93 protein-coding genes, 5 tRNA genes and 2 pseudogenes (1 of these 100 cut by a window edge) are annotated in these 114,931 nt (G+C 68.9%); 32 read left to right on the top strand and 68 right to left on the bottom strand.

Features of this window, described 5'->3' with window-relative positions; genetic code table 11:
- Window positions 1–314, bottom strand: the beginning of a protein-coding gene (locus AC07O4_RS25595; protein ID WP_495306000.1) for a creatininase family protein. Its footprint begins 523 nt before the window's first position; only the first 314 of its 837 coding nucleotides appear in the window; its start codon is at window positions 312–314; its stop codon lies beyond the left edge, outside the window.
- A gap of 319 nt (window positions 315–633) precedes the next feature.
- Here AC07O4_RS25595 and pgaA point away from each other — a divergent pair, with 319 nt between their 5' ends.
- The 5 genes from pgaA to AC07O4_RS25570 all read left to right on the top strand — a co-directional run bounded on the left by pgaA (window position 634) and on the right by AC07O4_RS25570 (window position 7,994).
- Entirely contained in the window at window positions 634–3,168 is a 2,535-nt protein-coding gene (gene pgaA / locus AC07O4_RS25590; protein ID WP_495305999.1) for a poly-beta-1,6 N-acetyl-D-glucosamine export porin PgaA, read from the top strand.
- Window positions 3,169–3,176: 8 nt separating this feature from the next.
- Window positions 3,177–5,243, top strand: a complete 2,067-nt coding sequence (gene pgaB, locus AC07O4_RS25585) for a poly-beta-1,6-N-acetyl-D-glucosamine N-deacetylase PgaB (RefSeq protein ID WP_495305998.1) — start codon at window positions 3,177–3,179, stop codon at window positions 5,241–5,243.
- Window positions 5,240–6,520: a poly-beta-1,6-N-acetyl-D-glucosamine synthase gene (pgaC, locus tag AC07O4_RS25580; RefSeq protein ID WP_495305997.1), complete on the top strand. Its 1,281-nt coding sequence runs from the start codon at window positions 5,240–5,242 to the stop codon at window positions 6,518–6,520. Before pgaB ends, pgaC begins: the two co-directional genes overlap by 4 nt.
- Window positions 6,510–7,076 (top strand): poly-beta-1,6-N-acetyl-D-glucosamine biosynthesis protein PgaD, encoded by a 567-nt coding sequence (locus AC07O4_RS25575; RefSeq protein ID WP_495305996.1) that lies wholly within the window; start codon window positions 6,510–6,512, stop codon window positions 7,074–7,076. The genes pgaC and AC07O4_RS25575 overlap by 11 nt, the downstream gene beginning before the upstream one ends.
- A gap of 120 nt (window positions 7,077–7,196) precedes the next feature.
- The gene (locus tag AC07O4_RS25570) at window positions 7,197–7,994 is read left to right on the top strand and encodes an SDR family oxidoreductase (RefSeq protein WP_307582778.1); all 798 of its coding nucleotides are present in this window, start codon (window positions 7,197–7,199) and stop codon (window positions 7,992–7,994) included.
- Window positions 7,995–8,302: 308 nt separating this feature from the next.
- Here the strand turns inward: AC07O4_RS25570 and AC07O4_RS25565 are convergent, their stop codons facing one another.
- Window positions 8,303–9,211: a LysR family transcriptional regulator gene (locus AC07O4_RS25565; protein ID WP_495274435.1), complete on the bottom strand. Its 909-nt coding sequence runs from the start codon at window positions 9,209–9,211 to the stop codon at window positions 8,303–8,305.
- Between the two features lie 89 nt (window positions 9,212–9,300).
- Between AC07O4_RS25565 and AC07O4_RS25560 the strand changes: the two genes are divergently transcribed.
- A complete protein-coding gene (locus AC07O4_RS25560; RefSeq protein WP_495305995.1) occupies window positions 9,301–10,311 on the top strand; it encodes a zinc-binding alcohol dehydrogenase family protein in 1,011 nt (336 codons plus the stop codon).
- Between the two features lie 19 nt (window positions 10,312–10,330).
- Entirely contained in the window at window positions 10,331–10,930 is a 600-nt protein-coding gene (locus AC07O4_RS25555) for a GNAT family N-acetyltransferase (RefSeq protein ID WP_495305994.1), read from the top strand.
- On the opposite strand, the gene AC07O4_RS25550 is transcribed toward AC07O4_RS25555, so the two are convergent.
- Genes AC07O4_RS25550 through AC07O4_RS25540 form a run of 3 tightly spaced genes read right to left on the bottom strand, consistent with a single transcriptional unit; the run spans window position 10,922 to window position 14,459 of the window.
- On the bottom strand, window positions 10,922–11,635 hold the full coding sequence (locus tag AC07O4_RS25550) for a sulfite exporter TauE/SafE family protein (RefSeq protein ID WP_062480617.1): 714 nt from the start codon (window positions 11,633–11,635) through the stop codon (window positions 10,922–10,924). The two genes, AC07O4_RS25555 and AC07O4_RS25550, sit on opposite strands and share 9 nt — an antisense overlap.
- Complete coding sequence (locus tag AC07O4_RS25545) at window positions 11,632–13,044, bottom strand: amidohydrolase family protein (RefSeq protein ID WP_495305993.1); 1,413 nt, start codon at window positions 13,042–13,044, stop codon at window positions 11,632–11,634. The genes AC07O4_RS25550 and AC07O4_RS25545 overlap by 4 nt, the downstream gene beginning before the upstream one ends.
- Window positions 13,045–13,082: 38 nt before the next feature.
- On the bottom strand, window positions 13,083–14,459 hold the full coding sequence (locus AC07O4_RS25540; RefSeq protein WP_095949475.1) for a uracil-xanthine permease family protein: 1,377 nt from the start codon (window positions 14,457–14,459) through the stop codon (window positions 13,083–13,085).
- 147 nt (window positions 14,460–14,606) lie between these two features.
- Between AC07O4_RS25540 and AC07O4_RS25535 the strand changes: the two genes are divergently transcribed.
- The gene (locus tag AC07O4_RS25535) at window positions 14,607–15,647 is read left to right on the top strand and encodes a LacI family DNA-binding transcriptional regulator (protein ID WP_495305992.1); all 1,041 of its coding nucleotides are present in this window, start codon (window positions 14,607–14,609) and stop codon (window positions 15,645–15,647) included.
- A 7-nt stretch (window positions 15,648–15,654) separates the two neighbouring features.
- Here AC07O4_RS25535 and AC07O4_RS25530 read toward each other — a convergent pair whose 3' ends face one another.
- A complete protein-coding gene (locus tag AC07O4_RS25530) occupies window positions 15,655–17,013 on the bottom strand; it encodes a PQQ-dependent sugar dehydrogenase (RefSeq protein ID WP_495305991.1) in 1,359 nt (452 codons plus the stop codon).
- A 130-nt stretch (window positions 17,014–17,143) separates the two neighbouring features.
- Between AC07O4_RS25530 and AC07O4_RS25525 the strand changes: the two genes are divergently transcribed.
- The 5 genes from AC07O4_RS25525 (at window position 17,144) to AC07O4_RS25505 (ending at window position 23,593) form a co-directional block, all read left to right on the top strand.
- On the top strand, window positions 17,144–17,917 hold the full coding sequence (locus AC07O4_RS25525) for an alanyl-tRNA editing protein (RefSeq protein WP_495305990.1): 774 nt from the start codon (window positions 17,144–17,146) through the stop codon (window positions 17,915–17,917).
- Window positions 17,918–17,978: 61 nt separating this feature from the next.
- On the top strand, window positions 17,979–20,207 hold the full coding sequence (locus AC07O4_RS25520; protein WP_495305989.1) for a protein-disulfide reductase DsbD family protein: 2,229 nt from the start codon (window positions 17,979–17,981) through the stop codon (window positions 20,205–20,207).
- Between the two features lie 126 nt (window positions 20,208–20,333).
- Entirely contained in the window at window positions 20,334–21,026 is a 693-nt protein-coding gene (locus tag AC07O4_RS25515) for a redoxin domain-containing protein (protein ID WP_174250269.1), read from the top strand.
- Window positions 21,027–21,152: 126 nt separating this feature from the next.
- The gene (locus AC07O4_RS25510; protein WP_492687294.1) at window positions 21,153–22,460 is read left to right on the top strand and encodes an MFS transporter; all 1,308 of its coding nucleotides are present in this window, start codon (window positions 21,153–21,155) and stop codon (window positions 22,458–22,460) included.
- 152 nt (window positions 22,461–22,612) lie between these two features.
- The gene (locus AC07O4_RS25505; protein ID WP_095743481.1) at window positions 22,613–23,593 is read left to right on the top strand and encodes an AraC-like ligand-binding domain-containing protein; all 981 of its coding nucleotides are present in this window, start codon (window positions 22,613–22,615) and stop codon (window positions 23,591–23,593) included.
- Window positions 23,594–23,603: 10 nt separating this feature from the next.
- Here the strand turns inward: AC07O4_RS25505 and AC07O4_RS25500 are convergent, their stop codons facing one another.
- Window positions 23,604–24,902 (bottom strand): hypothetical protein, encoded by a 1,299-nt coding sequence (locus AC07O4_RS25500; protein ID WP_495305988.1) that lies wholly within the window; start codon window positions 24,900–24,902, stop codon window positions 23,604–23,606.
- 4 nt (window positions 24,903–24,906) lie between these two features.
- Window positions 24,907–25,896: a Bug family tripartite tricarboxylate transporter substrate binding protein gene (locus tag AC07O4_RS25495; RefSeq protein ID WP_495305987.1), complete on the bottom strand. Its 990-nt coding sequence runs from the start codon at window positions 25,894–25,896 to the stop codon at window positions 24,907–24,909.
- A gap of 163 nt (window positions 25,897–26,059) precedes the next feature.
- Here AC07O4_RS25495 and AC07O4_RS25490 point away from each other — a divergent pair, with 163 nt between their 5' ends.
- On the top strand, window positions 26,060–26,992 hold the full coding sequence (locus AC07O4_RS25490) for a LysR substrate-binding domain-containing protein (protein WP_495305986.1): 933 nt from the start codon (window positions 26,060–26,062) through the stop codon (window positions 26,990–26,992).
- On the opposite strand, the gene AC07O4_RS25485 is transcribed toward AC07O4_RS25490, so the two are convergent.
- The 10 genes and pseudogenes from AC07O4_RS25485 to AC07O4_RS25440 form a co-directional block, all read right to left on the bottom strand.
- The gene (locus tag AC07O4_RS25485) at window positions 26,989–27,696 is read right to left on the bottom strand and encodes an ABC transporter ATP-binding protein (RefSeq protein ID WP_495305985.1); all 708 of its coding nucleotides are present in this window, start codon (window positions 27,694–27,696) and stop codon (window positions 26,989–26,991) included. The two genes, AC07O4_RS25490 and AC07O4_RS25485, sit on opposite strands and share 4 nt — an antisense overlap.
- Before the next feature lie 7 nt (window positions 27,697–27,703).
- Complete coding sequence (locus AC07O4_RS25480; RefSeq protein ID WP_495305984.1) at window positions 27,704–28,411, bottom strand: ABC transporter ATP-binding protein; 708 nt, start codon at window positions 28,409–28,411, stop codon at window positions 27,704–27,706.
- Window positions 28,408–29,478: a branched-chain amino acid ABC transporter permease gene (locus tag AC07O4_RS25475; protein WP_495305983.1), complete on the bottom strand. Its 1,071-nt coding sequence runs from the start codon at window positions 29,476–29,478 to the stop codon at window positions 28,408–28,410. Before AC07O4_RS25475 ends, AC07O4_RS25480 begins: the two co-directional genes overlap by 4 nt.
- Window positions 29,475–30,344: a branched-chain amino acid ABC transporter permease gene (locus AC07O4_RS25470; protein ID WP_062476232.1), complete on the bottom strand. Its 870-nt coding sequence runs from the start codon at window positions 30,342–30,344 to the stop codon at window positions 29,475–29,477. The genes AC07O4_RS25475 and AC07O4_RS25470 overlap by 4 nt, the downstream gene beginning before the upstream one ends.
- A 12-nt stretch (window positions 30,345–30,356) precedes the next feature.
- On the bottom strand, window positions 30,357–31,622 hold the full coding sequence (locus AC07O4_RS25465) for an ABC transporter substrate-binding protein (RefSeq protein ID WP_495305982.1): 1,266 nt from the start codon (window positions 31,620–31,622) through the stop codon (window positions 30,357–30,359).
- Window positions 31,623–31,664: 42 nt separating this feature from the next.
- Window positions 31,665–33,167, bottom strand: a complete 1,503-nt coding sequence (locus tag AC07O4_RS25460; protein ID WP_495305981.1) for an aldehyde dehydrogenase family protein — start codon at window positions 33,165–33,167, stop codon at window positions 31,665–31,667.
- A 46-nt stretch (window positions 33,168–33,213) separates the two neighbouring features.
- Window positions 33,214–33,606: a nuclear transport factor 2 family protein gene (locus AC07O4_RS25455; RefSeq protein ID WP_095743473.1), complete on the bottom strand. Its 393-nt coding sequence runs from the start codon at window positions 33,604–33,606 to the stop codon at window positions 33,214–33,216.
- 27 nt (window positions 33,607–33,633) lie between these two features.
- The gene (locus AC07O4_RS25450) at window positions 33,634–34,434 is read right to left on the bottom strand and encodes a MoaF C-terminal domain-containing protein (protein ID WP_492740953.1); all 801 of its coding nucleotides are present in this window, start codon (window positions 34,432–34,434) and stop codon (window positions 33,634–33,636) included.
- A gap of 15 nt (window positions 34,435–34,449) precedes the next feature.
- Window positions 34,450–35,256, bottom strand: coding sequence for an SDR family NAD(P)-dependent oxidoreductase (locus AC07O4_RS25445; protein ID WP_492732716.1), 807 nt, complete (start codon window positions 35,254–35,256; stop codon window positions 34,450–34,452).
- 79 nt (window positions 35,257–35,335) lie between these two features.
- Window positions 35,336–36,928: pseudogene (locus AC07O4_RS25440) on the bottom strand (GMC family oxidoreductase); the annotation flags it as partial.
- A gap of 143 nt (window positions 36,929–37,071) precedes the next feature.
- Here AC07O4_RS25440 and hemE point away from each other — a divergent pair.
- A complete protein-coding gene (gene hemE, locus AC07O4_RS25435) occupies window positions 37,072–38,181 on the top strand; it encodes a uroporphyrinogen decarboxylase (protein WP_495305980.1) in 1,110 nt (369 codons plus the stop codon).
- Between the two features lie 413 nt (window positions 38,182–38,594).
- The gene (gene priA, locus AC07O4_RS25430; RefSeq protein ID WP_492732737.1) at window positions 38,595–40,742 is read left to right on the top strand and encodes a replication restart helicase PriA; all 2,148 of its coding nucleotides are present in this window, start codon (window positions 38,595–38,597) and stop codon (window positions 40,740–40,742) included.
- Between the two features lie 26 nt (window positions 40,743–40,768).
- Here the strand turns inward: priA and AC07O4_RS25425 are convergent, their stop codons facing one another.
- Both AC07O4_RS25425 and AC07O4_RS25420 read right to left on the bottom strand, forming a co-directional pair.
- Window positions 40,769–42,412 carry a S41 family peptidase gene (locus AC07O4_RS25425; protein ID WP_495305979.1) on the bottom strand — a complete coding sequence of 548 codons (1,644 nt, stop codon included), beginning with the start codon at window positions 42,410–42,412 and terminating at the stop codon, window positions 40,769–40,771.
- A 116-nt stretch (window positions 42,413–42,528) separates the two neighbouring features.
- Window positions 42,529–42,738, bottom strand: coding sequence for a hypothetical protein (locus AC07O4_RS25420; RefSeq protein ID WP_062476199.1), 210 nt, complete (start codon window positions 42,736–42,738; stop codon window positions 42,529–42,531).
- A gap of 288 nt (window positions 42,739–43,026) precedes the next feature.
- On the opposite strand from AC07O4_RS25420, the gene AC07O4_RS25415 reads away from it, so the two are divergent.
- The gene (locus tag AC07O4_RS25415) at window positions 43,027–43,665 is read left to right on the top strand and encodes a hypothetical protein (protein WP_095747417.1); all 639 of its coding nucleotides are present in this window, start codon (window positions 43,027–43,029) and stop codon (window positions 43,663–43,665) included.
- 9 nt (window positions 43,666–43,674) lie between these two features.
- Here AC07O4_RS25415 and AC07O4_RS25410 read toward each other — a convergent pair whose 3' ends face one another.
- Window positions 43,675–44,694, bottom strand: a complete 1,020-nt coding sequence (locus AC07O4_RS25410) for an AEC family transporter (protein WP_495305978.1) — start codon at window positions 44,692–44,694, stop codon at window positions 43,675–43,677.
- Window positions 44,695–44,844: 150 nt separating this feature from the next.
- Here AC07O4_RS25410 and AC07O4_RS25405 point away from each other — a divergent pair, with 150 nt between their 5' ends.
- The 6 genes and pseudogenes from AC07O4_RS25405 to AC07O4_RS25380 all read left to right on the top strand — a co-directional run bounded on the left by AC07O4_RS25405 (window position 44,845) and on the right by AC07O4_RS25380 (window position 51,327).
- A complete protein-coding gene (locus AC07O4_RS25405; RefSeq protein WP_492745886.1) occupies window positions 44,845–46,941 on the top strand; it encodes an ATP-dependent helicase in 2,097 nt (698 codons plus the stop codon).
- A complete protein-coding gene (locus AC07O4_RS25400) occupies window positions 46,938–47,396 on the top strand; it encodes a hypothetical protein (RefSeq protein ID WP_495305977.1) in 459 nt (152 codons plus the stop codon). Before AC07O4_RS25405 ends, AC07O4_RS25400 begins: the two co-directional genes overlap by 4 nt.
- Window positions 47,393–48,574, top strand: coding sequence for a phospholipase A (locus AC07O4_RS25395; protein WP_447740816.1), 1,182 nt, complete (start codon window positions 47,393–47,395; stop codon window positions 48,572–48,574). The genes AC07O4_RS25400 and AC07O4_RS25395 overlap by 4 nt, the downstream gene beginning before the upstream one ends.
- Before the next feature lie 28 nt (window positions 48,575–48,602).
- The gene (nadE, locus tag AC07O4_RS25390; protein ID WP_492732724.1) at window positions 48,603–49,451 is read left to right on the top strand and encodes an NAD(+) synthase; all 849 of its coding nucleotides are present in this window, start codon (window positions 48,603–48,605) and stop codon (window positions 49,449–49,451) included.
- A gap of 183 nt (window positions 49,452–49,634) precedes the next feature.
- Window positions 49,635–49,928: pseudogene (locus AC07O4_RS25385) on the top strand (response regulator); the annotation flags it as partial.
- A gap of 241 nt (window positions 49,929–50,169) precedes the next feature.
- Complete coding sequence (locus tag AC07O4_RS25380) at window positions 50,170–51,327, top strand: PD-(D/E)XK motif protein (RefSeq protein ID WP_495305976.1); 1,158 nt, start codon at window positions 50,170–50,172, stop codon at window positions 51,325–51,327.
- Between the two features lie 269 nt (window positions 51,328–51,596).
- Here the strand turns inward: AC07O4_RS25380 and AC07O4_RS25375 are convergent.
- The 26 genes from AC07O4_RS25375 to trpE all read right to left on the bottom strand — a co-directional run bounded on the left by AC07O4_RS25375 (window position 51,597) and on the right by trpE (window position 77,828).
- Window positions 51,597–51,672 (bottom strand) — tRNA-Phe (locus AC07O4_RS25375).
- Window positions 51,673–51,690: 18 nt separating this feature from the next.
- Window positions 51,691–52,392 carry a response regulator gene (locus AC07O4_RS25370; protein WP_062480363.1) on the bottom strand — a complete coding sequence of 234 codons (702 nt, stop codon included), beginning with the start codon at window positions 52,390–52,392 and terminating at the stop codon, window positions 51,691–51,693.
- A 77-nt stretch (window positions 52,393–52,469) separates the two neighbouring features.
- Window positions 52,470–54,800 carry a sensor histidine kinase gene (locus AC07O4_RS25365; protein ID WP_062480362.1) on the bottom strand — a complete coding sequence of 777 codons (2,331 nt, stop codon included), beginning with the start codon at window positions 54,798–54,800 and terminating at the stop codon, window positions 52,470–52,472.
- Window positions 54,797–55,366 (bottom strand): DUF4390 domain-containing protein, encoded by a 570-nt coding sequence (locus tag AC07O4_RS25360; RefSeq protein WP_175497139.1) that lies wholly within the window; start codon window positions 55,364–55,366, stop codon window positions 54,797–54,799. Before AC07O4_RS25360 ends, AC07O4_RS25365 begins: the two co-directional genes overlap by 4 nt.
- Window positions 55,367–55,418: 52 nt before the next feature.
- Window positions 55,419–56,807, bottom strand: coding sequence for a 16S rRNA (cytosine(967)-C(5))-methyltransferase RsmB (rsmB, locus tag AC07O4_RS25355; protein ID WP_070063933.1), 1,389 nt, complete (start codon window positions 56,805–56,807; stop codon window positions 55,419–55,421).
- Between the two features lie 94 nt (window positions 56,808–56,901).
- Window positions 56,902–57,501, bottom strand: a complete 600-nt coding sequence (locus tag AC07O4_RS25350; protein WP_095743427.1) for a LemA family protein — start codon at window positions 57,499–57,501, stop codon at window positions 56,902–56,904.
- 115 nt (window positions 57,502–57,616) lie between these two features.
- The gene (gene rpoC, locus AC07O4_RS25345; RefSeq protein ID WP_062479330.1) at window positions 57,617–61,852 is read right to left on the bottom strand and encodes a DNA-directed RNA polymerase subunit beta'; all 4,236 of its coding nucleotides are present in this window, start codon (window positions 61,850–61,852) and stop codon (window positions 57,617–57,619) included.
- A gap of 21 nt (window positions 61,853–61,873) precedes the next feature.
- A complete protein-coding gene (rpoB, locus tag AC07O4_RS25340; RefSeq protein WP_062479328.1) occupies window positions 61,874–65,998 on the bottom strand; it encodes a DNA-directed RNA polymerase subunit beta in 4,125 nt (1,374 codons plus the stop codon).
- 301 nt (window positions 65,999–66,299) lie between these two features.
- Window positions 66,300–66,674, bottom strand: a complete 375-nt coding sequence (gene rplL, locus AC07O4_RS25335) for a 50S ribosomal protein L7/L12 (RefSeq protein WP_070063901.1) — start codon at window positions 66,672–66,674, stop codon at window positions 66,300–66,302.
- Between the two features lie 47 nt (window positions 66,675–66,721).
- Entirely contained in the window at window positions 66,722–67,261 is a 540-nt protein-coding gene (gene rplJ / locus AC07O4_RS25330; RefSeq protein WP_056584633.1) for a 50S ribosomal protein L10, read from the bottom strand.
- 246 nt (window positions 67,262–67,507) lie between these two features.
- Complete coding sequence (rplA, locus tag AC07O4_RS25325; protein WP_062479319.1) at window positions 67,508–68,206, bottom strand: 50S ribosomal protein L1; 699 nt, start codon at window positions 68,204–68,206, stop codon at window positions 67,508–67,510.
- The gene (gene rplK / locus AC07O4_RS25320) at window positions 68,207–68,638 is read right to left on the bottom strand and encodes a 50S ribosomal protein L11 (protein WP_056584627.1); all 432 of its coding nucleotides are present in this window, start codon (window positions 68,636–68,638) and stop codon (window positions 68,207–68,209) included.
- A gap of 141 nt (window positions 68,639–68,779) precedes the next feature.
- On the bottom strand, window positions 68,780–69,391 hold the full coding sequence (nusG, locus tag AC07O4_RS25315; protein WP_062479316.1) for a transcription termination/antitermination protein NusG: 612 nt from the start codon (window positions 69,389–69,391) through the stop codon (window positions 68,780–68,782).
- Entirely contained in the window at window positions 69,391–69,774 is a 384-nt protein-coding gene (gene secE, locus AC07O4_RS25310) for a preprotein translocase subunit SecE (protein WP_495305975.1), read from the bottom strand. The genes nusG and secE overlap by 1 nt, the downstream gene beginning before the upstream one ends.
- A 101-nt stretch (window positions 69,775–69,875) precedes the next feature.
- A tRNA-Trp gene (locus tag AC07O4_RS25305) sits at window positions 69,876–69,951 on the bottom strand.
- A 21-nt stretch (window positions 69,952–69,972) separates the two neighbouring features.
- Window positions 69,973–71,166 carry an elongation factor Tu gene (tuf, locus tag AC07O4_RS25300; RefSeq protein ID WP_062478858.1) on the bottom strand — a complete coding sequence of 398 codons (1,194 nt, stop codon included), beginning with the start codon at window positions 71,164–71,166 and terminating at the stop codon, window positions 69,973–69,975.
- A 73-nt stretch (window positions 71,167–71,239) separates the two neighbouring features.
- A tRNA-Thr gene (locus AC07O4_RS25295) sits at window positions 71,240–71,314 on the bottom strand.
- Between the two features lie 42 nt (window positions 71,315–71,356).
- Window positions 71,357–71,430, bottom strand: a tRNA-Gly gene (locus AC07O4_RS25290).
- A gap of 65 nt (window positions 71,431–71,495) precedes the next feature.
- Window positions 71,496–71,581: transfer RNA gene (locus AC07O4_RS25285), tRNA-Tyr, on the bottom strand.
- A gap of 94 nt (window positions 71,582–71,675) precedes the next feature.
- Window positions 71,676–72,398: a uracil-DNA glycosylase gene (locus AC07O4_RS25280; RefSeq protein WP_495305974.1), complete on the bottom strand. Its 723-nt coding sequence runs from the start codon at window positions 72,396–72,398 to the stop codon at window positions 71,676–71,678.
- Window positions 72,395–73,195, bottom strand: coding sequence for an indole-3-glycerol phosphate synthase TrpC (gene trpC / locus AC07O4_RS25275; RefSeq protein ID WP_495305973.1), 801 nt, complete (start codon window positions 73,193–73,195; stop codon window positions 72,395–72,397). Before trpC ends, AC07O4_RS25280 begins: the two co-directional genes overlap by 4 nt.
- Window positions 73,196–73,232: 37 nt before the next feature.
- Window positions 73,233–74,255: an anthranilate phosphoribosyltransferase gene (gene trpD / locus AC07O4_RS25270; protein ID WP_095743423.1), complete on the bottom strand. Its 1,023-nt coding sequence runs from the start codon at window positions 74,253–74,255 to the stop codon at window positions 73,233–73,235.
- Between the two features lie 35 nt (window positions 74,256–74,290).
- On the bottom strand, window positions 74,291–75,349 hold the full coding sequence (gene ltaE, locus AC07O4_RS25265) for a low-specificity L-threonine aldolase (protein ID WP_495305972.1): 1,059 nt from the start codon (window positions 75,347–75,349) through the stop codon (window positions 74,291–74,293).
- Window positions 75,350–75,355: 6 nt separating this feature from the next.
- On the bottom strand, window positions 75,356–75,940 hold the full coding sequence (locus AC07O4_RS25260) for an aminodeoxychorismate/anthranilate synthase component II (RefSeq protein ID WP_070063896.1): 585 nt from the start codon (window positions 75,938–75,940) through the stop codon (window positions 75,356–75,358).
- Window positions 75,937–76,329 carry a GxxExxY protein gene (locus AC07O4_RS25255; protein ID WP_139701546.1) on the bottom strand — a complete coding sequence of 131 codons (393 nt, stop codon included), beginning with the start codon at window positions 76,327–76,329 and terminating at the stop codon, window positions 75,937–75,939. The genes AC07O4_RS25260 and AC07O4_RS25255 overlap by 4 nt, the downstream gene beginning before the upstream one ends.
- Entirely contained in the window at window positions 76,326–77,828 is a 1,503-nt protein-coding gene (gene trpE, locus AC07O4_RS25250) for an anthranilate synthase component I (protein ID WP_056584602.1), read from the bottom strand. Before trpE ends, AC07O4_RS25255 begins: the two co-directional genes overlap by 4 nt.
- Before the next feature lie 334 nt (window positions 77,829–78,162).
- Here trpE and AC07O4_RS25245 point away from each other — a divergent pair, with 334 nt between their 5' ends.
- Window positions 78,163–78,768 carry a chalcone isomerase family protein gene (locus AC07O4_RS25245; protein ID WP_095743420.1) on the top strand — a complete coding sequence of 202 codons (606 nt, stop codon included), beginning with the start codon at window positions 78,163–78,165 and terminating at the stop codon, window positions 78,766–78,768.
- 15 nt (window positions 78,769–78,783) lie between these two features.
- Here the strand turns inward: AC07O4_RS25245 and AC07O4_RS25240 are convergent, their stop codons facing one another.
- On the bottom strand, window positions 78,784–79,461 hold the full coding sequence (locus AC07O4_RS25240; RefSeq protein WP_495305971.1) for a phosphoglycolate phosphatase: 678 nt from the start codon (window positions 79,459–79,461) through the stop codon (window positions 78,784–78,786).
- A gap of 80 nt (window positions 79,462–79,541) precedes the next feature.
- On the opposite strand from AC07O4_RS25240, the gene AC07O4_RS25235 reads away from it, so the two are divergent.
- Complete coding sequence (locus AC07O4_RS25235; RefSeq protein ID WP_495305970.1) at window positions 79,542–80,774, top strand: NUDIX hydrolase; 1,233 nt, start codon at window positions 79,542–79,544, stop codon at window positions 80,772–80,774.
- Between the two features lie 9 nt (window positions 80,775–80,783).
- On the opposite strand, the gene AC07O4_RS25230 is transcribed toward AC07O4_RS25235, so the two are convergent.
- Window positions 80,784–81,485 carry a LuxR C-terminal-related transcriptional regulator gene (locus AC07O4_RS25230; RefSeq protein ID WP_495305969.1) on the bottom strand — a complete coding sequence of 234 codons (702 nt, stop codon included), beginning with the start codon at window positions 81,483–81,485 and terminating at the stop codon, window positions 80,784–80,786.
- Between the two features lie 253 nt (window positions 81,486–81,738).
- Between AC07O4_RS25230 and AC07O4_RS25225 the strand changes: the two genes are divergently transcribed.
- Both AC07O4_RS25225 and AC07O4_RS25220 read left to right on the top strand, forming a co-directional pair.
- Window positions 81,739–83,064: a DotU family type IV/VI secretion system protein gene (locus AC07O4_RS25225; RefSeq protein WP_354346563.1), complete on the top strand. Its 1,326-nt coding sequence runs from the start codon at window positions 81,739–81,741 to the stop codon at window positions 83,062–83,064.
- A gap of 17 nt (window positions 83,065–83,081) precedes the next feature.
- Window positions 83,082–84,197, top strand: a complete 1,116-nt coding sequence (locus tag AC07O4_RS25220) for a type VI secretion system protein (RefSeq protein ID WP_495305968.1) — start codon at window positions 83,082–83,084, stop codon at window positions 84,195–84,197.
- Between the two features lie 19 nt (window positions 84,198–84,216).
- On the opposite strand, the gene tssJ is transcribed toward AC07O4_RS25220, so the two are convergent.
- On the bottom strand, window positions 84,217–84,735 hold the full coding sequence (gene tssJ, locus AC07O4_RS25215; RefSeq protein ID WP_495305967.1) for a type VI secretion system lipoprotein TssJ: 519 nt from the start codon (window positions 84,733–84,735) through the stop codon (window positions 84,217–84,219).
- A gap of 71 nt (window positions 84,736–84,806) precedes the next feature.
- Here tssJ and tssA point away from each other — a divergent pair, with 71 nt between their 5' ends.
- The 5 genes from tssA (at window position 84,807) to AC07O4_RS25190 (ending at window position 89,167) form a co-directional block, all read left to right on the top strand.
- Window positions 84,807–85,838: a type VI secretion system protein TssA gene (gene tssA / locus AC07O4_RS25210; RefSeq protein ID WP_495305966.1), complete on the top strand. Its 1,032-nt coding sequence runs from the start codon at window positions 84,807–84,809 to the stop codon at window positions 85,836–85,838.
- A 49-nt stretch (window positions 85,839–85,887) separates the two neighbouring features.
- Entirely contained in the window at window positions 85,888–86,400 is a 513-nt protein-coding gene (gene tssB, locus AC07O4_RS25205) for a type VI secretion system contractile sheath small subunit (protein ID WP_062482197.1), read from the top strand.
- A 52-nt stretch (window positions 86,401–86,452) separates the two neighbouring features.
- A complete protein-coding gene (gene tssC, locus AC07O4_RS25200) occupies window positions 86,453–87,946 on the top strand; it encodes a type VI secretion system contractile sheath large subunit (RefSeq protein ID WP_062482199.1) in 1,494 nt (497 codons plus the stop codon).
- Window positions 87,947–88,098: 152 nt separating this feature from the next.
- On the top strand, window positions 88,099–88,578 hold the full coding sequence (locus AC07O4_RS25195; protein WP_070063886.1) for an Hcp family type VI secretion system effector: 480 nt from the start codon (window positions 88,099–88,101) through the stop codon (window positions 88,576–88,578).
- Window positions 88,579–88,666: 88 nt separating this feature from the next.
- Window positions 88,667–89,167 carry a peptidoglycan-binding domain-containing protein gene (locus tag AC07O4_RS25190; RefSeq protein ID WP_062482201.1) on the top strand — a complete coding sequence of 167 codons (501 nt, stop codon included), beginning with the start codon at window positions 88,667–88,669 and terminating at the stop codon, window positions 89,165–89,167.
- Between the two features lie 71 nt (window positions 89,168–89,238).
- Here AC07O4_RS25190 and AC07O4_RS25185 read toward each other — a convergent pair whose 3' ends face one another.
- From AC07O4_RS25185 to AC07O4_RS25100, 18 genes are all read right to left on the bottom strand, one after another.
- A complete protein-coding gene (locus AC07O4_RS25185; RefSeq protein WP_070063885.1) occupies window positions 89,239–90,033 on the bottom strand; it encodes a PP2C family protein-serine/threonine phosphatase in 795 nt (264 codons plus the stop codon).
- Between the two features lie 40 nt (window positions 90,034–90,073).
- Entirely contained in the window at window positions 90,074–91,762 is a 1,689-nt protein-coding gene (gene tagH / locus AC07O4_RS25180) for a type VI secretion system-associated FHA domain protein TagH (protein ID WP_495305965.1), read from the bottom strand.
- A 154-nt stretch (window positions 91,763–91,916) separates the two neighbouring features.
- The gene (locus AC07O4_RS25175) at window positions 91,917–92,312 is read right to left on the bottom strand and encodes a DUF4150 domain-containing protein (protein WP_056584565.1); all 396 of its coding nucleotides are present in this window, start codon (window positions 92,310–92,312) and stop codon (window positions 91,917–91,919) included.
- Between the two features lie 9 nt (window positions 92,313–92,321).
- On the bottom strand, window positions 92,322–93,011 hold the full coding sequence (locus AC07O4_RS25170; protein WP_180838813.1) for a DUF3540 domain-containing protein: 690 nt from the start codon (window positions 93,009–93,011) through the stop codon (window positions 92,322–92,324).
- A 44-nt stretch (window positions 93,012–93,055) separates the two neighbouring features.
- Complete coding sequence (locus AC07O4_RS25165) at window positions 93,056–94,111, bottom strand: pentapeptide repeat-containing protein (RefSeq protein WP_492733668.1); 1,056 nt, start codon at window positions 94,109–94,111, stop codon at window positions 93,056–93,058.
- Between the two features lie 13 nt (window positions 94,112–94,124).
- A complete protein-coding gene (locus AC07O4_RS25160) occupies window positions 94,125–96,722 on the bottom strand; it encodes a DUF2169 family type VI secretion system accessory protein (RefSeq protein WP_495305964.1) in 2,598 nt (865 codons plus the stop codon).
- Window positions 96,723–96,751: 29 nt separating this feature from the next.
- Window positions 96,752–99,574: a type VI secretion system Vgr family protein gene (locus tag AC07O4_RS25155; RefSeq protein WP_495305963.1), complete on the bottom strand. Its 2,823-nt coding sequence runs from the start codon at window positions 99,572–99,574 to the stop codon at window positions 96,752–96,754.
- A 41-nt stretch (window positions 99,575–99,615) separates the two neighbouring features.
- Window positions 99,616–102,309 carry a type VI secretion system ATPase TssH gene (gene tssH, locus AC07O4_RS25150; protein ID WP_070063879.1) on the bottom strand — a complete coding sequence of 898 codons (2,694 nt, stop codon included), beginning with the start codon at window positions 102,307–102,309 and terminating at the stop codon, window positions 99,616–99,618.
- A 39-nt stretch (window positions 102,310–102,348) separates the two neighbouring features.
- Window positions 102,349–103,392 (bottom strand): type VI secretion system baseplate subunit TssG, encoded by a 1,044-nt coding sequence (gene tssG / locus AC07O4_RS25145; RefSeq protein ID WP_495305962.1) that lies wholly within the window; start codon window positions 103,390–103,392, stop codon window positions 102,349–102,351.
- An 8-nt stretch (window positions 103,393–103,400) separates the two neighbouring features.
- A complete protein-coding gene (tssF, locus tag AC07O4_RS25140) occupies window positions 103,401–105,293 on the bottom strand; it encodes a type VI secretion system baseplate subunit TssF (RefSeq protein WP_495275580.1) in 1,893 nt (630 codons plus the stop codon).
- Between the two features lie 6 nt (window positions 105,294–105,299).
- The gene (gene tssE / locus AC07O4_RS25135; protein ID WP_062481207.1) at window positions 105,300–105,815 is read right to left on the bottom strand and encodes a type VI secretion system baseplate subunit TssE; all 516 of its coding nucleotides are present in this window, start codon (window positions 105,813–105,815) and stop codon (window positions 105,300–105,302) included.
- Window positions 105,808–106,647 (bottom strand): type VI secretion system accessory protein TagJ, encoded by an 840-nt coding sequence (locus AC07O4_RS25130; RefSeq protein ID WP_159273677.1) that lies wholly within the window; start codon window positions 106,645–106,647, stop codon window positions 105,808–105,810. The genes tssE and AC07O4_RS25130 overlap by 8 nt, the downstream gene beginning before the upstream one ends.
- 40 nt (window positions 106,648–106,687) lie before the next feature.
- The gene (locus AC07O4_RS25125; protein WP_056584544.1) at window positions 106,688–107,245 is read right to left on the bottom strand and encodes a type VI secretion system tube protein Hcp; all 558 of its coding nucleotides are present in this window, start codon (window positions 107,243–107,245) and stop codon (window positions 106,688–106,690) included.
- Between the two features lie 54 nt (window positions 107,246–107,299).
- Window positions 107,300–109,318, bottom strand: coding sequence for a caspase family protein (locus tag AC07O4_RS25120; protein WP_495305961.1), 2,019 nt, complete (start codon window positions 109,316–109,318; stop codon window positions 107,300–107,302).
- Entirely contained in the window at window positions 109,315–110,445 is a 1,131-nt protein-coding gene (locus AC07O4_RS25115; RefSeq protein WP_495305960.1) for a hypothetical protein, read from the bottom strand. The genes AC07O4_RS25120 and AC07O4_RS25115 overlap by 4 nt, the downstream gene beginning before the upstream one ends.
- Before the next feature lie 27 nt (window positions 110,446–110,472).
- A complete protein-coding gene (locus tag AC07O4_RS25110; protein ID WP_492683705.1) occupies window positions 110,473–111,222 on the bottom strand; it encodes a hypothetical protein in 750 nt (249 codons plus the stop codon).
- Between the two features lie 30 nt (window positions 111,223–111,252).
- Window positions 111,253–112,836: a murein transglycosylase A gene (gene mltA / locus AC07O4_RS25105; protein ID WP_495305959.1), complete on the bottom strand. Its 1,584-nt coding sequence runs from the start codon at window positions 112,834–112,836 to the stop codon at window positions 111,253–111,255.
- Window positions 112,837–112,897: 61 nt separating this feature from the next.
- A complete protein-coding gene (locus AC07O4_RS25100; RefSeq protein WP_495305958.1) occupies window positions 112,898–114,808 on the bottom strand; it encodes a protein kinase domain-containing protein in 1,911 nt (636 codons plus the stop codon).
- Window positions 114,809–114,931: the final 123 nt, after the last annotated feature.

Genomic DNA, 114,931 nt, shown 5'->3' with positions numbered 1-114,931 from the left:
CACATGCGGATCAGCGTCTCGGCCGAGAAGGTGAGCGTGCCCGCGAAGCGCGCGTGCTCGGGGCTCAGGCCGATCTGCTGGGTCGGCAGGAACAGCGCCGGCAGTTCCGGCGACAGCAGCGGCAGCGCCGCGGCCACGATGCCGTCGGCCAGCACGGTGTCCACGCCCAGCGGCAGGTGCGGGCCGTGCTGCTCGGTCGCGCCCAGCGGCAGCACCGCCACCGTGGTCGCCGCGTCGAGCGCGGCGAAGTCGCGCGTCGTCAACTGGGACCAGAAACGGGGCCAACGGGGCGAAGAGACCGGAAGTGCGTTCATGCCGCGATCTTAGGACGGGGCCATGGGCGGCGCATGGGGCAACACTTGCATACAACTTGCCAACATCGGATGAATTGATCGCGAATCTGTTCACGATTAGTTCTCATCTTTCCCGATGTTCGGTCCTATTGTTTACAAATTGACCTAGAGTCCCTTTTCACGAACTTTCCGCCACGGCTTGTCACGGCCCAGGAGAGTTCACGCAAAAGGGAGTAGCGTGTCCATCCATCCACAAAAAAATGGAGGCACCGTCGTTGCCGGGCGCAAAGTCGCGCCCTTCAAGGCATTGCCTCACCATCTCGCACGAGCCGTGCGGGGTTTGCCGCCGATCGTGTGCGTGCTGGTCTTCGGAAGCAGCACCGCGTACGCGGAATCCACTGTCGCGCCCTCGCCGGCCGCCCCCCTGGGCAGCGCGCTGGCGTATGACGCCTCGCAGCACGACGCCCTCATCGTCGCGCGCCGCGCCGGCCGCATCGCGCCGGCCCAAGCCCTGCAGCAGCTGCGTCAATGGCTGGCGGCGCCCCTGGCCGATGACCAGCGCCGCCGCGTAGCGTCCGACGCCATCGCGATCGCGGTGGCCGACGGCCAGTTCGCCGACGCGGTGGCCGTGGGCCGCCAGGTGCCGCCGGGCGAGCTGGGCGATTACGCGCTCGGCCCGCTGGCCGGCGCCGCGCGGCGCACGGGCGACATCGCCCTGCAAGGCGACACCGTCAAGGTCTGGCGCGCGCGCCAGCCGGCGGCCCGCGAACCGCGCATCCACGAAGCCTTCTGGCGACTGGCCAGCGGCGACACGGCGGGCGCGCAGACGATCTATCGGGCCCTGGCACAACCCGCGCCCACCGCCGTGGCCGACCGCGTCGCGCTGCTCGACCTGCGCGCCGCGCTGGCGCGCGCCCAGGGCCAACCCTTCCAGGCACTCACGGCCTACGGCGAGATCACCGCGCTGCAGCCCGCGCGCCGCGATGCACAACGCGACGCCGACTTCCTGCTGGCCGAGTACGGCGGCGCCACCGCTGCGTTCGAAGACGCGCAGGCGGCCGAACGCAAGCAGCCGGGCAGCCTCGCGCCGCTGACGCTCGCGCTGCTCGAACAGCAGGCGCTGGCGCAGCAGCTGCGTTGGGCCGTGAAGGCGCGCGACCAGCGCCTGGGCGCGGCGCGCGTCACCGACCTCGACCAGGTGCTGGCCGCCCAGAGCGCCGCGCTGGCCCGCGTCGACGCCGCGCTCGCGCAGCCCGCCCCGCCCGACGCCGACACCTGGCGCACGCTGCGCATGCGGCTGCAGTCCGACCGCATGGCGGCGCTGCTGGAGCGTGGCCGTCCCGCCGACACCATCGCGCTGTACGACAGCCTGCGTGCCGACGGCACCGCGCTGCCGCCCTACGCGCTGGGCACCGCCGCCCGCGCGCTGGCGCAGGAGCGCCGCTCGGCCGACGCCGTGCCGCTGTTCGAAAAGGCCGTCGTTGATCTGCCGATGCCCGACAGCCTGCATTTCGGCCTGGTCTACGCCTACCTGGACACCGGCCGCTTCGACGAGGCCGAGGCGCTGCTCCAGCGCATCGAAAGCGCCACGCCCGTGCTGATGCGGCTGGCGCCGGAAGCCGGCCGTCCCAACGACCAGTTCTCCGAAGTGAGCGGCCTGGGCGCATTGCTGCAGCTGTACGGCGACCGTCCGAAGATCGCGCAGCCGCGCTTCGACACGCTCACGCAGGAAGCCCCGCTCAACGCGGGCTACGCCTACGGCGCCGCGCTCACCGAGCGGCTGCGCGAGCACCCCGAGGCGGCCGTGGCGCGCTTCGAGGCGCTGAGCGCCGACCACCCCGACGACCTGAGCGTGCGCACCGGCCATGTCGAGGCGCTGCTCGACGCCGACGAGTTCCGCGCCGCGCGGCTGCGCGCCGAGGCACTCGAGGCCGACGCGCCCGACGCCGCCGAGGTGCGCGAGATGGCGCGCAAGCGCCGCTCGCTGGTCGGCCCGCAGCTCGAGGTCGATGCCGAAGGTTCGCGCGGCGGCGGCACGCTGGCCAGCCGCGAATGGCGCGTCGACAGCCGGCTCAGCTCCGGCCTCATCGGCGATGCGTGGCGCGTGTTCTATGCGCAGACGCTGGGCCGCGGCTACACCTCCGAAGGCACGGCCCAGTGGGCGCGCGGCGGCCTCGGCGCGAGCTGGCAGCAAGGCCGCTGGCTGGCCGAAGGCGTGCTGCAGCATGCGAACAGCGGGCGCTACCGCAACAGCGTGGCCGGCCGCTTCGACTACCGCGCCAGCGACGCCTGGCGCCTGTCGGCCACCTACGACGGCGACAGCAAGGAGCTGCCCTGGAAGGCCCGCGCCGTGCCCTTCGGCGTGCAGGCCATCGGCGCGCGCGAGTTCGGCGCCAGCGCGGCCTACGTCGTCAACGAATCGCGCCGCTTCGACCTGCAATGGCGCCGGCTCGACTTCAGCGACGGCAACCTGCGCGACGGCCTCGACTTCGGCTGGCGTGAGCGCTGGGTCAGCACGCCGCGCTTCCAGATCGAGACGCGACTGGGCGTCGATGCCAGCCGCAGCCGCCTGCAGGACGTGCGCTACTTCAGCCCCTCGCGCGATGCCAGCGCGCAGCTGTCGGTGCGCGGCCAGTGGCTCACCTGGAAAAGCGACGACCGCCAGTTCTTCCAGGTGCTGGAGCTCGGCGGCGGCAGCTACCAGCAGGCCGGCTTCGGCAGCGGCCCGCTGTGGAACGTGCGCTACGAGCACCGCTGGGCCCTGGGCCAGAAGCTCACGCTGCGCTATGGCCTGACCTACGGCAGCCATCCCTACGACGGCGTGCGCGAGAAACAGCGCGGCGTGTTCCTGAACCTTTCGATGCCCCTGCAGTGATGTCCGTGATGCAAGCCCCCACCTTCTTCCTCCGGCTGCGCGCGGCCCTGCTCGGGCTGCTGCTGGCGGCGGCGTTGCCTGCGCTGGCGGCGCCGGTGCTGCCCGCCGATCCCGACAACGGCGTCGACTTCCGCGTGATCTCGTTCCACGACGTGCGCCCCAACGTGCGCGCCAGCTTCGAGACCTCGCCCGACGAAACCGCCACCGACGAGCGCACGCTCGCCGAAGTGTTCGCCTGGCTGCGGCACAGCGGCTACCACCCGGTCAGCCTGCAGCAGATCATCGATGCGCGCAGCGGCGGCAAGCCGTTGCCGTCGCAGCCCGTGCTGCTGACCTTCGATGACGGCTACCGCAGTGCCTACACGCACGTGTTCCCGCTGCTCCAGCGCTTCAACTACCCCGCGCTGTTCGCGCTGGTGACGAGCTGGCTCGAGGTGCCTGAAGGCCAGCCCGTGCACTGGGGCGACAAGCCCGCGCCGCGCGAGAACTTCCTGCTGTGGCGCGAAGCCGCCGAGATGGCGCGCTCGCCGCTGGTCGAGTTCGCGAGCCACACCGACGCGATGCACACCGGCATCCAGGCCAACCCGCAGGGCAACATGCTGCCCGCCGCGGCCACGCACCGCTACGACCCGAAGACCGGCCGCTACGAAGACGACGCCGCCTACCTGCGCCGCATCGAGACCGACCTGCGCCGCAGCCGCGAGCTCATCGAGAAGCGCACCGGCGCCAAGGTGCGCGCCACCGTGTGGCCCTACGGCGCCTACAACACGCCCGCGCTGGAAGCCTCGGCGCGCGTGGGCATGCCGATCACGTTCACGCTCGACGACGGCGCGAACACGAAGGAGATTCCGCTCACGCGCATCCGCCGCGCGCTGGCCGCCTACGACAACGAGGCGCCCGACTACGTGCAGATGCTGCGCAGCCCGGTGGGCGGCGAGGTGCGCCCGATCAACCGCGTGATGCACGTCGACCTGGACTACGTGTACGACGCCGACCCGGCCCAGCAGGAGCGCAACCTCTCGGCGCTGATCGAGCGCGTCGCCGCCGTGCGCCCGCGCTCGGTGTTCCTGCAGGCCTATGCCGACCCCGACGGCGACGGCGTGGCCGACGCGCTGTACTTTCCCAACCGCCACCTGCCGATGCGCGCCGACCTGTTCGCCCGCGCCGCCTGGCAGTTGCGCAGCCGCACGGGCGTGAAGGTCTACGCGTGGATGCCCGTCACCGCCTACCGGCTGCCGGCGTCGAACCCGCTGGCCACGCACACGGTGCGCACGCTCAAGGGCGACGCGCCGGCCGACCGCTACCACCGGCTCTCGCCCTTCGACCCGGCCGTGCGCACGCTGGTCGGCGACCTGTACGAAGACCTGGGCCGCCACACCTTCTTCGAAGGCCTGCTGTTCCACGACGACGCCATGCTCTCGGACGACGAGGACGCCAGCCCCGCCGCGCTCGACACCTACCGCCGCTGGGGCCTGCCGGCCGACGTGGCCGCGCTGCGCGCCGACCCCGCGCTCATGGCCCGCTGGACCGCCGCCAAGACCCGCCACCTGATCGACTTCACGCACGAGCTCGCGGCGCGCGTGGGCACCTGGCGCCCTGCCCTGGAAACGGCGCGCAACCTCTACGCGCGGCCGGTGCTCGAACCCGCGGCCGAGCAATGGTTTGCCCAAAACTATGAAGCCTCGCTTGCCGCCTACGACTACGTCGGCCTGATGGCCATGCCGCGCATGGAGCAGGAGGCCCGCACCCCGGCCGACAGCGACGCCTGGCTGGGCCGCCTGGCGCAGCGCGCGGCCGCCACGCCGCACGGCCTGGACCGCACCGTGTTCGAGCTGCAGGCGCGCGACTGGCGCACCGGGAAACCCGTGGCCGACGCCGAGCTCACGCGCCAGTGGACCCTGCTGCAGCGTGCCGGCGTGCGCCACCTGGGCTACTACCCCGACGACTTCCTGAACAACCAGCCCTCGCTGGAGACCGTGCGCCGCGCGATCTCGGTGCGTTCGCTGCTGTCGCGCGCCCCCCGGCGCAACCACGACGCCGCCACGCTGCCGCCTGAAGGAGGGAAGCCCCGATGAACACGCTCCAGATGCTGGTGGACCTGATTCCACCGGTGCTCTTCGGCTTCGTCTTCTACTACCCGTTCTTCATGGCGTGGGTGTGGATCGCGGGCGGCCTCTCGCACGCGTGGTCGTTCGAGCGCAAGCGCGACGTCGAGGTCGACCCGCTGCCGCTGCTGCCCTCGCAGCCGCTCGTGACCGTCGTGGTTCCCTGCTTCAACGAGGCGCCGCACCTGCGCGAAGTGATCGAGCAGCTCATGCGCACGCACTACCCGAACTACGAGGTGATCGCCGTCAACGACGGCAGCACCGACGGCACCGGCGAGCTGCTCGACGAGATGACGCAGGAGTTCAGCCGCCTGCGCGTGATCCACAACGCCAGCAACCAGGGCAAGGCCGTGGGCCTGAACACCGCCTGCCAGCTGGCGCGCGGCGAGTACATCCTGGGCATCGACGGCGACGCGCTGGTCGACCCCAACGCCATCGCCTGGATGCTCAAGCGCATGCTGGCCTCGGATCGCATCGGCGCCGTCACCGGCAACCCGCGCATCCGCACGCGCACCACGCTGCTGGGGCGCATGCAGGTGGGCGAGTTCTCGTCGATCATCGGCCTCATCAAGCGCTCGCAGCAGCTCATCGGCACGCTGTTCACGGTGTCGGGCGTGCTGGCCATGTTCCGCCGCCGCGCCGTGCTCGAGGTGGGCTTCTGGAGCCCCGACGTGCTCACCGAGGACATCGACATGAGCTGGAAGCTCCAGCTCGCCGGCTGGCGCCTGCGCTTCGAGCCGCGCGCGCTGTGCTGGATCCTCATGCCCGAGACCCTGCGCGGCCTGTGGAAGCAGCGCCTGCGCTGGGCCGTCGGCGGCATCCAGACCATGCTGCGCATCACGCCGTCCATCCTGCGCCTGCGCAGCTGGCGCCTGTGGCTCATCTACAGCGAGTACATGGTGAGCGTGGTGTGGGCCTATGCGATGGCGCTGGTGCTGCTGATCAGCTTCATCCGCCCCTTCCTGCCGCACGAGTCGGCCTGGCATTCGGCGCTCCTGCCGCACTGGCAGGGCACGCTGCTGGCCATGACCTGCATCCTGCAGATGCTGCTGAGCCTGTGGATCGACCGTCGCTACGACCGCGACCTCATGCGCTATTTCGCCGGAACGATCTGGTACCCGATCGCGTTCTGGACGATCACGATGGCCACGACGGTGGTCGCCCTTCCCAACGCTCTGATGCGTCGTCGCGGCAAGCGCGCGGTGTGGACGAGCCCTGACCGAGGAGTTTCTTCCGATGCATCCTGAGAACCCGCTCTCTTCGCCGGCGCTGCACGAAGCCCCGCCGCCCCGCACCCGTTCGTGGGGCCAACCCGCGGTGGACGAACCCATCATCGACGCCGCGCGCATTCCATTGCACGCCTTCGGCAATGGCCGTTCGCCGGCGCGCACCCTGGCCATGTACCTGTGGCTGCGCGTGGTGCGCCCCGCGATCACCGTCGCGATCTGGTTCTGCGCCATCTGGTACGCCTGGCCCTACGTGATGGGCGCGCGCTCCCAGCCCGAGGTGCTTCAGCTGCTTGGCCTGTACGCCATCGTCATCGGCGTGATCCTCGCCTCGATGCTGGTCATGGGCCCGCTGCGCCGACGCCAGCACCGCAGCGAGACGCCGCCGGAGAAGGAACAGTCGTCGCTGTTCGCGCTGGCGTCGTACATCGAAGTCGCGCCCGCGCGCCTGTCGACCTGGCAGCGCACGCGCCAGCTGCTGGCGCACCACGATCACCACGGCCAGCTGCGCGACGCCACCGACACCGCGCCGGCCGCGCTGGAAGAAGAAGCACCAGCGAAGCGCCGCAAGGCCTGACGCGCGCAGGGCAACCGACGCGGCCTTTCGGCCGCGTCGCTGCAGGGGTTTCGGGGCGGTGATTCAATCGCGCGGCGGCAGCGCCGCAGACAGATTCATCTTCTTCCAAGGACCCCCGACATGGACCTCCAGCTCCAGGACCAGCACGTTCTCATCACCGGCGGCAGCAAGGGCATCGGCCTGGCCTGCGCGCTGGGCTTCCTGCGCGAAGGCGCGCGCGTGAGCCTGGTCTCGCGCGACCTGCAGAATCTGCAGCAGGGCCAGCAGTCGCTGATCGCCGCGTTCCCGCAAGCCGAAGGCCGCGTCAGCCTGCACGCCGCCGACCTCAAGAACCCCGCCAGTGCCGTCGCCGCCCTCGACGCCGCCGAACAGGCCTTCGGCCCCGTCGACGTGCTCGTCAATTCGGCAGGCGCCGCGCGCCGCACCCCACCCGACGAACTCACGCCCGCTGCGTGGCACGACGCGATGGACGCCAAGTACTTCACCTACATCCACATGATCGACCCGGTCGTGAAGCGCATGGGCCAGCGCGGCCGCGGCGCCATCGTCAACGTCATCGGCCAGGGCGGCAAGGTCGCCAGCCCCGTGCACATGGCCGGTGGTGCCGCCAACGCCGCGCTCATGCTCGTGAGCGCCGGCATGGCCGCCGCCTACGCCGCGAAGGGCGTGCGCGTGAACGCCGTGAACCCCGGCCTCACGCTGACCGCGCGGTTGCAGGAGGGGATGAAGGCTGACGCGAAACTGCAGGGCATCGATACCGACGAAGCGCTGGAGCGCGCCACCGCACGCCTGCCGCTGGGCCGCATCGCGACGCCCGAGGAAGTCGCCAACACCGTGCTCTTCCTGGCGTCGCCGAAGGCAAGCTATGTGACAGGCGCGATCGTGGCGATGGATGGCGCAGTAACACCGATGATCTGACAAGGGACAGCAGGGGGGAGCGAACGCAGTGATGCGATCCCCCAGGCCGAGCGAAGCGATGGCCCGAGTGCTCCCCCTCCCCTCTGGCCGCGCCGAGGAGCGCAGCGTTTCGCGGATCAGGGCTCGCCCTTGTTTGAGCGAAGCGAGTTTGGGCGAGACCCCGCGAAACGCGAGCACCGCAGGTTGCCCGCAGCGAAGCGGAGGGACGCGGACAGTGGGGTCGCCTTTTCTTTGCTTACTTTCTTTTGGCGAAGCAAAAGAAAGTGAGTCGCCCGCCGGGGCGAGACCCGGCCAGCAGCCTCAAGAAATCACCCCACAGCCAACAACCCCTCGAACTTCAACGCCAGGAAATCCACAAACCCCCGAACCCGAGCCGGCACAAACCGCCCACTAGGCAACAGCGCATGCAACGGATAAGGCTCCGTCTCCCAGTCAGGCAACAGCCGCACAAGACGACCTTCCCGAATGTCATTACGCACATCCAAAGCGGACTTCAGCGAAATCCCATACCCCGCCACAGTCCACTCCCGCGCCAGCGAAGCATCATCCACACTCCGATCCCCATTCACCCGCACCTCCGTCCACTGCCCCAACTGCGCAAACCGCCACACCCGGTGCCGTCGCCCACTGCGGTTGAACGTCAGGCAGTTGTGCTGCAGCAGATCCTGCGGAACCCGAGGCACAGGATGCCGACGCAGATAGTCCGGTGAAGCCGTCAGCACCGGATTCGTCAGCGCAAACGCCCGCGCCACCAGCCGCGAATCGGCCAGCGCCCCGTAGCGCAGCGCCACATCCACCTCGTCGCGCATCACGTCCAGCGGCCGGTCCCCGACAGACAGCGACAACTGCACCCCCGGATGCAGCGCCAGGAACTCGTCGAACCACGGCAGCAAGGTGCTGCGCGTGAGGTCCGACGGCGAGGCCACCCGCAAGGTGCCGACAAGTTCGCCACGATCCGCAGTGACCAGCGACTCCCCCTCATCCAGCAGCTCAAAAGCACGCACCGCATAGTCGAGCAGCGTCTGCCCCTGCGGCGTGAGGCGCATCGCCCGCGTCGACCGCTCGAACAGCCGCGCCCCCAACTGCGCCTCCAGCCGCTTCAAGGTCGCACTCGCCGCGGCGGGCGTGATCCCCAGCGCATGCCCCGCCGCCGTCAACGTGCCGCCACGCGCCGTCTGCACGAGCACCTGCAGGTCCGATATATTTTCAATCTTCATTTGAAAGTGTTGTTGATTCAGGCCACCTTATCAAAAATCCTTTGTCATCCTACAGTCCAGCCATCGTTCCAGAAAGAAGGTCTCTTCCCATGAAAGCCGTCGGCTACCACCAGCCCCTCCCCATCGACCACCCCGAATCGCTGCAGGACATCGAGCTCCCCGCCCCCGTGCCCGGCGCGCGCGACCTGCTGGTGCGCGTGAAGGCCGTGTCGGTCAACCCGGTCGACACCAAGGTCCGCAAGAACGCTGCCCCCGAGGCCGGCCAGGCCAAGGTGCTGGGCTGGGACGCGGTCGGCACCGTCGAAGCCATCGGCAGCGACGTGCAAAGCTTCAAGGTCGGCGACCGCGTCTACTACGCCGGCTCCATCATTCGCCCCGGCGCCAATTCGGAGCTGCACGCGGTCGACGAGCGCATCGCCGCCCTCGCCCCGAAGAGCCTCGACAACGCGCAAGCCGCCGCCTTGCCGCTGACCACCATCACCGCCTACGAACTGCTGTTCGACCGCCTCCAAGTGCCCAAGGATGGCGGCGAAGGCCAGACGCTGCTGATCACCGGCGGTGCCGGCGGTGTGGGCTCCATCCTCATCCAGCTCGCGCGCCAGCTCACGAAGCTGCGCGTGGTCGCCACCGCCTCGCGCGCCGAAACGCGCGCATGGTGCCTGGCCCTGGGCGCGCACGTCGTCATCGACCATTCGAAGCCGCTCGCCGCCGAACTGAAGGCCGCCGGCATCGACGAGGTCGACATGGTCGCCAGCCTCACGCAGACCGACCAGCACTACGCGCAGCTCATCGAAAGCCTCAAGCCCCAGGGCCAGCTCGCGGTGATCGACGACATGAAGGTGCTCGACGCGATGCCGCTGAAGACCAAGTGCATCTCACTGCACTGGGAAATGATGTTCACGCGCTCGCGCTTCACCACGCCCGACATCGCCGAGCAAGGCAAGCTGCTGGCCGAGGTGGCCGCGCTGGTCGACGCGGGCCGCATCCGCACCACGGCGAATGCGAGCTTCGGCACCATCAACGCCGCGAACCTGCGCAAGGCGCACGCGCTCATCGAGAGCGGCAAGGCGCAGGGCAAGGTGGTGCTGGCCGGGTTCTGATCTGCGCACAATCGGTCGCATGACCGAAGAAAGCACACCCACCCCGCCCCACCTCATCGAATTCGACACCCCGCGCCTGCGGGTGCGCCAATGGCGCGAGAGCGATCTCGCGCCATTTTTCGAACTGGCCTGCGACCCGCAGGTGATGGAATTCTTGCTGCCCTTGCCCACGCGCGCCGAGAGCGACGCAGCGGCCCACCGTGCCCGCGCGCTCATCGCGCAGAAGGGCTGGGGGTTCTGGGCTGTCGAGCGCAAGGACACGCGCGAGTTCATCGGCTTCACCGGCCTGAACGTGCCGATGGCCGCGCTGCCTTTCTCGCCCTGCGTGGAGATCGGCTGGCGCCTGTCGCGCGCCAGCTGGGGCCAGGGCTTCGCGACCGAGGCCGCGCGCGGCGCGCTGCAGGTCGGCTTCGAACGGCTCGGGCTCGACGAGATCGTGGCGTTCACCGCCAACGGCAACCTGCGCTCGGCCGCCGTGATGGCGCGCCTGGGCATGCACGAGGACGTGGCCGGCGCCTTCGAGCATCCGGCGGTGCCCGAAGGCGATGCGCTGCGCGGCCACCGGCTGTTTCGCATCGACCGCGCGGCATGGCAGGCCGCGCAGCGCGCCTCAGAATGAATGCAGCAGCAGGGCGGCGCCCGACACGATCGCAAAGACCTGCACGAAGATGCGCAGCACGCGGCCGTTGATGCGGCGATGCACCACGCGGCTGAGCACCGCGCCCACGACGAGCGCAGGCAACAGCAGGGCCGCGGCATAAAGCTGTGAGCCGTCGATGCGCCCCGCCGCCATCAGCGTGGCCAGCGACACCAGCTCGCCGACCAGGAAGCACAGCGCAATGGTCGAGCGCATGGTGGGCGCCGGCTGGTGCTGATAGACCAGCGCCAGCGGCGGCCCGCCGATGCCGGTCGCGGTTTCGGTGACGCCGGTCACGAGCCCCGCCGCCACGAAGGCGGTGCGGCCCGGCGAGAACGCCGGCATCATCAACGTGACCAGCGCCGCCGCGATGGTCGAGGCGCCGACGAACAGCGACAGGTGGCTCGCGCTGAGCGCCGCCAGCACCCACAGGCCGCCGACGGTGCCGAGCAGGCGCCCGCCGGTGATCCAGCTGGCGCCGGTGCGGTCGATGGCGCCGCGCTCGCGCCACATCACGTAGAAGTTCAGCGGCAGCATCAGCACCAGCACGCACACCGGCAGCAGGTCGGGGCGAACGATGCCGATCACCGGCGCGGCGATGAGCGCAAAGCCGACGCCGGTCGCGCCCTGCACGAAGGCGGCGAACAGCACGGCGAGCGAGACGAGGACGAGGTGCTGCGCGCTCACTGCGAGTGCCGCTCCGAGGCCAGGCGGCGGTGCGCGGCTGCCGGGGGATGCAGGCGCAGGATGGGCGCGCGGTCCATGGCCGCGTGGGCGACGCGCGCCAGCTGATGCTGCAGCGCGCGCGCATCCCAGTCGGGCGGCCAGCCTTCCCACAGGCGCAGGCGTCCGTCGACGAACACGGCCACGATCTGATCGCGGTTGCCCAGGCGCACGAGGTCCCACGTGAGGTCGACCGAGGTGCACATCTCGGGCGTGTCGACATCGACGATGAGGAAGTCGGCCGCCTTGCCCACGGCGATCTCGCCCGTGAGGTGGCCCAGGCCCACGGCGCGCGCGCCTTCGTGCGTGGCGTGGTCGAACCAGGTCCAGCCGCCGCCACTCGACGCATCGCCGATGGCCATGCCGAAGGCCAGCTTCTGCGCGGCCTCGGCCGCGTCCATCAGGCGGAAGGCGTCGCTGCGCGTGGCGTCGGTGCCCAGGCCGAAGCGGATGCCCAGCGCGGCCATCAGGTTCGCTGGTGCCACGGCGTTGCCCTTCCACTGGCTGGCGACGGGGTTGTAGCTCACGGCGGTGTCGGTGTCGCGCAGCACCATGAGTTCCGAAGGCGTGACCAGCGTGCCGTGCGCGATGAGCACCTGCGGGCCGAGCGCGCCCAGGTGCGCCAGCAGCTCCAGCGGCCGCTTGCCGCGCTGCACGACCGAGCGCTCGACCGAGGCCAGGTGTTCGTTGACGTGCGTCTGGAATACCGTGCGCGCCTCGGCGCACAGGGCCGACACGGCGACCAGCATCTCGTCGGACGCCGCCTCGGGCACCGAGATGGCGAGCGAGGGATGCACCAGCTCCGCACCCGACCACTGCTGCAGGAACTGCGCGGCATGCGACTGGATCGCCTGCCGGTCGGCGGCGCTGCTGTCGTTGCCGCCGTCGTTGCAGATCAGGCCCAGCACGCAGCGCAGCCCGGCCTCCTGCACGGCGGCGGCCACGGCGCCGATGTCGCCCGGCGCGCGCGTGCCCGCGTCGCACACGGTGGTGAAGCCGCCGCGCAGCGATTCGAGCGCCGCGAGCTTGGAGGCCATGTAGACGAACTCGTCGTCCAGGCTCGACTCGAGCGGCACCCACACGCGGCGGAAGATTTCCGACGGCTCGCCATAGGCCAGCGACTTGCCGAAGGACTGCGTGAGGTGGTGGTGCGCGTCGATCATGCCCGGCATCAGCAGCTTGCCGGGCAGGTGCAGCGGCGTGAGCTGCGGGTGGCGGGCGATGAGCGCGTCGGCGGGGCCGACCTCGCGGAAACGGCCGCCTTCGATGCGCACGGCATGGCCGGTGGCGGGGCCGTCGCGCAGCATCAGGTGGTCGGGAACGAGCAGCAGCTCGTCGGCCGCGAAGTGCGCGGCATCGAGTTCAGGAGACATGGTCAAAGGAGAGAACGGGAAAAGAATTGGAGAGGCGCTCATTGCGGCGCCGGTGCGATGGCCGGGCTGTCGGCCGGCACGCGGTTGAACACCAGGTTGAGCACCACCGCGGTGAGCGAGCCCATGGCCAGGCCGTTGCCCAGCACCAGCTGCAGCGTGTCGGGAAAGCGGCTGTACAGGCCCGGCACGACGATGGGCAGCAGGCCCATGGTCAGCGCGCCGGCCAGCACGAACATGTTGCCGCGCTCGTGCAGGTCGACCTTGCGCAGCATGTCGATGCCCATGGTGCCGATGATCGCGAACACCACCATCGCGGTGCCGCCAACCACCGCCGAAGGAATGGCACTGGCCAGCCGGCCCAGCGGCGCCGACAGCGCGATGAGGATCAGGATCACGCCGGCCGCGGCCGTCACGTAGCGCGAGCGCACGTTGGTGGCGCGCACGATGCCGATGTTCTCGCCGCTGGTGATGATCATCGAGGTGCCGAAGAGGCCCCCCGCCAGCGACACCAGCGCGTCGCCGCGGATGGTGCGCGGCACCACGTCGCGCGCATCGATCTTGCGGCCCACCACCTCGGCCACGGCCACGGTCTGCCCCGTGGCCTCGACCATCGAGATGATGCTGAAAATGAGCAGCGGCACGGCCGCCACCAGGTCGAAGCGCGGCATGCCGAAGGGCAGCAGCGTCGGCGCGCTCCAGAAGGGGCCGGCCGCCACGCTGCTGAAATCCATCAGCCCGCAGGCCGCGGCCAGCACCGTGCCGGCCAGCAGGCCCAGCAGCACCGCGAGCTGGCCGAGCGTGCCCTTGAACACGCGCGCGAACAGCACCGTGAAGCCGATGGTCGCCAGCGCCAGCCCGATGTTCACCGGGTCGGCAAAGGTGGACGTGCCGGCCTTGCCCGCGATGATGCCGCCGTACACCTTCACGAGGTTGATCGACACCAGCAGCAGCAAGGTGCCGATGACGATCTTCGGAAAGTAGCGCAGGCAGCGCGCGAACACCGGCAGCACCAGGAAGTAGAAGAGCGCCGTGAGGATCACCGCGCCCGAGGCTGTCTGCAGGTCGCGCTGCTGGGCGATGGTCACGAACATCACGATGGGCGCGCCGCCCGGCACCATCACGAAGGGCAGCCGCGCGCCGAACTTCCACGGCCCGAACGACTGCAGCAAGGTGCCCACGCCGCACAGCAAAAAGGTGGCGCTGATCAGGTTGACCGTGAGCGCGGACTCCAGCCCCAGCGCCTTGGCCACGAGGAACACCGAGGTGATCGGCACAGCCGCCATCACCAGCACGTGCTGCAGGCCGAACAGCAGCAGTTGCGACAGGGGCAGCACCGCATCGACCGGGGCGATGGCGGAAGGCGCGCCGACAGGCACGACCGGGGGCACAGCAGAGGCATCGGGCACACGGGACATCATGGAATCCTTGAACCGGGACCGCGCCCAAATCGATTTGGGCGCACTGGCAAAAAAAGCCGCCGAAGCGGGTGAAGTACATTCCGTGGCATGGCGCCCCAAAACGATTTGGGAATTGAATCACCGCTTTTCGAAAAGGTCAACGGGATGAGCACCAATCCATCGCCGCGGGCAAACATCAAGGACGTGGCACGCGAAGCGGGCGTGTCGCCGACCACCGTGTCGCACGCGCTCAACGCCCGGGGCCAGGTCGACGCGGAAACGCGCGCGCGCGTCGAGCAGGCGGCGCTGAAGCTGGGCTACCGGCCCAACCGCAATGCGCAGCGGCTGCGCACGGGCGAGGCGCACATGATCGTGCTGCTGTCGTCGATGCCCTTCGCGGTGGCCGGTGGCCCGTCGCGCCTGGGCTTCCTGATGGAGGTGGCGGCCGTGGCGGCCGCCGCGGCCCTGGACCGCCGCCTGGCGCTGGTGCTGGCGCCGCCGATGGAAACCGGGCGCGTGCCCATGGAACTGCTCGACGTGGACGGCGCGCTGGTCATCGAGCCTTCGGCGGGCGACCCCAACCTGGCGTACCTGCTGCGGCGCGGCCTGCCGGTGGTGGCCATCGGCAAGCCGGCCGAGGAAACGGCCGACGGGCCGGCGATGCCGCCCTATGTCGACATCCACTCGGGCCGGACCACGCGCCTGCTGCTCGAGCACCTGCACGACCAGGGCGCGCGCAAGGTCGCGATGATCCTCGGCTCGGCCGCGCGCAACTCCTATGTGGAAGGCCAGGCGGCCTACCAGGCCTTCGCCGCCGCGCGCGGGCAGGCACCGCTGCTCTCGCTGGTCGACGAGGCCGAGGGCGAGAACGGCGGGCGGCAGGCCGCATTGGCGCTGCTGGCGGCGCACCCCGACATCGACGCCTTCTGCGTGCCGGTCGACGCGTTCGCCTCCGGCGCGGTGACGGCCGTGCGCGAATCGGGCCGGCGCATTCCCGAGGACGTGATGGTCGCCACGCGCTACGACGGCCTGCGCGCGCGCACCTGCGTGCCGCCGCTCACGGCCGTCGACCTGCACCTGGACGAGGTGGCGCAGCAGGCGATTGCGCTGCTGTTCGACCACCTGCGCGGCGACACGAGCCGGCGCCGCGTCGACGGGCCTGCGGCCCAGTTGGTGCCGCGGCTGTCGTCGGCACGCAGGGGCTGATCGCGTTTCAGTTGGGCTTGCTGCGCGACACGCGCCACACCGCGTTGCCCACGTCATCCGCCACCAGCAGCGCGCCGCCCTTGTCCAGTGCCACGCCGACCGGCCGGCCGTGGGCCTTTTCGTCGGCGCTCAAAAAGCCCGTGAGGACGTCGACCGGCGGCCCGCTCGGCTTGCCGCCGATGAAGGGCACGAACACCACCTTGTAGCCCGACTTGGGCTTGCGGTTCCACGAGCCGTGCTCGCCGATGAAAGCGCCGTTTGCGAACTCGGGCGGCATGCCGCGCGCGTGCGAGAACACCAGGCCCAGCGGCGCGACGTGCGCGCCCAGCGCGTAGTCGGGCGCCAGCGCCTTGGCCACGCGCTCGGGCTGTTGCGGCGTGACGCGCGCATCGACCACGCCGCCCCAGTAGCTCCAGGGCCAGCCGTAGAAGGCGCCCTCTTTCACCGAGGTGAGGTAGTCGGGCACGAGGTCGCTGCCGATCTCGTCGCGCTCGTTCACCACGGTCCACAGGACGTTGGTCTCGGGCTCCCAGCCCAGGCCGTTGGGGTTGCGCAGGCCGCTGGCGAACAGGCGTTTCTCGCCGCTCTTCGCATCGACCTCCCAGATCGCGGCGCGGCCCTCTTCGGCCGCCATGCCGTTCTCGCCGATGTTGCTGTTGGAGCCGACCGTGACGTACAACTTGCTGCCGTCGGCGCTGGCGATGACGTTCTTGGTCCAGTGGTGGTTGAGGCCGGCGGGCAGCGCCGTCACCACGGTGGGCGTGGCGCTGACCGAGGTCTGGCCCTCGGTGTAGGGCACCTTCACGAGCGCGTCGGCGTTGGCGATGAAGAGCTCGTTGCCGACCAGCGCCATGCCGTAGGGCGAGCTGAGGTTCGCCAGGAACACCTGCTTCACCTCGGCCAGGCCGTCGCCGTCGGCGTCGCGCAGCAGGGTGATGCGGTTGGCGCTGGGCACGCCCGCGCCCGCGCGGCCCATGACCTTGCCCATGACCCAGTTGCGCACCTTGGCCACCGGGCCGCCGGCGCCACTGCCTTCGGGTTTGGGCGGCTTGTTGCTCTCGGCCACCAGCACGTCGCCGTTGGGCAGCGTGTAGACCCAGCGCGGGTGGTCCAGCCCGCGCGCCAGCGCCGTCACGCGCAGGCCTTCGGCGGGGGTGGGCGCGGCGGTGTCGGTCCAGCCGACGGCGGGCGCCACGTTGACGGTGGGGATCAGCGTCTTGTTCGGATCGGCCAGCTGCGGCCGTGGGCCGGTCGTGAGCTCGGGCGCGAGCTTGGCGGTCTCGCCGCAGCCGGCGACGAGCAGCACGGCGGCCACGGCCGCGGCGGACAGGGCGAGGTGGACGGGAAGGTGCGGCGATGCGTTCATGCGGATTCCTTGCGCGGCAGGCGGCCGCAGACCGCCGGATCATGCGCAATCGCACGGCGCAGGCGTGTCGGTCGTGGGCGCTTTCCGGCGTGCGCGCACCTCCTTCGCGCATCGTCGCTACCATCGCCGCATGACCGACGACCTGTTCCGCGCCGACGCCTACCTGCGCACCTGTGAAGCCCGCATCCTGCGCATCGACGACACCGGCATCGTGCTGGACCGCACCGTGTTCTATCCGCTGGGCGGTGGGCAGGCCGGCGATGCCGGCGTGCTGGTGCTCGCCGACGGCCGCGAAATCGCCATCATCGACACCCGCAAGGCCAAGGACGCCGAGGGCCAGCCGACCGCCGAATTCGTCCACGTGCCCGCGCCCGACCAGGCCGATCTGCTGGCCGCGCTGGCGCCCGGCGACACCGTCACCGCCCGCCTCGACTGGGAGCGCCGCCACCGGCTGATGCGCTTTCACACCGCCAGCCACCTGCTGTGCCACCTCGTGCCGGTGCCGGTGAACGGCTGCTCGATCACGCCCGAGTACGCGCGCATCGACTTCCACATCACCGACCCGCTCGACAAGGAAACGCTCACCGCGGGCCTCGCCAGGCTGGTCGAGGCCGCCCACCCGCTGACCGTGGGCGCCATCAGCGACGCCGAGCTCGACGCCAACCCCGCGCTGGTCAAGAGCATGAGCGTGCAGCCGCCGCGCGGCACGGGCACGGTGCGCACCATCCGCATCGGCGGCACGGGCGAAGACGGCGGCACGCCGTCGATCGACTTCCAGCCCTGCGGCGGCACGCACGTGGCCAACACGGCGGAAATCGGCGCCATGGTCGTCACCAAGATCGAGAAGAAGAGCGCGACCACCCGGCGCGTGGTCCTGGGCTGGCCCGCGGCCTCCGCAGCCTGAGCCTCGGGAAAGACCCGGCCCCCAGGAACTTCGCCCCGCCCTCTGGCTCCGACTGACCGGCATGACCTTTTCGCGCATCTCTTTCGCTACTTTTCTGATAGCTACCGCCGCAGCTTGCATGCCGGCTGCGGCCCAGCTGGCCCCGAAGACCGGGGCCGTGGTCACCACCCCACACGTGCGCGCCGAACTGGTCGCCCATGCACCCCAGGGCGTGGCGCCCGGCGCGCCGGTCTGGGTCGGGCTGCAGATCACCCACCAGCCCGAGTGGCACACCTACTGGAAGAACGCCGGCGACTCGGGCCTTCCGACGGAACTGAAGTGGACGCTGCCCGCCGGCGTCTCGACCGGCGAGATCGCCTGGCCAGTGCCCAAGAAGATCCCGGTCGGCACGCTCGCCAACTACGGCTACGAGAACACCGTGCTGCTGCCGGTGCCGCTCGAGGTCTCCACGCTCTACAAGCCCGACGTGGCGCTCACCGGCGGCTCGCCGGCCATGGACATCAAGCTGCAGGCCTCCTGGCTGGTCTGCCGCAAGGAATGCATTCCTGAAGAGGGCGAATTCACGCTCTCGCTGCCCACGCGCGGCTCGACCGCGCTGAACAAGGCAGCCTTCGACACCGCGCAGGCCGCGCAGCCGCAGCCGCTGGGCGCGCCCGGCACCATCGCCGTCGAGGGCCAGCAGTTGAAGGTGCGCCTCGAAGGCCTGCCCGCCGCCGTGCGCGGCAAGACGCTCGAGTTCTTCCCCGAAACGCCCGAGGTGATCCGCACCGCCGCAGTCTCCGGCAAGGACTGGACGCAGGCCTGGGACGGCGCGACCTGGACCGCCACCGTGCCGCTGGCCGATCAGCGCAGCGAAAGCCCCACCGCCATGCCCGTGGTGGTGGCGCTGGCCGAGGCCGACCGCCAGACCGGCCAGCCCGTGGCCTGGCGCGCCGAGGCGCCGGTGTCGGGCACCTGGCCCGCCGCCACCGCCGCACCGCGCGCCGCCGAGGTGTCGCCCGCGCTGCAGGCGGCGCTGGCCGCCAACGCGGCCCAGGCGGCGGCCCCTGCTGCCGCTGCGCAGGCCCAGCCCGCCGGCACATTCATGGTCGCCCTGCTCGGCGCGCTGCTCGGCGGCCTGCTGCTCAACCTGATGCCCTGCGTGTTCCCGATCCTCGCGATCAAGGTGCTGGGCTTCGCGCGCCAGGCGGGCAACGCCAGCGCGCACCGCAAGGCCGGGCTGGCCTACACGGGCGGCGTGATGCTGTCGTTCCTCGCGCTGGGCGGCGCCATGCTGGCGCTGCGCGCGGCCGGCGCGCAGCTCGGCTGGGGCTTCCAGCTGCAGTCGCCCGGCGTGGTGGCGGCGCTGGCGGCGCTCTTCACCTTGCTCGGACTGAACCTGGCCGGCGTGTTCGAGTTCGGCCGCGCCGCGCCGCAGTCGGTGTGCAGCGCGCAGGCCAAGCATCCGCTGGCCAACGACTTCCTTTCCGGCGTGCTCGCCGTGGTGATCGCCTCGCCCTGCACCGCCCCGTTCATGGGCGCCTCGCTGGGCTTTGCCATCGGCCTGCCGGCGGCCCAGGCGCTGCTGCTGTTCGCCGCACTGGGCCTGGGCCTGGCGCTGCCCTACCTGGTGGCGGGCTTCGTGCCGGCTGTGGCGCGCCTGCTGCCCAAGCCGGGCCCGTGGATGCACACGCTGCGCCGCCTGCTCGCCTTCCCGATGTTCGCGACCGTGGCCTGGCTGGTCTGGGTGCTGGGCCAGCAAAGCGGCATCGACGGCGCGGGCACGCTGCTCGCGCTGCTGGTGTGCCTGGCCGCCGTGGTCTGGGCGCTCACGCTGACCGGACGCACGCGCGTCGTCATCGCCACCGGGATGATCGCCTTCACCGCCGTGCTGGCCGGCACCATCGGCCGCAACATCGTGCAGGTGCCCGAGCCGACAGCCAAGCTGGCTTCGGCAGCACCGAACGACGGCGAGCGCTGGCAGCCGTGGTCGGCCCAGCGCGTGAGCGACATGGCGGCCGCGGGCCGGCCGGTGTTCATCGACTTCACCGCCGCCTGGTGCGTGACCTGCCAGTACAACAAGAAGAGCACGCTGGCCGACGCCGAGGTGCTCGCCGACTTCGACACGAAGCAGGTCGCCATGCTGCGCGCCGACTGGACCCGCCGCGACCCCGCCATCACCGCCGCGCTCACCGCGCTGGGCCGCAGCGGCGTGCCGGTGTACGTGCTGCAGGCGCCGGGCAAGGCGCCCGTCGTGCTGACCGAAATCCTCAGCAAGGACGAGGTGCGCGCCGCGTTGGCAGCGCTTTGAGCGCCGATGCGGTGAATTGAAACAAGATGACAACGCCGCTGTCATGGGTTGTCACACGCACTTGAAGAAACCGTTCTAAGCTGCAGTTGTTGTTTGGAATTTTGTTTTTTGGAGTTCAAGCTGGCCATGACGCTCTCGCCCACTGTCGACTCACGCTCCCTTCGCGCCGCGCGCCAGGCGCGCGCCGCCCTCAGCCGCGCTTCCCGCCGCGCCGTCGTGGCCGCCGCCGTCGCGCTGGGCGCCACCTTCCTCATGGGCACCAACGCCTTCGCCGCGCCCGCCGTGGGCCAGCAGGCGCCCGACTTCGTGGCGGTCGACACCACCGGCGCCAAGCACAAGCTCTCCGACTTCGCGGGCAAGTTCGTGGTGCTCGAATGGACCAACCCCGGCTGCCCCTTCGTGCGCAAGCACTACGGCAGCGGCAACATGCCGGCCACGCAGAAGGCGGCCACCGACAAGGGCGTGGTCTGGCTCGCGATCAACTCCACCGAACGCGCCGCCAGCGACTACCTGAAGGCCGACGCACTCGACGCCTGGATGAAGTCGCAAAAGGCCGCGCCCACCGCCGTGCTGATGGACGAAGACGGCGTGATCGGCCAGGTCTACGGCGCGCGCACCACGCCCCACATCTTCATCATCGACCCCAAGGGCACGCTGGTGTATGCCGGCGGCATCGACAGCATCGCCTCGGCGCGCGTGGATGACATCAAGACCGCCACCAACTACGTGAACCAGGCGCTGGGCGAAGTGACCGGCGGAAAACCGGTGTCGATGGCGAGCACGCGGCCTTACGGGTGCTCGATCAAGTACAAGAGTTGATGCGTGTGCACGCGTCGCCCACTGCGCGGCGCGCTGCATTGACAGCTACCTGACTCCCCCCGTCAGGTGCAGGTCGGGAACCCCGACCTACCCTTGGGCCCACAACACCGCCCCAGGGGACACACCATGACTTCCGCGCCTGCCAACGCGCATTCCTCCTCGAAATTCGCCACCGTCCTGCGCGTGACCGGCGGCAACTTCATGGAGATGTTCGACTTCTTCCTGTTCGGCTTCTACGCCACGCAGATCTCGAAGGCCTTCTTCCCCGCCGGCAACGAGTTCGCGTCGCTGATGCTGACCTTCATGACCTTCGGCGCGGGCTTCCTGATGCGGCCGCTGGGCGCCATCTTTCTCGGTGCGTACGTCGACCGCGTGGGCCGCCGCCAGGGGCTGATCGTCACGCTCGCGCTGATGGCCGTCGGCACGCTGCTCATCGCCTGCGTGCCGAGCTACGCGACCATCGGCGTCATCGCGCCGCTGCTGGTGCTGGTCGGACGGCTGCTGCAGGGCTTCTCGGCCGGCGTGGAACTGGGCGGCGTGTCGGTGTACCTGTCGGAGATGGCCACGCCCGGCCGCAAGGGCTTCTACGTGAGCTGGCAGTCGGCCAGCCAGCAGGTGGCCATCGTTGTCGCCGCCGCGCTCGGGTACTGGCTCAACGTGACCTTCACCCCCCAGGAGATCGGCGACTTCTACTGGCGCATTCCCTTCTTCGTCGGCTGCCTGATCGTGCCGGTGCTGTTCATCATCCGCCGCTCGCTGCAGGAGACCGAGGAGTTCATGGCGCGCAAGCACCGCCCCGACGCGCGCGAGATCTTCCGCTCGATGGTGGCCAACTGGGGCCTCGTGGTCGCCGGGATGATGCTGGTGTCGATGACCACCGTGTCGTTCTACCTGATCACCGTCTACACGCCCACCTTCGGCAAGGCCGTGCTGCACCTGAGCACGACCGACGCGCTCATCGTCACGCTGTGCGTGGCCATTTCCAACTTCTTCTGGCTGCCGGTCATGGGCTCGCTGTCGGACCGCGTGGGGCGCAAGCCGCTGCTCGTGCTGTTCACCGTGCTGACCATCCTCACGGCCTACCCGTCGCTCAAGTGGCTGGTCGGCGCGCCGAGCTTCGCGCGCATGCTCGAGGTGGAGCTGTGGCTGTCGTTCCTGTACGCCAGCTACAACGGCGCGATGGTGGTGGCGCTCACCGAGGTGATGCCGGTCAGCGTGCGCACCGCGGGCTTTTCGCTGGCCTACAGCCTCGCCACGGCCCTGTTCGGCGGCTTCACGCCGGCCATTGCCACGGGCCTGATCGAGATGACCGGCGACAAGGGCGCGCCCGGCCTGTGGATGACGGCCGCCGCGGCCTGCGGGCTGGTTGCGACGCTCGTGCTGTACCGCCGCAACGTCGACCCGGCCGACGCGGGCCGCGTGCCCGTCGTCTGAGAAGGTGTGAACCGCGGGCATTGACCCAGCGCGCACCGGCCGTTGACCGGGAGCGCACCGCCCCTGCCGCCCCGGGTGGAAGTACCGATGATGGCGCGCGCCGACCTGCCTATCCTGCACCAGCGCTTCCGGCGCCCCCTGGGAACCACGGCATGAACGCACACCACTTCAGCACCCGGCTCGAACACCCGGCCGACCGGCAGGCCTGCTGGGGCCGCATCAACGAGTCGTACTTCGGCGCGCTGCGCGTGCAGTGCCTCGACCCCGGCCCGTTCGACGCACGCATGGACGCCTACGAACTCGGCCCCCTGGGCATGTTCATGATCGAGGCGCCCTCGCACCGCGTGGCGCGGCCCGACACGCACCGCGAGATCGCGCTCGACGAGCACTACAAGCTGGTGCTGCAGCTGGAAGGCCACGGCCACATCTCGCAGCGCGACCGCGAGTTCCACCTGCACCCGGGCGACTGGAGCCTGTACGACCCGCGCGTGCCCTACGCCATCACCAACCCCGAGCGCTCGCGCCTCTTGGCCATCACGATCCCGCGCCAGCAGTTCAAGGGCATGAAGATGCCCGACCTGCACACCTGCGAAGCCCACACGCCGGCCATGCAGGGGCTGTACGCGGTGCTCGGTTCGTTCCTCACCTCGCTGGCCGACCAGCTGCCGTCGCTGCCCAACGCCGTCGGCCGCTCGGTCAGCGACACCGTGCTGGGCCTGCTGGCCTCCACGCTCGCCACGCATGCCGACGAACAGTTCGGCGCGCAGCCGCTGCCGGGCGTGCTGAAGGCGCGCGTGAAGCAGTTCGTGCACGCGCACCTGGCCGACCCGGCCTTGTCGCTCGACCTCATCGCGCAGCAGCTGCGCTGCTCCAAGCGCTACCTGCACCGCGTGTTCGAGGACGAAGACCAGACGCTCGACCGCTTCATCTGGCAGATGCGCCTGGAGCGCTGCAGCGAGGCGCTGCGCCAGGCCGCGGGCGGCCGCGCCTCGGTGTCGGAGATCGCCTTCGCCTGGGGCTTCAACAGCAGCGCGCATTTCTGCCGCGTGTTCAAGGCGCAGTACGGCGTGTCGCCGCGCGAGTTCCAGCGGCGCGAGGCGCAGCGGGCGATGTCGCCGGCGCTCACACACTAGGCGACCCCCTTCAAGGGCTGCCCACGATCCCCGACACGTCCACGATGTACATCTGCCGCTGCGATTCGTGCACGGAGTCGATGCACACCTGCTGGCCGTCGCGGCGCCAGCGCGGGTGCAGGTCGCACCGGTTCTCCTTGCTCAGCGCCGGCGAGGCGTAGAAGCTGCCCAGGTCGTGGCGGCGGCCGGTGGCCATGTCGAACAGGAACAGCACCCGCTCGTGCGTGCGGGCGTCGGGGTAGGTGTCGCTCAGCAGCCAGCGCGTGTTGACCGGCGAGAAGGTCATGTGGCCGTTCTCCACCAGCACGCCGTCGCCGATCACGCGGACCTCGCCGCCCACGCGGTCGTGGTACAGGTGGTAGTGGATCTTTCCGGCGTGCGGGCCCCACACGATGATGTGCTCGTCGTCCTGCCACAGCGGGTGCGAGATCTGGTACTCCGACTTCTCGTAGTCGAAGGTGCCCACTGCCGTCGGGTCGAAATCGTCCGCCAGCTGCGGCAGCGGGTGGTCGGAGCACTCCAGCAGGCGCAGGTCGGAGCCGTCGGGGTTCATCGTGAGCAGGCGGTGCAGGAAGCAGGTCTCGTCCTCGACGCGCTCGGTCCAGCGGTGCAGGAACAGCACGCGCGACGACGACGGGTTGACCTCGATGTGGCTCACCCAGTGGATCGCCTTGTCCATCGACGCGCGCGGATGAAACTGGCGCAGGTCCTGGTAGCTCAGCAGCAGCCGCGCCGTGCCGGTGGCCAGGTCGGTCGCGTGGATGCCGTCGTCGGCCGGTGCCAGCGGCAGCTCGAACGGCCCGCCAGCTTCGCTGTAGCCGATGGTGCGGTGCGTGATGTACAGGCGCCGGTAGTCCACGCTCAAGGCCCAGCGGCTGTCGGGCGCCACCACGTAGATCGGCAACGGCAGCAGGCGCTTGGCGCCGGTGTCGACATCGAGCACCGTGGCACCGAAGCCGGGGTAGAACGCATCGGCATCGCCGGTGCGGCTGTTGTAGACCAGCTGGCGGCCCGGCGCGCCGTCGAGCCACTGCAGCTGGCTGCCCATCTGCCAGTTCCATGCGGTGGTGTCGCCCACCGCATGGAAGCGGTCGTTGTCCTGCAGGTCGAAGTAGCCGATGCGTGCTGCCGCCGCCGGCGTGAGTTCGGCGTCCATCCAGGGCACCTGCTGCGCCAGCAGGTAGCGCCCGCTGCGGTCCCAGGCGCTCTTGTTGTAGTAGCCGAAGAAATGGTGCTGCGCGCCATCGCCCACGCGGCGGCAGGGTGCCGGCGCCAGGCGAGGTTGTTCAAGAAGTGGGTTCGACGACATGGGCTCACTCCGCGGCAATGCGGCCTTGCTGGATCACCTTGTCCCAGCGCAGCTTCTCGGCGGCGATGAAGCGCGTCGCGGCGTCGCGCGTGTTCGCCACCGGCGTCATGCCCTGCTCCGACAGGCCCTGGCGGAACTCCGGCGCGGCGACGATCTTGCGGATGTCGGCATTGAGCTTGTCGGCGATGGCATCGGGCACCTTGGCGCTCACCGCCACCGTGGTCCACGAGGTGGCCTCGAAGGCCGGAAAGCCCGACTCGATCGCGGTCGGCACCTCGGGCAGCGCCGGCAGGCGGGTCTTGCCGGTCACGGCCAGCGCCTTGAGCTTGCCGCCGCGGATGTGGGCCAGCGTGGTCGGCGGGTTCTCGAACATCAGCTGGATCTGCCCCGCCAGCAGGTCGTTCAGCGCGGCCGTGCTGCCCTTGTAGGGCACGTGCACGATCGGCGCGTTGGCCGTGAGCTTGAACAGCTCGCCGATCATGTGCACCGACGAGCCCACACCGGCCGAGCCGAAGTTGATGGTGTTCGGCTGCTTGCGCGCCAGCGCCACCAGTTGCTTCAGGTCGTTGGCGGGCAGCGCGGGATTGGCGACCACGACGTGCGGCATCTCGGCCAGCACCGTGACCACCTTCAGGTCGGTCGCGGGGTCGTAGCTCAGCTTCTTGAACACGCCGTAGGTCGCGTGCAGCCCGATCGAGCCGAGCAGCAGCGTGTAGCCGTCGGCCGGTGCATCGGCCACGAACTTGCCGCCGATGTGCCCGCCGGCGCCGGGCTTGTTGTCGACCACCACCGACTGCTTGTACAGCTTGCCCAGCCGGTCGGCCAGCATGCGGGCCTGCACGTCGGAGCTGCCGCCGGCGGTGAAGGGCACCACGAGCCGGATCATCCGGTCGGGATAGGCCTGCGGCTGCGATGCCTGCGACGTCGAAGCGACGCCCAGGGCCAGTGCGAGAAGGCCGAGGCCGGCGACCCTGCGGGGCCATTGCTGTGTCATGCGTCTTCCTTGCTGTGCGCCGCGACGGCGCGATGGAGGGGGTGGATAGGGCGCAGTCTAGGAACGCAGCATCATTCTGAAAAATTCATTTTCATTCACAGGCTATGCAGAAAAGATATGCCATGCTTTCTGCCTTGCACAGTGCAGCCCCAGGAGCCCCCGCATGTCGCGCCCGTTGAACTTCCGCCAGATCGAGGCCTTTCGCGCCGTGATGCAGACTGGCACCACCACAGCCGCGGCGGCCCTGCTGCACACCACGCAGCCCTCCGTGAGCCGCCTGCTCTCGCAGATCCAGCATGCCACCGGGCTCAAGCTGTTCGACATCCACAAGGGGCGGCTGCGCCCCACGCACGAGGCGCGCCAGCTGTTCGACACGGTGCAGCGCCACTTCCTGGGCCTGGACCGCATCGAGCAGAGCGTGGCGGTGCTGCGCAAGTCGGGCGCGGGCTCGCTGCGCGTGGGCTGCACGCCGGCGCTCGGGCTCGGTGTGATGCCGCAGGTGATCCATGCCTTCTCGCGGCTGCACCCCGAGGTGCACGTCAACCTGCAGACCGTCGGCACGCACGCCTTGCGCGAGGGCCTGCTCTACGGCCTGTACGACGTCGCGCTCAGCACCGCCGCCTTCCACGACCCGCAGCTCGACGCGGTCAGCCTGCACAAGGCCAGCGCGGTGTGCGTCGTGCATCCCGGGCATGCGCTGGCGCACCGCGACGCCATCCATGTGCGCGACCTGAAGCAGCAGGTGCTGCTCACGCTGAATGCCGACGACGAGATCCACCAGCAGTTCCAGCGCACGCTGCAGCAGCACCGCATCGAATGCGCCGCCACGGTCGAGACCACCTACTCGGTCACCATCTGCATGATGGCGGCGCAGGGCACCGGCGTCGGCATCGTCAACCCCTACGTGGCTTCCGTGTTCGCGCGCGACCTGAAGATCCTGCCGCTGTCGCCGCGCTGCCCGGTGGAGGTGTCGATGGCGTACTCGCCGCAGTCGGCGCCTTCGGCCATTGCCGAGGAGTTCACCGCGCAGCTGCGCGACCACTTCCAGGCCTTCGTGATGCCCACCGCACGGAAGGCGCAGAAGGCGCGCGCCTAGGCCGCCGCGAGATAGCTGCTGTGCAGGATCTCCGGCCGGCGGCGCAGTTCTTCCGACGAGCCCGCGAACGCCATGCGTCCGCGCTCCAGCACATAGGCACGGCTCGACACGGCCAGCGCCACCGTCGTGAACTGCTCGATCAGCAGCACGCCCACGCCCTCGCGCGCGACCTGCTGCACCACCTCGACCAGCCGCTTGACCACCGCGGGTGCGAGCCCCAGCGAGAGTTCATCGATCGCGAGGTAGCGCGGCTTGCCGATGAGCGCCTGTGCGATGCAGACCATCTGCTTCTGCCCACCCGACAGCGAACGCGCGGGCAGCGCGAGCTTCACGCGCAGTTCTGGGAACACGCCGAGCACACGCTCGACCGCATCGGCCACACCGGCCGCGGGCAGCGCGGTGGCGGCGGCGCGCAGGTTGTCGAGCACCGACAGCTCGCCGAGCACACGATGCCCCTCGGGCACCACCGCCACGCCCAACGCACGCACGCGCTCGGGCCGCTGGCCATGCAGCACATGGCCTTCGACCTCGATGCGCCCGCCCGACAACGGCAGCACGCCGCCAATGGCCATCACGGTGCTCGACTTGCCCGCGCCGTTGGCGCCCAGCAGCGCCGTCACCTCGCCCGGCGGCACCTGCAGGTCGATGCCGTGCAGCACGGCCTTGCCGCCGCGTTGCAGGCGCAGATCGGTCACGTTCAGCATGGGGTGGTCACTCCGTTCCCAGGTAGGCCTTGCGCACGGCCGGATCGTCGAGCACCTCGCGCGTCGGGCCGAGCGCGAGGCGGCGGCCGAAGTCGAGCACCAGCGTCTGCGTGCAGGTCGCGGCGATCAGGTCGACGTCGTGGTCGATGAGCAGCACCTGCGCGCCGCAGAAGGTGTGCACCGCGCCGATCGTGCGGCGCAGCACGCCGGCCTCCTGCTCGGTGAGGCCGGCGCCGGGCTCGTCGAGCAGCAGCAGCTTGGGCGCGCCGACCAGCGATTTCGCGAGCTCGAGCATGCGGCGCTGGAACAGGTTGAGGCGGTGGCCCATGACGGTCGCCACGTCGAGCAGGCCGGTGTGCGACAGCGCACGCGCCACCTGCGAGGCGGCCTCGCCGCGCGCATGCGGCACATGGTCGAGCAGCGCGCGCACGTTGTCCCACACGCTCAGGTCTTCCACCACCTGTTCGGTCTGGAACGAGCGGCGCAGGCCGAAGCGCACGCGCGCGATGGGCTTCAGGCCCAGCAGGTCGGTGCCGTCCACGGCCACGCGGCCGGCGCTGGGCAACACGAGGCCGCTCAGCACATTGACCAGCGTGGTCTTGCCCGCGCCGTTCGGTCCAATCAGGCCGCACACGGGCGCATCGAGCTGCGCCGTGAGCGCGTCGATGGCCTTGACGCCGCCGAAGGCGACGGTGAGATCGTCGATGCGGATCATGGCGCGGCGTCCTTGTCCTTCGGTGCGGCGAAGCGTTGGCGCACCGCATCGAACACGCCCGTCAGCTGCCCCGCGATGCCGCTCGGCGCGGTGATGAGCGCATGCAGCAGCGCCACGCCGAAGAAGATCATCGCGAGGTAGCCGTTGACGCCGAAGTCGGTCAACAGCGCCGGCACCGCGCGCAGCAGCAGCCCCGCGATGAGCGCGCCGGCCCAGTGGTACACGCCGCCCACCACCGTGAGCGCGAACAGCATCACCGATTCGCCGGCCGTGAAGGCGCGCCCGTCGAGCTGCCCCACGCCGCCCGCGAGCAGCGCACCGGCCACGCCGGCGCAGAAGCCCGCGAGCCCGAAGGCCCAGGTCTGGTAGCGCAGGATGTTCACGCCGGCCGCCACGGCCGCCGCCTCGCCGCGCCGGATCAGCGCCCACGAGCGGCCCGCGCGCGTGCGCCGGTGCAGCTCGATCAGCGCCAGCACCGCGGCCAGCCACACGGCGACGTAGCGGAAGTACGCGGCGTCCGACGACGCCAGCGCGGGCCTGGGCATCATCAGCCGCTCGCTGCCGAACACGCGGCCCAGCCAGCCCGCGCCGCCGTCGGGAAAGCCCGTCACGTTGACGACCACCTGGAAGCCGCCCGCCATCATCATCGTGACGAGCGCCAGGTACAGCCCCTTGAGCCGCAGCGCCGGCAGCCCCGCGAGCATGCCCACGACGCACGACAGCAGCCCGCCCGCGAGCACCGACAGCTCGAAGGGCCAACCCAGCCCGTGCCCCGCGCGCAGCGCGACCCAGCCGCCCGCGCCGAGCAGCGCGTACTGGCACAGCGACACCAGCCCGAGCTGGCCATAGAGCAGCGCCACGCCGGCCGCCGCGACCGACAGCGCGAGCGACGACGTGAGCGTCTTGATCCAGTACGCGTTCGTGAACCACGGCACGGCCCAGCCGATCAGCAGCACGCAGGCCACCATGAGCACGAGCGAGCGGCGGGCGCGGCGCGTGGCTTGCGCCAGCGCGGCGGGTGCTGCGTGGGACGCGGGCATGGCGCCTTCGAGGATCGATGCGTTCATGCCGACCGCGTCCCCGCGCGGTAGAACACGATCATCGCCAGCGCGATGAGGAAGGGCGTGGCCGTGCGAAAGGCCGCGAAGCCCGGCACCGTGATCGCCAGCGCCTCCAGCACGCCGATGGCGATGCCGCCCGCCACGGTCGCCGGCAGCGAATGCAGCCGGCCGATGATCGCGGCGGCGAACGCCGGAATCACGAGAAAGGTCAGCAGCGTGGCCTGCAGCCGCACGATGTTGGCCAGCAGCAGCCCGCACACGCCCGCGAAGGCGCCGCTCAATATCCACGCCACCGTGTCGACGCCGAGCACGCGGATGCCGAGCAGCGCGCTCAAGTCGCGGTCGTTGGCCAGCGCGCGCATCTTCAGCCCCACGCGCGTCTTCGACAGCAGCAGGCCGACGCCGCCCATCATCAACACCGCCAGCGCCAGGCCGAGTGCGCGCGTGTGCGTGAGCCGCACCTCGACCTCGCCCAGCACGAATTCGAGCGCGCCGCCGTCGGTCGGCAGCACCAGGCGGCGCGGCTGTTCGCCCCAGGTCCATTCGGTGAAGCCCACCACCACGAGCGCGAAGCCCAGCGTGGCGATGCTGCGGATGGTCGGGTCGCGATGCGACAGGCGCGGCGCCAGCAGGCGCCCGTAGGCCAGCGACAGCGCCATGGCCGCGAGCACCGCCGCGCACCACGCCAGGCCCTGCGGCCAGTCGGCCTCCAACAGCGTCCAGGCCACGTACGCACCGAGCGCGCCGATGGCGCCGAAGGCGAAGTTCAGCACGCCCGACGAGCGATAGAGCACCACCAGCCCCACGCCCGAGAGCGCGTACACCGCGCCCAGGCCCAGGCCCGAGATGACGAAAGGCAGGTAGTCCTCCATGGCCCGGCGCGCTTACTTCAGGCCCATCTTCTGCTCGTCGGCACGGATGTCGACCAGCTCCGGGTCGTCCGCCGTGAGGCAGCCGCCGGGCGCAAAGCGCCAGCCGTTGCCGTCGGGACTGGCCATGGGGCCGCTGTTGTTGGCGTTGTGGCGGTTGCCGCTGCCCACGTAGAAGGGCTTGCAGAGAATGTCGCTGCGGAAGTCGCTCACCTTGCGCAGCGCATCGGTCACGCCGGCGCGGTCTATCTTCTTCGGGTCCATCTTCAGCATCGCCTGCGTGGCCAGGCGCGCGGCCAGGTAGCCGGCCTGCGAGAAGGTGTCGCGCGGGTCGCTCTTGGCACCGTGCTTGTCCATCACCGCCAGCCAGTTCTTGTTGTCGGGCCCGGCCGACTCGAGCGGGTTGAATTCGAGGTTGACGTCGAAGTTGCCCTTCCAGTACGGCCCGATGGCCTTGGGCACGTCGACGTTGTAGGCCGGCGCGGCCGACACGAAGTGGATCTTCTTGCCCAGGTTCTGCTGCTCGGCCGCGGCCAGCATCGGCACCAGGATGCCCTTGGGCACGTTCATGATGATGGTGTCGGGCTTCTTCGCGGCGGCCTGCAGCATGGTCGAGGTGGCGTCGGCCGAGCCGGGGTCGATGGTGAGGGTCTCGACCGTCACGCCGTTCTTCCTGCCCCATTCCTTCGGCCCTTCGCAGGCCCAGTTGCCCAGGCTCGGGATGTTCGGAATGATGCAGACCATCTTCTTGGCCTTGTACTTCTGCGCGGCGTACATCGCGGCGATGGTGGCCGACACGCGCGGCCCCGCATTCACCGGCACGTAGTTGCGCGCGTTGAAGCACTCGCGCGGCACGCCGGTGCCGGCGATGACCATCACGCCCTCGTCGGCGTACATCTTGGCGTTGGCGCCGCACTCCACGAAGCTGGTGCTGCCCACGAGCGCGACCACCTTGCGGTCCTTCACGAGCTTGGAAGCCACCTGCGCGGCCGTCTCGGGGTTCCACTGGTCGTCGAGCACGAGGTAGTCGACGGGCCGGCCGTGGATGCCGCCGTTGGCGTTGACGCACTTGAAGTACGCGGCCGCCGCCTGGCCCGAGGCGCTGAAGTCGTCGGGGCCGGTCTTGCCGACCACGGCGCCGATGGGAATGGGCTCGCCCGTGGCGGGCTTGCCGGTGTTGAGGCCGCAGTCGGGGCCCGCCTGCGCCCAGGCGCCGCTGAAACCGGCCAGGCCCAGCGCGCCGGCAACGGCCGACAGCGCGATTCGTCTTTTGCTTTGCATGAGGTGTCTCCTTCTTTCTGGGTGATCGAAACCGGGGCGGGGCTACACCGCCATGCACACGCTCTTGAGTTCGGTGAAGCTCTCCACCGCCGCGCGCCCCAGGTCGCGCCCGCTGCCCGACTGCTTCACGCCGCCCAGCGGCAGCGCGTTGTCGAGCACGTTGTGCGCGTTGACCCAGACCACGCCCGCCTGCAGGCGCGGCACGATGCGGTGCACAGCCGAGAGATCGTTCGACCAGACGCTGGCGGCCAGGCCGTAGGCGCTGTCGTTGGCCAGGCGCACCGCGTCGTCCACGTCGTCGAAGGGCACGACCGTCGCGACCGGGCCGAACACTTCTTCGCGCGCGATGCGCATCGACGGCTGCGCGTCGACGAACACGGTGGGCTGCACGAAGCAGCCGCCGTCGAAGGCCTGGCGCCCGCCCGTGACCAGCGTGGCGCCCTCGGCCACCGCGCCGTCGATGTGCGCCATCACGCGCGCCAGGTGGCGCTTGGACACCAGCGGCCCGAACTGCGCCCTCGGGTCGAAGCCCGAGCCGATGTGCAGGCCCTCGGCCGCCTGCGCGAGCCGGCGCACCACCTCGTCGAACAGGCCGCGCTGCACGTACACGCGCGAACCCGCGGTGCACACCTGGCCCTGGTGGAAGAAGATGCCGTTGGCCGCGCCCTGCGCCGCCGCCACCGGGTCGGCGTCGCCGAGCACGATGAGCGGCGACTTGCCGCCCAGCTCCAGCGTGAAGCGCGCCATGCTGTCGACGGCCGCGTGGCCGATGTGCCGGCCCACCGCCGTCGATCCGGTGAAGCTGATCTTGCGGACGTCCGGGTGCGCGGCCAGTGCCGCGCCGGCCGTGGCGCCGCGCCCGCACACCACGTTGAGCGCGCCCGGCGGAAAGCCCGCCTCCAGCGCCAGTTCGGCCAGCCGCAGCGCGGTGAGCGGTGTTTCTTCCGAGGGTTTGAGCACCACGGTGCAGCCGGCCGCGAGCGCGGGCGCCACCTTCCACAGCGCGATGGCGAGCGGAAAGTTCCACGGCACGATGGCCGCGACCACGCCCACCGGCTCGCGCCGCGTGTACGTGACCCACTGCGCGCCGGGGATGCCGATGGAGTTGTCGAGCGTCTGGCCTTCGAGCTTGGTGGCCCAGCCCGCCATGTAGCGCACGAACTCCGCGCCCGCGCCCACGTCGACCATGCGCGCGATGCCGCGCAGCTTGCCGCTTTGCAGGGTTTCGAGCGCGCTGAGCTCGTCGGCGTGCGACTCGATGAGCGTCGAGAGCGTGTACAGCATGCGCTCGCGGTCGGCCGGGCGCAGCGACTTCCAGGCGGCGCCCTCGAAGGTGCGGCGCGCGCCGGCGACGGCGGCGTGCACGTCGTCCGCGTCGCTGTCGGGGGCCTCGGCCACGGTCATCTCGGTGGCCGGGTCGACCACCGGCAGGTACTGCCCGTTGCGGGGCACGACCTCGTGGCCGTCGATGTGGTTGCCGCGGCGGCGCTGCGCCAGCAGGCCCACCTGGCCGAGGTGTTCGATCGAGAGGTCGCGCAGATTCATGGGCGGGCTCCGGGAAGGGATGCGAGGGATGCGAAAGAAAGTGGCGTCACGGTTGCATGGCGCGCGCGACGAGCAGCGTGTCGGTGAACTGCTCGAAGCGCTGCACCTTTCCGCCCTGCACCTGCCACACATGCGTGACGCGGGCCTGCATCGGCTTGCCCGTGGTGCGGTGGCGCGCGTGGTAGTCGCCGATGCCGACCACGGTGTCGCCGCCGTCGACCAGCCGCTCGAGCACGAAGCGGTAGCCCTCCCACTCGGCGCCGAGCACCTGGAAGACCTTCTCGACCACCTGCGCGGGGCCGACGTGCGTGCCGGCGCAGGGAAAGCCGGCCATCTCGGTCCACTGCACGTCATTGGCCACGTCGGCGAACATCGCGGCGAGGTCGTGGCGGTCGGAGGCGGCGTAGTGGTCGGCCACGATCTGGTAAGGGGTGCGCATGAAAAAAGCTCCTGGACAACGGTGAGGTCAGACGGGCCCGAACTCGGGCGGGTAGAAGGTCTGCGAGGCCTTGCGCATGAAGGCGCCAGCGGGGTTGTTGGCGATCGCGCCGGTGCCGGTGAGCCCGAGGAACTTGCCGGTCGAGCGACCGTTCGCGAAGTCGAAGAAGAACACCGACGCGACCGGGATCAAAAACTCGCGGAAGGTGAAGACGTACTGGTCGTCGTCGAACTTCCAGTAGCTCGCGAGGTCGACGTCGCCGTGGCCACGCTGCACGCCCACCAGGCACTGCCAGGCGTAGCGCTCGGCGCTCAGGTAGGTGTGCTCGTAGGTGTGGTTGGGGCTGTAGGTCTGCCAGGTGCGCAGGCCGATGAGGTCGCGCGTGGCGTGCGGTGCGCTGCCAGTGGCAGTGCCGCCTTCGAGCGTGCCGGGCCAGAAGTCCTGCGGCACGCGCGGCTGGCCCGCGGCCTCGTCGGCGCCGACGATGCGGCAGCGGATGGCGAGCACGCGGCGCGTGCGCGTGTTGAGGACCACGGTCAGCGCCTCGCTCGGGCGGCTGGCCTGCGTGATGTCGAGGAAGAAGGTGTCGGGCGCGACCTCGATGGCCTCGTACCAGTCGCCCTGGCCTTCGCCCCCGCGTGCGCCGTCTTCATGCCAGTCGAGCGTGTGCTGCGCGCGCGGCTGCAGCGTGAGCTGGAAGCCGGGCAGCGCGAGCCGCAGCGTCTGGCCGGCGAGTGCGTCGGTGGCGGGCAGGCGGTTGGTTGCGATGCCGAGGGCGAACTGGTCGTAGGTCTTCCAGTCGGCGGGCTTGGTGGTGTCGGTGCTCATGGCGTCTTTCCTTCTTCAGGCGTCGTGCGCGAAAGCGATGGTGGGCAGGTCGACCGCGGACGCGCCGCCATCGACCATCAGCGAGCTGCCGCTGACCATCGCGGCCAGCGGCGAGGCGAGGAACAGCACGGCGTTCGCCACGTCGTCGGGGCTCGCGGCGCGGCCCATGGGCACGTCGCGCGTGACGAGGTCGTAGGCCGCATCGGTGTTCGGCAGGTGGTGCTTGTCGACGAGCACCTGCATCTGCTCGTCGGCCATCTCGGTGCGCACCCAGCCGGGGCACACGGCGTTCACGCGCACGCCCTGCTGGCCGTAGTCACGCGCCAGCGAACGCACGAGGCCGATGAGCGCGTGCTTCATGGTCACGTAGCCGACCACGCCCGGCCCCGCGAAGTGGCCCGCGAGCGACGAGAGCACGACGATGTTGCCGCGCCGCGCGATGAGCTCGGGCAGCAGCTCGCGTGCGCAGACGAAGGCGGTGTCGAGGTTCAGGCGCGTGGACAGCGCCCACGAGGCGTCGTCGGTCGAAAGCGCATCGCCCACGCCGTGGCCGCCCGCGTTGGCGACCAGCACGTCGACGCCGCCGAAGCGTTCGCGTGCGGCGGTCAGGGCGCGCTGCACATCGGCAGTGTTCGCTGCGTCGCCCGCCACCGCGAGCCCGCCGAGCTTCGACGCCACCGCTTCGAGCTGCGCGAGGCGGCGCCCCATCAGCACCACGCGGCCGCCCGCCGCGACGAACTGCGCGGCCACCGCCGCACCGATGCCGGTGCCGCCGCCGGTGATGAAGGCGACCTTGCCGGCCATGGAATTCGGGGAACTCATTCGCTGTGTCTCCTGGTTGGGAAGGACTCTAGGTTTCAGTGCGCTTCGGCGATTGACCGACCGTGCAATCTCAGTTGCCTGACAGCGCGAAGTCGGCGCAGCGCTCGGCCAGCATCACGGTCGGCGCGTTGGTGTTGCCGCTGACGAGCGAAGGCATCACCGAGGCATCGCACACGCGCAGCCTGGCCACGCCGTGCACGCGCATGCGCGCATCGACCACGGCCATGGCGTCGCGGCCGATGCGGCAGGTGCCGCTCGGGTGGTAGACGGTCTTGGCGCGCTCGCGCACGTAGGCCTCGAGGGCCTCGTCGGACATGTCGTCGGCGGCCGACGGCGCCAGCTCTTCGGACACCACCTCGCGCAGCGCCGGCGCGCGCAGGATGCGGCGCGCCAGCTTCACGCCGCGCACCAGCGTGTCGACGTCGGCCTGCGCCTGCAGGTAGCCGCCGTCGAACAGGATCGGCGCCATCGGGTCGGCGCTGCGCAGTGCCACGCGCCCGCGCGACTGCGGGCGCAGGAAGCAGGGATTGATCGACAGGCCGTGGCCGGCCAGCGGTTCGCGGTCGACGTCGCCCACGAGCACGGGCAGCACGTGGAACTGCAGGTCGGGCCGGCCTTCGCCGGTGGTGTCGACGAAGCCCCCGCTCTCGACCACGTTCGAGGTGAGCAGGCCGGAGCCGAACATCATCCATTGCAGGCCGTGCTTCAGCGCCGCCAGGCCGCGGTCGTTGCCCAGCAGGCTCACGGGCTCGCGCGTGCGGCCGTAGACCGACACCTCCAGGTGGTCCTGGAAGTTCTCGCCCACGCCGGGCAGGTCTTTCACCACCGGCAGGCCCAGCGCCTGCAACTGCGCGCCGGGGCCGATGCCCGACAGCAGCAGGAGCTTGGGCGAGGCGAGCGCGCCAGCCGAGAGGATCACTTCGTCGCGCGCGGTGGCAACCACCTCTTCGCCGCTGCCGTTGCGGCCCGTGCGGTAGACCACGCCGGTCGCCGCACCATCCTGCGTGAGCACGCGCAGCACGTGCGCGCCCGTCACCACGGTGAGCTTCGGGTCGTCGCGCACGGCCGCGAGGTAGGTGGCGGCGGTGCTGGCGCGCCGGCCTTCGAAGGTGGTGGTCTGGTAGAAGCCCACGCCGGCCTGGGCGGCGCCGTTGAAGTCGTCGTTGTAGGCAAGGCCGCTTTGCTGCGCGGCGCGCAGGAAGGCCAGGCTCAGCGGATGGCGAAAGCGCGTGTCGCTCACCTTCAGCGGCCCGTTCGTGCCGTGCAGCTCGCAGGCGAAGCGCGCGTTGCCCTCGGCCTTGCGGAACCACGGCAGCACGTCGCGCCAGCCCCAGCCTTCGCAGCCCTGCGCCTCCCAGCCGTCGTAGTCGGCCGGCGTGCCGCGCACGTAGACCATGGCATTGATCGAGCTGCCGCCGCCCAGCGTGCGGCCTTGCGGCACGAACATCTTGCGGCCGGCGGCGGCGGGCTGCGGCTCGCTCTCGTAGGCCCAGGTGCGCTCGGTGCCGATCACGCGCACGAAGGTGGCGGGCATGTGGATGAAGCGGTCGTCGTCGGGCGGGCCCGCCTCCAGCAGCAGCACGCGGCGCCCGGCGCGCACCAGCCGGTGCGCCAGCACGCAGCCGGCCGAGCCGGCGCCCACCACCACCACATCGAAAACCTGCTGCGCCATGTCTGTTCCAGACCGAAGTTGTTGTCGGGAACGGATGCTCGCGGCTGGCGCGCGCCCTGGCGCATCGGGGCGGGTTGATGCAACGCAAAGTGCGCTGTCGGTCAACTGACGGCGAACGCGGGGGGCCCTGCGACAATCGGGCCATGCCTTTCGCCCCTTTGCAAAACGACACCTTCCTGCGGGCCTGCTGGCGCCAGGCCACCGATCACACGCCCGTCTGGCTCATGCGCCAGGCCGGCCGCTACCTGCCTGAATACGTTGCCACGCGCGCCAAGGCCGGCAGCTTCATGGGGCTGGCCACCAACACCGACTACGCCACCGAGGTCACGCTGCAGCCGCTGGCGCGCTACCCGCTGGACGCGGCCATCCTCTTTTCGGACATCCTCACCGTGCCCGACGCGATGGGCCTGGGCCTGTCGTTCGAGGCCGGCGAAGGCCCGCGCTTTGCGCGCCCGGTGCGCGACGAAGCGGCCGTGGCCGCGCTCGAAGTGCCCGACATGGACAAGCTGCGCTATGTGTTCGACGCCGTGGGCTCGATCCGCAAGGCGCTGAACGGCCGCGTACCGCTGATCGGCTTCTCGGGCAGCCCGTGGACGCTGGCCTGCTACATGGTCGAAGGCGCGGGCTCGAGCGACTACCGCCTCGTGAAGAGCATGCTGTACGGCCGCCCCGACCTGATGCACCGCGTGCTCGCGGTCAATGCCGATTCCGTGGCCGCCTACCTCAACGCCCAGATCGACGCCGGCGCGCAGGCCGTGATGATCTTCGACAGCTGGGGCGGCGTGCTCGCCGACGGCGCCTTCCACGAATTCAGCCTGGCCTACACCGCGCGCGTGCTCGCCGGCCTGAAGCGCCACGGCCCCGACGGCCAGCCGGTGCCGCGCATCGTCTTCACCAAGGGCGGCGGCCTGTGGCTGGGCGCCATGCGCGCGCTCGACTGCGAAGTGCTCGGCGTCGACTGGACCGTCAACCTGGCCGCCGCGCGCCGCCTCGTGGCCGAAGGCACCGAGGACAAGGCCAAGGCGATCCAGGGCAACATCGACCCGAGCGTGCTGTTCGCCCCGCCCGCGGCCATCGAGGCCGAGGTCGGCAAGGTGCTGCAGGCCTTCGGCAAGCCCCACACCGACCGCACCACGGCGGGCCCGACGCACATCTTCAACCTGGGCCACGGCATCAGCCAGTTCACGCCGCCCGACCACGTCGCGGCGCTGGTCCAGGCGGTGCACGACCAGTCGCGCGCGCTGCGCACTTGAGCTAACAAATGTGAACTGCCGACCGCCCGGTTGGCAGACTCAGCGCCCCCTGAAAGCCAGTCGCCCGGCGTTTGTCAAGCCCTAAAACGGCCCCGGACGCCCGACTTATGCACAAAACGCGTGTTGCACTGCGCAAGATTATCTGAGGGGGCATTGGTTCTGCTCCTAAACCAATAGCGACGCTAAGTGGTTGATTTATATAGGTTTTGATTTTTGCTTTTTTTACAGGCATTCCAGCGGAAGCCTTGAAAATCAAGGCTTCGGCGACTATCCAGCCGTCTTGTCAACAAAGTTATCCACAGAAACTCTGGATGACCGCCAAAGCGCTGTGAAATCAACAACTTAAGCGGTCTTGCTCCAAAACGCATTAACAAACCTTGCCAAAAAGGACGCCCAGCCCCTCCGCCGAATCGCTGCCCGAAGCCGGCGCGCCGACGGTCACATCCGCCACAAACGTCTCCTACCCCTGGCGACTCGACATCGCGGTGCAGACGCCCGCGCATGCCGCGCTGGGTGACCTGCTGAGCTACGCCGGCGCCGAGCCGCTGGTGCCGGGCACGCTGGTGCGGGTGCCGCTGGGCAAGCGCGAGGTGCTGGGCGTGGTCTGGAACGAGCCGACCTCGCTGGAGGGCGCCGAGCCCGACATGGCGCTCAAACCCGTGGGCGCGGCGCTCGACGCGCTGGCGCCGCTGGGCGAGGCCTGGCGCGACCTGGTGGCGTTTGCCGGGCGCTACTACCAGCGCTCGATCGGCGAAATCGCGCTGGCCGCCCTGCCGCCGCAGCTGCGCGACCTGAGCACGACGCAGCTGGCACGCCGCCTCAAGCGCAAGACCACGGCCGGGCCGGTGGCCGAAACCGCCGAATCCGCGAACCTGATTGCTCTCTCCGACGAACAGTCGGCCGCGCTGGCCCGCATCGAGGCCGGCACCGGCACCTTCCTGCTGGTGGGCAGCACGGGCAGCGGCAAGACCGAGGTCTACCTGCGCTGCGTGGCCGACCTGCTGGCGCGCGACCCCGAAGCGCAGGCGCTGGTGATGGTGCCCGAGATCAACCTCACGCCGCAGCTCGAGGCCCGCTTCAAGGCGCGCTTCGGCGACGAGGCCGTGGTGTCGCTGCACAGCGGCATGACGAACCCGCAGCGGCTGGCGAGCTGGCTGGCGGCGCACAGCGGCGCCGCGCGCATCGTGCTGGGCACGCGCATGGCGGTGTTCGCGTCGATCCCGGGGCTGAAGCTCATCGTGGTCGACGAGGAGCATGACCCGAGCTACAAGCAGCAGGAAGGCGCGCGCTACTCGGCGCGCGACCTCGCCGTGTGGCGCGGCCAGCGCGAAAAGGCCAAGGTGATCCTGGGCTCGGCCACGCCCTCGCTCGAGAGCTGGCACCAGAGCCGCCCGCCCGAGGGCGACGACCCAGGCGGGCGCTACGTGCGACTGGCCATGCCTTCGCGCATCGGCGCGGGCGCGCTGCCGGCGGTGCGGCTGGTGGACATGAACCTGCAGCCGCCGAAGACGGTGATCTCGGGCGCGCTGCTCGACGCCATCGGCCAGCGCATCGCGCGCGGCGAGCAGAGCATGATCTTCCTGAACCGGCGCGGCTATGCGCCGGTGCTGGCCTGCGGCGACTGCGGCTGGAAGAGCGAATGCCCGCACTGCAGCGCCTACCGCGTGTTCCACAAGATCGACCGCACGCTGCGCTGCCACCACTGCGGTTTCACCGAGCGCGTGCCGCGCGCCTGCCCGGCCTGCGGCAACCCCGACATCGCGCCCGTGGGCCGCGGCACCGAGCGGCTCGAGGAGCACCTGGCCGAGCTGTTCGCCGGCGTGAAACATGCGGACGGCAGCGCGGTGCGCATCGCGCGCATCGACGCCGACAGCACCAAGAAGCAAGGCGCGCTCGAATCGCAACTGGCCGCCGTGCATGCGGGTGAGGTCGACGTGCTCGTCGGCACGCAGATGATCGCCAAGGGCCACGACTTCCGCCGCATCACGCTGGTGGCCGCGGTGAACCCCGACGGTGCGCTGTTCTCCAGCGACTTCCGCGCGCCCGAGCGCTTGTTCAGCCTGTTGATGCAGTCGGCCGGCCGCGCGGGCCGCGACGCTGCCTACCTCGCAGCGCAAGGCGCCAAGGCCGAGATGTGGATCCAGACGCACCATGCGCCGCACCCGCTGTTCGCGGCGCTGCGCCGGCACGACTACGAAGCCTTCGCCAAGCAGCAGCTCGAAGAACGCCAGGCCGCCGCCATGCCGCCCTTCGCGTTCCAGGCGCTGGTGCGCGCCGACGCGCGCGAGCAGGCGGTGGCGCAGGGCTTCCTGAACCTCGCGGCCGACCAGGCCGAGGCGCTGCCCGGCGCCGACCTGGTCACGCGCTACCCGGCGGTGCCGCTGGCGATCCAACGCGTGGCGAACGTGGAGCGCGCGCAGATGCTCATCGAAAGCCCCTCACGCGCCGCGCTGCAGCGCCTGCTGGCCGCCTGGCAGCCGCTGCTGCACGAACTGCGGCGCACGCCCGAGGGCAAGGGCGTGATCCGCTGGCTGGTGGACGTGGACCCGCACAGCATCTGAGCGCGGCGCGCGTGCCTGCGCCTGCTTCAGCGCGGACGCAGGATGCGGTTGCGCAGGCCTTCGGGCTTGTGCAGCAAGGGCGCGGCGGGGCCGGCGACGGCTCGCTTGGCGAGGCGCCCGGCCGGTGCGACGGGGCAGGCCCCCGAGACCTGGTGCGCCAGTGCGGCGGCCAGGCGCGCCTCCTGCGGATCGCCGAGCGCACGGCTGAAATCGTCGGGCACGAAGCAGGTGGGCGTAATGCCATCGGGGTAGTCGCCGAAGCCCTTGGCGTTCACGCCCTGGAACTGCACGCTGAAGTAGGTGGTGCCGCAGTTGTCCTCGGGATAGAAGCCGTAGGGCTTGCCGCAGGTGGTGTCGCCGATCTGGACCACGTCGATGTCGATGCCGCGCAGGCCGTTGATGAACGCCTCGCTGGCCGAGCAGGTGTCGGGGCCCGTGAGCACGTAGACGCGTCGCAGGTCGAGGCTGGGCAGCGGAAGGGGCGGGTCGATGGGAGAAAGAAAGCCCAGGGTGGTGGCCCAGAACGGCGTGGGCGCGAGCGTGTTGCCAGTTACCGGATCGCGCTCGGTGTGCTTGTTGTTGAACCGCACGGTCTCGAAGGTCTTGCCGCGCGTCTGCGTCTCGCCGGCGACCATGAAGCCCAGTTGACTGGCCAGGTCCAGATAGCCGCCGCCGTTGTAGCGCAGGTCGACGACCAGCTCGGTGGCCCGCTGCGCGCGCAGCCACTCCATGGCGGCCTTCAGTTGCAGTTCCGCCGTGCCGATGTGGTCGTTGAATTGCAGGTAGCCAACCGTGCGGCCCGCGTTCGGGAGCGTCTTGACGTTCTGGACGGGGGTCGAGATCACCGGCGCCGCCGTCAGCGTGATGTCGCGCGGGGTGTTGCTGCCCGCGTCGACGACGGTGAACCGCGTGGACGTCCCCGGTGCAGCGCCAAAGAGCGCCGCGTTGATGACATCGACGCCTTCCTGCGTGGGGTCGTTCACGAAATCGACGCCGTTGACCCCGAGCACCCGGGCGCCGCGCGGCAGGCCGGCGCCCGTCGTGGCCGCGGGAGAGCCGGGCTCCACGTACGCCACGCGCAGATCGCGCGGCGGGGAGAGGGCAAAGAAAGCCCACTGCGCGCCGTATCCGACGGACGAGCCGGCGCCCGAGAGCGCATTCCACTCCTCGGTGGTGTAGGTGAAATGGAACTGGTCCTTGTCCCTGCCCGACGGCGTCACGGCGTGGGTCTTGAGCAGGTCGAAATAGTCGGCCGTGGCGTAGCGCGCGGGGTCCAGGTCCGGCACCTCGTCGTACCAGAGGTAGGTGTCGTTGATCCACGCGCGCAGCCAGTTGTTCTCGTCGAGCGTGCGACCGGCCTTGTCGGTGAACGGCTTGCCGTCGTAGCCCGTGCCGGTGCGCGGCGCCGCGCAGCGGTCCTTGTAGAGGCTCGCGGTCCGGAACACGCCCTCGACCCAGGGCGCGTTGCGCAAGGCATCGCCGTCGTCGGGCACGTCGGGCGGCGTCGTGGGTGGGGTGGTGGCAGGCGGCGGGGTGGCCGTGCCGCTGTTCGGCCAGAAGCTGACGGCCGAGCCCCCGTCTCCCCCGCCGCCGCAGGCGACGAGCACGGCCGTCGGAACGGACAGCAGCAGAAGACGGGCGAAACGAAAACGCAGAAGGAAAGGAGACACAGCGAGATTCCTGGAGGGCGGTAAGGCGCCGCCATCCTAGGAAGCTCTGCGTCGTTGCGCATTGGACCAAAGTCCTAGGCGCTGCACGAACGCGCCGCGTCGGTCGTCAGCCGTCGTCAGTGGTAGCCGGTGGGCTCCTTGCCCATGTCGACGTAGCGCAGCTCGTTGTGCCGTCGCCGCGCAATGCTGTTCGGCCAGGCGAACACGACGAGGCTCAGCGCGGCCAGCGCGAGCGCGGCGCCCGTGCCGATCGTGCCGGCATGCCAGAACCAGCCCACCGCAGCGAGCCAGGCCAACCACATCAGGATGCGAACCAGTATTGCCATCGCGCGCCCCACTTGGACCCTTCACACCTTGGACTCGGAACCACTGTAGCAGTGCAACTGCATACGCAAGCATTCATCTGAAGAGATAACGCACGGTATGCCTTTAGACATGCCCTGGGATTACCCCGAAATAATCTGCAAAAAGAGTTGACGGTACCCCCGCCCTTGCACAAGCTGTGCCTGTGCGGTTCCATCGCTGGGTCCGCGGTGTTTCGTGCCCGCTCGCTTGATGCAAAGGTCGCCGTGAAATCGTCGTCTCTTCTGGCTGGGGTTGCTGTGGCTGTCGCCGTGTCGCTTTCGTACCTTGCCGCTGCGGGGTCCGCGGGCGCGGCGGAACTCGAACTGCAGGGTCGGCGGCTGGTGGTGTCGGGCACGCTCGACGGCAGCAAGGTCAAGGCCTTCACCGAACTCCTGAGCAGCGGCACGGTGCGCACCGTGGTCTTCGAAGACTCGTTCGGCGGCACCGCCGAAGCGGCCGGCGCGTACGCCGACGCGATCCGCGAGAGCGGCGTGCAGACCGAGGTGCGCGGCCATTGCATGGCGGCCTGCGCCTACGCCTTCCTGGCCGGCAAGACGCACCGCTTCGGGCACGGCCTGCAGGTCAACGGCATCCTGGTGCCGGTGGCGACCCGCCCCACGGCGGCCGAGCTGGCGGTGCGCTGGCGCGGCGAGGAAGCCCGCAAGACGCTGGCCGATTTCACGCCCGCCCCCGGCACCACCGACGCGGCCCGCCCGATGGAAGCCACCGCGCCCGCCCCCAAGGACAACTGGCAGCCGGACCACGGCGTGCTCTTCACGGCCAGCCCGACGCTGTTCGGCCGCATCTACAACACCTACTACTGCGACGGCACGCAGGGCCGCGACTTCTCGAAGTGCGAGCGGCTGTCGGACGCCGATCCGTACAAGCTGGGCGTGCTGACCGAGTAGCGCCCCCGGTCAGCGCAGCGCGCCGACCGCCACCGGGAAGGTGAAGAACGCCGCCACCGTCGTCCACAGGATGATGCGTGCGATGCGGCCGTTGTCGGCGCCGAAGCGCTCGGCCAGCATCGACACGTTGCTCGCGCTCGGCAGCGCCGCGACCAGCACGATCACGGCCAGCGCCGAGGGGGCCAGCGGCAGCCCCAGCGCGATGGCGCCGCGCCCCAGCGCCCAGACCGCCAGCGGATGCAGCACCAGCTTCACCAGCACCACGGGCAGCACGTCGGCCAGCGGCGCCTTCGGCGTGGGCCTGGCGCCGGTGCCCATCGCCGCCGCCACCATGGCGCTGGCGCCGTGCTCGCGCGCCAGCAGCGCCGAGCGCGCCAGCACCGCGCCGATGGTGAAGAGCGCCACGGGCGAGGCCGCGTCGGCCAGCATGGCGATCGTGCGTTCGACCGGCCCGGGCAACTGCCAGCGCACCGCCGACAGCAGCACGCCCAGCAGGATCGACCACGGCATCGGGTTCACGAGGATGCCGCGCAGCGCCTTGCGCGCGGCCAGCGTGGCGCCGTGGCGTCCTGCGCTGCCGGCCCCGTCGAGCCGCGACAGCGCGATGCACAGCGACGAGGTCACGACCAGGTCGAACGCGATGGTGATGATGATCGGCCCGGCCGCCTGCGCGCCCAGCAGCGCCACCAGCAGCGGCACGCCCATGAAGCCGGTGTTCGGAAAGGCCGCCACCAGCGCGCCGAAGGCCGCGTCGTTCCAGCCGATGCGCGCATTGCGCGTGAACAGCACCACGCCCGCCACCACGGCCAGCGCGCAGATGCCCCAAATCAGTGCAACGCTGCCGTCCAGCAGCTGCGCGATGGGCGTGCCGGCGCCGAAGCGCAGCAGCATGCAGGGCAGCGCGAAATACAGCACGAAGGTGTTGAGCCCCGGGATCGCATCCAGCGGCAGGATGCGGGTGCGGGCGGCGGCGTAGCCGGCCGCGATCAGGGCGAAGAAAGGAAAAGTAACAAGGAAAACAGGCAGCACGCCGGCATTGTCGTCCTCCTTCGTCGCGCGATGCCCGCTGACACGGACGGCCGCAGCCGGGCCCGTATCATTGCCCGCTTTGCGACGGTCGCGCCCTGCGGCCCCTCCTGCCTTTTTCGCGTTCCCGCTTTCCCGGTTCCCCCCTCCCCCATGTCCCACGGTCTCAATCTCGCCCAGCAAGAAGCGGTCAACTACATGCACGGTCCCTGTCTGGTGCTCGCGGGTGCGGGCTCGGGCAAGACGCGCGTGATCACGCACAAGATCGGCCGGCTGATCCAGTCGGGCCTGAAGCCCGAGCGCATCGCGGCCATCACCTTCACGAACAAGGCCGCCGCCGAAATGCGCGAGCGCGCCAAGGACCTGATCGGGCGCGACGCGCGCAAGGTGGTGGTGTGCACCTTCCACGCACTGGGCGTGCGCATGATGCGCGAGGACGGCCACGTGCTGGGCCTGAAGAAGGCCTTCAGCATCCTGGACGCCGACGACGTCACCAAGATATTGAAAGACTGCGGCGGCACCGTCGACATCGCCACCGCCCGCATCTGGCAGTGGACGATCAGCAAGTGGAAGAACATGGGCCTGAACGCTGCGCAGGCCGCGACCGCCGCGGTGGACGACAACGAGCGCATCACGGCCGAGATCATGGTCCAGTACGAAGAGCGGCTGCAGGCCTACCAGAGCGTGGACTTCGACGACCTCATTGGCATGCCGCTGAAGCTGCTGTACGAGTTCCCCGAGGTGCGCGCCAAGTGGCAGGCCATGCTGGGCCACATCCTGGTCGACGAATACCAGGACACCAACGCCACGCAGTACGAAGTGCTCAAGGCGCTGGCCGGCGAACGCGGCCAGTTCACGGCGGTGGGCGACGACGACCAGTCGATCTACGGCTGGCGCGGCGCCACGCTGGACAACCTGAAGAAGCTGCCGGTCGACTACCCGACGCTCAAGGTCATCAAGCTGGAGCAGAACTACCGCTCCACCAGTGCCATTCTTCGCGCGGCCAACAACGTGATCGGCCCCAACCCCAAGCTGTTTCCGAAGACGCTGTTCTCCGAACTCGGCGAAGGCGAGCCGGTGCGCATCGTCGATGCCGACACCGAGCTGCACGAGGCCGAGCGCACGGTGGCGCGCATCATCAGCCTGCGCGCGGGCGACACGGTGTCGCAGGGCAAGCAGTACAAGGAATTCCGCGACTTCGCGATCCTGTACCGCGCCAACCACCAGGCGCGCATCTTCGAGCAGGCGCTGCGCAAGGCGCAGATTCCGTACAAGGTGTCGGGCGGCCAGAGCTTCTTCGACCGCGCCGAGATCAAGGACCTGTGCGGCTGGTTCCGCCTGTGGGTCAACAACGACGACGACCCGGCGTTCCTGCGCGCCATCACCACGCCCAAGCGCGGCATCGGCCACACCACGCTGGCCAGCCTGGGCAGCTTCGCGAGCCAGTACAAGCTGAGCCTGTTCGCGGCGCTGTTCAGCCCCTCGCTGCCGAGCGTGATCCCCAAGCGCACGCTCGACGGCGTGCACGAGTTCGGCCGCTACATCAACGACCTGGAATACCGCGCGCGCCGCACCATGGGCGCCGAAGCCTCGCGCGCCTTCATGCTCGAGTGGCTCAAGGAGATCGACTACGAGCGCCATCTGTACGAAGGCGAAGACAGCGAGGCCGCCGCCGCCACGCGCTGGACCAACGTGCTGGAGTTCGTCGACTGGATGTCGCAACGCGCCGGCGGCTCGCTCGACGACGCCTCGGGCGCCGACGACACGAACCCGAACGAACACAAGAGCCTGCTCGAGGTGGCGCAGACCATCTCGCTGCTGTCCACCATCAGCGAGCGCGAGCAGGACCAGAACGTGGTCACGCTCTCGACGCTGCATGCGTCCAAGGGCCTCGAGTGGCCGCATGTGATGCTCATCGGCGTGACCGAGGGCCTGCTGCCCTTCAAGCTCGACGACGACAACGGCCGCCAGAAGGTGGTGAGCGACGAGACCACGCAGCGCCTGCAGGAAGAGCGCCGCCTCATGTACGTGGGCATCACCCGCGCGCAGCGCAGCCTGGCCGTGAGCTGGACCAAGAAGCGCAAGCAGGGCCGCGACATGGTGCCCTGCATGCCCAGCCGCTTCATCGCCGAGATGGGCCTGGACAAGGCCACGACCAAGGAAGACCCGCGCGAGAAACTGAAGGCGCTGCGCGCCGAGTTCGCACGCAAGGCGCTGGACAGCGCGGCCAAGGCCGCCGCCACGCCATGAGGACGACGGCGACGGTCGCAGTCGCGCTGCTTGCCGCCGCCCTCGCGGCCGGTTGCGCCACGCCCCGCGACCCCAACTGCCCCGCCGACGCGCGCGAGCTGCCGCTGCAGGCGCTGTACGGCCAGTGGGACGCCCGCTTCGACGACCTGCCCGGCACGGCCGTCGTGCAGCTGGGCAAGCACCCCGAGTACGCCGGCGTGCGCGGCACCATCACGCGCCGCGCCGATACCTCAACGAAGACGACCGTCGCGCAGCTCGCGGGCGATGTCGACGACGAGGGCGCGCTGTCCATCGACGAATCGCTGGACGGCCGCGCCATCAGCGGCATCTGGTCGGGCACGCTGCAGCCCGGTGCCTGCGGCCGCGAGTTCCGCGGCACGTGGCGCGACGCCGCGACCGAGCACACGCACCCGTTCGTGCTGCGCAAGACCGTCGCACAGGAAGGAAAGCCATGAAGACGACACGACGACACCCTGCTTCTCTGTTCACGCTGCGCACCGTGGCCGCCGTGGCCGCATGCCTGGGCGCAGCGTCCGGTGCGCAGGCTCAGGCCGTCGACAAGCCGGCCAGTCCGCTGGCCGACGCGCAACTCACCTGGCAGCAGTGCGCCGCACTCGGCGCGAACAACGAAGCGCGCCTGGCCTGCTACGACCGCTGGTCGCAACAACAGACGCTGCCCTCGGTGTCGGTGCCCGTGGCGCCGCCGGTGCTCGCGAGCACGCAACCGCCGGTGGACGGCGCGATTCCGGCCACGCGCGTGGTCTCGGTCGCCACCACCGAAGGCTGCCGCGACCGCCAGTACTCGACGCTGTCGCGCTTCTGGGAACTCGAGAACGCCACCGACTGCGGCACCTTCGGCTTCCGCGGCTACCGCCCGCTCACGGTGTCGGCGTCGGCCGCCACCGACAAGCCCCAGCCGCCGACCTCGCCGTCGGCCGGCCACACGGCCGAGCCCGTGGCCTACCAGGCCAACGAAATGCGCATCGGCCTGTCGGTCCGCACCAAGCTCGCGCAGGGCATGCTCACGCAGAACGACCCGATCAAGAAGGACTCGCTGTGGTTCGCCTACTCGCAGCAGTCGACCTGGCAGCTGTTCAACGGCTCGATCTCGCGGCCCTTCCGCACCACCGACCACGAACCCGAGCTGATGTATGTCTACCCGACCGACGTCCACCTGCCCGGCGGCTGGCGCTGGCGCTATGCGGGCGTGGGCATCGTGCACCAGTCGAACGGCCAGAGCCTGCCGCTGTCGCGCAGCTGGAACCGCGTGTACCTGATGGGCGGCGCCGAGCTCGACGACCGCTTCACCGTCACGGGCCGCGTCTGGCAGCGCATGTCCGAAAGCGCCGCGAAGGACGACAACCCCGACATCGCCGACTACATCGGCCGCGCCGAAGTCACGGGCCGCTGGAACCTCAACCGCGACAACCAGCTGGGCATCACGGTGCGCAACAACCTGCGCGACAGCGGCCGCGGTTCGGTGCGCCTCGAATGGCTGAAGGCCATCGGCGACCCGACCAAGAGCAACCTGCGTTTCCACACGCAGCTGTTCCATGGCTATGGCGACACGCTGGTGGACTACAACCGCAAGCGCACCGTGCTCAGCATCGGCTTGAGCCTCGTCGACTTCTGATCTTCATCCTCACTTCCAGGCCCTACAGATGAGTGCAGACCTTTCTCCCGTCGATGCCACGCAGCGCGAGATCATCGCGGCCCTGCACGTGGCGCCCGTCTTCGATGCCGCCGCCGAACTCGCGCGGCGCACCGACTTCCTCGCCGACTACCTGCGCAGCACCGGCCTGAAGACGCTGGTGCTGGGCATCAGCGGCGGCGTCGATTCGCTCACGGCCGGCTGCCTCGCGCAGCGCGCGGTCGAGAAGCTGCGCGCCGAAGGCCGCGACGCCACCTTCATCGCGATGCGCCTGCCCTACGGCGTGCAGCGCGACGAGGCCGAAGCGCAGGCCGGGCTGGCGGTGATCCGCCCCGACCGCCTGCTGACGGTGGACATCCGCCCCGCCGCCGATGCGATGCTGGCCGCGCTGCGCGCGGGCGGGCAGGCGTTTCGCGATGCGGCGCACGAGGACTTCGTGCTCGGCAACATCAAGGCGCGCCAGCGCATGATTGCGCAGTTCGCGGTGGCCGGCGCGCACGACGGCCTCGTGATCGGCACCGACCACGCGGCCGAAGCGCTCATGGGTTTCTTCACCAAGTTCGGCGACGGCGCCGCCGACATCACGCCGCTCACCGGCCTCAACAAGCGCCGCGTGCGCGCCGTGGCGCAGCTGCTGGGCGCGCCCGATGCGCTGGTCTACAAGGTGCCCACGGCCGACCTCGAGTCGCTGGTGCCGGGCAAGCCCGACGAAGACGCCTTTGGCGTGAGCTACGAGCAGATCGACGATTTCCTCGAGGGCAAGCCGGTGTCGGCCGCGGCGCGCGCGGTGATTCTGTCGACGCACCGCAAGAGCGCCCACAAGCGGGCGCTGCCCGTCGAACCGCCTGTACTTGGGTGACAAACGGATCACATTGAAGTCCCCGAAAGGGATGCTTCGATGCATGTGTAAAGCATCGGACGAAAAAAAGTCGCGAAATACCAGCCTGAGAGGGACTCGATTAACCTTTAGGTATCAATTGGTGCGCTTTTGTCTGCAAGAATTTTGGACGACCGGACACACAGTCCGGCCTTCTGGAACCTCATGCTTGACGTAGTGAAACCCGAAATCCTGGTGGTCGACGACGATCCCGAAGTCTGCGAGACGCTGGTCGACCTGCTGGAGTCGTCGGGCTTTCGCGCACAGGCCGTGCCGGACGGCCTGGCCATGGCAGCCCGGCTCGACCAGCGCGCCTTCTCGCTCGTGATCATCGACCTGCGTCTGAAGAAGGAAGACGGCATCGAGCTCGCACGCCAGCTGCGCACGCGCTCGCGCATCCCGATCATCATCCTCACCGGCCAGGGCACGGCCGCCGACCGCATCCTGGGCCTGGAAACCGCCGTCGACGATTTCATCGCCAAGCCCTTCGACAACCGCGAGCTGGTCGCGCGCATCCGCGCGCTGCTGCGCCGCTCGGCCGAGACCGGCATGCCGCGCTCGCTGCGCACCGACCGCCTGAGCCACGAGCGCTACCTGTTCGGCCCCTGGACCCTCAACATCACCGCGCGCGAGCTGCTGCACGGCGACGGCACGCCCTGCGAGCCGCGCGCTCGAGCGGCAGGTGCGGCAGGCGCAGAAGATGGAAGTGCTGGGCCAGCTCACGGGCGGCGTCGCGCACGACTTCAACAACCTGCTGGCGGCGATCTTCAGCAACCTGCAGCTGCTGCAGTCGCGCGACGACCTGTCGCCCGACATGCGCCGGATCGTGGACCGGGCGTTCCGGGCCTCGGAGCGCGGCGCCGTGCTCACGACGCGCCTGCTGGCCTTTGCCCGCCGGCAGACGCTGCGCGCCGAAGTGATCGATGTCGACCAGATGCTGGCCGGGTTGCAGGATCTCATCGAGTACTCGCTCGGCCAGGGCATCCGCGTCGAGCTCGACCTGCAGGCCGACGGGGCGTGCGTGCTGGCCGACGGCGGGCAGCTCGAGAACGCGATCCTCAACCTGGCGCTGAACGGGGGCGCGGCCATGCCGCGCGGCGGCGTGCTCACCCTGCACAGCGCGTGGCATGCGGCGGCGGCCGGCACGGCGGCGCATGGCGTGAATGGCGCGCAGGGCATCCGATGCGTAGGCGCAGCGATCGAACAGCTTCCTGGCGAAGCCAAGACACGGGACATCGAGGAGTGCGTACGATCGTTGTTGAATCTGTTTCGCGCGATGAGCGCCCCCAGTGGGCGCGAGATCGCTGGTTTTTGGGCTGAGCTCTTCGTAATCACACAAGCCAGTGATGTCGCGACCGCCGTTGGGGCATGGCACGCGGACGTGCTCGAGCGCTTTGACTTCTCTTGGTCTGATAGCGTCCTCGAAGTGAAGGCAACTCAAGGGCCCTCTCGAGTTCATGAGTTCGCGCTCGAGCAGCTAGACGCCCCCAAGGCCTCGGGATTCGTGGCCTCGTTGCTGCTACAGCCCCTGACGAACGGTGCAGGCGTTTTAGATTTGGCGACTCGAATAGATGCCGCTCTTCACGGGAAGAACGAGCTTCGGCAACGTCTTTGGACAAACATTGCCTCGGCACTGGGAAGCGAGTTCAGCGAGAAGCTCGACCGACGCTTTGACCTTGGCTTCGCCGAGCGAAATGTTGCGATCTTCAAGATGGCTGACATCCCAGCACCAGAGCGTCCCAGCGACTCCAGAGTCACCAGTGTTCGATTCCGGTCCGACCTGACGACTGTCGCCTTTGCTGCTACTGAACCAGCACTTCGAACATTGAGAGACATTCTTGGGTGCAGATCCCTCTAACGAGGTCGTCGCGGTTTCAGTCTAAATTCCCTCGAACGGCTCCAGCCAATCTGAAAAATGACGCCAGCAGAGGCGCACCGCCCGGCTAAGGCTGCCCATGCAGTAACTTTCGCGGAGGGCAGCGCACGAACTTTCAGTTGCTGTAGAAGTTGCTGCAGAATCCACCGGATGTCGATGAACCAAGGCGGATAAAGGCGGACACAAAAAAGCCCCAAGTTGTTGATTTACTTGGGGCTTTTCAGGTTGCGTCTTTGACGAACGCAGTGATTTGGTGGCCTGGGGCGGAATCGAACCACCGACACGCGGATTTTCAATCCGCTGCTCTACCAACTGAGCTACCGGGCCATTGTGTGCAGCCTCAAATTATACAGCGCTTCTGCGACCCCGGGAAAGATCCACACCCAATTGTTTGAGTTTTCTGTACAGGTGGGTGCGCTCGAGCCCCGTTTTCTCGGCCACGCGGGTCATCGAACCGTTCTCCATCGCCAGATGGAACTCGAAGTAGGCCTTCTCGAAACCGTCGCGTGCGTCGCGCAGCGGGCGGTCCAGGTCGAAGCTCTGGGTCGACTGCGGACCCGCGTCGGCCACCGGCACGGCTGCGAGCGACGCCATCAGCAGGCTGTCGCCCGTGGTCGTGATGGCGGCCGCCTGGTGGGCGCCCGTGGGCGGCGGCACCACGCCGGCGGCGGTGCGGCGAGCGCTCTCGCGCGCCAGCCCCTGCTCCACCGCCTTGAGCAGCTTCTGCAGCGTGATGGGTTTTTCGAGGAACGCGAAGGCGCCGATGCGCGTGGCATCGACCGCGGTGTCGATGGTGGCGTGCCCGCTCATCATGATGACCGGCATGCTCAGCAGGCCCGCGGTGGACCACTCCTTGAGCAAGGTGACGCCGTCGGTGTCCGGCATCCAGATGTCGAGCAGCACGAGATCGGGCCGGGCGCGTTGTCGGGCCGCGCGGGCTTCGGCGGCGTTTTCCGCGAGCTCCACGTTGTGGCCTTCGTCATTGAGAATTTCGAAGAGCAGGTCCCTGATGCCCAGCTCGTCATCGACCACGAGAATGTTTGCCATGAGTGCTGCTTGTTGTATGCGCTGGTGTGTATTGATCCGCTCCCGATCCAGCCCCTATGCGCTGGATTCGCCGGTACTCAGGCGGACGAAGATTTCGAATCTTCGGTGTGAGCGACCGCTGCCCGCGGTTCGCCTGCCAGCGCGAATGATAGCGAGACTTGCGCCCCCGCCACAGCCCCGTCGACGACACGGTTGGAAAGCTCGATGCGCGCGCCGTGTTCGTCGGCGATCTTCTTGACGACGGCCAGGCCCAAACCGGTACCTTTTGTTTTCGTGGTGACGTAGGGCTCGAAGGCGCGCTTGAGGATGTTTTCGGCAAAGCCGGGCCCGCTGTCCTGCACGGTGAGGCGCACGCGCTGGCCCGAATCGCCCAGCCGGGTGCGGATAACGACCTCGCCCACCCGGCCCGTGCCGCTGGCGGCGGCCTCGGCGGCGTCCTGTGCGTTCTGCAGCAGGTTGTGCACGACCTGGCGGATCTGCTGTTCGTCGCCGCGCACGGGCGGGCAGCGCTCGTCGAGCTCCGAGCGCAGCGTGATCGGCAGGTTCTCGGCGTGATACAGCTGCAGCACGTCGGCCAGCAACGCATTGAGGTCGACCGGCTTGAGGTCGGCCGCGGGCAGCCGGGCGTAATCGCGGAATTCGTTCACCAGCCGCTTCATCGCATCGACCTGGTCGACGATGGTCTTGACCGACTTCACCAGGATGGCCTGCTCGGGCGGCTCGACCTTGCCCGAGAGCTTCATCTCGAGCCGCTCGGCCGACAGCTGGATCGGCGTGAGCGGGTTCTTGATCTCGTGCGCGAGGCGGCGCGCCACCTCGCCCCAGGCCTGTGCGCGCTGGGCCGAGACGATTTCCGAGATGTCGTCGAACACCAGCAGCCGCGCGTCGCCCGGCAGCTCGGCGCCGCGCGCGACGATGTTGATGGCGTCGTCCTGCTGCGGCAGGTCGTTGCCGGTGGCGTGCAGTTCGAAGGCGTGCTGCCAGTGATCGAGGCCGTGCTGCATGCGCTCGACCAGGAACTCGTCGAACTGCTGCTGCACCTTGGCGCCGAAATCGGCCAGCCCCGGCACATCGACCAGCGCCTTGCCTTCATAGGCGGCGAGCGGCGCGCGCAGCACGCGGGTGGCGCCCGGGTTGGTGGACAGCACGGTGCCCTTGGCGTCGAGCACGATCACGCCCGAGGTCAGGTTGTCGAGGATGGTCTGCAGGTTGCCGCGGGCGGCGTCGAGCTGGTCCATGGTCTTCTCGACCGCGCCGCGGGCGTCGGCCAGCTGCTGGGTCATGACGGCGAACGAGCGCGTGAGGCCGCCCAGCTCGTCCTTGCCCTGCAGCACGGCGGTGGGCCGCAGGTCGCCGGCGGCCACCTGGCGCACGCCGTCGGCCAGCACGAGCAGCGGCCGTGCGAGCTGGTTGCCGAACAGCACGGCCAGCAGCACCGCGCCGAACACGGCAAGGAACAGGCTCAGCGTGAGCGTGCCGATGTACATGCGCCGCAGCCCCTCGCGCGCCAGCGCGCGCTCCTGGTATTCGCGGTTGGCTTCCTGCACGGCCAGGGCGTTGGCGACCACGGCCGGCGGCAGCGGCCGCGTGACCTGCAGGTAGCGCGGCGCGGTGTCGAAGTCGAAGCCCGGGCGCTGCACCATGGCCAGCGCGCGCACGCTGGCACTCGACGGCGTGGCGCTGGGCAAGGCGGTTTCTTCCAGGCCCTCGACGTGCGCGACGGCGCGGTCAGGCCGCACCTGGCGGAACTGCTGCGCCGTCGGCCGCTCGGGGTTGAGCTGGAAGCGCGACGCGCCCGCGCTGGCCACGAGCTGGCCCGAACCGGTCCAGAGGATCACGTCGCTGGCTTCGAGCTGGTCGCGGATGCGCTCCAGCAGCAGCCCCGCGCTCGCGTCGGGCACCTGCGACAGCTGGGCGCTGGCGGTGCGGGTCTTGGCGGCGAGGTCGTCGGACAGCGAATCGAGCGTGGCCCGCCCCAGGTTCAGGCCGGCATCGAGCGCGCCCTCGACCTTGACGTCGAACCAGCTCTCGATCGAGCGCGCGACGAACTGGTAGGACACCACGTAGACCAGCGCCCCGGGCACCACCCCCACGAGCGCGAAGATGGCCGCGAGCTTGATCAGCAGCCGGCTGCCGAACTTGCCCTGGCGCAGCCGCCGCAGCAGCCGGAACGCGACCCAGCCGATCACCAGCACCAACAGCACGGCCACCACCACGTTGATGCCGAACAGGCGCACGTAGTAGCGCTCGTACAGCGCGCGGTTGTTGGTGGCCTGGGCCAGCAGGAACATCAGCACCAGGCCGATGGCCGTGACCATCGCGGCGCCGACGCCCACGGCCCAGCGCAGCGCGCGCGAGCGGCGGGCGGCAGGCGTGGCCGCGGCGCCGCTGCGCGGCTTGCTGCTCACCGCTGCTTCTCCAACGGCAGCCGGGCGGTGCGCTCGGCGGCGATGTTCCACTCGGCCTGCCCGACCATGCCGATCTGGAAAGGACGCGGCAGCTGCGAGGTGTCGAGCCGGAAGCGGAAGGTGACCTGGTGCAGCGGCTCGTCGCCGATCTCGGCGGCGTCGCCCAGCCGCAGCCGGCCGATGCGCTTGATGGCCTCGAGCGCGTCGCCGAGGCTGTCGAAGTTCTGGTTCAGCGAGATGCCGAAGCCGGCGGCGCCGGTGATCGGCACCGGCGACACATTCAGCCGCCAGCGGCGCGTGAGGGGCTGGTAGGCCAGCCGCATGTGGCGCGCCACCTGGGCGACCTTGCGGTCGGTCCAGTACCAGCGCTCCTGGAAGACCTCGGCCTCGGCCACGAAATAGATGGCGATGCCCTTGTCGAGCACGTCTTCCACCAGCGTGGGCAGCTCGAACTGCACGGCGGCACTCAGGTAGACGCCGTCGTCGGCCTGCTCCAGGCGCATCTGGGTGATGGTGGCGCCGCCGGGCCTGCCCTGGGCGGTGGCGGCGGCCGGAAACAGGGCCATCCACAGGGCCCAGGCCAGCCACAGGCCGGCCAGCAGGATCGACCGGCGGCCGTCAGTGCGGCGCGGGTTTTTCAAGCAGGGCGTAGAAGAAGCCGTCGTGGTCACCAGAGGGATTGTCCGGGACGCCACGGGCATTCGCCCCACTTTGAGGCAGCAAGTGTCCCGGGGACGGCAGCAAACGGGCGTCGGTGTTGCGTACAAGAAACGCATCAATTTGTTGCGAGCCTTCTTCGCGGAACACGGAACAGGTGCAATAAAGCAGCCGGCCGCCGGGCCGCACGAGCGGCCACAGCGCGGCCAGCAGCATCGCCTGCTGGGTCGCCAGCTGGGCCGTGTCGCTCTCGCGGCGCAGCCAGCGCACGTCGGGATGGCGCCGCACGATGCCCGAAGCGGTGCACGGGGCGTCCAGCAGGATGGCGTCGAACAGGGCGCCGTCCCACCAGTCGGCGGTGCGGCCGGCGTCGGCCACCACCACCTTGGCCTTCAGGCCGAGGCGCGCGAGCGTCTCGTCGATACGACGGCTGCGCACGGCGTCGACCTCCAGCGCCGTCACCTCGATGGCGCCGGGGCCGGCCCGTTCGATCAGGTGCGCGGTCTTGCCGCCGGGGGCGGCGCAGGCGTCGAGCACGCGCAGCGGCGCGGCACCGGGCGTGGCCGGCAGCAGGCCGTCGAGCAGCAAGGGGGCCGCGAGCTGCGCGGCGGCGTCCTGCACCGAGCAGGCGCCGTCGGCGAAACCGGGCAGCTGCTGCACCGGGCGGGCCCGGGCCAGCTGCAGGCCGTCGGCGCCGACGCGCGTGGCCGCGAGGCCCACCGCTTCCAGTTCCAGCAGGTATGCGGCCGGCGTCGATTGCAGCGCGTTGACGCGCAAGGTCATCGGCGCCTGGGCGTTGTCGGCCGACAGCACGCGCTGCCAGTCGCGCGGGTGGTCGCGCTTGAGGCGTTCGATCCACCAGCGCGGGTGGTTCCACTGCGCGACCGGTTCGGTGTCGGTGGCGGCCACGAGCTCGTCGCGCTCGCGCAGGAAGCGGCGCAGGCAGGCGTTGATGAAGCTGGCCTGCGCGCGCGTCGCGGGGTTGCGCTTGGCGGCTTCCACGGCCTGGTCGACCAGCGTGAAGGGTTCGTAGGGGGCGTGGTCGCTGTGCCAGGCCAGCGCGAGCGCGGTGCACAGCAAAGCGTCGGGCAGCGGCGGCGGCGTGCGCTTGGCCAGGTGGCGGCGCAGCGCCTCGGCGCGGCCGAGCCAGCGCAGCACCTGGAAGCCGAGCGCCTGCACGCCGGGGCGCAGCGCGGGCTCGACGGCCTCGAACGCGACGGTGCCCGAGGTGCCGGCGCGAATCGACGCCAGCGCCCCTGCGGTCAGTTGCAGTTGGCGCCAGAGCGGCGGTTGTTGCGGCGCCGAGGAGGCGCTGCCCGAAGAGGGGTCGGAGGAAAGATCTGCTGGCAAGTTGGAGCCGATGGTAACGGGCGAGAAAGACAGCACGCCGCGCGGTGGGAATGGAAACGAAGGCGTTACCCGCCTGTCGTCGGGTCGAGGCAGGTCAGAGCAAGGGCGCCGCAGGCCGCAGTCGCACGATCCAGGCCACCAGCAGCGCCGGGAACTGGGCGATGCCCGCGTTGTACTGCGCCACGGCCTGGTTGAACTGGCCGCGTGCGATTTCCGCCGCCGCCGACGGCTCGGGCCAGGCGATGGGCGCGGCCGGATCGGACGCGCCGCCCAGGCCGGGCATCAGCGGTGCGGGCCGCGACAGCGTGCCGTCCGCGTCGAACACGGTGACCGCCCCCGGGTACTGGCGCCGCCATGCGGCGATGAGCACCTGCAGCGCGGTGGCCAGCGCCGCCATGCTGCCCGGGTCGAGTGGGCGCACCCGCGTCGCGCCGAGCAGGGTCGCGAGCTGTGTCGTGGCGGCCTGCAGCGGCGCCACGGTGGGCGCGCCCTCGGGCGGCGACTCGGGCCGGGGCGCGGCGGTGATGCTGGCCTGGACGAAATCGAGCTGCTTGCGCAGCGCCACGTCGAGCACGGCGTAGGCCTGGAGCACGGCCGCGCGCAGCCGCACCAGCCGGTTGTAGGCGCCCACGAACCAGAACAGCAGCAGCGCGGCAACGAGCCAGCCGGCCAGCGAATCGGGCAGGACGCTCATCGGAAACAGAACCTCTTGGTCATCGGTCGGAACCCTGCGAACACAAAGAAAAACGCCCCCCGACCGGAGCGGTCGGAGGGCGTGGGCAACCGGTCATGCCGGTGATGCTAACCAGTTATTCGGTCGCGGCGCCTTCGTTGGCGTCGACCGTGCTGGTCGCTGCATCGCTGTCGCCGGAGCCGGCCAGTTCGGCAGCTTCCGACTCGGCGATGGCGCGGCGCTCGGCCTCGTCCATGGCGTCCTTGACCTTGCGGGCCTGGTGGTACGCCATGCCGGTGCCTGCGGGAATCAGGCGGCCGACGATGACGTTTTCCTTCAGACCGCGCAGCTCGTCGCGCTTGCCCATGATCGCGGCTTCGGTCAGCACGCGCGTCGTTTCCTGGAACGAAGCAGCCGAGATGAACGAGTCGGTCGACAGCGACGCCTTCGTGATACCCAGCAGCAGGTTGGTGAACGTCGCGGGGATCTTGCCTTCGGCGCGCAGGGCGTCGTTGGTGTTGAGCATTTCGCTGCGTTCGACCTGTTCGCCGGAGATGTAGCTCGTGTCGCCGATGTTGTCGACCACGACGCGGCGCAGCATCTGGCGAACGATCACCTCGATGTGCTTGTCGTTGATCTTCACACCCTGCAAACGGTACACGTCCTGCACTTCGTCCACGATGTAGCGCGCGAGTTCTTCCGAACCCAGCAGGCGCAGGATGTCCTGCGGGTCCGCCGGACCGTCGACCACGCTTTCGCCCTTGTTCACCACCTGGCCTTCGTGCACCAGGATGTTCTTTTCCTTCGGCACGAGGTCTTCGTAGACGCCGCCTTCGGGATCGGTGATCTGCAGGCGGATCTTGCCCTTGGTCTCTTTACCGAACGACACGGTACCGGTCATTTCGGCCAGCATGCCCTTGTCCTTCGGCGAACGGGCTTCGAACAGCTCGGCCACGCGCGGCAGACCGCCGGTGATGTCTCGGGTCTTCTGACCTTCGACCGGGATGCGTGCCAGCACTTCGCCGGGGCCCACGTCCTGACCGTCGCGGATCTGCACCAGGGCGCCGATCGGGAAGCCGATCGTCACCGAGTGGTCGGTGCCGGGGATCTTCACTTCCAGGCCTTGGGCGTCGATCAGCTTGACCTGCGGACGCACGACCTTGGCAGCGCCGCGGCGCTTCGGGTCGATCACGACCAGGGTCGACAGACCGGTCACTTCGTCCACCTGCTTGGCGACCGTCAGGCCTTCCTCGACGTTCTCGAACTGCGCCTTGCCGGCGAACTCGGTAATGATCGGGCGGGTCAGCGGGTCCCAGTTGGCGAGCACGTGGCCGGCCTTGATCTGCTGGTCGGCCTTGACCGTCAGCGTGGCGCCGTACGGCACCTTGTGACGCTCGCGCTCACGGCCGTGCTCGTCATGGATGACGATCTCGCCCGAACGCGAAATCACGACCAGCTCGCCCTTGCTGTTGGTCACGTAGCGCATCGTGGCGTTGAAGCCGATCGAGCCGTTCGACTTGGCTTCCACGCTCGAGGCGATGGCGGCGCGCGAAGCGGCACCACCGATGTGGAAGGTACGCATCGTCAGCTGCGTGCCGGGTTCGCCGATGGACTGGGCAGCGATCACACCGACGGCTTCGCCGATGTTGATCAGGCCGCCACGGCCCAGGTCGCGGCCGTAGCAGGTCGCGCAGATGCCGAAACGCGTTTCGCAGGTCAGCGCGGTGCGGACCTTGACTTCGTCGACGCCCTGGGCTTCCAGTGCTTCGATGTTGTCTTCGTCGAACATCTCGCCGGCCTTGAGCAGCACCGAACGGTTTTCCGGGTGCAGCACGTCGTCCGCCGCCGAGCGGCCCAGGATTCGGTCGCGCAGCGACTCGATCACTTCACCGCCTTCGACGATGGCGCGCATCAGGTAACCGCCGTGCGTGCCGCAGTCCTGCTCGGTCACGACCAGGTCTTGCGTCACGTCGACCAGACGACGGGTCAGGTAACCCGAGTTCGCCGTCTTCAGCGCCGTGTCGGCCAGACCCTTACGGGCACCGTGGGTGGAGATGAAGTACTCCAACACGTTCAGGCCTTCGCGGAAGTTCGCGGTAATGGGCGTCTCGATGATCGAGCCGTCCGGCTTGGCCATCAGGCCCCGCATACCGGCCACCTGGCGAATCTGCGCTGCGGAACCGCGGGCGCCGGAGTCGGCCATCATGTAGATGGAGTTGAAGGACTCCTGCTCGACTTCCTTGCCGTGGCGGTCGATGACCTTCTGCTTCGAGAGCTTGGCCATCATGACCTTCGACACTTCGTCGCCGGCCTTGCCCCAGATGTCCACCACCTTGTTGTAGCGCTCGCCGGAGGTCACGAGACCGGAGACGTACTGCTGTTCGATCTCCTTCACTTCCTTGGCCGAGCGCTCGATGATGCCGTGCTTCTCAGCGGGCACCAGCATGTCGTCGATCGCGATCGAGATGCCAGCCTTGGTCGCCAGGCGGAAGCCGTTTTGCAGCAGCTTGTCGGCGAACACGACGGTCTCTTTCAGGCCGCACTTGCGGAACGAGACGTTGATGAGCTTGGAGATTTCCTTCTTCTTCAGCGCCTTGTTGATGTTCGAGAACGGCAGGCCCTTGGGCAGGATCTCGGACAGCAGGGCACGGCCCACGGTGGTGTCCACGAGCGAGGTCGACGGCGTGAACACGCCGGTTTCCTTGTCCTTGGTGTACTCCGTGATACGCACCGCGACCTTGGCGGTCAGCTCGACTTCGTTGGCGTCCAGCGCGCGCTGCACTTCACCGATGTCGGAGAAGATCAGGCCCTCGCCCTTGCCGTTGATGCGGTCGCGGGTCGTGTAGTACAGACCCAGCACCACGTCCTGCGAAGGAACGATCGACGGTTCGCCCGAGGCCGGGAACAGCACGTTGTTGGAGGCCAGCATCAGCGTGCGGGCTTCCATCTGCGCTTCCACCGACAGCGGCACGTGGACAGCCATCTGGTCGCCGTCGAAGTCGGCGTTGAAGGCCGCGCAAACGAGCGGGTGCAGCTGGATGGCCTTGCCTTCGATCAGGATCGGCTCGAACGCCTGGATGCCCAAACGGTGCAGCGTAGGCGCACGGTTCAGCATGACCGGGTGTTCCTTGATCACTTCTTCCAGGATGTCCCAGACCACCGGCGTGCCCGATTCGACTTCCTTCTTGGCAGCCTTGATCGTCGTCGCGATGCCCATGGCTTCGAGGCGCGAGAAGATGAAGGGCTTGAACAGCTCGAGCGCCATCAGCTTGGGCAGGCCGCACTGGTGCAGCTTGAGCGTCGGGCCCACCACGATGACCGAACGGCCCGAGTAGTCCACGCGCTTGCCCAGCAAGTTCTGGCGGAAACGACCGCTCTTGCCCTTGATCATGTCGGCCAGCGACTTCAGCGCGCGCTTGTTGGCGCCCGTCATGGCCTTGCCACGGCGGCCGTTGTCCAGCAGCGAGTCGACAGCCTCTTGCAGCATCCGCTTTTCGTTGCGCGCGATGATTTCCGGAGCCTTCAGCTCCAGCAGGCGGCGCAGACGCGAGTTGCGGTTGATGACGCGGCGGTACAGGTCGTTCAGGTCGGAGGTCGCGAAGCGGCCGCCGTCCAGCGGCACCAGCGGACGCAGGTCCGGCGGCAGCACGGGCAGCACTTCGAGGACCATCCACTGGGGCTTGATGCCCGACTTGCGGAAGGCCTCGAGCACCTTCAGGCGCTTGGAGTTCTTCTTGACCTTGACTTCGGAGCCGGTCAGGTCGCCGCGCAGGCGTTCGATCTCGCTGTCGAGTTCGATGCCTTCGAGCAGGTCCTTGATGCCTTCGGCGCCCATCTTGGCGATGAACTCGTCACCGTATTCCTTGCGCTTGGCGTCATAGTCGTCCTCGGACATGATGCCGAACTTCTTCAGCGGGGTCATGCCGGGGTCGGTGATCACGTACGCTTCGAAGTACAGCACGCGTTCGATGTCGCGCAGCGTCATGTCGAGCACGAGGCCCAGGCGCGACGGCAGCGACTTCAGGAACCAGATGTGGGCGCAGGGCGCGGCCAGGTCGATGTGACCCATGCGCTCGCGACGCACCTTGGTCTGCGTGACTTCAACGCCGCACTTCTCGCAGATCACGCCGCGGTGCTTCAGGCGCTTGTACTTGCCGCACAGGCACTCGTAGTCCTTGATGGGGCCGAAGATCTTGGCGCAGAACAGACCGTCGCGCTCGGGCTTGAACGTGCGGTAGTTGATCGTCTCAGGCTTCTTCACCTCGCCGAAAGACCACGAACGGATCTTCTCGGGCGAAGCCATGCCGATCTTGATGGCATCGAAATGCTCATCGGGCGTGAATTGCTTGAACAGGTCGAGTAGCGATTTCATAAGACTCTTTCCCTTTTCAACTTAGGAACGCTCGAGCTCGATGTCGAGACCCAGCGAACGAATTTCCTTGACCAGCACGTTGAACGATTCCGGCATGCCGGCTTCGATCGAGTGCTCGCCCTTGACGATGCTTTCGTACACCTTGGTACGGCCTTGCACGTCGTCGGACTTCACGGTCAGCATTTCCTGCAGGACGTAGGCGGCGCCGTAAGCTTCCAGCGCCCACACTTCCATTTCACCGAAACGCTGGCCGCCGAACTGCGCCTTGCCGCCCAGCGGTTGCTGCGTGACGAGCGAGTACGGGCCGGTCGAACGGGCGTGCATCTTGTCGTCCACCAGGTGGTGCAGCTTCAAGAAGTGCATGTAGCCGACGGTGACGGGACGCTCGAACTGGTCGCCGGTGCGGCCGTCGTACAGGTAAGCCTGCGTGCGCGTCTCGGTCAGGCCCTTGAGCTTGGCGATGTCGTCCGGGTAGGCGAGCTTCAGCATGCCGCGGATTTCTTCTTCCGAGGCGCCGTCGAACACCGGCGTCGCGAAGGTCGCGCCGCTTTGCAGGTTGGCCGCCATGGCGAGCAGCTCGGTGTCGCTCAGCTGGTCGAGCTCTTCCTTGCGGCCCGAGCCGTTGTACAGCTGCTCCAGGAACTTGCGCAGCTCGGCCACCTTGGCCTCTTGCTGCAGCAGGTCGCCGATGCGCTGGCCGATGCCCTTGCCGGCCCAGCCCAGATGCACTTCGAGCACCTGGCCCACGTTCATCCGCGAGGGCACGCCCAGCGGGTTCAGGCAGATGTCGCACGGCGTGCCGTCGGCCATGTGGGGCATGTCTTCGACCGGAACGATCTTGGACACCACACCCTTGTTGCCGTGACGGCCGGCCATCTTGTCGCCGGGTTGCAGGCGGCGCTTGACGGCCAGGTAGACCTTGACCATCTTGAGCACGCCCGCGGGCAGCTCGTCGCCCTGCGTGAGCTTCTTGCGCTTTTCTTCGAACGCGAGGTCGAAGCTGTGGCGCGTCTGCTCCAGCGAGTTCTTGATCGACTCGAGCTGCGAGGCCACGTCGTCTTCCGCCGGGCGGATGTCGAACCAGTGGAACTTCTCGACCGACGACAGGTAGGCCTTGTCGAGCTTGGTGCCCTTGGCCAGCTTGTTCGGGCCGCCGTTGGCGACCTTGCCGGTCAAGAGCTTCTCGATACGGTCGAACGCGTCGGCTTCGACGATGCGCAGCTGGTCGTTCAGGTCGAGGCGGAAGCGCTTGAGTTCATCGTCGATGATCTGCTGGGCGCGCTTGTCGCGCTGGATGCCTTCGCGGGTGAACACCTGCACGTCGATCACGGTGCCTTGCGAGCCCTGGTCCACGCGCAGCGAGGTGTCCTTCACGTCGGAAGCCTTCTCGCCGAAGATGGCGCGAAGCAGCTTCTCTTCCGGCGTCAGCGTGGTCTCGCCCTTCGGCGTGACCTTGCCCACCAGCGTGTCGCCCGGCTGCACTTCGGCGCCGACATAAATGATGCCGGATTCGTCGAGGCGGTTGAGCTGCTGCTCGGCCAGGTTCGGGATGTCGCGCGTGATTTCTTCGGCGCCCAGCTTCGTGTCGCGAGCCATCACCACCAGTTCCTCGATGTGGATCGAGGTGTAGCGGTCTTCGGCGACGACGCGTTCCGAGATCAGGATCGAGTCTTCGAAGTTGTAGCCGTTCCAGGGCATGAACGCGATCAGCATGTTCTGGCCCAGGGCCAGTTCGCCGAGGTCGGTCGATGCGCCGTCGGCCACCACGTCGCCCTTGGCGATCTTGTCGCCGCGCTTGACGATCGGACGCTGGTGGATGTTGGTGTTCTGGTTCGAACGCTGATACTTGATCAGGTTGTAGATGTCCACACCGACTTCACCGGCAGCCGCTTCGGCGTCGTTCACGCGCACCACGACACGGGTCGCATCGACGTAGTCGACGATACCGCCGCGGGTGGCCGTGACCACGGTGCCCGAGTCGACCGCGGAAACGCGCTCGATGCCGGTACCGACCATCGGCTTTTCGGGACGCAGCACAGGCACGGCCTGACGCTGCATGTTGGCGCCCATCAACGCGCGGTTCGCGTCGTCGTGCTCCAGGAACGGCACGAGCGAGGCAGCCACCGACACGATCTGCGCGGGCGACACGTCCATGTACTGGATGCGCTCGGCACCGACCAGGATCGATTCGCCGGCTTCACGCGCGGAGACCAGGTCGCCGGTCAGCTTGCCGTCCTTGTCCAGGACCGCGTTGGCCTGGGCGATGACGTACTTGCCTTCTTCGATGGCCGACAGGTAGTCGATGTCCATCGTGACCTTGCTGTCGACCACGCGACGGTACGGCGTCTCGATGAAGCCGTATTCGTTCAGGCGGGCGTACAGGGCCAGCGAGTTGATCAGACCGATGTTCGGGCCTTCAGGCGTTTCGATCGGGCACACGCGACCGTAGTGGGTCACGTGCACGTCGCGCACTTCGAAGCCTGCACGTTCGCGCGTCAGACCACCCGGGCCAAGGGCCGACACGCGGCGCTTGTGGGTGATTTCGGACAGCGGGTTCGTCTGGTCCATGAACTGCGACAGCTGCGACGCACCGAAGAATTCCTTCAACGCGGCCGAGATCGGCTTGCTGTTGATCAGGTCGTGCGGCATCAGCGGCTCTTGCTCGGCCTGACCCAGACGTTCCTTCACGGCCTTCTCGATACGTGCCAGGCCGGTGCGGTACTGGTTTTCGGCCAGTTCGCCGACGCAACGCACGCGGCGGTTGCCCAGGTGGTCGATGTCGTCGACTTCGCCGTTGCCGTTGCGCAGGTCCACGAGGATCTTGACCACGGCCAGGATGTCTTCGTTGGTCAGCACCATCGGGCCGGTCGATTCGTCGCGGCCGACCTTGGCGTTGAACTTCATGCGGCCCACGCGCGACAGGTCGTACGTGTCCGGGTTGTAGAACAGGCGCTGGAACAGGGCCTGCACCGCGTCTTCCGTCGGCGGCTCGCCGGGGCGCATCATGCGGTAGATGGCCACGCGGGCTGCGAACTCGTCGACGGTTTCGTCGATGCGCAGCGTCTGCGAGATGTACGCGCCCTGGTCCAGTTCGTTCGTGTAGATGACCTGGATGTCCTGCACGCCGGCCGTGCGCAGCTTCTTGAGCAGCGCTTCGGTCAGCTCGTCGTTGGCCTTGGCCAGGATTTCGCCGGAGTCGGCGTCGACGATGTTGCGGGCGATGACGCGGCCGACCAGGAAGTCTTCCGGCACGCTGATGTGCGTGGTGCCGCCCTGCTCGAGTTCACGCGTGTGGCGCGCCGTGACGCGCTTGTCCTTGGCGACCACGACCTTGCCCGACTTGTCGGTGATGTCGAAGCGCGCGACTTCGCCGCGCAGGCGCTCGGAGACGAACTCCATCTGCGCGCCGCTGTCCATCAGGCGGAAGTTGTCGTTCACGAAGAAGTTCGCGAGGATCGATTCCGGGTTCAGGCCGATGGCCTTCAGCAGGATCGTGACCGGCATCTTGCGGCGACGGTCCACGCGGAAGTACAGCATGTCCTTCGGGTCGAACTCGAAGTCGAGCCACGAGCCGCGGTAGGGAATCACGCGGGCCGAGAACAGCAGTTTGCCCGAGCTGTGCGTCTTGCCCTTGTCGTGTTCGAAGAACACGCCGGGCGAACGGTGCAGCTGCGAGACGATCACGCGCTCGGTGCCGTTGATGATGAACGAACCCTTGTCGGTCATGAGCGGCACTTCGCCCATGTAGACCTCTTGTTCCTTCACTTCCTTGACCACCTTCGACTGCGAGGTCGACGACTCGCGGTCATAGATGATGAGCTGCACCTTGGCGCGCACGGCCGAGGCGAAGGTCAGACCACGGGTCTGGCACTCACGCACATCGAACGCCGGCTTCGCCAGGTTGTACTCGAGGAACTTCATCTCGACGAAACCGTTGTGCGAGACGATCGGGAAGGCAGCGTCGAACGCGGCCTGCAGGCCTTCGACGGTGCGGTGCTTGGGGGCGATGCCGGCTTGCAGGAACGCGGTGTACGCGTCTTTCTGCATCTGCAGCAGGTAGGGGATTTCGACGACGCTGTCGCGGTTACCGAAACTTTTTCGGATGCGCTTGCGTTCGGTGTAACTGTACGCGGACGATTGGGCCATGAGAGCTCCGGTGCTTGAGATCTTCAGCGACTTGTCAGCAGTGCCGGGCGAACGGCACCACTGCTTGGCGGCTGGCCACTACCAGCCGTTGGCGGACGGCGATGCATTGCACATCGCCCGAACCAAGGGGTCTTCTGCAGTCGGGTTCAGAAGACACTCAAAAATCGTCTTGGCTTTTGCTTTTCCGTCGGCCTTCGGGCCTTCGGGAAAACCGGTACCAAGCCGGCTTTTGGGTGCGCTCTGAAAGCGGCAAAGGCTGGAGGGCCTTTTCAGGCACCTCCAGCCCTCTAGGGGGTCTGAATTACTTCAGTTCCACCTTGGCGCCGGCATCTTCCAGCTTCTTCTTGGCGGCTTCAGCGTCAGCCTTCGACAGGCCTTCCTTGACAGCCTTGGGAGCGGCTTCCACCAGGTCCTTGGCTTCCTTGAGGCCCAGGCCGGTGATTTCGCGCACGGCCTTGATCGCCGACACCTTGTTCGCGCCAGCATCCATCAGCATGACGTTGAATTCGGTTTGCTCTTCAGCGACTGCAGCAGCAGCGCCACCGCCGGCAGCGGGTGCCGACATGGCTGCGGCGCTCACGCCAAACTTCTCTTCGATGGCCTTCACCAGGTCGTTGAGTTCCAGGACCGTCATTGCGTCGAGCGCGGTCAGAAATGCGTCTTTATCGAATGCCATTTTTGTTTCCTAACAATTGGGTTGAATATTCAAAAACGAGGGCGCGCTCAGGCGGCCTGCGCTTCTTCTGCCGGTGCATCGGCGACGGGTGCAGCTTCGCCACCACCACGCTTCTCGGCCAGCGCCGCGAGCACGCGGGCGGTACGAGAAATCGGGGATTGCATCAAGCCCAGCAGTTGCGCCAGCAGCACTTCCTTGGAAGGGATGTTGGCCAGTTGCTTCACGCCTTCGACGTCCAGGGCCTTGCCACCGAATGCGCCACCGCGAATCACCAACTTGTCGTTGGTCTTCGCGAAATTGGCCACCACCTTTGCGGCAGCCACAGCGTCTTCGGAGAAGCCATAGATCAGCGGACCGGTCATCTGGTCGCCGACGATCTCAAACGGGCTGCCAGCGACAGCACGGCGAGCCAGCGTGTTCTTCAGAACACTCAGGGTCACACCGTTGCTGCGCGCTTCGCTGCGCAGTTTGGTCATATCGGCCACCGTGATGCCACGGTATTCCGCCATCACGAGCGTTTGAGCTTTTGCGGCGAGGCTGGTCACATCACTGATGACCGCTTCTTTCTCACTGCGATTCAGACTCAAGGTCTACTCCTTTTAATGCGACCTTCGGCCGGGGCCTCGGATCGCGCTTCATGCAGCGACCAACTGTTTCGGAACAAAAATCAAATTCCTTGCAGTGGGGTCGCCATCTGCGCTGGATACCGGAAAGATCGATCCGGCCATTAAGTGCAGCGCCCTGCACACCAGCGGTCTTGGATGGCTCGCGGCAACCGAAGCTGCCGCGACCCACCACATTCGCCCTCTCCTTGCGGGATCGGGCAAATCTCTTTAGCTCGCCGAGATGGTTTGCGTGTCCACGCGGACACCCAGACCCATCGTCGACGACACAGCCACCTTGCGCAGGTACACGCCCTTGCTGGTCGCCGGCTTGGCCTTGACCAGAGCGTCGATCAGCGCAGCGAGGTTGCCTTGCAGCTTGTCGTTGTCGAACGAGCGACGGCCGATCGTGCCGTGGATGATGCCGGCCTTGTCGACGCGGAACTGGACCTGGCCAGCCTTGGCGTTCTTGACAGCGGTGGCGACGTCAGGCGTCACGGTGCCAACCTTGGGGTTGGGCATCAGGCCACGCGGGCCGAGGATCTGACCGAGCGTACCGACGACGCGCATGGCGTCAGGGGCAGCGATCACGACGTCGAAAGGCATGTCGCCCGCCTTGACCATCGCAGCCAGGTCGTCCATGCCGACGATGTCGGCGCCGGCGGCCTTGGCTTCTTCAGCCTTGGCGCCTTGGGCGAACACGGCGACGCGCTTGGTCTTGCCGGTGCCGTTCGGCAGCACGACAGCACCGCGAACCACCTGGTCCGACTTCTTCGCGTCGATGCCCAGTTGCACGGCCACGTCGATCGATTCGTCGAACTTGGCGGTGGCGGCATCCTTGACGATGACGATGGCGTCAGCCAGGGGGTACAGCTTGTTGCTGTCGACCTTGCCTTGCAGCGACTTTTGCTTCTTGGTGATCTTGGACATTTACACGCCCTCCACATTCACGCCCATCGAGCGGGCCGAGCCGGCGATGGTGCGAACTGCTGCGTCGAGGTCGGCGGCAGTCAGGTCCTTCATCTTGGCCTTGGCGATTTCTTCGAGCTGAGCGCGCGTGATCTTGCCGACCTTGTCGGTGTGCGGGCGGGCCGAGCCCTTGTCCAGCTTGATGGCCTTCTTGATCAAGGTGATCGCCGGGGGCGTCTTGATGATGAAGGTGAAGCTCTTGTCAGCGAACGCGGTGATGACCACCGGCAGCGGCAGACCCGGCTCGACGCCTTGGGTTTGCGCGTTGAACGCCTTGCAGAACTCCATGATGTTCAGACCGCGCTGACCCAGTGCGGGACCGATCGGCGGGGACGGGTTGGCCTTACCAGCTGGCACTTGCAGCTTGATGAAGCCGACGATTTTTTTCGCCATGCTTTGCTCCTTGCGGGTGATATCGCCTTGGCTCTCGCCGCGGCTCCCCGGGGTTAAACGACTCTTCGATCAAGGCCGCGCGCCGAGTCGGACAACGCACAGCCGGAAACTGGCAGGCCCGCCCGAAGGCAGGCCATGGGATCAGGTCTTCTCGACCTGACCGAATTCGAGCTCCACAGGGGTGGCGCGGCCGAAAATCATGACCGACACGCTGACCTTGCTCTTCTCGTAGTTGACGTCTTCCACCGTGCCATTGAAGTCGGTGAACGGGCCTTCCTTGACGCGCACGAACTCACCCACGGTGAATTCGACCTTGTGGCGCGGCTTCTCGGTGCCCTGCTGCATCTGGTTGACGATGTCCTCGACCTCTTTCTGCGAGATCGGGGCCGGACGGTTCTTGGCGCCGCCCACGAAACCCGTCACCTTGTTGGTGTGCTTCACCAGGTGCCAGCTCTCGTCGTCCATGATCATTTCGACCAGCACGTAGCCCGGGAAGAAACGGCGTTCGGTGGTGCGCTTCTGGCCGTTCTTGATCTCGACCACTTCTTCGGTCGGAACCAGGATGCGGCCGAACTTGTCCTGCATGCCGGCGCGGGTGATGCGCTCGGTGATGTTGCGCTCGACAGCCTTTTCCATGCCCGAGTAGGCATGCACCACGTACCAACGCAGATCAGGGTTGGCAGCGGGGGTCAGGAGAGGGTTCTGTTCCTCTTCCGGCGTGCTCTGCGTGGTTTCAACTGCGTCGTCGGTCATTATTTTCTCCAGCCCAGAATGAGGTCAAAGAACACCCATTCGAGCGTCTTGTCGGTGAGCCAGAGGAAGACGGACATGACCGCCACGAAGGCGAACACATAGGCCGTCATCTGCATCGATTCCTTGCGGGTCGGCCACACGACCTTCTTGACCTCGCGCCACGAGTCACGACCGAAAGCCCACAGCTGACGGCCATTCTCGGAGCTGCCGAAGGCGCCCACGGCCGCGGCCAGGCCGACCAGCAGCGCAGCCCATTGCACCAGCGAGCCTTGGCGCGACAGCAGGTAGAACGCCACGATGGCGCCCACTGCCAGCACCACCGCCGCAGCCAGCTTGGCTTTGTCGGCACCCGTGCTCACGGTTTCGATTTGAGAAGTGGCCATGTCGGCTGATTTCCTGTGGCCTCGCGGCCTTCAATTCAATGCGTCTCTTGAGACGCCGAAGCCCATCGGATCGCGATGGGCTTGTCGGGGTGCCACCTAGGTGGCAGGGGCAGTAGGAATCGAACCTACAACCTTCGGTTTTGGAGACCGACGCTCTGCCAATTGAGCTATACCCCTCCGGTACTCTTTACGCTCGGCTTAGATGTCGAGGATCTTGGCCACGACGCCCGAACCCACGGTACGGCCGCCTTCACGGATGGCGAAGCGCAGGCCTTCTTCCATCGCGATCGGGTTGATCAGCTTCACGGTGATGCTGACGTTGTCGCCGGGCATGACCATTTCCTTGTCCGCGGGCAGCTCGATCGCGCCGGTCACGTCCGTCGTGCGGAAGTAGAACTGCGGACGGTAGTTGTTGAAGAACGGCGTGTGACGGCCACCTTCGTCCTTGGACAGGACATACACCTCGGCGGTGAAGTGCACGTGCGGCTTGATCGAGCCGGGCTTGCACAGCACTTGGCCGCGCTCGACTTCTTCGCGCTTCGTGCCGCGCAGCAGCACGCCGACGTTGTCGCCCGCTTGACCTTGGTCCAGCAGCTTGCGGAACATTTCCACGCCGGTGCAGGTGGTCTTGACGGTCGGGCGGATACCGACGATTTCGATTTCTTCGCCGACCTTGATCACGCCGCGCTCGACAGCGCCGGTCACCACGGTGCCGCGACCCGAGATCGAGAACACGTCTTCCACGGGCATCAGGAACGTGCCGTCCACAGCGCGCTCGGGCGTGGGGATGTACGTGTCCAGGGCTTCTGCCAGCTTCATGATGGCGCCTTCGCCCAGGTCGCCCTTGTCGCCTTCCAGGGCGAGCTTGGCCGAGCCGTGGATGATGGGGGTGTCGTCGCCGGGGAACTCGTACTTGTCGAGGAGTTCGCGAACTTCCATTTCGACCAGCTCGAGCAGTTCCTTGTCGTCGACCATGTCGCACTTGTTCAGGAACACGATGATGTAGCCCACGCCCACCTGGCGAGCCAGCAGGATGTGTTCACGGGTCTGGGGCATCGGGCCGTCAGCGGCCGAGCACACCAGGATGGCGCCGTCCATCTGGGCAGCGCCGGTGATCATGTTCTTCACGTAGTCGGCGTGACCGGGGCAGTCGACGTGTGCGTAGTGGCGGTTGGCCGTTTCGTACTCGACGTGTGCGGTGTTGATCGTGATGCCGCGGGCCTTTTCTTCAGGCGCTGCGTCGATCTGGTCGTAAGCCTTGGCTTCGCCGCCGAACTTGGCCGACAGCACGGTGGCGATCGCAGCCGTCAGCGTGGTCTTGCCGTGGTCAACGTGACCGATCGTGCCCACGTTCACGTGCGGCTTGGTGCGGGTGAATTTACCTTTTGCCATTTTTCGACTCCGAAAAAAACGATTTCAACGCATGCAGATGGGTCGCAAGCCTGTCGTTGCAACCCCAGAAAACTGGTGCCCTTTGCGGGAATCGGACCCGCGACCTCTCCCTTACCAAGGGAGTGCTCTACCACTGAGCCAAAAGGGCTTTTGTTCTAACCAAATCGCTTCCGGCGCCGAACCGGGTCTCTGGAGCGGGAGACGGGAATCGAACCCGCGTCATCAGCTTGGAAGGCTGGGGTTCTACCATTGAACTACTCCCGCATCGGGGGCACTTCAAGGCACCCAAAGCGCTAGATCCAATCGCTCTTAGAAACCAAATTCATCGCTGGTGGAGAGGGCTGGATTCGAACCAGCGTACTCGTAAGAGGGCAGATTTACAGTCTGCTGCCATTAACCACTCGGCCACCTCTCCGGCGAACCTCGAAATATAGCACGATTTTGTGACTACACAGGATTCCCAGCAAAAGATGAAGCGTGGAAACCTGCTCGAGGTGTGAAGCCTCTGATTATGAGCGAAGTTCGGAGCCTCCCGACTGCTGCGCCTCACGCCATGCACGGGCTTGACCAAAATGACCGCAGCCGATGAACGGAACCGGCGGCCGGAGCGCAGAAAGCGGCGAGGGATGATTCGACATCAGCACCTTATGGCGCCCAACGTCGATCAACGCACGCTTACTTTGCGCGTGCGAGCCCCATAGCATAAAAACAACAGGTCGTTCGCCCTGCGCCACATGGCGAATCACGGCGTCGGTCAGCACTTCCCAGCCGCGGCCCGAATGGCTGGCCGGCTGGGCTTCTTCGACCGTGAGGCAGGTGTTGAGCAGCAGCACGCCGTGCGTCGCCCACTTCACGAGACTGCCGCCCGGGTTCGGAAACGCCGGCGGCGGCGTGCCCAGGTCGCGCTGGAGCTCCTTGAAGATGTTGCGCAGCGACGGCGGCAGCGCCACGCCCGACGCCACCGAGAAGGCCAGCCCCTCGGCCTGCCCGCGCCCGTGGTACGGGTCCTGGCCCAGGATCACCACCCGCACGTCTTCCGGCGGCGTGAGTTCCAGCGCCCGCAGCGGCTGCGGCGGAAAGATCACAGCCCCGGCGTCGAGGCGCTCGCGCAGGAAACCCTGCAGCTTCTGCCCGACCGCGCTGGCGAAGAAATCGTCGACCATCGGCTGCCAGCCCGGCGCCACCGGCCAGTCGGCAGGATCGCTGCTGGACAGCTGGTCCGGCCGCGTCATTTGAACAATGCGGCGAGCGCCTCGCCGGGTTCCTTGGCGCGCATGAAGGCTTCGCCGACGAGGAAGGCGTTGACGCCCGCAGCGCGCAGCGTGGCGACGTCCTCGCGCGTGGCGATGCCCGATTCGGTCACCGGCAGGCGATCCGCCGGCAGCCTGGGCAGCAGATCGATGGTGGCTTGGATCGACACCTCGAAGTTGCGCAGGTTGCGGTTGTTCACGCCGATGAGCGGCGTCTTGAGCTTCAGCGCGCGATCGAGCTCGCCCGCGTCGTGCACCTCGACCAGCACCGCCATGCCCAGCCCGCGCGCGATGGCTTCGTAGTCCCTCATCTGCGCGTCGTCGAGGCAGGCGGCGATCAGCAGGATGGCGTCGGCGCCCATCGCGCGCGACTCGTACACCTGGTAGGCGTCGACGATGAAGTCCTTGCGCAGCACCGGCAGGTCGCACGAGGCGCGCGCCTGCTTGAGGTAGTCGACGCCGCCCTGGAAGAACTGCTTGTCGGTCAGCACCGAGAGGCAGGCCGCGCTCACCACGCCGTCGCCCTCGGCATAGCTTTGCGCGATGTCGGCCGGAATGAAGTCTTCGCGCAGCACGCCCTTGCTCGGGCTGGCCTTCTTGACCTCGGCGATCACCGCCGCCTGGCCGGCCGCAATCTTGGCGCGCAAGGCGGCTTCGAAGTCGCGCGTGAGCACGCGGCTTTCGGCGTCGAAGCGCACGGCCTCGAGCGGGGCACGTTTCAGTGCAGCGGCGACTTCCTGGCGTTTGACGGCGACGATCTTGTCGAGAATGTCTGACATGGCTTGCTCTGCTTTCGGTGGCACGACGGCCTGATTCTCAGAAGGAGGTGGAGGCCTTGACCAGCTCAGTGAGCTTGGCCTTCGCCGCACCGGATGCGATGGCCTGGCGCGCACGCTCCACGCCCGCCGGCACCGAGTCGACCACGTTGGCCGCGTACAGCGCCGCGCCCGCGTTGAGGAGCACGATGTCCAGCGCCGGGCCGGCCTGGTTGTCCAGCACGCCGATCAGCATGGCCTTCGACTGCTCGGGCGTCTCGACGCGCAGCGAACGGTTGCTCGCCATCTGGAAGCCGAAGTCTTCGGGGTGCAGTTCGTACTCGCGGATCTCGCCGTCCTTGAGCTCGCCGATCATGGTGGCCGCGCCCAGCGAGATCTCGTCCATGCCGTCGCGCCCGTAGACCACCACCGCATGCTCGGCACCGAGGCGCTGCAGCGCGCGCACCTGGATGCCCACGAGGTCGGGGTGGAACACGCCCATCAGGATGTTCGGTGCGCCGGCCGGGTTGGTCAGCGGGCCGAGGATGTTGAAGATCGTCTTGATGCCGAGTTCCTTGCGCACCGGCGCGACGTTCTTCATCGCGGGGTGGTGGTTCGGCGCGAACATGAAGCCGATGCCGACCTGCGCGATGCACTGCGCGATCTGTTCGGGCTTGAGGTTGATGTTGACGCCCAGCGACTCCAGCACGTCGGCACTGCCCGACTTGCTCGACACGCTGCGCCCGCCATGCTTGCTCACCTTGGCGCCAGCCGCGGCCGCGACGAACATCGAGCAGGTCGAGATGTTGAAGGTGTGCGAGCCGTCGCCACCGGTGCCGACGATATCGACGAGGTTCGTGGTGTCGGCCACGGGCACCTTGGTCGACACCTCGCGCATCACCTGCGCGGCGGCGGTGATCTCGCCGATGGTTTCCTTCTTCACGCGCAGGCCGGTGATCAGCGCGGCCATCATCACGGGCGAACACTCGCCGCTCATGATGAGCCGCACGATGTGCAGCATCTCGTCGTGGAAGACTTCGCGGTGTTCGATGGTGCGCTGCAGCGCTTCCTGGGGGGTGATCATGAAGGGTCTCCTCGGTGTGTGCGTATCGGCAGGCCTCAAGCCTTGAAGAAGCCGCGGATCGCCGCGACGGCGCGGTCGACGCCCGCGGCGTCGACATCCAGGTGCGTCACGAAGCGCAGGCGGTACAGCCCGGTCGCGAGGATGCCCTGCTGGTTGAGGCTGGCGAGCAGCTCCGCGGAACGCGCCTGCGCCGCCCCCGCGAGATCGACGAACACGATGTTCGTGTGCGGCGCCTCGACCTTCAGGCCTTCGATGCCCTCGAGCCCCTGTGCCAGGCGCTGCGCGAGCGCATGGTCGTCGGCCAGACGGTCGATGTGGTGGTCGAGCGCATGCGAGGCCGCAGCCGCCAGCAGGCCGGCCTGCCGCATGCCGCCGCCCGCCATCTTGCGAATGCGGTGGGCGCGCGCGATGAACTCACGCGAGCCGACCAGCGTCGAGCCGATGGGTGCGCCCAGGCCCTTGCTGAAGCACACCGACACGCTGTCGAAGCACTGCGCGATACGGCGGGCTTCGGCGCGGATGTCGGTTCGCTTGTTCAGCGCAGCCTGTGCGGTGGCCGCATTGAAGAGCCGCGCGCCATCGAGGTGCCGCTGCAGCCCCTTGCTTTTCGCCAGGTCGGTCGCGGCCTGCACGTACTCGAAAGGCAGCAGCTTGCCGCCCAGCGTGTTCTCCAACGCCAGCAGCTTCGTGCGCGCGAAGTGCGCGTCATCGGGTTTGATGGCGGCCTCGATCTGCGCCAGCGGCAGCGTGCCGTCGGGCGCGTGGTCCAGCGGCTGCGGCTGCACGCTGCCGAACACCGCGGCGCCGCCCCCCTCCCAGCGGTAGGCATGCGCCTGCTGGCCGACGATGTACTCGTCGCCGCGGCCGCAATGCGACAGGATCGCGCACAGGTTGCTCTGCGTGCCGGTCGGCACGAACAGCGCCGCCTCGAAGCCCAGCAGCGCGGCGATCTTCTCCTGCAGCGCATTGACGCTCGGGTCGGTGCCGAAGACGTCGTCGCCCAGCGGCGCTGCCGCCATGGCCTCGCGCATCGCGGGCGTGGGCTGCGTGACGGTGTCGCTGCGCAGGTCGACGATGGGAGTGCGTTCGGTCATGGTGGGTCAGTCCAGGAAGTTCTTGAGCATGGCGTGGCCGTGCTCGGTGAGGATCGATTCGGGATGGAACTGCACGCCTTCGATGCGCACGTCGTGCGCAAAGCCGGTGTGCCGCACACCCATGATCTCGCCGTCGTCGGTCCAGGCGGTGACAGCCAGTTCTTTCGGGCAGCTCTCGCGCTCGATCGAGAGCGAGTGGTAGCGGTTGACGATGAACTTCTGCGGCAGCCCTGCGAACACGCCCTCTTGCGTAGTCGTGATCTCGCTGGTCTTGCCGTGCATGAGCTGCTGCGCGCGCACGATCTTGCCGCCGAAGGCTGCGCCGATGGCCTGGTGGCCCAGGCACACGCCCAGGATCGGCAGCTTGCCCGCGAAGGCCTCGATGGCCGCCACCGACACGCCCGCCTCGGCCGGCGAACACGGACCCGGCGACACCACCAGCCGCGTCACGCCCGAAGCGATCAGCGCGCCGATCTGCTCGACGGTGATCTCGTCGTTGCGGTGCACCTGCACGTCCGCCCCCAACTCGCCGAAGTACTGGACGATGTTGTAGGTGAACGAATCGTAGTTGTCGATCATCAGCAGTTTCATGGCTTGCTCACAATCCGGTGCACGCCCTTCACGACGGGGAACACGTTGAAGTTGATGAGAAGGCCCAGCTTGAGGCCCGACAGGCGCAATGCGGCCAGCACCTGCGCGCGGTGCAGGTCCGTCAGCACGTCGACCGCCTTGAGTTCGACGATGACCGACTGCTCGATCACGAAGCCCGCGCGGTACACCTCGCCGAGCGACCGGCCCTTGTAGCTGGCCGACAGCGCCACGTCGCGCGCAAAGCCGATCTCGCGTTCGGCGAGTTCGATGGCCAGTGCTGCAGCGTAGGCGCCCTCGTCGAGCCCCGTGCCGAGCACGCGCTGCACCTCGACGGCGGCGCCGATGATCTCGTGCGAGAAGTCGTTCTGGATGTCCGGTGCGTTGCTCATTCCAGGCCTTCCTCGACCAGTTCGGCAGCGCGCAGGAGTGCGCGCGCCTTGGCTTCTGTTTCCTTCCACTCCAGCTCGGGCACCGAGTCGGCGACCACGCCGGCCGCGGCCTGCACGTGCAGCATCTGGTCCTTCACGATGCCGGTGCGGATCGCGATGGCCACGTCCATGTCGCCCGCGTAGCTGATGTAGCCGCAGGCGCCGCCATACAGGCCGCGCTTGGTGGGCTCCAGCTGGTCGATGAGTTCCATCGCATGCACCTTCGGCGCGCCGGTCAGCGTGCCGGCCGGGAACGTGGCCTTGAGCACGTCGATGGCGGTCATGCCGTCCTTCAGCGTGCCTTCGACGTTGCTCACGATGTGCATCACGTGGCTGTAACGCTCCACCGCGAAGGCTTCGGTCACCTTCACGGTGCCGGTCTTGGCGATGCGGCCGATGTCGTTGCGCGCCAGGTCGATCAGCATCACGTGCTCGGCGCGCTCCTTCGGGTCGTTGATGAGCTCCACCTCGGCCGCCTTGTCGAGCTCGATCGACGCGCCGCGCGGGCGCGTGCCGGCCAGCGGGCGGATGGTGATCTTCTGCTCGCCGTCGCCCGTGTTCTCCTGGCGCACCAGGATCTCGGGCGAGGCGCCCACCACGTGGAAGTCGCCCAGGTTGTAGTAGTACATGTAGGGCGACGGGTTCAGCGAACGCAGCGCGCGGTACAGCGACAGCGGCGATTCGGTGTAACGCTTGCTGATGCGCTGGCCCACCTGCACCTGCATGAAGTCGCCGGCGGCGATCATCTCCTTGGCACGCTCCACGGCCGCGAGGTAGTCGGCCTTGGCGAAGCTGCGCTCGGGCGGATGCGCCTGCGTGGGCTTCACGACGGGCGCGCTCACCGAGTACTTGAGCTTGTCCTTCAGCTCGCGCAGGCGGCGCTTGCCCACGGCGTAGGCCTCGGGCTGCTTCGGGTCGGCGTAGACGATGAGGTAGAGCTTGCCCGACAGGTTGTCGATGACCGCGAGTTCTTCGCACTGCAGCAGCAGGATGTCTGGGCAACCGAGCGCGTCGGGCGGGCAGCTTTTTTCGAGCTTGCGCTCGATGTGGCGCACGGTGTCGTAGCCGAAGTAGCCGGCCAGGCCGCCACAGAAGCGCGGCAGGCCGGGCCGCAGCGCGACCTTGAAGCGCTTCTGGTAGTCGGCCACGAAGTCCAGCGGATTGCCCTTGGCGGTCTCGACGACCTGGCCGTCGGTCACGACTTCGGTGACCGCCTCGTCGCCGAAGCCCGAGGCACGCAGCAAGGTGCGCGCAGGCAGGCCGATGAAGCTGTAGCGCCCGAAGCGCTCGCCACCCACCACCGATTCGAGCAGGAAGCTGTGCTTGCCGCCGCCCTGCGAATGGGCGAGTTTGAGGTACAGGGAAAGCGGGGTTTCGAGGTCGGCAAAGGCCTCGGCCATCAGCGGGATGCGGTTGTAGCCCTGGGCGCTGAGGCTCTTGAATTCAAGTTCGGTGATCACGGATCGTTCTCCAGTTGCCTGCCGACGCTCCTTTGGCCGGTGGCAAGGTCATTCACGAGAGTGGCCCGGTGCCGGCATGCGTGCCGGCTCGGAACCGCGGGCGCACGGCGTGCGCCGCGCAATCAAACAGTCAGCGATGTATGGCGACGCCAGGGCCAGGCTCCCCGGCTGCCTTCACCTGTTTGAATGATGTGATGAACGAACATGGAGCGCCGAGTTTAGCCCACGAAAACCAGGCCTTGTGCAACCGCTGGCTTCAGGGTTCCCCCGGAGCCTCTCGGATAAAACGAAAAGATACATTCGCACGACCGTTCGCAAATTCAAGGAGACTCACTTGCTCGCACCCCTGCTCCCGGCCGTGTTCTCCCGCCTCGCGGCGCTCGCTGTCCTGTCGGCCGCGCTCTGCGGCAGTGCCTTCGCGGCGCAGGTCGAGGTGGCGGGCGTCAAGCTCGACGACCAGATGGACCTGCGCGGCGCCCCGCTGGTGCTCAACGGCGCGGGCATCCGCTACAAGACCATCATCAAGGTCTACACGGCCGGCCTGTACCTGGGCAAGAAGGCCTCGACCACCGAAGAGGCGCTGGCCGTGCCGGGCCCCAAGCGCGTGGCGATCACGATGCTGCGCGACATCGACGCCAACGAGCTCGGCAAGCTCTTCGTCAAGGGCGTGGAAGACAACTCGCCCAAGAGCGAAATGGTCAACCTGATCCCCGGCCTGCTGCGCATGGGCCAGATGTTCGCGGACCAGAAGCAGCTCAAGGCCGGCGACACCTTCACCATCGACTGGGTGCCCGGTACGGGCACGCTGATCACGGTGCGCGGCGTGCCGCAGCCCGACCCGGTGAAGGAAGTGGCGTTCTTCAATGCACTGATGCGCATCTGGCTCGGCCCGAACCCGGCCGACTGGAAGCTGAAGGACGCGCTGCTCGGTAAGCAGTAAGCCGGCGCAGGCCCGTCAGGCCGCCGCGAGGTCGGCCAGCGATTCCACGAACCCGTCCGCATCCACGCCGCGCACCGGCTCGCCGTGGTTGTAGCCGTAGGTCACGAGCACCACGGGGCAGCCGGCGGCGCGCGCGGCACGCGCGTCGTTGCTCGAGTCGCCCACCATCAGCGTGCGCGCAGGCACCGTGCCCAGCGCCTCGCAGGTCTTCAACAGCGGCAGCGGATCGGGCTTCTTGCGCTCGAAGGCATCGCCGCCGAACACCTGTTCGAAGAAGCCGTCGAGCCCCTTCGCGGCCAGCAGCGGCTTGGCGAAGGAGGTCGGCTTGTTCGTGAGGCAGGCCAGCCGCAGCCCGCGCGCGCGCAGCGCCTTCAGGCCCTCGACCACGCCAGGGTAGGCGGCCGAATACCGGCCGTTGATCTCCAGGTAGTGGTGCTGGTAGCGCTCCCACGCGCGATCGAACAGCGCCGCCGGGGCCGGCGCGCCCACGTGCGCCAGCGCTGACAGGATCAGGTGCTCCGAGCCCTTGCCCACCATGCGCTCGATGGCGGCGGGCGCCACCGGCGGCAGCTCGAGATCGCGCAGCATGCGGTTCAGGGCCTCGGCAAAGTCGCCGAGCGTGTCGACCATGGTGCCGTCGAGGTCGATGATGGCGGCGTCGAAGCGGGAGAGATCAGTGCGAAGAGTGTCCAAAACAGGCGGCTCCCCGGGGAGCGAAGTGGGTGGTGGATGCGCGAGGCACGCATTGTCCCCCGGCCGCAAAATAGGCGCCCATGACCCCCACGACGCCCCCGCCCTCCGCCCCTCGCCCCATCCGCACCGCCGCCACGCTCGTCGTCCTGCGCGACGGCCCCGAAGGCCTCGAAGTGCTGATGCTGCGGCGGGCCGAAAAGGCCAACGACCAGAACAGCGGCGCCAGCGTCTTTCCGGGCGGCATGGTCGATGCGCACGACCGCCTGCTGCACCCGCTGTGCGCGGGCCTGGACGACGCCGCCGCGAGCGCGCGACTGGGCCTGCCTGAAGGCGGGCTCGACTTTCACGCCGCGGCGATCCGCGAATGCTTCGAAGAGGCCGGGCTGCTGCTCGCGAACGATGCGCAGGGCCGGCCGGTCGAGCTGCTCGCGCTCACGTCGGGCGAACTCGACGCGATGCGCGCCGCCGCCGAGCGCAGCACCGACGCCCTGCTCGCCCTGTGTGCCGAGCGCGGCTGGTGCCTTGCCGTCGACCGCATCGCGTACTTCAGCCACTGGCTGACCCCGCCCGGCATGCCGCGCCGCTTCGACACGCGCTTCTTTGCCGCCGCGATGCCCGCCGGCCAGGACGTGCGCCCCGACGGCCGCGAGACCGTCGAGCACCTGTGGCTGAAGCCCGCCGACGCGGTCAGCCCCGAACGCGGCCTCAAGCTGCTGAACGTGACGCGGCGCGTGCTCGAGCACCTGGCCACCTTCGCCCGCGTCGACGACTTCATGGCCCATGCGCGCGCACTGCGCCGCATTCCGCTGACCATGCCGCGCCTGGCCGACGGTCCCAAGGGCCGACGCCCGGTGAACATGGAAGAGCCTGCCTACGACGAGATCGGTCACCTCGATCCCGACGGCCAGGGCGGCGGCCGTTATGCGCTCGAAGCGGGCCTGGTCACGCCGCTGTCCGCGCGCGTGGTGCGCGTCGTGCACGAGAGCGGCCTCAACAGCTTTCTCATCGGCGGCACCGAAGGCTGGGCGCTGGTCAACCGCGTGCCCGGCGATGCGGCGCACGAGGCCGCGCTGCGGGCGGCGGCGCCCGGACCGGTGCGATGGGTGTTGTCGGCGGACGCTGCGCCGCAGTCCCTGGACCTCGGCGGCGCCACGCTCCAGGTGCTGGGCGCACAGCGCTTCCTGCTGGCCGAGGAGCGCATGCTGTTCACGGACGACACGACGACCACCGCCGTCGAGACGGATCACCGCGTCGAATGGATCGTGCCCGCGCGCGGCTTCATGCGCCGCCCGGCGTCGGCGCTCGCCGACTGAGCCGCGTCTTCAGGCCTGCTGCGCTTCCGTCAGCGCCTGCGCCGCCACCACCGCTTCGGTGCGGTTGCGCACGTTGAGCGCGCGGAAGATCGCCGCGAGGTGGATCTTCACCGTGCCTTCACTGATGCCCAGGCTGCGCCCGATCAGCTTGTTCGGCTTGCCTTGCGACAGCAGTTGCAGCACCTCGACCTGCCGCTCGGTGAGCACGCTGCGCAGGTGTTCGAGCGTCTGGGTGCCGCCACCGCCGTTGCCGCCGCGCGCAAAGGGCTCGCCCGCCGCGGCAGACGACGGCGACACGCCGGCCACGATGCCCGGCGGCAGCGCCGTGAGCATCATCGGCGGCACATACACGCCGCCCGCCAGCACCAGACGCACGGCCGACAGCATGACTTCGGGTGAATAGGCCTTGGGAATGAAACCGAGCACGCCGCGTTCGAGCGCGCTGCGCATGATGGACGGGTCTTCGTAGCCCGACAGCACGATTACGGGCACGGCCGGGTGTCGTCGCCGGATCTCGTCGATGTGGGCCTGCCCGTCCGCGCCGGGCATGTTGAGGTCGATCAGGGCCAGGTCGAGATCGTCGGTCGCGCCGGCAAGCAGTTCGTCGACGCTCAGCGCCAGGACGAACTCGATGCCAGCTCCCAGCTCCGACAACTTGGCTTTGACCGCCTCGATGACGAGCCGGTGGTCGTCGGCGATCAGAATTTTCATGGCATACCCCAGTGTCCCAACGTCAATGTGCATTGGATTCTTCTGCGACTGCGAAGATAACGGCGATTGCCCCGTCCAGCAAGGCCGCCGCGCCCCACCAACGGCATAGACCCCAAGCGGTATGGCGGCCCCGTGGGCCCGTTGAAAAAATGAACGCCCACTCCAACGACCGGGGACATGGGCATGTGCGATCGCTGCAGACGCCGGTGCAAGGCATGCTTCGCAATGCACGCTTGAGAAGCGGGCATCCCTCATGGCCCGCCTGCTCGACTGCTTCTCGCCCTTCATTGCCTTCGGTCTCGGCCTGGACGCATCGATCGCGGCCGGCCACCCCACCCTCACCCACGGCGACGCCCAGCGCGAGGCCCTGCGCCTGCTGGACATCGCACGCGCCGACGCCGACGTGGCCGGCGCCACCGCCACGCAGATCGAATCGGCCGCCTTCGCCATGGTCGCGTGGCTCGACGAGATCCTGGCGCGCCACCCCGACGCCGTGGACGGCGCCGCGCCGCTGCAGGTGCAGCTGTTCAACTCCAACAACGCGCACAGCGAGTTCTTTCACCACCTCTCGGCGCTCGGCGCGCAGGACCACGCGGTGCGCGAGGTCTACTGGCATGCGCTGGCGCACGGCTTCAAGGGCCAGTACTACTTCGAGTCGGGCGACGAAGGCGAGCTCGGCAAGCTGAAGGACCTGCACGGCCGGCAGCTGCAACCGCCGCCACTCGAACTCGGCAGCCTCGCGCAGGACCACATCACGCCGCAGCCCTACGGCGTGCCCGACCCGCGCGGCCCGGCCGACATGCGTCGGCGCGACCGCACCGTGCTGCGCACCGGCACCGCGCTGGCCGTGCTCGTGCCCGCGCTCTTCCTGCTGTGGCACTGGCTGGCGGGGCCGCCGGCCGCCGGCACGGCGCTCACGCAGCGCATCGACCGGCAGCTCGCCAGCTACGCCTGCGCCGACCTCGAGGCCTCGATCGACCCCGACGGCCGCCCGCGCGTCACCGGCTTCGTCTCGCAGCGCGACGACCTGCTCAAGGTGGCGGAGGACGTCGCCGCCATTCCCGGCGTGCGCGCGCCACAGTTCGACATCGGGCTGCGCGTGTGGCCGCACTGCGAGGTGTTCGCCATCCTCAAGCCCTCGCAGGCGCGCAACCGCCAGAAGAGCCACGGGCTGAGCGTGAGTGCGCCGTCCGCGCGCGACGGCCGGCTGCGCGAGGGCGACGCGGTGCGCGTGCAGGTGGTCGCGCCGCGCCACGAGAGCTACATCTGGGTCGACTACTACACCGCCGATGGCTCCGTGATGCACCTGAACACCGGGCCGGCCCCGACGCGGTTGCGCGCGGGCGAGTCGCTGGAACTCGGGTCCGACATCCCCTCAAGCTGGCTCGTGAGCCCGCCCTTCGGCAACGTGCTGATCACCGTGCTGTCGGCGCCGATGCCATTCAGCGAAACCTCCGACCGTCCGCCGTACGAGATGGCCTCGGCCTACCTGCTGCGCCTGCGCGAGGCGCTGGCCGCGAGCAGGAACAGCGAGCGGCTGATCGCCGACTTCATCTCCCTCGAAACCGTGGCGCGTTGACCTCGCCCTTCCCCACCATGTTCGACACGCTGTCACCCGTGCACCTGTTCTGGCCGCTGCTCGCGGTCTGCCTCGCCGGCCTGGCGCTGCTGTACGCCGCCGTGCGCGACGCCGGCCGCGGCGCGCGGCGACGAGGACTGCTGCGACGCGTCGACGCCCTCGGCGCGCCCGCCGACCACGCCGCCGTCGATGCGCTGAAGGAGGCCATGGCGCAAGCGCGCACCTCGCTGCGGCAGGCGCCGCGCACGCGCGCGACGGCACCGTGGTTCCTCTTCATCGGCGGCCCGGCCACCGGGCTGCCGGGGCTGCTCTCGGCGGCCCGCGCCGAGTGCGTGGCGCCGCCGCCGCACGAGGCACCCGGCACGCCCTGGTGGCGCTGGTGGACCACCGGCGCGCTCACGGCCATCGAGCTGCATCCCGACGCCATCGGCGACCAGGCCGGCACGGCGCCCGCGCGCGGGCTCTGGCTGCAGTCGCTGCTGGCGCTCGCCGAGCGGCGCGAACGCCTGCCGCTGCACGGCGTGGTGCTGTGCGTGGCGGCCGGCGACCTGCTGTACGGCGACCCGGCCCTGCGCAAGCGCGCCACCGCGAACATGCGCCGCCTGCTCGACGAGGCCAGCGACACGCTGCGCCTGCAGCTGCCGGTCTACCTCGTCGTGACGGGCCTCGAAGGGCTGAAGGGCTACGCCACGCTGCGCGCCGCGCTGCCGCCCGAGGTGCTCGCGCAGGCGCTCGGCCACCGCGTGGAGCACCCGTTCGCGGCGCACGCGGCGCGCGCCGCCGACCGGCTCGATGCGCTGTTCGATCCGCTCGTGGCGCAGCTGCACGGCCTGCGCATGGCCCTGCTGCGCGAGCAGCCGGGTCCCGCGGGGCGGCTCGCGCTGCATGGCTTCGTGGAGAGCGTGCGCACCTTGCAGCCGGCCTTGCGGCAGGTGGCGCAGGGGCTGTTCGAGGGGCACGGCAAAGGGGTGCGCGCGCCGCGCTGGCGCGGGCTGTACCTCACGGCGACGGCGTCGGAGAACGGCACGGGCGCCGCGTTCGTGAGCGACCTGTTCGGCCGCTTCCTGCCGGCGGACCAGCCGCTGGTGCGGCCGGGGCGCTTTGCGCCCACGGTGCCGGCGGAACTGCGCTGAGGCCGCCGTGCAGCAGGTGCTACTTGGCCGCAGCGTCGACGCGGATCTGGCGCGCGCCGAAGGTCACGTTGAGCACCTGCGCCTGGCCCGGCACGACCGCGCGCACCTCGCGCCAGCGCGCGCGGTCGAGGTCGCGGAACGCGGCCATCACGCCGATCGCCTTGGCATCGGCCGGCAGGGTGAGGTCGAGCTTCCTGCTCTCGCCGGGGCGCAGCAGCATTTCTTCGCGCTGCACCAGTTCGGCGCCGAGCGTGGCCTGGTCTTTCTCGAACAGCGAGAAGAAGTCGGCGCCTTCGAAGGGCCCCGGCGTCTTGAGCGCATAGACGCGCACCGTGAGCGGCGAGGCGCGCCCGCGCGCATCGGGGTTGGCATCGGCACCGGCCGTGAGCGTGATCGACACCGGTGTGACCACCGGTTTGCTCGCGCAGCCGGCCATCAGAAGACCCGCTGCAGCAAGGCCAAAAGCCGCGAGACGTCGCCGGGAAGGCCACGCCACGGAGTGCTCATAGGACGAATGGTGTGTACCCAGCGTGCGCATGCTATTCCCTTCGTTGCATTGACCGGTCCTGACGCATCTTTGATTATCACCAGCGAACTCGAACAGGCAACATGCTGACTCCCCAACTCGTCGACGCACTGCTCACGCCCATCGGCGAGGCCTCGCCTTGCGGGGACGACCTGGAGTACGACGCGGACTTCATGGCCCTCACGACGGCGGCGCAAGGCAAGGCCGAACAGCAGTTCGGCGACACCGTGATCCCCGCCGTCGAACCCGACTGGCGCGACGTGGCCGAACGCGCCGATGCGCAGCTGCGCCGCAGCAAGGACGTGCGCGCCGCCGTGCTGCTGCTGCGCGCCGCGACGCGCCTGCAGGGCGTGGCCGGCTTCACGGCGGGCCTGCAATTGCTCACCTCGCTGCTCGACACCTTCTGGGACGGCATACATCCAAAGCTGGATGCGGACGACGACAACGACCCCACGATGCGCCTGAACGCGCTCGCGCCGCTGAGCGACGACAGCATGGTGCCGCGCGACCTGTACGACGCCTCGGTGGGCAACGCGCCGGGCGTGGGCCCGATCCGCGTGCGCGACATCGCCATTGCGCACGGCGTGCTCAACGCCGTCGGCGGCGAGGCTTCGTATTCGCCCGCGCAGGTGCATGGCGGGCTCGAGGCCCTGCACGCCGCGTACCCCGACCAACTGCAGGCCGCCATCGGCCTGCCCGCGCTGCTCGACCGTCTGCAGAAGCTGCTGGGCGAGCGCACCGGCCGCACCGATGCGGTGGACCTGGGCACGCTGCGCACCGTGTCGCGCACGGTCGCCAAGGCCTGCACGGCGGCGGCCGGCGCACCGGAAGCCTCGGCCGATGAAGGCGCAGCCGCAGACGGCGACGCCCCCGCCGGCAACGCAGCCCGCCCGGCCGCGCCGCGCGGCGAGATCCAGAACCGCCAGGACGCGGTGCAGATGCTCGACCGCGTCATCCGCTACCTCGAACAGGCCGAGCCCGGCAACCCCGCGCCGCTCCTGATCGAACGCGCCAAGAAGCTCATCGGCGTGAGCTTCCTGGACATCATGGCCAACCTCGCGCCCAACGCGATGGACACCATCGAGACCGTGACGGGCAAACGCCAGTCCGAATGACCGCCGCCGTTTCCACCCGTCCCCTTTCATTCCCGCAAGGAGCATCGCCATGGCCAAGAGCAGTCAGAAATTCATCGCACGCAACCGCGCGCCCCGGGTCCAGATCGAATACGACGTGGAGCTCTACGGCGCCGAGAAAAAGATCCAGTTGCCCTTCGTGATGGGCGTGCTGGCGGACCTGTCGGGCAAGCCCGCCGACCCGCTCGCGCCCGTGGTCGACCGCAAGTTCCTCGAGTTCGACGTCGACAACTTCGACGCCCGCATGAAGGCCATGAAGCCGCGCGCCGCCTTCGCGGTGGAGAACTCGCTCACCGGCGAGGGCGACCTGAAGGTCGAGCTCACCTTCGACAGCATGGACGACTTCTCGCCCGCCGCCGTGGCCCGCAAGGTGGGCGCGCTGAACAAGCTGCTCGAAGCGCGCACGCAGCTGTCGAACCTCGTGACCTACATGGACGGCAAGGGCGGCGCCGAAGACCTGCTGGCCAAGGTGCTCGAAGACCCGGCCCTGCTGCAGACGCTGGCCGCCAGCAAGAAGCCCGGGGACGGCGAAGCCGCCGCCTGAGCCCGCCCCCGATTCCTGACAGACACACACCGGTACACGAGGAGAAACCATCATGGCCGACGCACTCGAGCAGAGCGCACTGAAAGACGTTGCGTACGCGGGAAGCGACTTTTCGTCGCTGCTGCAGAAAGAATTCAAGCCGCGCAGCGACGAAGCCAAGAGCGCCGTCGAAGCCGCCGTGCTCACGCTGGCGCAGCAGGCGCTGAGCAACAGCACCGTCATCGGCAAGGACGTGACCAAGTCGATCCAGGCCATGATCGCCGCGATCGACGCCAAGCTCACCGACCAGGTGAACAAGATCATCCACCACCCCGACTACCAGAAGCTCGAGAGTGCGTGGCGCGGCCTGCACTACATGGTGAACAACACCGAGACCGACGAGAACCTGAAGATCCGGGTGATGGACATCTCCAAGCAGGAGCTGGCCAAGAACCTCAAGAAGTTCAAGGGCGCGGCCTGGGACCAGAGCCCGATGTTCAAGAAGATCTACGAGGAAGAGTACGGCCAGTTCGGCGGCGAGCCCTTCGGCGCGCTGGTGGGCGACTACCACTTCGACCAGAGCCCGCCCGACGTCGAGATGCTCGGCGAGATGGCCAAGATCGCCGCCTCGGCCCACGCGCCCTTCATCACCGGCGCGAGCCCCAACCTCATGCAGATGGAGTCGTGGCAGGAGCTGGCCAACCCGCGCGACCTGACCAAGATCTTCTCCACGCCCGAGTACGCCGGCTGGCGCAGCCTGCGCGAGTCGGACGACTCCAAGTACCTGGGCATGTGCATGCCGCGCTTCCTGGCGCGCACGCCCTACGGCGCCAACACCAACCCGGTGGAAGAGTTCGACTTCGAGGAAGACACCGCCGGCGCCGACCACAGCAAGTACGCCTGGGCCAATGCCGCCTATGCGATGGCGACCAACATCAACCGCTCGTACAAGCTGTACGGCTGGGGTTCGCGCATCCGCGGCATCGAGTCGGGCGGCGCGGTGGAAAACCTGCCGCTGCACACCTTCCCCAGCGACGACGGTGGCGTGGACCAGAAATGCCCCACCGAGATCGCCATCAGCGACCGGCGCGAAGCCGAACTCTCGAAGGCCGGCCTGCTGTCGATGATCCACCGCAAGAACTCCGACTTCGCGGCCTTCATCGGCGCCCAGTCGCTGAACAAGCCGGCCGAGTACGACGACCCCGACGCCACGGCCAACGCCAACCTGGCGGCGCGCCTGCCCTACCTCTTTGCCTGCAACCGCTTTGCGCACTACCTGAAGTGCATCGTGCGCGACAAGGTCGGCAGCTTCAAGGAGCGCGAGGACATGCAACGCTGGCTCAACAAATGGATCATGAACTACGTGGACGGCGACCCCGCCAACTCCTCGGAAACCACCAAGGCCCAGAAGCCGCTGGCCGCCGCCGAGGTGATCGTGGAAGAAGTCGAGGGCAATCCGGGCTACTACACGTCCAAGTTCTTCCTGCGCCCGCACTACCAGCTCGAAGGCCTCACGGTCTCGCTGCGGCTGGTGTCCAAGCTGCCGACGGCCAAGGGCGCCGGTTGAAAAAAATCTGCGGATTCTTCTTGAATTCCGGGTTCCGTTTCGTTCTATGAGTAGCTGCCGGGCATCGGAACTTTTCTCCCACCGCCGGCAGCCATTTTTTTCGTTTCGATCATCAACCGCCCGAATGCAATCGGGTTCCAAGGAGTAGGAACATGTCATCTGACTTTCACATCAAGCTCGACGGCGTCAAGGGCGAGTCTTCTCACAAGGACCACAAGGACGAGATCGAGATTTCGTCGTGGTCCTGGAACGTGAGCAACGCATCGGGCGCGGGATCGGGCGGCGGTTCGGGCAAGGGCAAGGCCACGCCGGGTGAATTCAACTTCACGCACGTCTACGACAAGGCATCGCCCGTGCTCGCCAAGAACTGCGTGAGCGGCAAGCACTTCAAGGACATGGTCATGACCTGCCGCAAGTCGGGCGAAGGCCAGCAGGAGTACCTGAAGGTCACGCTCAAGGAAGTCTTCATCTCCAGCGTGGGCCCCGGCGGCGCACAGGGCGGCGACGTGCACGAGCAGGTGTCCTGCAGCTTCAAGGACATCGAGTTCGCCTACAAGGGCCAGGACGACAAGGGCGCCGGCGGCGGCGAGGTGAAGTTCGGCTGGAACGTGGCCACCACCGAAACCCGCTGACGGGCGACGGACCCGCCAGCCCCGTCCGCCCCAGGCACCGCACGGTGCCGGGGCCGGTCCCTGCCCGTGTCCTCACCGGAGCAATGCCATGGCATTCAGCACCACACTCATCGGTACCAGCGGCAAGCTGCACACGACCTACAACTCCGATTGGTCGGTCGGACGGATCGGCTCCAACACGCGTGAAGACGTGATGCTGGTGCAGGCCCTGTTCAAGATCTTCTACTACGAGCTGCTCGGCTTCAACCACGACTTCGACCCGCCCCCCGGCGCGACCGAGGTGATCGTGGTGGACGGCTATTACGGGCCGGTCACGCAGAAGCACATCACGCACTTCCAGGAACAGGCGATCGCACGCGGGCGCAAGGTCCTGCCGGACGGCATCTTCGATCCGTTCCGCGAGCCCGGTGCGTCCAGCACGATCAGCAAGACGCGCTACGCGCTCGACCTACTGAACAACGGCTGCGCCAACAGCTGCGAAGAGCAGAACATCGACAACTACAGCAACCTGCCGAACCGGGAAGACATGCCCGCGTTGCTGCGCAGCGCGCTGAAGAAAGTCAAGAAGAAGGCCAGCAAGTACAGCTGAACAGTCTCAGCGGCCCCAAGCAAAACGCCCATCCATCGGATGGGCGTTTTGCTTGAAGGATGGCGCCACGCTCAGGGGTCTGTCGACGCGACGTTCTCGGGCAGCAGCCGCGTCAGGTCGTCGTCGGCGTCCTCGATCACCCACAGCGTGAGCGCCGTGTAGTTGTCGTGACCCGGCTTGGCGTTGGCCTTGATCTGCGCGTCGAGCAGCTCGGTCCACTGGCTGGGCGTGCGCGAGGCATGCAGCGTGTCGACCAGGCACTCGTCGCCCAGCGGCTCCCACACGCCGTCGCTGCACAGCAGCAGCACGTCGCCGGGCAGGAGGCGCATGCGGTCGGACACCGCGATGTCGGGCGCCTCCTCGATCGAGCCCAGTGCCGACAGCAGCATGTTGCGCTGCGGATGCAGGCGCGCGCCCTCTTCGTCGAGCATGCCGCCCGCGACCATCTGCTGCACCAGGCTGTGGTCGGTGGTGCGCGCCACGATGGCGCCGCCGCGGAACAGGTAGGCGCGGCTGTCGCCGCTGTGCACCCAGGCCAGCACCTCGCGCTCCAGGTCGATCACCGCGAACACCACCGTGGAGCGCATGCCGGCGAGCTTGCCGCCTTCGGCCTGGCGCGCCACCACGTCCAGGTTGGCGCGCTCGATCAGCGCGCGCAGCGCGGCCTCGTCCAGCGAGGGCGCCCCCGAGAAGCCGCCGAGCACGCTGGCGCGCACCGTGGCCGCCGCCACGTCGCCGCCGCCGTGGCCACCCGCGCCGTCGGCCACCAGGCAGGCGACGTAGCGCTCGTCGTGCCAGTGGCCGTGCACGTCCTCGTTGTAGGTGCGCCCGCCCTGCCGGGAGAGCGTGACGATTTCGATTTCCAAGCGGGGTGCCTCGCGAGTGCTGGGGTTGTTCTGGTGGTCTTCAGGTGTCGGACTTCAGGCGCGCCATCTGCTCTTCGTAGGCCGCGAGGAAGGCCTTGCCGAAGAGGCTGTGGAAGTCGTCCTCGGCCTCGCTCGCGATGCCGCCGTACAGCGCCACGAACTGGTCCCAGAGCTTGGCCTTGCGGTTGGCGGCAAAGAGCGCGTCGAGCGCGGTCTTCGCGCTGATCTTCTTCTCGAGCTCGGCCGGCTCGAAGCGCCCGATGACATGGGCCAGCGCCGCGCGCATGCCCACCATCACGCCGAACTGGTGCGCGCGCAGGTCGTCGAAGGCATCGCGCATCGCGGCCTCGGGCGGCATGAAGCCGCGCACGCCGGGCCCCAGCAGGTGCGCCAGCGCGACCTCGACCGTGGGCGAGAACTTGAGCGGGTTGTTGGCTTGCGACGCGATCATCGTGACCTCGGCGCGCACCTCGCGCTTGAACTCCTGGCGCGTGAGCAGCAGCTGCAGCGTGCCCTCGGTGGCGGTGCGCAGCATCGAGCCGATGCGCTCCATGAGGCCGGGCGTGAGCATCTCGGGCGGCTGGTGCGTGCTGGCCAGGCCGCGCAGGAAGGCGGCGAGCAGCTCGTCGTCGGAGGCGGCGCGTGCGGGTGGTGTGGCTGCAGGCGTTGCCGGCGGCGCGACATGCACGGGCGGTGGTGGTGGCGGAGGGGGCGGCGGCTCCGCGACGCGGCCGGCGTTCTCGGGCCCGCTGATGCGGATCGGCTGGCCGGTCACGTCGTCGAACTTCGCCAGCGGGGCCACGGGCGCAGGCGCAGGCGCAGGCGCAGGAGGAGGCGGCGGCGGTGGCGGCGTGATGGCCTTCGGCGGCTCGAAGCCGAACTGGTCGATCGGCAGATGATCGGAACGCGGCACCGGCGTGGCGGGCGCGGCGCGTTGCAACGCGGCCAGCGGGTCGGCGTCCGACGCGGTGTTGGGCTGCAGCAGCGGATCGGCCAGCGGCGACAGCGCAAGCGGATCGCCGCCGATGCCGCCAGCGCCCGGCGAACCGCCGAACAGGTCGTCGATGCTCGCGGCCTTGCCGTGCGCGGGCGGCGCGCCCAGGTCGGAAAAATCGTCGAGCGCGCCGAGCCCCGCAGAGGGTGCGGCCGACGGCGTGGGGCCCAGCAGGTTCGCGAACGGGTCGACCTGGTCGGCCTGCGCGTTGCGCGAGCCGCTGGCCATGGGGTCGGGAAAGAGCAGCGACTCGGCGGGCGCGGCGGCGGCACGGGCTGCAGCAGGCGCCGGCGCGGGAGCGGCCGGCGACCCGAGTCCCGCGAGCAGGTCGGCGAACGGATCGTCGCTGCTGGCGGCGGTCGCGGCGGCCGGCGCCGACATCACGGTGTTGGGGATGACCGGTGCGCGGGGTGCCGCCGCAGCCGCCATCACACGCACCGAGAGTTCGAAGCTCCCGATGACAAGGCGCGCACCGTCCGTCAGCGCCGCTTCCTTGCCCGCGCCCAGCGACACGCCGTTGCATTGCATCGCGTTGCTGCCGCGGTCGACGATGAAGTACTGGCCGTCGCGGCACAGCACCTGTGCGTGCACGCGCGAGACGGTGCGGTCGGGGTCGTCGAGCACCAGCGTGTTGGTGTCGGCACGCCCGATCGTGCCCCCGCTGGGACCGAAATCGGCGGCAATGGCCGGCCCTGCCGGGGCGCCTTGCCGTGTGATGACAGCGATATGGATCATGAGTCGGCCCCCGGGGCGGTTACGCCCGAACACGGCCCGCGCGTGCGCGGGCGAAGTCCAAAGGAGTATTCATTCCGGGGGGCGGGTTGGCAATCTCGCCGGAAGAGGTATGCCGTAGCGGCGCGGTGATGCCAAGGTGCGCACGGCATGCACCTCAGGGCGCCAGCAGGAGCACCAGCGTCTGGCTCGGCACCGTGCGCACGCCGGGGCAGTTGGTGCTGTTCTGCAGCGAGGTGCTGGTCAGGCGCGTGGCGGGCATGCTGTTCAGCAGCACCGTGAAGGCGCCTGTCAGATGGCGGCTGGGCCCCATGACCGTGCCGGACGCCACCCCCAGCAACACGCCCGGGTTGTCGCCGTTGGTCATGGGAATGACCGTGCCGAGGTTGTGGGCCGGCGTGCACATGAACAGGATCGTTGGGCAGTTCGGAATGGCCATCGGCCCCATCGCGATGTTCGGATAGGGCACCGGGATCGGCGAGGGCGCGGCGGGCGTGATGCAGACATCGGGAAACCCCATGTCCGTTCCCATCATCTGGCAGTTGGCGAACATGGTGCTGCCTCAGCCAAAGTGGATTTGCGCGCCGCGCGTCTTCACCAGCTTGGCGCCGTTGATCAGCGCATGCTCGCCGCGCAGGTGCAGCAGCTCGGTTGCATCGCATTCGATGTGGGCCGCATTCACGCGGTCCAGCCCCTTGGTCGTGCGCAGGTAGTGCTGGCTGAAGTGGTTGACGCGGTCCACCACCGTGCTCAGCAGGCTGCCCACGAGCTTGACCGTGCCGGCGATCATGCGCACCCGTTCGCCGATGAACTCGGTCGAATCGAGCGACACGGTGGCGGTGGCGGCGCGCACGCCCAGGCGGTGCGACGCCAGGTGCAGTTGATCGGCCTCGAGCGCGAGCTGTCCGCCCTCCACCACGAGCCGCGTGTCGCCGCTGCACCGGAGCACGCGCTCCTGCGTGCCGGCGCAGCGCTCCAGCACCGAGAGCACCCAGATGTCGCCCGGTGCCGTGCCGAAGCACAGCACGGTGTCGCCGGCCGCCGGCACCAGCAGGCAGCCCGCGGCCGTTCGCACGGCCGCGACCTGCGCGCCCTGCCGGACACACAGCGTGCCGTTGCGTCCCGCCTCCAGCAGCGCGGTCCAGCAACGCTCGGGGGGTCCCGCGGGCGGCGCCGGGTCGGCGTCGATCGGCCTGGCGCTGCGCGGCGCGGCGGTGGCGCGGCGGACGGGGTGGTGGGCGGTGGTTTTCATGGCAGGGCTTCCAATGGAAAGAAGGGGCATCGGCCGGTGGCGCCTCAGGCCGACAGGGGGCGCCAGTCTTCGGCCTGGGCCAACTCGGGATCGGTTTCGATCGCACGGGTGCGATCCTCGATCTGCGCCTCGTCGGTCAGGGCCCGGTGCAGGCAGGTGCGCGCGAGGGTCGCACCGCGCAGGTCGGCCTGGTGCAAGTGCGCGTGGCGCAGGTCGGCGTACGTGAGGTCCGCCCCGTTGAAGCGCGCCCGGTCCAGCACGGCGCCGGCGAAATGGGCCTGGTGCAGGCGTGCGCCACTGAAGTTCGCCTGCGGCAGCCTGGCGCCGGTGAACAGTGCCTGCGTCAGCACGGCACTGGAGAAATCGACACCGGCCCCTTCGGCCTCGCAGAACAGGGCCAGGGGCGCGTCGATGCGGTCGAAGCGCGCCTCATCGAGCGTGGCGCCCTGAAAGTTGCACTGGCGCAGCGGCGCCCCGCTGAACTGGGCACCGCGCAGGTCGGCGTTCGCGAACTGGCAGCTCTCGAGCGCGACGCCGTCGAACGACACGCCGGCCAGCTGCGTGGTGGAGAACGCCACGCGCAGCAGGTGGGCGCCGCGCCACGCCACATGGCGCAGATCGCAGCCGGCCACGGTCACGTGTGTCCAGCGCGTCGATTCGGCCCCCAGGTCGATCAGGCTGCTCTCGGTCAGCACGCAGGCGTCCAGCAGCGCACCGCGCAACATCGCGTGATCGAGGCGGGTCTTGGTGCAGGCGAGCATGCTCAGGTCGGCATCCGACAGGTTCGCATGCGGCGCCTGGCATTCGCTGAACACGGCCGCGTGCAGGCCGGCTCCGTGCAGGTCGACGTGGTCCATCAGGCACTGGTTGAAAACGGCGCGCTGCAGCCGCGCCCCGCCCAGCAGCGCGCCGCGCAGGTCGCACTGGTTGAACACGACCTCGCGCAGGTCGGCCCCGCGCAGATCGGCCTTGGCGAAGTTCACCCGGTCGAACAGCCCCCCCGCCAGCTGTGCATTCGAGAAATGACCGCCCGACAGGTCGAGCCCGGCAATCGACTCGCCGAGCAGCACGGCCAGGGTCAGCGTGGTGGTGTTCATCATGGCGCCGTCCTCCTCATGCGCCTGCGGCCTGCTGCTCGGGCGTGAGCCGCGGCCATGTGCGCGCGCGCTGCAGCAGGGCCCCATCGAAGCGTACGTCGCCGTCGAGCCGGGCGCGCGACAGGTCGGCAGCGAACAGGTTGCTGTTGCGCAAGTCGCAGCCGCGCAGGTCGGCGTGCTGCAGGATCGCCTCGCTGAAGTTCACGCCCGCCAGCCTGGCGCCCCGCAGCACGGTCCGGCGCAGCAACGCGCCCTTGGCCGAAGCCAGCCGCCAGTCGCTGTCGGGCAGCCGGGCCTCGCACAGGTTGGCGCCGTCGAGCACGCTGCCGAGCAGCCGCGCGCGCGACATGTCCGCAGCGCCGAAGTTGGCACCCTGCATCCGCGCCCCGGAAAAATCCGCGTCGGCCAGGTCGCAGTGCTGGGCGAACACCATGCCCATGCCGCGTGCACCGCCGAAGCGGGCCCCCGTCAGCTTGCAGGTGATCAGGTTGGCCTGGGCCAGGTGGGCTTCGCGGAAGTCGGCCTCCGTGAGGTCGCATTCGACGAACTGGCAGCCCGCGAGATCGGCCTCGGCGAGCGAGAGACCCGGCAGCGACAGCCGGTAGAAAAGCTGCTCGGGCGCCTGCAGCCCGTGCGCATCGGTGCCGTCCCAGCGCGTGCCGATCAGCATGGCGCCCTTCATCTTGGCGCGTCGCAGCGAGAGCCCCCCCAGGTCGGCATGCGACAGCTGCGTCGCGCTGAAATCGGCCTCGTCGAACACTGCGCCTTGCCAGCGCGTGCAACCCAGGTTGGCGCCCTGAAGGATGGCCCGGATGCCGATCGCGCCGTCGAGGTTCGCATGCGCCAGCACCGCCGCCGTGAAGTTCGCGCCCGACACGTTGGCTTTTCCGAAGTCCACGCTCTCGAGCCACGCGCCGGCGAAGTTGACATCGCGCAGGTCCAGCCCCGAGAAGTCGGCGCCGGTGAAGTCCATGCCGCCGAAGAACCGCAGTCCGCCGGCCAGTGCCTGCTTCATGCCGTCCTTCAGTGTCTGGGCCTGCGCCGCCTGCATCGCGGGTGCGGGCTGCTGCGCGTGTGCGCCCTGCAGATAGCCAAGCCGCTCCATCGCTTCCTGCTGCAGCAACTGGCCATGCACGGCCGCGAGGTCGAACGCACCGGTCGCGCCGGCGTTCGCGCCCTGGAGCTGCGCCAGCGCCACGTCTGCATTGAAGAGCGGCGGCCCCCGATGCTCGATGGGCTTCATGGCCGGGTTCGCCTTGCGCGCCGCCACCGCCTGCTCGAGGGCATCGAGCGCATCGTCGACGGCCGCCAGCTTCTGCGCTTCGGCCTCCTGCAGCTTCTGCTTCAGGTGGGCCACGCGCTGCGCCGGCGCTGGGGGCGCTTCGCGCGACGGCATGACGATGCCCATGGCATCCGGGTCGCGGCCGCTGGCGCGCACCTCTTCCCGCGCGAGGGCCACGTCGATCTCGGCGCGGCGGTACTGCGCCTGCGCCTGCAGGCCCTGGCTCGCGAAGGCCTCTGCGGCTCGCTCGGCCTCGGGGTCCACCGCGTCCAGCCCCTCGGGCAGCAGGTCGCTGTCGTCCAGGCATTCGACCCCGCCCCATCGCGGGTCGGCGCGTCGCGCCAGCGCATCGAGGTAGTGGGTGTCGGGCCGCGACGCATCGACGCGCTCGACGGCGCCGAGCAGCCCGTGCACGTCGGAGCCGTCGTCGGTGGCCACCTCGGCCAGCCCCTGGAACAGCAGCAGCGCCCGCTCGGCATGCGGAAAGAACCAGACCGTCGTCAGGCGCAGCGGCACTTCGCGCAGGCGCGGCTCGGCGGCGCCGACGGCGCGGTAGTCGGCGAACACGCGCGCACGCAGGCCGGGCAGCCGGCCTTCGAGCCGCGGCTTCTGCGGATGCATGTGATCGAACTGGAAAGGCTCGTCGCCGCGCAACGGGGCGTCGAACCACTGGTCCTCGGGGGCGAGATTGAAATAGCGCCAGTCCAGGTCGGGCGCGAAGCCCGGCGCATGCGCCTTGAGGTAGTCCGCGTCGTAGGTGCCGCGAAAACGCGCGCGCTCCGGATGCATCGGCCCCCGCAGGCCGAAGCCGGCGGGCGCCACGGGCTGTGCCGGATCGCGCAGGGGCTGGTCGGGCCGCTCGATGTTGGGCAGCCGATGGAACCCGCCTTCGGGCGCCGCGCCGATGCCCTCGGGGTTGGCCGGCACCGCGGCGCCCCCGTAGGCATGCGTGGCGTGGATGGGCATCGCGTCGAACGGCAGCGGCGCACTGGCCTTCGTGCCCTCCCAGTGGCGATCGCCGAAGACGAGCAGGGTCTTGCTGCGGCTGCCCAGCCGCGCGCGCACCGCGCAGGCGCTCGGGCTTTCAGCGGGAGGAAAGGCTTGGCCGTGCACGAGGAACTCGGGCGTGAGCTTGGCCACGCCCTCGTCGACCAGCGGCACCGCCATCTCGCGTCCGATGAAGTTCCAGGCCGACTGCTCGCCCCACAGCGTGCCGCCCTCGGCCTGCTCGAACGGCACGTGCAGCATGGCCGTCACGCACAGGCCGAAGCGCTTGCGGTACTCGATCGGCCGGGTGCTCAGGCAGACAGCCTGGGGTTTGACGACTTGCATGATGATTCGCGCGCTGGCCTTCTTCCCGATCAGCCGTTGGGATGGGTGGGGTTGCCGGCGTCATCGCGGCCGAGCAGCTCGCCGGCGCCGCGTTCGCTGCCCACGGCGTCGACGCCGGGGATCATGCCCAGCAGTGCCAGCACCGCGCCGCCGGTGCCCACCGTCGCGACCGTGAGGGCGCCGTCGTTGAGATTGGTGCTCACCAGATTGCGCATGCGCTCCAGCCGTCCGCGCATGCCGGGGATGCGGTCGATGTCGCTGCTCGAGAGAATTTCGTTCATCAACTTCCTCGCGTCGGCGTACTGGGAACCCAGGGACGCCGCGCCGCTGATCATGGAAACGGCACCGTACGCAAGGCTCGCGACTGCCCCCACCGTCCCGGCGGTGGCCATGGCGCCCGTCGCGGCGGTGCCCGCCCCGGCCCCGGCGCCCGGCATGATCGAATGCAGCGGGGCCTGCCGCACCGAGGTGCCGTCCCGCTCGATCTTGAGGCCGGCCACCGATTCCATGCTGATGGCCAAGGTGTTGTCGACCTTCAACCCGAGGAAGTTCGACATCGCGATGCCCAGCGCGTTGTCCATGCTCAGCCCCATGAAGGTCGAGCGGGCGACGCCGAGATTGAAGTCGGTGTTGTTGCCGATGTAGCCGCTGGTGTTGGGGCCGAGCACCGTGGTGTTCGAGCCCACCGACACGGTGTTAATGTTGCCGATGGCCACCATGTTGAGCTCGGTGTTGCTCACCAGCGTGTACTTCTGGAACGCCGCGGCATACGGTGCGGCATTGGCATCGATCTTCATCGAGTTGCCGCCGGTCACCTTGAACTCCATGTGCCCGGCCTCGAAAAGCATGGTCGGGGCCTTGTACTTCAACCCGCCCTTCACCGTGACGGTCTGCGTGCCCGTGACCGTGCGCGTCTCGTTGCCGCCCGTGATGTCGGTGCGGTTGCCGTCGGACTGGATCTTGTGATGGCCCTTCACCAGCAACGCATGGTCGATGTCGACATTCGTGGTCTGGTAGCCCACCACATGGTTGTCCTGGTTCTTGCCGACCGTGAGCTTCTGGAACTTCTGGATGATCGTGGTGTCGTTGTTCTCCACCGTCGTCTTGCGGTCCCGCACGACCGTGGAGGTCTGGTCGCGCTTCACGGTCACGGTCTGGTCGCGGTCCACCGTGGTGGAGTCGTCCAGCTCCACGCTGCGGCTCATGTTCTTCTCGGCGTGGATGTTGATGTTCTCCTCGCCCTTCTTGTCCTCGAACATGATCTCGTTGTAGTTGTTCACGCCGCCGCCCGGCGTGGACCGGGTCCGGAAGCCGCTCTGCGTGGGCGACTTGTACGGAATCGGCTGGTCGTCGTTGTAGACGCGGCCCACGATCACCGGCCGGTCGGGGTCGCCGTTGAGGAAGTCGACGATCACCTCCTGGCCGATGCGTGGCGCGAAGTAGCCGCCCCAGCCCTTGCCGCCCCAGGGCTGCGACACGCGCACCCAGCAGGTCGACTTCTCGTTGCTGTCGTCGTAGCGGTCCCAGTGAAAGTGCACCTTCACACGGCCGTGGTCGTCCACGTGCAGCTCGTCGCCCTTGGGGCCGACCACGATCGCCGTCTGCGGGCCGGGCATGGTCACGCGCGGCGTGAGGCGCGGCGCGCGAAACGGCCGGTCGACCGGCATCACGGTGAGCAGGAACAGGCTGCTGCCGGTCTGCGCGGCGGCCAGCGCGGGCGTGGCGGCGATCAGCTCTTCCAGCACCGGCAGGGTGTCGGCGTTCACGGCGTCGTCGCGCAGCACCTCGGCCAGCGCGCGCTGCACGGGCTGGGCCGGCGCGCTGGCGCTCACGCCCTCGTAGCCGCGGTGGCTGGCGATGAAGGTGCAGGCGGCGATCACGTAGTCGCCGTTGCGCGTGCCGTCGGGATCGTCCTCGAACTTGAAGCTGCGCCCGGCCGCGACGTCGGGCCAGGGCGTGAACGCCCAGTGGCGGTCGCGGCGCGCGTTGAGTTCGTCGCCGCGCAGCTTGGCGCGCGTCTCGGCGTCGTCGCCGCTGAAGTAGCCGCCGGGGAACTCGAACATCTCGAACTCGGCGAGCTCGTGCTGGTCGGAGCTGTCGATGTCGGCGCCCAGCTTCTTCTTGATGGCCTTGAAGTCGCTGTCGCGCGACGAATGCTTGCCGGTGTCGAACTGCCGCGCGCTGACCCAGCGAGAGATCTCGTTGAAGCGCGGCTCGGCCGCGTGGACGGCCATGTGGCGCAGCGTGCCGGTCGCGGGCAGCTTGTCGTGCGCCAGGTCGCTGGCGTCCGACAGGTGCATGGTGCCGGGCGCGTCGTGCGCGTCGAACCAGTAGTAGATGCCCTCATCCTCCAGCAGGCGCGACAGGAACTGGTAGTCGCTCTCCTGGTGCTGCACGCAGTAGCGGCGCGGGTTGTGCGTGCCGATGACGTTGGTGGCCTTGGTCTTCTTGAAGCGCTTGATCGGGCTGTCCTCGAACACCGCGTCGAGCACCTCGAGCACCTTCTTTTCCTGGTGGATGCGCGAGTTGGCGCGCTTGGTGAGCAGCCAGAACCACGAGCGCAGCGCGATGCGGTACTCGTAGTGCCGCCCGATGTGGCCCGCGCGCACGAAGCGCACCGCGTGGCCCTGGCAATGCCGCTCGTGCGCGCCGCCATCGGCGTCCTTGAACTCGATGACCACGTCGAAGGCGTGGCCCAGGATGTCCTTGGCGGCGAGGTCCTTGTTCTTGGACAGCACGGTGAGCTCGTAGGCCGCGGGGCGCGCCAGCGCCTCGTGCCCGACGATGCGCCAGAACATCAGGTCGTCCTTGGCGGGCGAATCGCTCTCGATGCGGAACTCGTGGTCGGCCATCTTGGGTCTCTCGGAAGTGGGGCGTCGCGCTGCGGGGTCGGTCAGTCGAACGCGTAGGTGAAGTCGGCGTCCTTCACGTCGAGCGCCACGCGGCGAATCTCGCCACCCGAGGCCAGGCGTTGCAGGTACTCGACCGAAATGGTGGGCAGCACGGTGTTGGTGAGGATCGCGTCGATCACGCGCCCGCCCGACTCCGGGTCCTGGCAGCGCGCGACGACCTGCTCGATCACCGCTTCGGTGTATTCGAAGGGCACGCCGTGGTTGGTCTCCACGCGCTTCTTGATGCGGCCCAGCTGCAGCCGCACGATCTTCTTCATCATCTCGGGCGACAGCGGGTAGTAGGGAATGGTGACGATGCGGCCCAGCAGCGCGGGCGGAAACACCTTCATGAGCGGCGCCTTGAGCGCATCGGCCAACGCGTTCGAATCGGGCAGCAGCTCGGGGTCGCGGCACATGCTCATCACGAGCTCGCTGCCGGCGTTGGTGGTCAGCAGGATGATCGTGTTCTTGAAATCGATCATGCGGCCCTCGCCGTCTTCCATCCAGCCCTTGTCGAAGACCTGGAAGAAGATCTCATGCACGTCGGGGTGAGCCTTCTCCACTTCGTCGAGCAGCACCACGCTGTACGGCCGGCGGCGCACGGCCTCGGTCAGGATGCCGCCCTCGCCGTAGCCCACGTAGCCGGGCGGCGCACCCTTGAGCGTGGAGACGGTGTGCGCCTCCTGGAACTCGCTCATGTTGATGGTGATGATGTTCTGCTCGCCGCCGTACAGCGCCTCGGCCAGCGCCAGCGCGGTCTCGGTCTTGCCCACGCCCGAGGTGCCGCAGAGCATGAAGACGCCGATGGGCTTCTGCGGGTTGTCCAGCCGTGCGCGCGAGGTCTGGATGCGGCGCGCGATCATCTCCAGGCCGTGCTTCTGGCCGATGACGCGCTGGTTGAGCGTGTCGGCGAGCTTGAGCACCGCCTCCACTTCGTTCTTGACCATGCGGCCGACGGGAATGCCAGTCCAGTCAGCGACCACCGAGGCCACGGCCTGCTCGTCGACCGACGGCAGGATCAGCGGCGACTCGCCCTGCACCGCGTGGATCTTCGTCTGCAGTTCGTGCAGCTCGGCCAGCAGCGTGGCGCGGTCGGGGCCGGCCTCGGCGGCGGTTTCACCGGCCGCCGGTTCATCGACCGGCTTGTTGCCCGCGCGCAGCTTGCTGCGCAGTTCGAGCAGGCGGTCGACCAATCCCTTCTCTTCCTGCCAGCGCGCGTTCAGCGCTTCGAGCTGCACCTTCGACTCGGCCAGCAGCGTGGCCACGAGCGCAGCGCGCTTGGTCACGTCGATGCCGATGGCTTCTTCGCGGCCGATGATCTCCTGCTCGACCGTGAGGCCTTCGATGCGGCGCATGCAGTCTTCGACTTCGGGCGGCGTCGCGTGCTGCGACACGGCCACGCGCGCGCAGGCCGTATCGAGCAGGCTCACGGCCTTGTCGGGCAGCTGGCGCGCGGGGATGTAGCGGTGCGAGAGCTTCACGGCCGCCTCGATCGCCTCGTCGAGCAGCTGCACGCGGTGGTGCTTCTCGAGCACGCTGGCCACGCCGCGCAGCATCAAGATCGCCTTGGTCTCGTCGGGCTCGGGCACCTGCACGACCTGGAAGCGCCGCGTGAGCGCCGGGTCTTTCTCGATGTATTTCTTGTACTCGGCCCAGGTGGTGGCGCCGATGGTGCGCAGGTTGCCGCGCGCCAGCGCCGGCTTGAGCAGGTTGGCCGCATCGCCGGTGCCGGCCGCGCCGCCCGCGCCGACCAGCGTGTGGATCTCGTCGATGAACAGGATGATCGGCGTGGGCGAGCTTTGCACCTCGTCGATCACCTGGCGCAGGCGCTGCTCGAACTCGCCCTTCATGCTCGCGCCAGCCTGCAGCAGGCCGATGTCGAGCGTGAGCAGCTTCACGTCCTTCAGCTGCGGCGGCACGTCGCCGCGCGCCAGGCGCTGCGCGAAGCCTTCCACCACCGCGGTCTTGCCCACACCCGCCTCACCCGTGAGCAGCGGGTTGTTCTGGCGGCGGCGCATGAGGATGTCGACGATCTGGCGGATTTCCTCGTCCCGCCCGGTCACCGGATCCATCTCTCCCTTCTTGGCTTTCTCCGTGAGGTCGACAGCAAATTTCTTGAGGGCATCGCCCTTGCCCATGGCGGCCGGCGCCATGGCGCCCGAGTCTTCGCCGGGTGCACCGCTGCCCATGCCGGTGCCGTCCTGGGCGCGCATCTGCGCTTCGGGCGAGGCGTCGCAAATCTTGGGGAAGTTGTCGGCCAGGTCTTCGACCTTGATCTTCTCGAACTGCTTGGACAAGCCGAACAACGGGTTGCGCAGGCTCTGCGTTTTCAGCATGCCCACCAGGATGTAGCCGGTGCGCACCTGCGCCTCGCCGAACTGCAGGGTGGCGTAGGTCCACGCGCGCTCGATGGCGTTCTCGATGTGCGGCGAGAAATCGCTGATGGCGGTGGCGCCGCGCGGCAGGCGGTCGAGCGCGGCCGTCATGTCCTTGGCGATCACCGACACGTCGAGGCCGTAGTGCTGGATCACGCGGTGCAGGTCGGAGTCCTGCGCCTGCAGCAGCTGGGCGAACCAGTGCTCCAGCTCCACGTACGGATTGCCGCGCATCTTGCAGAAGACGGTGGCGCCCTCGATGGCCTTGTAGGCCAGCGAGTTGAGTTTGCCGAAGAGGGCGGTGCGGCTGATTTCACTCATGGAGGACTCCGTATCTCTTCTGAACGAATGAAGATGGGTTTATTGAAAAGAGGCGGGCTGCTTCGGCAGGCGCGCCCTCGACGGCTGGCTGGCAATGCGCACGTCGGCCGCATCGCGCGTGCGCGGGCGTTCGCCGAGCCACGAGACCCAGCCCAGGCGCGGGCCGTTGCCCCGGGCCTGGCCCAGGCGCGTGGGCGGTACCTGTACTTTCTCGAGCACCAGCTGCGCGTCCCATTCGAGGGTGTCGCCGAGCAGCTGCTGCATCCAGCGCTGCAGCACGGGCTGCGCGTCGCCGGTGGGCAGGAACATGCGGTACTGGTCGATCGTGAGCGGCCCCAGGTGCAGGCGCACGCGGTGCTGGCGGTCCCACGCGCGCGTGCCGAGCATCGCGCCCATGCCCATCGCGCGCGAACTCTCGCCCTGCCCCAGCCGCGTGACCTCGTCCGTGGGCACGCGCATCCAGTGGCCGACCCAGCGCTCCAGCTTCACCGGCACGCCGAAGTAGCTGCACAGCACCGACTCCACGCTTTCCGCGTTGTGCACGCGGCGCGCGAGCCAGCCCGAGAAATGCAGGCGCGCGTCGTCATGGATCTCGTCGCGGTCGATGCGCCCCGGCGTGCCGATGCCGACCAGCGCGCCGACCTGCAGGCGAAAGCGGTCTTCGCCCGGCCGGTCGAGCGCCACGGCCGGGCGCGACTGCGCCCAGGCGCGGTAGAAGTGCAGCGAGAAGCGGTGCGAGAAGGTGTCGAGAAAAGCCAGCCAGGTCGGGTCGCCGTGGTTCAGGCTGCGCTCGCGGATGAAGTCGCTCAGGTGCACCGGCAACGGGCCGTTGGGGCCGATGTAGCCGAAGAAATGCTGGCGCAGGCGCGGCGGCGAATGCGCGGTGGCCGGCTCGAAGCGGCTGAAGCTGGCGGGCGCGAACGACAGCGACGGCTCCTGCCCCACGCGCACCGGCTCGGCGCTGGGCAGCAGGGCGCGGCCCCAGCGCGGCGTGGTCTTCGCGACGGATTCGATGCGCCGCATCACGGCGAAGTAGTCGAAGTCCCACGGCTGCGCCGACCACCCGCGCAGCGCCTGGTCCACCCGCGTGCTTACAGAATCTGTCGTGTCCCGCACAGCGGCCTCCAGCGCATGGCTTCGCCCTTGCCCGCGACGCGCAGCACGGTCTCGACGAAGTGGTTCACCTCGACATGGCGCGCGAGAAACTGCGCCAGCACGGCACCGAACAGGAAGGCGCTGTGGCCATGGAAGGCGTCCTTGTCGACTTCGAGCGTCACCTCGAGCCCGCGCCCGAAGGCGATCGGGCCCGCGAGCGGCAGGCGCCGCGCCACGGGCTTGCTCTTGACCGACAGCAGCCCGCGCACCTGGCCCTGGCGCATCTCGTCGGCATGCACGGCGTAGAGCATGAGCGTCTCGCGCAGCGCGGCGGCGCCCTGCTCCGGCGTGCTGTCGGACAGCGACAGGTAATTGAGCGCCAGGTGATCGATGACGCGCCAGCCCAGCCCCTGGCTCACGACCGGCGACACCGGCCGCGACGGCCCGCGCACCATGCGCACGCGCTGCACGGGAAAGGAGTCGACGCAGTCGAAGTCGTTGTCGCGCCCCAGCGGCATCAGCAGCGGCAGGTCGCGGTTGGTGCACAGCGCGGTCACGGCGAGCTGGCGCAGCGTGGCGGCATACGGCGCCTGCTGCGGGTCGACGATCTGCATGTAGACCTCGGAGCCGATGTGGCTGCTGCGGTGGCCTTCGGTGCGCTGGCGCACCGAGAGCATGCGCGGCTCGCGCGTGGTCGTGAAGTAGGCCGGGTGGCTGTTGCGGCTGCCGTGGAAGGCCGAGTAGAACGGCCGGAACGGCTGCTCGGCCACCGCGGCGTCGGCCCCCGGCGCGCCGTGGCCGATGACCTCGGTGACGGTGTGCACCTCGAAGTCCTGCGGCCGCGTGCGGTCGGGCACCAGGTGGAACTGGCTCACGCCTTCGGTCACGGGCACGCGGTCGAGCCGCTTGGTGAACAGGTTGACGGCGGGCACGCAGTGCAGCTGCACGTTGTCGGCGCTCACCAGCTTCTCGAGCGCCGCATCGCCGCGCGAGAACAGCAGCACGATCTCCAGCTCGGTCACCGGCATCGTCGCGAGCAGCGCCTGCAGCCCGCCGATGCGCACGAACTGGAAGCGCTGCGGAAATGCGAAGTACTCCTGCAGCAGCCGGAAGCCCGAGAAGCCCGTGGCCGTGACGGGCAGCAGCGCCTCGTCGTCCCTGAAGCCGACCGCGCCGATGGCGCTGCCCGGCAGGCTGCGCATGGTGCCTTGCAAGGCACCACTGGCCGTGAGCGGTCGCACCCACACGCCGATGGGCTGGCCCAGCGCGCATTCGTGCAGCTGCCAGGCCACGTCTTCCGCGCCGCCGAAGTGCAGCACCAGATCGTCGAGCGCGATCTGGCTGAAGTCCAGCCCCGCCGTGGCGCGCAATGCAATGCGCAGGCCGCCGCGGATGGCGCGCGACTGCGGATGGGTGTTCAGCGGCAGGTCGGGCGCGTAGGTGAAGTACTGGGCGCGCTGCACCTCGATCGGCCAGATGCGCAACGCGGCGGCGGTGCGGAACTCGCAGTGCGTGTTCTGCCCCACGGCCTGGCGCGCGCGCAGGCCGGCGCCGCGCGGCAACGTGGGGCCGGCCGCGAGGTTGGCGTCTTCCGGGTCGGGCACGAACGACACCACCGTCATGGCCGGCGTCGGCGCCAGGAAGTGCGGGTAGACGATGTCCAGCAGGTGGCCCGTGAAGCGCGGGTATTCGGCGTCGAGCTTCAGGCCCACGCGCGCCGAGAGAAAGGCCGTGGCCTCGATCAGCCGCTCCACGTACGGGTCGGCGACCTCCTGGCCCTCGATGCCCAGCCGGTGCGCGATCTTCGGGAACGCACGGGCGAACTCCGAGGCGCTTTCGCGGAAGTAGCGCAGCTCCTGCTCGTACAGGCTCAGCAGCCGAGGGTCCATGTGGACTTACCTTGGGTTTTGCGCCATGTCCACGATCTCTATGCGGCCCTCTTCCAGATCGACGCGGCTTCGCATGAGGAACTCGAGCGGCACGGGCTGCGCCCACAGCATGCCGCGGATCTGCAGGCCGATGCTGTTGTGGGACTCCAGGGCCGGGCCTTCCATGACGAGTTCGACTTCGAGTGTGCGGGACAAAATGCGCGGCTCGAACTGCAGGATTGCGTTCTTCAAAGCCTGTTCCATGCTGACACGCTGCACCGACGAGGTGAACTGGCCAGACAGCATAGGCAATCCGTAGTTGATGACGGAGCGCGCGGCATTCGGGTGCTGCTTGTCGTCCATCGACAGGCCGTGCCCCGTGGCATTGAAGAGCCAGCCGAGGTCGCGCAGCACGGCCTGGCGCAGCGCCTGCTTGGTGAGCGTGCGCTTGTCGTCGCCCTCGCGCTTCTCGTCGGGCGCGTGGTCGACGAGGCGGTCCAGCAGCGAGGGCTGCAGCCGCTCCTGCGCCGTGAGTTCAGCCACCGCCGCTGCTTTCGCCGCCTTCGGCCGCATCAACAGCGGCGGGCGTGAAGAGGATCTCGCGCACGTCCATCAGCGCGTACTCGCCCGCGTCGCTGCCGAGCACGCGCTGGCCGTAGCCGGCCCAGACCTCGGGGCGCAGCTCGCGCCACTCGGTCTTGCGCGCCAGGCGCAGCTCGCCGTCGTCCTGCGCCTCGGTGCCTTCGTAGCGCGTGGGGATGAGGGCCAGCGTTTCGCCGCCGTTCTCGAACTGCAGGTGCGCGGGCATCCAGACGCAGTCGCGCAGGTCTTCGGGCGGCTCGATCTTGATGTGCGCCAGCCGCGCGTAGGGAATCCAGTAGTACTTGCCGTTGACGAAGGCCTCGAGCACCGGGCCCAGGCGCATGTCGGCGTCGGCCAGCCATTCGAAGGGCGCGCCGTCGATGGTGCCGGCGATGGCGGGCGCGCCGTCGAAGGCGCGCTGGCGCAGGTCTTCGGCCAGCCCGCTCTCACCGCGGCCTTGCCGCAGCAGCGATTCGATGAGCAGTGCCAGCCATTCATCGGGCTGGCCGAAGATCATCGGCGTGCGCGTGCCGGCGAACACGTCGGCGCGCAGGCCTTCGCAGCGCACGGCCTCGCCGTACACCTGCTTCATGGGCACGGCGAGCGCGTCGAGCTCGGCCGCGACGGTGAGCTGGTTGAGCGCGCGCTCCCACTGTCCGAGCACGCACAGGAGCTGCGCCATGAAGACGCGGTGCTTGGGGTCGGAGGGCTTGGCGCGCACGTCGTCGCTCAGGGCCTTGAGGGCGGCCACCGGGTCGGCGGCCTTGAGGAAGTCTGCGGCGGTCGTCGTCATGGCGGGGTGCTCCTGGAGGCGTTCGGGTTCAGGTTCCGGCTCACGTGCGGGTGAACTGGCATTCGCGCACCGCGCCGCGCGCGCCGCTGGTCTTCTGCGGCGCCGACTTGATCTTCACCGTGCGGTAGCTGATGGAGACCAGCTCCGAGGGCACGCCCCAGTGCCCGCCGGAGTTGAGCACCAGCCGGCAGATGCGCGCGTTCTCCAGCGAGATCTCGAAGGTCGCCTGCGCCTCGGGCGACTGCGGATCGCCGCCGGCCTTGTAGGCGCTGATGACGACCTTCAGGTCTTTCTCCTGCGCGCGCAGCAGGCTGGCGAGCGTGGCCGTGGCCGCGTCGCTGCGGCGCGCGACGACCAGGTTGTGGGGCACGACCTGGTTCTGTGCGGACGACTCGGGCACCTGCACCGACCAGTAGTAGCCGCCGATGTTCAGGCGCGCCTTGCCGTCGTCGAAGACGCGTTCGAGCTCGCCCTCGACGGGCGAGCCCTTGCTCTCGATCATCATGACCAGGTCGGTCTCGGCCGAGCCGGTGCCGATCAATTCGTAGAACTGCCGTGCGTCTTCGGGGCTCCAGGAGCCGTCTTCGAGAAATGCCATGTCAACCTCCGGATTCGGACAAAGAAAACTGGACCGGGACCACGCGCACCTGCCTCATGGCCGCACGCCACCGTCTGCCGCGGCGGCGCTCCTGCGCAGCAAGGCCGCGAACACCTGGCGCTCGCCGCCGGCGGCCGGTGGCTGGCCGCCGCGCACGCGCACTTCCGACACGTCGGCCTGCGCCGCGGTGGCCACGCCGAACAGGCGCGGCGCGCTGTGGGGCGCGGCCGGCACCGCCATGACGAGCAGGCGCGCCTCGCCGGCCGCATCGAGCCAGGGCAGGTCGAAACGCTTGACCGCCGGTTGCTCGGGCGTGCCGCGCTTGAAGCGGTTGGTTTCGCCAGCCCCGTCGGGGTACACGGCCTGCAGCGCGCCGCGCGCGTCGATGCCGGTGATGACGAGGTCGAGCGAGCGGCCGCTGGTGTTGCGCACGTTCAGGCGCACGCGCTCGCCCGTCCGCAGTGCAGGCAGCACGCTCGCGGCCTCGGCGACGGGCACGCTGCGCAGCAGCCGGTCGGCGCTCCAGACTTCGAGCGCCGCATCGAAACCGTCGAGCTGGCCGCCCCTGGCATGGGCTTGCAACTGGGCCAGCCACTTGAGCTGCGCCAGCGCCTGCAGGCGGCGGCGCAGCGCGGCCACGTCGGGCACCACGACGGTGGAGGCAGCGGTGCCGAACACGGGCGCGAGCGCTTCGAGGCGATGGCCGGCGGGGCCGAGGTCGGTCCAGCGCACGTCGGCGCTCGCGGGGTCGTCGGCCAGGCGGATCGCGGCCGGGTAGTCGAGGCTCAGGCCGGCGGGCAGCGGCTTGTCGGCGCGCACGCGCAGCGCCGTCGCAGCCGGCTCGGCAACAGGCGTGACGCTCCAGAACGCGCTGCCCGGTAGGTCTTTCAGCGCCGCGGGCACGGCAAGCCACGCGCCGCCGAGCTTGATCTGCGCGATGGCGGCCGGTGCGCGGCGCACGGTGCCGTCGTCGAGCGTCGCGAGCACGCGCACCTCCTGCTGCGGCGCCAGGCCGTCGAGCAGGCCGGCCTTGACGGCCAGGCTGTCGCCGCTGCGCTGCGCGCCCCACACCGGGCGCGTGGACGCGGGCGCGCCGCTGTTGGCGAACAACGGCGCATCGAGGTTGCCCTCGGCCACGGGCGACGGCAGCTCGCGCGTGGGAAAGCGCTGCGCGAGTTCGTCGATGACCGGCGGGTACAGCGCGAGCACGCCGTCGAACAGGTCGCGCCAGGTGGCGGGCTTGCGCGCCAGCGACTCGACCACAGCCCAGGTCAGGAGGCCCTGCGGCCGGGCGCTTCGCGCCTTGCGCGGCAGGCGCAGCTCGGGCGTGATCTGGTGGCTCTCGGACGCGAACAGCGCCACGTAGCGGGCGCGCGGCACGGCGTCGCCGGTCGCTGGCGGAGACAAGGACCGTGCGGGCGATGCACCGCCCGTGAGCTGCGTCGTGCGCAGGCCGCGCCAGCGCACCTCGTCGTCGGCCGGGCCTTCGGCGGTTGCGGGCGCATCGCCGGTGCCGCGCGTCATGGAGTTGGCGGAGCAGGTGTCGAACACCGAGGCGACGAACACGTTCTTCGCGAGGAAGGCCTGGATCCAGGCGTCGAAGTCGACGTCGCGCAGGTCGCCGCTGAGCGCGGCATCGGCGCCGAGCGTGCCGCGCACGTCGCGCGCGAGAAAGTTCTCGGACAGGCCGTCGGGCTCCTGGTAGCGCTTGGCCACGTCGCGCAGGCGCGTGCCGTGGCCGGAGAAATACAGCAGCACGAAGTCGCCGCTGGCCGACTGCGCGAGCAGCCGCGCCAGGGCCTCGTGGATGGCCTGCGATTCGGGCAATGCAGCGCCGGGCACGCCGTCGGCGAGCACGGCGATGTCGGGCGCGGTGAAGCCCTGCTTGAGCAAGGCGTCGCGCATGAGCATCACGTCGTTGCGCGGCGCCTGCAGCCACAGGGCCTGCGGCTGGTTGACGAGTTCGGAGACGCCGACGAGCAGCGCGCGCTGCGCGGCCTGCGCGGCGACACCGCCCGCGCCCCACACCACCAGCGCGAGCAGGAACCGCAGGCTGCACGCGCGCCAGTTCATGGCGGCTCCGAGGCCGGTCCGGCCGACGCCACGAGCGGCGACGTCGCGAGCACCGACAAACCGCCGACGGGATCGGCCACGCGCAGGCGCCAGACGCCGTTCGGCCCCGGCCCGCCGACCACTTCGGCCGACATCGTGCGCAGCAGGCGATCGGCCTCGTCGATGCGCACTCCGTCCTTCCAGCGCACGACCAGGTTGGCCTGCGCCGCGACCGGCACCGTGGGCACCGAGCGGAAGCGCACCTCGTCCTCTTCCGCAGTGCTGCGCCCGCCGATGAGCCCCACGTTCTGGATCACCGCGAACAGCGCCACCGCCGCGAAGGCCGGGCGCGCCCAGCCTTCGGCGCCGAACCAGCGGCGGATGCTGCCCCACCAGCCGTCCTCGGGCCGCGGCAGCGGCCGGGCGGGCGATGGCGGCGGCGCGGCGGGGGCCTCCTCCTGCGGTTGCGCCAGCGCACGGCCCAATTGCAGGCCGGCATCGCGGTACAGCGCCTGGTAGTCGGTGCGCGGGTCCTGCGGGCCCAGCGGCGTGCCCGAGAGCACCGAGAACGCGCCGGCCACGCCGCGCAACGCGATGCGCCCGGGCTCGGGCGCGATGTCGGGCGCCGCGTGCGCGGCCCATTCGTCGTGCACCGCGCGGATCGCGGCGAGCCGCGTGGCCGACACCTCGCCGAGCACGCGCGCGGCCAGCTGCGGACTGGGTTCCAGCGTGAGCACGTTCCACGCCTGGACCACGCCGAACATCGGCTCGAAGGGCTCGTCGTCGGGCTCCAGCAGCACGTCGAAGGGGCCGGCCCAGTCGGGCTCGCCCGCGGCCATCCAGCCCTGCCAGAGGTCGCCGTGGATGCAGCGGTCGAGCAGCACGCCGAGCAGGCGCCCGTCGTGCACCACGCTCACGAGGCGGCCCGGCGCCCAGCGCGCGGTGAAGGCGCGCCGGGCGACAGCCTCGCGGCGCCGGGCCAATTCGGTCAAGGGGAGCAGCAGGTCCGACACCACCGGCGTGCCCGCGCCCGCGCTGCCGTGCGGCATCGCGACGGGTGCGGCGTCCGGCGGGGCATCGCCGGGCGGCGCGCCGGTTTCGAACGCATGGCGGATCACGCTGAGCGGGGGCCAGAGGTCGGTGGTCATGGCGTCTGTTCCTGAATGGCTATGTCTTCAGACATAAGACGCTTCAGCCCCGAGGATTTTGAAAACCTGCAGGATCGCCGCCATGTTGTCGGCCTCGATGGCGATGCCCAGGGTCTGGCCGATCCAGCTGCCGATGCGGGTCTGCGCATAGCCGGCGCCCAGCCCTTCGCGCTTGTGCACGAGGCCCAGCCGCCCGGCGCGGTAGTGGTACGAGGCGATGGCGTGGCGCGAGGCCACGCCCGACAACCCGCCCTCGGCCTCCTGCCCGAAGCCCTCGCACAGCAGGATGCGCTCGGGCTCGGGCAGCCCGGCGATGAAGGTGCGCGCCGCCAGCTGCACGGCCTGCGCGCTGAGGCCGTGCTCGGCCAGGCAACCGTCGAGGTCTTCGCCCGGCCCGAGTTCGTCTTCGAGCTGGGCCTCGGTGATCTGGTCGCCGATGGAGACCTTGCGGCGAAACGAACTGGCGCGCGTGCAGTCGATGAGGTAGCGGCGAAAGTACGCGCACAGCGCGAAGGCGGTGGACGGCGCGCTGTGGCCGGCACGCTCTTCCGACTCATCAGGATCGGCATCGAGCCGCAGCACCTTCACGTAGATGAACTGCGCCACCAGCTCCTGCCGCCCCTCGCCCAGCACCTGCAGCTCGGGCGGGTTGCAGGCCACGAGCGCCTCGCCCACGATGCGGTACATGGTGCCCATGTCGTCCGAGGACAGCGTCTGCCGGCGCCGCCAGAGGCGGACGAGTTCAGAGCTCTCGGCGGACGAAAGGGTTTCCTGCATGAAGGGCCAAGGGGGTCGAGAAAGGTGAGGTCAGTCGTCGACGCAGACGCCTTCGGTCGGAACGAGGCACTGCGGAAGATTCGCGCCGACCGGGCCACCGCGCGTGCGGATCGCACCCGACACCGCCGCCTGCGCCACGGCCAGGCCGCGCGGCAGCAGGATCCACAGCTGTCCGCGCTCCTTCATGCGGCGCGCGTTGGTGGCGGCCTGCTGGCCGTTGCCGAAGAAATAGTCGGCCCGCACCGCGCCGCGGATGGCGCCGCCGGTGTCCTGCGCAATGGTCAGGCGCTGCATGGGTGCGCCGCTGCCGGGCGTGCGCGTCGACACGAACACCGGGTAGCCCAGCGGCGTGCTGCGCGGATCGACCGCGATCGAGCGGCCGGCCGACAGCGGCACGCCGAAGGCGCCCACCGGGCCGCCCGCGGGCGAGGTCGATTCCTTGAAGAACACGTAGCTCGGGTCCTTGATGCCGGAGCCGGTCACCGCGCCGGCCGTGCGCCGCCCCGGCACCACCACCGCGCCGCTGGCCGTGGGCCGCGCCAGCGTGAAGCCGCGCGTGCGGATCACGCTGTTGTCGATGGCGCCCGTGTCTTCGTCGTCGCCGTCGTCCAGCGTCAGCTCGAGCGAGCCGCCGCGCACCTTCACGGCGCTGCGCGGCTTGCCGTTGGCGGCCTGCGCGATGGTCGGACGGAAGGGCTGGCCGTTCTGCTCGGCGTAGGCCACGCGCACGACTTCGCCGCTGGGCAGCTTGATGCGGCCCGAGCCCTGGATCTGCATCTCGTACAGCGCGGTGGCGCTGCTCACGAAGGCCAGCACCTTGGCGTTGGGCGCGCCCTTGGTCTCGATCTCTTCGCGCGTGTAGTACGGCAGCAGGCGCTTGCCGTCGATGCGCAGGCGCACCTTGCGGTCGAGCGTGTCGCGGGTGATGGCCGAGAGGTCGAGCGCATACAGGCCCGGTGCGCCCATGTCGCGCGTGCTCAGGCCGCTTTGCACGATCACGTTGCGACCTTCGACCTTCGCGGCCACCGTGCCGCTGCCGGCCGGGAGCTTGCGCGCATCGACGAACAGCATGTCCTCGGGCTGGCCGTAGACCGGGTAGATGAACGGCGCGACGTAGGTGCGGCTGCCCGCGATCTCGGGCTCGAAGTAGCCGGTGACCACGCCGTCGGGCTTGCGGTCGTCGTCGCGGATCTGATAAGCCGAGAACTCGCTCTCGAAGAAGCCGCGGATCGCCTGCGTGCTCTTGCCGTCGACCTTCAGCGCGCGCTCGCACACCTCTTTCCACTCGGCGCCGCGGCCGTTGAGCACCTTGCAGCTGCCCAGGAAGGCCGGCCAGCTTTCCGAGAAGTCGTCGCGCGCCCAGCCCGGCACGGCGTCGAAGCCGACCGAGGTGTAGGTGGCGAGCTGGGTCGAGAAGGTGCGCGCCTGCCCGGCCACGCTGCCGCCTGTGGGGCGGGCCGGTGCGGCCGCGGGGTCGGCCGTGGTGGGCGCGGTGGCGGCCGTGCCCGTGGCGGTCGGCGGCGTGTTGGCGCAGGCGGCCAACAGCACCAGCGCGACCACGGCGGCCGTTCGGCAAAGGGGAAGCGCGAAGTGCGGCGACGGTGACGTGTGCATGAAAGTCTCCTGGTCGTGGTCGTGGAAAGGGGGCCGAAAGCGGCCGACGCTCTACAGACGATTACTTCTCGACGATTTTGAAATTCGCGACGCCATAGACGTCGTTGCACGGCGGGGCGCCCGGCGCGCAGACCGGTTTGCCCAACAGCGGCGACGGCCCCGTGCCGCGCGTGGCTTCGAGTGCCGCGAGCACCGGCAGCGGGAACTGCGGGAACACGCCTTCGTTCTGCACGCCCGAGGCGCCGAAGTCGCGCTCGTGCTCGCTCACGAGCACCGCGAACTGGTTGGTGCCGGCCGGCCCGCCGGCGTCCATCGGCCACGAGGCACGCGGCAGCGCCAGCGCGGCGTTGGCGGTGATCTTGTTGTACTTGTCGAGCAGGTTCGGGAACAGCAGGAACATCTCGCCGCCGCTGGACAGCAGGAACACGTAGACGAAGCCGTCGCGCTTGCTGCGCACTTCGAAGGCCAGCTTGTCCTTGCCGATGGCGACCTCGGCCTTCTTCGGCGTGGCCGTGACTTCGAAGCCCGGGGCGGCGCCGGCCGCTAGCGATTGCAGGGATTCGGCGGGGGTGCGCGGCTTGGGCGGTGGCGGAGGTGGCGGCGGTGGGGGGGCCTCGGCGACCTGGGTGGGGGTGTCGGGGGGTGGTGCGGGCGTGGCGGTTTGCGCCGTCTTGCCGGCATCGCCTTCGCTGCCCGAGCGGCCGAGGAACCACCATCCGCCGCCCGCTGCGGCGACCAGCACGGCGGCGGCGACTGCGCCGAGGACGGCCTTGTTGCTGCCACCGCCCTTGTTGTTGTTCGCAACAGGTGCCTTGGCGGCGATCGGCTTCGGCATGTGGGCCGTGCCGATCACGGTCGGTGCATCGGCGCCCGACTGACTGCTTCGTGCGCCCGACGGCGGCACGGTGCGCGGCGTGGGCGCGATGCTGTGGCCGACCTCCAAACCCAGCGCCGCACGCAGCTCCGCCATCGACTGCGGCCGCGCTTCGGGCCGAACGCCCAGGCCCGCGTCGATCGCCGCGAGCAGCCGGTCGCTGTAGCGCTGGCGCAGGATGTCGTTGCCGGCCAGCGGCACGTAGCTGTCGGACAGCAGCCGCGCCACCGAGGGCGGCGGTGCCCGGCCGCACACGGCGACGTGCATCACGGCGGCGAGCGCGTAGACGTCGGTCCAGGCGCCCTGCGACATGTCGGGCATCTCGGCGTACTGCTCGATGGGCGCGTAGCCGGGCTTGAGGATGACGGTGATCGCCTGCGTCTTGTCGGTGATCACGCGGCGCGCGGCACCGAAGTCGAGCACCACGGGGCGGCCGGAGCCTTCGAGCAGGATGATGTTGTCGGGGGCGATGTCGCGGTGGTAGCAGTGGGCGTTGTGCATCACGGCGAGGGCCTGCGTGACGCCGTCCATGATGCGGGTGAGCCAGGCTTCGTCGACGCCTGCGGGGATCGCCACCAGGGCCTCTCGCAGGGTGTCGCCCTTGTAGAAGGGCATGACCATGTAGGTGGTGCCCTTTTCTTGCCAGAAGCGGTAGACCTTGAGTAGCGAGGGGTGGTCGAACTGGGCGAGGAGGCGGGCTTCGTTGATGAAGCTGCGCATGCCGAGGTCGAAGGTTTCTCTGTGTCTTTCTGACAAGGGGACTACGGTGCCGTCCTGCTGTCTTGTGGAGAGCGATGTCGGCAGGTATTCCTTGATGGCTACTACGCGCTCCAGCGTGTGGTCCCAGGCTTCGTAGACGACGCCGAAGCCGCCTTGGCCTACGACTCGGGTGACTTCGAATTCGGCGAGGCGGCTGCCTACGGGGAGGAGGCCTGCGTCGTGGGTGGCTGTGGCGGGACTTGTTACCGGGGTGCCTGAGGCTGTGGTGAAGCCGCCGGCTGTGATGACTGTGGCCCCGCCTGTGTCAGCTTCGGTTGTGGGCGTGCGTGAGACGACTCGGGTGCGGTCGTCTTCCGGGGGAAGGGCGTTGTCGGTCATTGACCTGCTCCTGCTAGGTGAACGCCGTTTTGGGTTTGCTTCCCGAGGCCGGGTCTCGCCCCGGCAGGCGACCTACTTTTCTTTGCTTCGCCAAAGAAACGTAGGCAAAAGAAAGGCGACCCT

It is taken from the genome of Variovorax sp. GW821-FHT09D04 (genome assembly GCF_059416405.1).
The sequence above is the reverse complement of the archived record's forward strand: the minus strand, read 5'-3'. Positions and strand labels throughout refer to the sequence as shown.

Bases quoted from the DNA above. Each gene is read 5' to 3' on its own strand.
- hemE (WP_495305980.1), top strand. From the start codon at position 37,072: ATGCCTTTCGCCCCTTTGCAAAACGACACCTTCCTGCGGGCCTGCTGG.
- AC07O4_RS25560 (WP_495305995.1), top strand. From the start codon at position 9,301: ATGAAAGCCGTCGGCTACCACCAGCCCCTCCCCATCGACCACCCCGAA.
- AC07O4_RS25490 (WP_495305986.1), top strand. From the start codon at position 26,060: ATGTCGCGCCCGTTGAACTTCCGCCAGATCGAGGCCTTTCGCGCCGTG.
- rplK (WP_056584627.1), bottom strand. From the start codon at position 68,638: ATGGCGAAAAAAATCGTCGGCTTCATCAAGCTGCAAGTGCCAGCTGGT.
- tssA (WP_495305966.1), top strand. From the start codon at position 84,807: ATGCTGACTCCCCAACTCGTCGACGCACTGCTCACGCCCATCGGCGAG.
- tagH (WP_495305965.1), bottom strand. From the start codon at position 91,762: ATGATCCATATCGCTGTCATCACACGGCAAGGCGCCCCGGCAGGGCCG.
- AC07O4_RS25405 (WP_492745886.1), top strand. From the start codon at position 44,845: ATGTCCCACGGTCTCAATCTCGCCCAGCAAGAAGCGGTCAACTACATG.
- AC07O4_RS25495 (WP_495305987.1), bottom strand. From the start codon at position 25,896: ATGACACAGCAATGGCCCCGCAGGGTCGCCGGCCTCGGCCTTCTCGCA.
- AC07O4_RS25220 (WP_495305968.1), top strand. From the start codon at position 83,082: ATGTTCGACACGCTGTCACCCGTGCACCTGTTCTGGCCGCTGCTCGCG.
- AC07O4_RS25255 (WP_139701546.1), bottom strand. From the start codon at position 76,329: ATGAGCAACGCACCGGACATCCAGAACGACTTCTCGCACGAGATCATC.
- trpC (WP_495305973.1), bottom strand. From the start codon at position 73,195: ATGTCAGACATTCTCGACAAGATCGTCGCCGTCAAACGCCAGGAAGTC.
- AC07O4_RS25420 (WP_062476199.1), bottom strand. From the start codon at position 42,738: ATGGCAATACTGGTTCGCATCCTGATGTGGTTGGCCTGGCTCGCTGCG.
- nusG (WP_062479316.1), bottom strand. From the start codon at position 69,391: ATGACCGACGACGCAGTTGAAACCACGCAGAGCACGCCGGAAGAGGAA.
- AC07O4_RS25190 (WP_062482201.1), top strand. From the start codon at position 88,667: ATGGCATTCAGCACCACACTCATCGGTACCAGCGGCAAGCTGCACACG.
- AC07O4_RS25450 (WP_492740953.1), bottom strand. From the start codon at position 34,434: ATGAGCACCGACACCACCAAGCCCGCCGACTGGAAGACCTACGACCAG.
- AC07O4_RS25445 (WP_492732716.1), bottom strand. From the start codon at position 35,256: ATGAGTTCCCCGAATTCCATGGCCGGCAAGGTCGCCTTCATCACCGGC.
- AC07O4_RS25540 (WP_095949475.1), bottom strand. From the start codon at position 14,459: ATGTCCCGTGTGCCCGATGCCTCTGCTGTGCCCCCGGTCGTGCCTGTC.
- AC07O4_RS25380 (WP_495305976.1), top strand. From the start codon at position 50,170: ATGGAAGTGCTGGGCCAGCTCACGGGCGGCGTCGCGCACGACTTCAAC.
- AC07O4_RS25395 (WP_447740816.1), top strand. From the start codon at position 47,393: ATGAAGACGACACGACGACACCCTGCTTCTCTGTTCACGCTGCGCACC.
- rplA (WP_062479319.1), bottom strand. From the start codon at position 68,206: ATGTCCAAGATCACCAAGAAGCAAAAGTCGCTGCAAGGCAAGGTCGAC.
- AC07O4_RS25460 (WP_495305981.1), bottom strand. From the start codon at position 33,167: ATGAATCTGCGCGACCTCTCGATCGAACACCTCGGCCAGGTGGGCCTG.
- AC07O4_RS25465 (WP_495305982.1), bottom strand. From the start codon at position 31,622: ATGCAAAGCAAAAGACGAATCGCGCTGTCGGCCGTTGCCGGCGCGCTG.
- tssC (WP_062482199.1), top strand. From the start codon at position 86,453: ATGGCCGACGCACTCGAGCAGAGCGCACTGAAAGACGTTGCGTACGCG.
- AC07O4_RS25500 (WP_495305988.1), bottom strand. From the start codon at position 24,902: ATGTCGTCGAACCCACTTCTTGAACAACCTCGCCTGGCGCCGGCACCC.
- AC07O4_RS25570 (WP_307582778.1), top strand. From the start codon at position 7,197: ATGGACCTCCAGCTCCAGGACCAGCACGTTCTCATCACCGGCGGCAGC.
- AC07O4_RS25110 (WP_492683705.1), bottom strand. From the start codon at position 111,222: ATGCAGGAAACCCTTTCGTCCGCCGAGAGCTCTGAACTCGTCCGCCTC.
- AC07O4_RS25120 (WP_495305961.1), bottom strand. From the start codon at position 109,318: ATGAACTGGCGCGCGTGCAGCCTGCGGTTCCTGCTCGCGCTGGTGGTG.
- rpoB (WP_062479328.1), bottom strand. From the start codon at position 65,998: ATGGCCCAATCGTCCGCGTACAGTTACACCGAACGCAAGCGCATCCGA.
- tssB (WP_062482197.1), top strand. From the start codon at position 85,888: ATGGCCAAGAGCAGTCAGAAATTCATCGCACGCAACCGCGCGCCCCGG.
- AC07O4_RS25370 (WP_062480363.1), bottom strand. From the start codon at position 52,392: ATGGCAAACATTCTCGTGGTCGATGACGAGCTGGGCATCAGGGACCTG.
- AC07O4_RS25400 (WP_495305977.1), top strand. From the start codon at position 46,938: ATGAGGACGACGGCGACGGTCGCAGTCGCGCTGCTTGCCGCCGCCCTC.
- nadE (WP_492732724.1), top strand. From the start codon at position 48,603: ATGAGTGCAGACCTTTCTCCCGTCGATGCCACGCAGCGCGAGATCATC.
- AC07O4_RS25170 (WP_180838813.1), bottom strand. From the start codon at position 93,011: ATGAAAACCACCGCCCACCACCCCGTCCGCCGCGCCACCGCCGCGCCG.
- pgaB (WP_495305998.1), top strand. From the start codon at position 3,177: ATGCAAGCCCCCACCTTCTTCCTCCGGCTGCGCGCGGCCCTGCTCGGG.
- AC07O4_RS25360 (WP_175497139.1), bottom strand. From the start codon at position 55,366: ATGGCCCTGTTTCCGGCCGCCGCCACCGCCCAGGGCAGGCCCGGCGGC.
- AC07O4_RS25510 (WP_492687294.1), top strand. From the start codon at position 21,153: ATGACTTCCGCGCCTGCCAACGCGCATTCCTCCTCGAAATTCGCCACC.
- AC07O4_RS25530 (WP_495305991.1), bottom strand. From the start codon at position 17,013: ATGAACGCATCGCCGCACCTTCCCGTCCACCTCGCCCTGTCCGCCGCG.
- pgaC (WP_495305997.1), top strand. From the start codon at position 5,240: ATGAACACGCTCCAGATGCTGGTGGACCTGATTCCACCGGTGCTCTTC.
- AC07O4_RS25520 (WP_495305989.1), top strand. From the start codon at position 17,979: ATGACCTTTTCGCGCATCTCTTTCGCTACTTTTCTGATAGCTACCGCC.
- AC07O4_RS25155 (WP_495305963.1), bottom strand. From the start codon at position 99,574: ATGGCCGACCACGAGTTCCGCATCGAGAGCGATTCGCCCGCCAAGGAC.
- AC07O4_RS25230 (WP_495305969.1), bottom strand. From the start codon at position 81,485: ATGAAAATTCTGATCGCCGACGACCACCGGCTCGTCATCGAGGCGGTC.
- rplL (WP_070063901.1), bottom strand. From the start codon at position 66,674: ATGGCATTCGATAAAGACGCATTTCTGACCGCGCTCGACGCAATGACG.
- tuf (WP_062478858.1), bottom strand. From the start codon at position 71,166: ATGGCAAAAGGTAAATTCACCCGCACCAAGCCGCACGTGAACGTGGGC.
- AC07O4_RS25350 (WP_095743427.1), bottom strand. From the start codon at position 57,501: ATGAGCGTCCTGCCCGATTCGCTGGCCGGCTGGCTCGTTGCCGCGCTG.
- AC07O4_RS25545 (WP_495305993.1), bottom strand. From the start codon at position 13,044: ATGTCTCCTGAACTCGATGCCGCGCACTTCGCGGCCGACGAGCTGCTG.
- rpoC (WP_062479330.1), bottom strand. From the start codon at position 61,852: ATGAAATCGCTACTCGACCTGTTCAAGCAATTCACGCCCGATGAGCAT.
- AC07O4_RS25525 (WP_495305990.1), top strand. From the start codon at position 17,144: ATGACCGACGACCTGTTCCGCGCCGACGCCTACCTGCGCACCTGTGAA.
- AC07O4_RS25160 (WP_495305964.1), bottom strand. From the start codon at position 96,722: ATGCAAGTCGTCAAACCCCAGGCTGTCTGCCTGAGCACCCGGCCGATC.
- AC07O4_RS25480 (WP_495305984.1), bottom strand. From the start codon at position 28,411: ATGATCCGCATCGACGATCTCACCGTCGCCTTCGGCGGCGTCAAGGCC.
- AC07O4_RS25225 (WP_354346563.1), top strand. From the start codon at position 81,739: ATGGCCCGCCTGCTCGACTGCTTCTCGCCCTTCATTGCCTTCGGTCTC.
- AC07O4_RS25175 (WP_056584565.1), bottom strand. From the start codon at position 92,312: ATGTTCGCCAACTGCCAGATGATGGGAACGGACATGGGGTTTCCCGAT.
- AC07O4_RS25485 (WP_495305985.1), bottom strand. From the start codon at position 27,696: ATGCTGAACGTGACCGATCTGCGCCTGCAACGCGGCGGCAAGGCCGTG.
- AC07O4_RS25260 (WP_070063896.1), bottom strand. From the start codon at position 75,940: ATGAAACTGCTGATGATCGACAACTACGATTCGTTCACCTACAACATC.
- AC07O4_RS25235 (WP_495305970.1), top strand. From the start codon at position 79,542: ATGACCCCCACGACGCCCCCGCCCTCCGCCCCTCGCCCCATCCGCACC.
- AC07O4_RS25125 (WP_056584544.1), bottom strand. From the start codon at position 107,245: ATGGCATTTCTCGAAGACGGCTCCTGGAGCCCCGAAGACGCACGGCAG.
- AC07O4_RS25535 (WP_495305992.1), top strand. From the start codon at position 14,607: ATGAGCACCAATCCATCGCCGCGGGCAAACATCAAGGACGTGGCACGC.
- AC07O4_RS25195 (WP_070063886.1), top strand. From the start codon at position 88,099: ATGTCATCTGACTTTCACATCAAGCTCGACGGCGTCAAGGGCGAGTCT.
- AC07O4_RS25555 (WP_495305994.1), top strand. From the start codon at position 10,331: ATGACCGAAGAAAGCACACCCACCCCGCCCCACCTCATCGAATTCGAC.
- AC07O4_RS25455 (WP_095743473.1), bottom strand. From the start codon at position 33,606: ATGCGCACCCCTTACCAGATCGTGGCCGACCACTACGCCGCCTCCGAC.
- AC07O4_RS25475 (WP_495305983.1), bottom strand. From the start codon at position 29,478: ATGAACGCATCGATCCTCGAAGGCGCCATGCCCGCGTCCCACGCAGCA.
- AC07O4_RS25130 (WP_159273677.1), bottom strand. From the start codon at position 106,647: ATGACGACGACCGCCGCAGACTTCCTCAAGGCCGCCGACCCGGTGGCC.
- tssH (WP_070063879.1), bottom strand. From the start codon at position 102,309: ATGAGTGAAATCAGCCGCACCGCCCTCTTCGGCAAACTCAACTCGCTG.
- tssF (WP_495275580.1), bottom strand. From the start codon at position 105,293: ATGGACCCTCGGCTGCTGAGCCTGTACGAGCAGGAGCTGCGCTACTTC.
- ltaE (WP_495305972.1), bottom strand. From the start codon at position 75,349: ATGACCGAACGCACTCCCATCGTCGACCTGCGCAGCGACACCGTCACG.
- AC07O4_RS25505 (WP_095743481.1), top strand. From the start codon at position 22,613: ATGAACGCACACCACTTCAGCACCCGGCTCGAACACCCGGCCGACCGG.
- AC07O4_RS25280 (WP_495305974.1), bottom strand. From the start codon at position 72,398: ATGACGCGGCCGGACCAGCTGTCCAGCAGCGATCCTGCCGACTGGCCG.
- mltA (WP_495305959.1), bottom strand. From the start codon at position 112,836: ATGCACACGTCACCGTCGCCGCACTTCGCGCTTCCCCTTTGCCGAACG.
- AC07O4_RS25100 (WP_495305958.1), bottom strand. From the start codon at position 114,808: ATGACCGACAACGCCCTTCCCCCGGAAGACGACCGCACCCGAGTCGTC.
- AC07O4_RS25115 (WP_495305960.1), bottom strand. From the start codon at position 110,445: ATGACCACCGACCTCTGGCCCCCGCTCAGCGTGATCCGCCATGCGTTC.
- AC07O4_RS25575 (WP_495305996.1), top strand. From the start codon at position 6,510: ATGCATCCTGAGAACCCGCTCTCTTCGCCGGCGCTGCACGAAGCCCCG.
- AC07O4_RS25565 (WP_495274435.1), bottom strand. From the start codon at position 9,211: ATGAAGATTGAAAATATATCGGACCTGCAGGTGCTCGTGCAGACGGCG.
- AC07O4_RS25470 (WP_062476232.1), bottom strand. From the start codon at position 30,344: ATGGAGGACTACCTGCCTTTCGTCATCTCGGGCCTGGGCCTGGGCGCG.
- trpD (WP_095743423.1), bottom strand. From the start codon at position 74,255: ATGATCACCCCCCAGGAAGCGCTGCAGCGCACCATCGAACACCGCGAA.
- secE (WP_495305975.1), bottom strand. From the start codon at position 69,774: ATGGCCACTTCTCAAATCGAAACCGTGAGCACGGGTGCCGACAAAGCC.
- AC07O4_RS25515 (WP_174250269.1), top strand. From the start codon at position 20,334: ATGACGCTCTCGCCCACTGTCGACTCACGCTCCCTTCGCGCCGCGCGC.
- tssJ (WP_495305967.1), bottom strand. From the start codon at position 84,735: ATGCGCACGCTGGGTACACACCATTCGTCCTATGAGCACTCCGTGGCG.
- AC07O4_RS25165 (WP_492733668.1), bottom strand. From the start codon at position 94,111: ATGATGAACACCACCACGCTGACCCTGGCCGTGCTGCTCGGCGAGTCG.